Genomic DNA, 115343 nt, shown 5'->3' with positions numbered 1-115343 from the left:
CAAGACCCAATGATTTAAAGAAGATGAAAGCTCTTCATGGTCTTACCAGAACCCTGATTGCAAATATGGTTAAGGGTGTTACCGAAGGATTTGAAAAGGTATTGGAAATCAACGGTGTAGGATACAGAGCAGCTAAATCCGGTAAGGAATTAACATTGACATTGGGATATTCTCATCCGGTAGTTATGGTAGATCCGGACGGAATTGAATCGGTTGTAGACGGACAGAACAAGATAATTGTTAGAGGTATAGATAAAGAAAAGGTTGGCCAATATGCCGCTGAAATCAGAGCCAAGAGACCCCCTGAACCTTATAAGGGCAAGGGTATTAAGTATGCTGACGAAGTTATCAGACGCAAAGTTGGTAAGGCCGGTAAGAAGTAAAGGAGGAGTGAAATAAAATGGTTAGTAAAGTAAACAGATCTGAAATGAGAAGAAAGAAACATAGAAAAATCCGTAACCGTTTCACAGGTACTCCTGAGAGACCGCGTTTGGCAGTATTTAGAAGCAATAATCATATGTATGCGCAGATTATTGACGATACGGCCGGTCATACTTTAGTAGCAGCTTCTACCCTAGAAAAGGATGTGAAGGCTAAGCTTCAGAAGACCAACGATGTTGCGGCAGCAGCATACTTAGGCACCGTTATTGCCAAGAGAGCATTGGAAAAAGGAATCAAGGCTGTTGTTTATGACAGAGGCGGTTTTATATATCACGGTAAGATCAAAGCATTGGCAGATGCGGCAAGAGAAGCTGGTCTGGAATTCTAGGTAAGGAGGAAAATAGATGAAACGTTCACATATTGATACAAGTCAATTGGAATTAGATGATAAAGTAGTATCAATCAAGCGTGTTACCAAGGTTGTAAAAGGCGGACGTAATATGCGTTTTACCGCGCTTGTTGTAGTTGGAGACAGAAACGGACACGTAGGTGCCGGATTAGGAAAGGCCGCTGAAATTCCCGAAGCTATTCGCAAGGGTAAGGAAAGTGCCATTAAAAATATGATAACAGTACCGATTGACGAAAACGGTAGCATACCTCATGATTTTACCGGAAAGTTCGGTGCTTCTACAGTGCTTCTTAAGCGTTCTCCCGAAGGTACCGGTGTAATCGCAGGAGGACCGGCACGTAGCGTACTTGAGCTTGCTGGATATAAGAATATTCGTACCAAATCTCTCGGTTCCAACAACAAGCAAAACGTTGTTTTGGCTACGCTTGACGGATTAAGCCGCTTAAAGACCCCTGAGGAAGTTGCAAGGCTTCGTGGAATACCGGTAGAGAAGCTTTTAGGCTAAGCTCTACCTAAGTAATTGATATGGAGGTGTCAAAATGGCAGACAAATTAAAAATAACACTGGTAAAGTCAACAATCGGTGCCATTCCTAAGCACAGAGCAACAGTTAAGGCTCTCGGTTTGACAAAGTTAAATAAAACCGTAGAAAAGCCTGATAATGCTGCAGTCAGGGGAATGATTGAACAGATAAAACACATGGTAAAGGTTGAAGAAATATAATTGCCAAAAAGAAGGAGGTGCACGTAAATGAATCTATCAGAGTTAAGACCGGCAGAAGGTTCCAAGCAGAATCGCTTTAGAAAAGGTCGTGGACATGGTTCAGGCAACGGTAAAACTGCAGGCAGGGGCCATAAGGGACAAAAGGCACGTTCCGGGGCTCCGAGAATAGGATTTGAAGGCGGTCAGATGCCTTTATACAGAAGAATACCGAAGCGTGGTTTCACTAACCGTAATTCCAAAGAGATAGTTGCAATTAATATAGATGTATTAAACAGATTTGATGACGGTGCAACAGTAACGGTAGAGTCATTGATTGAAGCAGGAATCATTAAAAATCCTAAGGACGGGGTTAAGATTCTTGGTAACGGAGAACTCACTAAGAAACTGAATGTTAAGGTTAATGCATTTAGTGCCAGCGCAGCAGAGAAAATTCAGGCTCTTGGTGGAATTGCTGAGGTGATTTAATATGTTTAAAACATTCCGGAACGCATTAAAAATAAAAGAGATCAGAACCAAATTACTCTACACCTTAGTGGCTCTTGTAATTGTGAGACTGGGAACTTTGCTTCCCGCTCCCGCAATTAGCAGAGAAGCGGTTGAACAGGTATTTTCAAATATTAATCTTGGATTCCTTGGCCATCTTACCGGTGGTTCTTTTTCCAGGATGTCAATATTTGCCCTTAGTATTTCGCCGTATATCTCCGCATCCATTATATTGCAGCTGTTGACCATAGCAATTCCCAAGCTTGAAGAGATGCAAAAAGAGGGAGAAGACGGCAGACAGAAAATGGAGCAGATTACCCGTTATATGGCCATTGGTTTGGCTGTTATAGAATCGGCAGCTATGGCTATAGGCTTTGGTTCAAGTTCAGGTATACTTGAAGGCGGACTTACATTTACAAACGTGGTACTTGTGGTAGCTTCATTTACAGCCGGATCTGCTTTCCTTATGTGGCTGGGAGAAAGGATTACCGACAGAGGTATTGGTAACGGTATTTCTATAATCCTTTTGTTTAATATAGTATCAACGATGCCGGCAGATTTTATAAATCTGTATTATCAGTTTGTATATGGGCAGCCTGTATGGAAAGCTATTATTGCGGTAGTAGTAACCTTGGCAGTTATTATTTTCACCATAGTATTCGTAATAATACTGCAGGATGCCGAAAGGAAAATCCCCGTACAGTATGCAAAAAAAGTTCAGGGAAGAAAAATGGTAGGTGGACAAACCTCCCATATTCCTTTGAAGGTTAACACTGCAGGTGTAATACCGGTTATATTCACCAGTTCTTTAATGTCGTTCCCCGGAGTAATAGCATCATTCTTTGGCGTATATCCGGCCAGAGCATATGTTATACCTAAGATACTGAAAGTACTGGATCAAAGCAGCTGGCTGAATATTAATTTTAAAAATTTTGATTTCGGTGAATTTAAGTATTCCATCGGATTACTTATATATATAGGTTTCATTATCTTCTTTGCCTATTTCTATACATCAATAACGTTTAATCCGATAGAAATAGCCAATAATATGAAAAAGCAGGGTGGTTTTATACCCGGTATCCGTCCAGGGAAACCGACATCGGATTATTTGAACAAAGTACTTAACAGAGTAATATTTATTGGTGCTGTTGGACTCATAATTGTTTCTGTAATACCGATATTCTTCTCCGGAGCTTTCGGAGCACATGTAAGTTTCGGTGGTACATCGATAATAATTATTGTCGGTGTTATTATAGAAACAATTAAAGAAGTAGAGTCACAGATGCTGGTACGTCATTATAAAGGCTTTTTAAGTGACTAATAGAAAATATCCGTTGTGGGACAATCAGGCTATAAGGCAGATTGTCTCACTGCGGTATAACCAGTACTGCAACAGGGGGAATAGGCATGAAGATAATCATGTTGGGAGCGCCGGGGGCCGGCAAAGGTACACAGGCAAAAAAAATTGCCGCAAAATTTAATATTCCTCATATTTCAACAGGGGATATATTTCGTGAAAATATAAAAAACCAGACTACACTGGGGAAAAAAGCCCAGAAGTATATTGATAAAGGGCTGTTGGTACCGGATGACTTGGTTCTGGAATTGGTTATGGAGCGCATAAATGAGCCTGACTGCAAAGACGGATATGTGTTTGACGGTTTTCCGAGAACTATTCCGCAGGCAAAAGCATTGGACGAGGCTCTCAAGATGAAAAACGACAGAATGCAATATGCGATTGATGTGGACGTTCCGGATGAAGTAATAATTCGCAGAATGGCAGGTAGAAGGGTTTGCCCCAATTGCGGCAAAACTTATCATACAGAAACCCTGCGTCCGAAAACCGAAGGAATCTGTGATTCCTGCGGCAGTGAACTGATACTGAGAGATGACGATAATCCTGAAACGGTAAAAAAACGTTTGACGGTTTATCATGAGCAAACCCAGCCCCTTATTGATTACTATAAGCAAAAGGGCATATTATACAGCGTAGACGGAACAAAAGATATTGAAGAGATATATAATGAAATTGTTGAGATATTAACTGCTTAATCCGTCAGCTTAATCGCAAAGCGGATCTGAAAGGAAGAGTTTAATGCCTATAAGCATAAAAACAGAAAAAGAAATAGAATTAATGCAGGAATCCGGAAGGATTTTGGCATTAGTACTTAAAGAGCTGGAAAACTATATAAAACCGGGCATTTCTACTCTTGAGATTGATAAGAAATGTTATGAGTTGATAAAGGGGTATGGCTGCAGGCCGTCATTCCTGAATTATAACGGATTTCCTGCTTCGCTTTGTGTTTCTGTAAATAATGAGGTTGTACACGGGATTCCGGATAAGGAGCATATCCTTAAGGAAGGCGATATTGTCAGCCTGGACTGCGGGGTCATATATGAAGGATATCACTCTGATGCGGCCAGAACGGTTCCGGTCGGCGAAATATCCGAAGAAGCAAAAAAATTGATTGAAGTAACCGAGCAGAGCTTTTTTGAAGGTATTAAACATGCCAAAGCCGGGAAACATTTACATGAAATATCTGAGGCTATTCAGGCTTATGTAGAATCCTTCGGATTTTCCGTTGTAAGAGATTTGGTGGGACATGGAATTGGAAGAAATCTTCATGAAGAACCGCAGGTACCAAATTTCAAACAAAGAAGCAGGGGGCCGAAACTGGCACCCGGAATGACTTTGGCAATTGAACCTATGGTAAATGCCGGCCGATACCATGTTTATTGGGCGGATAATAATTGGACAGTTCTTACCCGGGACGGTTCTTTATCGGCTCATTATGAAAACACCGTACTGATTACAGATGGTGAACCCAAAATATTAACATTATTATAATATTCTTATTATAATAAAAGAGTACGGAGTATATAAATGCAGGATTTAATCGGACGTTTTGTTATATCAAAAGCCGGCAGGGATGCCGGAAAATGCTATGTAATAATTAATACTCATAATGAATATGTATATTTAGTGGATGGTAATATTAGAACTTTGGACTACCCAAAAAAGAAAAATATCAAGCATATTGTAAAGTTAAAATATTACGACCAAAATCTTGCCGAAGCAATTCGGAATAAATCGGTTAGAAATGAAGAAATTAAAAGAGCACTGAAACTGTTGCAGATTAAATTGTCCAAAAAGGAGGTTGAGTAATGTCGAAGTCCGATGTAGTTGAAATCGAAGGTACTGTTGTTGAGAAGCTTCCTAATGCTATGTTTCAGGTTGAATTGGAAAATGGGCACAGAGTTCTTGCTCATATAAGCGGAAAGCTTCGCATGAATTTTATCAAAATAGTACCCGGTGATAGGGTCACCCTGGAGTTATCACCGTACGATTTGACAAAAGGAAGAATTGTATGGCGTGACAAATAGGATTTAGATTTTATAGTGTTACAAGTAGAATAAATTGTGGATATATAGAAAAATATTGCTTGCTATTATATTTCTGCGGTGATATAATAATAAGCGGACTTTTTTGAAAGGGGTGAATTACTGTGAAGGTAAGATCATCAGTAAAACCAATTTGCGAAAAATGTAAAATTATCAAAAGAAAGGGAGCTATCAGAGTTATCTGCGAGAATCCCAAACACAAACAAAGACAAGGCTAATTACAGTAGTTTGGTTTGAACCACTATTGTTTAAATATATAGTTCTTGCTTTTTGTGTTACAATTACCTGCCTTTAAGGCAGTTATTGTGATATTGTGGGTGCAATTTGCGCCTTAAGACCCGTGTACCGTCATCATTTTTGCATGGAGTCTTAGCAGACATAGACTTTTTGTGTCTGTTACAGTTTAAAGCGGCTGACGTAATAGACAGTGGGTTTATTACGGTAAAAATAGAAAACATAGAATACATTTATCTGTTAAATTAATTTTGGAGGTGTACCAAACACATGGCTCGTATCAGTGGTGTAGATTTACCGAGAGATAAGAGAATTGAAGTAGGACTTACCTATATATATGGCATCGGCAGAGCCAGCGCTAAGAGAATTCTTGCCCAGGCAAACGTAGATCCGAATACCCGTGTCAGAGACCTTACCGACGATGAAGTAGCCAGAATTCGTGACGTTATAGATGAGACCCAGGTTGTTGAGGGTGATTTAAGAAGAGAAGTTGCTCTTAATATTAAGAGATTAATGGAAATCGGATGCTACAGAGGAATTCGTCATAGAAAAGGACTGCCTGTACGTGGTCAGAGAACTAAAACCAATGCCAGAACCAGGAAGGGTCCTAGAAGAACAGTTGCTAATAAGAAGAAATAATTATTGAAGTGCAACCCATTATAATAGGAAGAAATTTTTACTTCCGTATTTTGAAGATCCAATAGGAGGTTTTGTTTAATGGCTAAGAAAGTAGCACCAGCAAAAAAAGGGACTAAGAAGCGTGTCAAAAAGAACATAGAACGTGGACAGGCACACATTCAGTCATCTTTTAATAATACAATTGTTACGCTGACCGATATGGAAGGTAATACTATTTCTTGGGCAAGTGCCGGTGGATTAGGCTTCAGAGGCTCAAGAAAGTCGACTCCTTATGCCGCTCAGATGGCAGCAGAGGCAGCCGCAAAGGCAGCGTTAGTACATGGTTTAAAATCAGTAGAAGTTATGGTTAAAGGCCCCGGTTCAGGCAGAGAAGCTGCAATCCGTGCTATTCAGGCATGCGGAATAGAAGTAACAAGTATTAAAGACGTAACACCGGTTCCACATAACGGATGTCGTCCACCAAAACGCAGAAGAGTCTGATAGGAGGTAGAAGAAAATGGCTAGATATATGGGTCCAGTTTTAAAAAGATGCAGAGCCCTTGGTTTGGAGCCGGCTTATCTGGGTTTAGATAAAAAATCAAACAGATCTTTCTCCAGAGCAGGAAAAAAGACCAGTGAATATGGACTGCAATTAAGAGAGAAGCAAAAAGCTAAATTTATATATGGCGTACTTGAAAGACAGTTTAGAAATACATTTGAAAAAGCTCAGAAAATGAAGGGCGGCACTGCAGGCGAGAACCTTTTGATTTTACTGGAACTTAGATTAGATAATGTACTTTTCCGTTTAGGATTTGCCAGAACCAGAGATGAGGCAAGACAAATTGTAAGCCACAAGCATGTACTGGTTAACGGCAAATGCGTAAATATTCCGTCCTATACCGTTAAGGCCGGAGATGTTATTGAAATCAAAGAAAAGGCTAAACGTTCTCAGAGATATAAAGATATCTTAGAAGTGACCGCCGGAAGAACTGTTCCTGCTTGGCTGGAGGCAGACCAGGAGAATTTGACCGGAACGGTTAAGGAAATTCCTACAAGAGATCAAATCGATGTCCCGGTTAATGAAATGTTGATAGTAGAGTTGTATTCCAAATAATAAATTGGTTATATTTATTATTTGGAAAAATAATCAACTCAAATAACCCAGAAGGAGGGTCCTGTTGTGTTTGATTTTGAAAAACCCAGAATTGAGATTGTAGAAATTTCCGAAGATAAGAGATTTGGACGTTTTGTAGTAGAACCGTTAGAGAGAGGGTACGGCACAACTTTGGGCAATTCCCTTAGAAGAATTATGCTCTCTTCATTACCCGGAACTGCTGTAAGCCAAATTAAAATTGACGGAGTTGTTCATGAATTCAGTACAATTCCCGGAGTTAAGGAAGATGTTACTGAAATAATCATGAATTTAAAAGATCTGGCAATTAAAAATCACAGCGACAACAATGAGCCTAAAATAGCTTACATTGACGCTGAAGGCGAAGTAGTAGTTACAGCCGGGGATATTCAGGCTGACCCGGATATTGAAATTCTTAATCCGGACCATGTAATTGCTACTTTATGCGGCGGACCGGACAGCAGATTATACATGGAGCTTACGATAACAAACGGAAGAGGCTATGTCAGCGCTGAAAAGAACAAGAAGGATGATTTGCCTATCGGAGTTATACCGATTGATTCTATATACACACCCGTAGAACGTGTAAATATATCGGTAGAGAATACTCGTGTAGGACAGATTACCGACTATGACAAGCTGACCATAGATGTATATACAAACGGCACACTGGCTCCTGACGAAGCCCTTAGTTTGGCTGCCAAGGTATTAAGTGTTCATCTTGATTCCTTCATTGATTTGTCAGAGCACGCCAAGACTGCCGAGATAATGGTTGAAAAAGAAGATAACGAAAAAGAAAAAGTACTAGAGATGAGTATTGATGAACTTGAATTATCGGTTCGCTCATATAACTGCTTGAAGAGGGCTGGAATAAATACTGTAGAAGAACTTACGAACAGGACCGCCGAGGATATGATGAAAGTGAGAAACCTTGGGCGTAAGTCTTTGGAAGAGGTATTGTCGAAACTGCATGAACTCGGTTTATCCTTAAAACAGAGTGATGACTAGTTCGGCTTAAATGAATAGTTGCATAAGTAATTCAAAGGAGGGAAACACATGGCCGGTTACAGAAAGCTTGGCAGAACAACAAGCCAAAGAAAAGCTTTACTTAGAAACCAGGTTACCAATTTAATATATCATGGTAAAATCGTTACAACCGAAGCCAAGGCCAAAGAAGTTCGCAAAATAGCCGAACATTTAATTGCCCTTGCCGTTAAGGAAAGAGACAATTATGAAACAGTTACGGTTAAGGCTAAGGTTGCACGTAAAGATAAAGACGGCAAAAGAGTTAAGGAAGTAGTAAACGGTAAAAAGGTTACAGTATTTGACGAGGTAGAAAAGACAATTAAAAAGGATAATCCTTCCCGTCTTCATGCAAGAAGACAGATGTTGAAGTATCTTTATCCTGTAACCGTAGTACCTGAAGAAAAAGCAGGAAGAAAGAGAAATACTAAGGTTATCGATTTGTCTGAAAAGCTTTTCGATGAGATAGCACCTAAGTATGCGAACAGAAACGGCGGATACACAAGAATAGTTAAAATAGGCCCTCGTAAAGGCGATGCCGCAATGGAAGTATTGATTGAGTTAGTATAATTATTTATAGTATTTAAAATAATTAAGCATAATGATCTAGGGGACGTACAGCTTGTTGGTGAACGTCCTCTTTTTCAGTATATGCTCTTGACGTAAGATATACGCATAGTATATACTTCTTAGAAGTTGATTGTAAGATATAAAGAAAAGAGAGCGGGATAATTAAATCGGCACCGAATTTAACAGAAATGGGGATACAGTATGGATATGATTAAAACTCGTGACCTGACTTTTGAATATATAAGAAGAGACGAAGGCGGAAATGTTGAATCTATTAACAGAGCCATAGACGGAGTAAATTTGGATGTTAAAAAAGGGGATTTTATTGCTATTTTAGGAGCAAACGGCTCCGGAAAATCCACTCTTGCAAAGCATATTAATGCCTTACTGTATCCTACGGAAGGGGCCGTATGGGTAAACGGCTTAAATACAGCGGAGGAGAAAAATTTATTGGAGATTCGCAGATCTGCCGGTATGGTATTTCAGAATCCCGATAATCAGATAATTGCTACAGTTGTAGAAGAAGATGTGGGTTTTGGGCCGGAAAATCTGGGTATTCCTACGGAAGAAATATTAAAAAGGGTAGAAGAAAGCCTTAAGGCTGTAGGAATGTTTGAATACAGAAAGCAATCTCCGAATAAATTATCGGGAGGTCAGAAGCAAAGAGTAGCTATTGCAGGTATTATGGCTATGAAACCCCAGTGCATAGTGCTTGACGAACCTACAGCCATGTTGGACCCGGAAGGCCGTAAGGAAGTTATATCTACAGTTTGTAGTCTGAATAAGTTGGAAAAAATCACCGTTCTATTGATTACTCACCACATGGATGAGGTAATATATGCGGATAAGGTTTTTGTAATGGATCGGGGTAAAATTGTAATGCAGGGAACTCCGAGAGAAATATTTTCACGGGTTGACGAACTGAAAAAATACCGCCTTGACGTTCCACAAGTAACAGAATTGGCTTATGAATTGAAAAAAGAAGGCCTTGATATTCCTGACGGAGTTTTATCAATACAGGAACTGGTAGATGCCCTGTTGAGGCTGTACCCGTAATAAAAGCACCAGAGTTTTCATGTGATTAATAAGATAGCAGGTGATTATTTTGCAGATAATATTTGATAATGTTCATTATGTATACAGCAGTGGAACGAGTTTTGAAAAGCATGCTTTAAAAGGCATAAATCTTAAGATAAATAAAGGTGAATTTATCGGCCTTATAGGTCATACCGGCTCCGGAAAGTCAACCCTTATACAACATATGAACGGTCTTATTAAGGCTACCAGCGGGAAAATTTATTTTAACGGTGAAGATATATACGACAAAAATTTTGATATGCGTACCTTAAGAAGTAAAGTGGGACTGGTTTTTCAGTATCCTGAACACCAGCTTTTTGAAACCACCGTATATAAAGACGTAAGTTTCGGTCCCAAGAACTTAGGCCTTGATAAACTGGAAGTGGATCTTCGCACCTATGAAGCCTTAAAAATGGTCGGAATAGGTGATGATCTTATAGATGCGTCACCCTTTGAGCTTTCCGGCGGTCAAAAAAGAAGGGTGGCTATAGCAGGTATATTGGCTATGCAGCCAGAAGTATTGATTCTGGATGAACCTACGGCAGGCCTTGATCCCAGAGGCAGAGATGAAATACTTGATCAGATTGCAAAGCTTCATAAGGAGAAAAATATAACCGTAATACTGGTTACCCATAGCATGGAGGATGTGGCTAAATACGTAGACCGCATATTGGTTATGAATAACGGCAATCTGGTTATGGATGAGGAAAAAGTGAAGATATTTTCCCGGTATAAGGAGCTGGAAAAGATGCATTTGGCTGCACCTCAGGTTACCTATGTCGTGAATGCCCTTAAAGAAAAGGGAATACCAGTAAGTACGGATGTCACGACGGTGGATGAAGCAAAGAATGAGATATTAAAAGTATTTAAAGATAAAATACAGAAAATATAAAAATAATGTTGGGCTAAGAGATAATATTGTAATATATATAAGAGATATCTTGATATAAATAGTGCATATATGCATTTAATTAAGGATTTAAAAAAGATGCTTTAGTTGATGAGCGAAAGTTTTGTTAGAATGATTTGCTTAGTTTTTTCTCTTCATCTAAATTATACATTGGGTACAGGCCAGGGATTATTGCCTGATTGGTATAGTTATTTTTATAATAACAGATAGTAAATCGGCTTATTATACATTATAATATTACATTTTTACATCAGGTCAGTACCCTAAGAAAGTGAGAAGGATATGATACGAGATATTACAATTGGACAATACTACCCGGCAGATTCTGTTTTGCATCGGCTTGATCCGAGATTGAAACTAAGTGGTACCTTATTATTTATTATTTCTATATTTTTATTTGACACTTTTTACGGGTATATTGCTGTTACAGTTTTTCTGGTATCTGTTATAAAAATGTCCAAGGTACCCTTAAAATATATAATGCGAGGCTTAAAAGCAATAATTGTTATATTATTGTTTACAATGTTTTTTAATTTGTTTTTAACCCAGGGGGATGTACTTGTCAGGTTAGGTTTTTTGAAAATAACCAGGCAGGGCCTTTATTCGGCCATATTTATGGGAATCAGGCTTACTTATCTGATACTGGGATCGTCACTGATGACCTTTACCACAACGCCGAATCAGCTTACCGACGGCCTTGAGAAATTGCTGTCTCCCCTTCGCCGCATAAAAGTACCCGTACATGAGATTGCGATGATGATGTCTATAGCCCTTCGATTTATACCTATATTAATGGAAGAAACGGATAAAATCATGAAAGCCCAGATGGCAAGAGGAGCCGATTTTGAAACCGGCGGAGTTATTAAAAGGGCAAAAAGCCTTGTTCCGTTATTGGTTCCCCTGTTTGTTTCGGCCTTCAGAAGAGCTAATGACCTTGCCATGGCTATGGAGGCCAGATGTTATCATGGCGGTGACGGAAGAACCAAGATGAAGCCCTTGCGTTATCACCGTATAGATTATTTTGCATATTTAATTTTACTTATCTATATGACAATTGTTATTGCAATCAGCGTAATAGAAAACCGCCTGCCCTCATTTTTATAAGATTGTGACAGGCGGCAAATCTTTATTTTACGTAAATTGAATAGTGGTGTTTTATATGAAAAGAATTAAACTTGTAATTGCATACGACGGAACTAACTACAGCGGATGGCAGGTCCAGCCGGGAAAGACAACCATAGAAGGAGTAGTAAATAAAGCTTTATCGGAACTGCTTAATGAAGAGATTACGGTTATAGGAGCCAGCAGAACGGATGCAGGAGTGCATGCCAAAGGAAATGTGGCTGTATTCGATACCAATTCACCTATTCCACCGGAAAAAATATGCTATGCCGTAAACCGCTATCTTCCGTGGGATATAAGGGTTTTAAGCTCTATGGAAGTACCTGCCGATTTTCATCCCAGAAAAGTTAACAGCAAAAAAACCTATGAATATAAGATAATGAACAGGGAAATTGCAATTCCAACCGAAAGACTTTATTCGTATTTTATTTATTATAATATGGATATTAAGGCTATGCAGGAAGCAGCAAAATACTTAATAGGTGAACATGATTTTAAAAGTTTTTGCTCCGTAAAAACCCAGGTATCCGAGACGGTAAGAACCATATACAGTCTTAATGTTGACAAATACGGTGAAATGATTAAAATTACTGTTACCGGAAATGGGTTTTTGTATAATATGGTACGCATTATTGCGGGAACATTAATTGAAGTCGGAAGAGGCCTTAAAACTCCCGAAGATATGGACAAAATATTAAAAGGCCGAAACAGAAGGCTGGCAGGTCCTACCGCTCCTGCTCATGGACTGACATTAGTGGGCATAGAGTATGATATGGACGCTTTTTTGTTGGAGTGATTATATGAAAATTTTTGGTGTAGATCTCTATACAATTAATGACGTTACCATAATATTAAGACTGGTACTGGCCGTTTTGCTGGGCGGTATAATAGGATTTGAGAGAGGACGGTCCGGCCGTCCTGCAGGGCTGAGAACACACATACTGGTATGCTTGGGGTCTGCTCTTGCCATAATGACAAATCAATATATATATGAAAATTACGGAGTAAGTGATCCTGCCAGAATTGCAGCCCAAGTAGTATCCGGTATCGGTTTTTTGGGAGCAGGAACTATTCTTGTAACAGGAAGACATCAGGTGAAAGGTCTTACAACGGCTGCCGGTTTGTGGGCAACTGCATGTATGGGCCTTGCCGTAGGAATCGGGTTTTACAAAGCCGCTATAGTGACGTGCATTTTGATTTCTTTTGCAACCGTGATTTTACATAGGTTTGATAATTTCATGCTCTATAAATCAAAGATTATGGATATATACATGGAGTTTTCTGCAACGACCTCATTTTCTTCCATACTGGAAGCCTTAAAGAAAATGAATATAAGTATTGAGGCCGTCGAACTGGTAAAACCTACGTATAATACCAATACAACCGTAGCAGCTATCATGACAATTAAGCTGAAGCAAAAAAAGATGAAAATGGATGTATTATCAAATGTTTGTGCTATTGAGGGTGTGGAATTTGCAGAAGAAATATAATTTACGTAAGGAATTTACTTTTTTAGGAGCAATTGCTTTAATAATGAGATAAGTATTTTTGATTGCAAACTAATATATTCAAATTGGAATTTAAAGCTTCAATTTTCTAAGGGATGCTAAATTATCCTTGACACACCCGGTAACATGTAATATAATACAAAAATGTGACAAAGATAAATTCTTTTCCATAGCCCCGGGAAAAGTATTTATAGACGGATAAATATAAGAACGACAGTATATTTTTTGCTTTTCGCGACAGAGGGTTTCTGTTGCAATTTAAAGTGAAAATATGTTAGAGCATGTGAAAGCATGTAATAAGGAGGAAAAACCATGAAGACATTTATGGGTAGTCCGGCATCTATAGAGAAGAAGTGGTATGTAATCGATGCTTCAGGACACACATTGGGACGTCTCGCATCTGAGATAGCAAAAATATTAAGAGGCAAAAATAAACCTAATTATACACCTTATATTGACTCAGGTGATTATGTTATAGTTGTAAATGCAGATAAGATTAAAGTCACCGGTAAGAAAATGCAGCAAAAGATCTATTTCAGCCATTCCGGTCATATCGGCGGCGTAAAAGAAACAAGATTAGCCGATATGATGGCTAAGAAGCCGACAGAAGTGATCACCCTTGCAGTAAAGGGAATGCTTCCGAAGGGACCTTTGGGAAGAGCAATGATTAAAAAATTACATGTATATGCTGGACCTGAGCATCCTCACGCAGCTCAGAAACCGGAAGCATTAGAGATCAAGTATTAATAGGGAAGGTTGAAAGGAGGAAATTAGATTGACTAAGGTAAGATATTACGGAACCGGAAGAAGAAAAAGCAGTGTTGCTAGAGTATATTTATTTCCCGGTACCGGTAAAATTACTATAAATAAAAGAGATATGGATGAATATTTTGGACTGGAAACACTTAAGCTGATCGTTCGTCAACCTCTTCTGCTTACAGAAACCCAGGATAAGTTTGATGTTATGGTTAATGTTAGAGGCGGTGGCTTTACCGGTCAGGCTGGTGCAATCCGTCACGGTATTTCCAGAGCTTTATTACAGGCAGATGAAGATTATCGTCCTATCCTCAAGAAAGCAGGTTTCTTGACAAGAGATCCTCGTATGAAGGAGAGAAAGAAGTACGGCTTAAAGGCTGCAAGACGTGCACCTCAGTTCTCCAAGAGATAATTTGTTTGGAATTACAAGCAGTACTCAATTTTGCTTTATTATATACGGAAATTGCAAACGTCAGGCGAAGAAACGCCTGGCGTTTTTTGATGGCTTTTGCATCAGTTGTGGTTGAATTCTTTACTTGCTTTTACAAGACCGTTAATAATTTATATTTTTTATTATATATTGATTGAAGCCCTTAATATAAATTTTCTTCCTTGTGACATTGAAATGTTGTTGATGTAGGTGGGCTAATGGAAGGCATTTGCAGGCAAATGTATGGTTGAAAACAGTCTGGAAAGTAGATAAGATAGAGATAGGGAAGTCTGTAATATTTGAAAAAAAGTATAAGCGTAAATGAAAAAAATCTATAATATAAAGTTTTGTTAGGTTATAGGCTAATAATATTATTAAGCTATATTTCATAACAAGTAATATCTAGAATATGTCAATTATGTCGTAGATTAAATCTAGCAGGACTTAAGCATGATAAAATATGTAACTAACAAATATATACTTATATTTTTATTACAGGCGTATGCCGACTTACGCCGGTATCTATATATAAAGATTTAAAATCAAAAAAAGAGGTGTATTATGCCCAAACAAAATATCTATAAAATGAGCTTTTCAAAAGTTTATCCGCTATATATTGCTAAGGCGGAAAAAAAGGGGCGTACTAAATCGGAAGTAGATGAAATTATTCGCTGGTTGACAGGTTATAGCCAGAGTGAGTTGGAATCTCAGTTAGAAAAACAGGTAGATGTTGAGACTTTCTTTAAAGAAGCCCCAGAATTGAATCCTTTACGTGTTTTAATTAAAGGGGTAATTTGCGGCGTTCGGGTGGAGGATATTGAAGATCCAACTATGCAGAACATTCGATATTTGGACAAATTAATCGATGAGTTGGCGAAAGGAAAAACGATGGAAAAAATTTTACGAAAATAATATGCAGGAAACTTTTAACGTGCCATAAGTATAATGAAATATAAATAATTTGTGTGACAAATGCTTTAGTAAAAATTGTTGCAACCTAAAAATTATAATTTTAAAGGGGGATACTTATGGCTGTTAAAGTAAATATTGACGCAGGCCACGGCAGCAATACGGCAGGCAAACGAACCCCGCCTTTTCCGTATGACGTGGTTATAAACGATAAAATTACTGTGAAAAAAGGAGAGCAATTTAGGGAACACATAGCCAGTGTGGGTGTTTCTTACTATCTGGAACAGGAACTTAAAAGACACGGATTTGAAACTACAAAGACCGGCTGGAATGATAGCAATGCCTTTGACGATCCCGATACATCAATAAGTGACAGACAGGCCGCCATAAAGAAGGCTAAGTGCGATTACAGTATCTCTGTCCATTTTAATGCCTACGGTGACGGCAAAGACTTTAACAGTGCCTCGGGAGTGGTTATATATTTCCATGATAAGTATCCGGGCCAGTCGAAAAAGATGGCAGAGACGGTGCTTAAGAACCTGATGGAAAATTCCGGCCAAAATAACAGGGGAGTATCTGCCAAGGCTTTGGGTATGTGCAACTGTAACAGCCTGGGCACTAAGGCTGCTATACTTATTGAGCTTGCTTTTATGACAAATTTAAGGGAAGCCGTTAGCATGATGGCCAACGAGGCATTTTGGAAAGAAAGTGCGAAAAAGATTTGCAAGGGAATTTGTGAATACACCGGTGTAAAATATAAACCTGACAATTATATGCCTGCAGAATCAGTTACGCCCGAATCCTCAAAAGCAGATATCCGCTGGGTACAGGAAAGACTGAATGTAGTACTGCCTCAAATCTATGATTATCCTGTTAAGGATATAATTCCTTTAAAAGTAGACGGAGTTTTCGGACCCAAAACCAGGATAGCGACTTTGCTATATTGGGATGCTTTGGGTTGGGGTAAACACATGAATGACGACGGTACCCGGGTTGGTAAGAGTACGAGGGAAGCGTTGGTGTCAGGCACTGTAAACAAATTGTGAACTTTCGTTCACAATTTGTTTACAGTGCCTGACACCATTAAATCCATCCGCCGTCAAGGCCTATGACCTGGCCGGTAAGATATTCGTTTTTTTCTGCGAGATAATATACCAAATCGGCAACTTCTTCCGGACGGCCGAGCCTGCCGGCAGGGATTTCATCACAAAGCACATTTAGTTCTTCGGCGTTTAAGAAATTATTCATATCGGTATCTATGGCTCCGCAGGCGATGGCATTTACCCTGATATTGCTGGGGGCCAGTTCTTTTGCCAGAGCTTTTGTAAAGGCGTTGATGCCGCCTTTTGATGCGGAATAGGCAACTTCACAGGAAGCACCTGCCAGTCCCCATACCGAGGATATATTTATGATACTCCCTTTCTTATTTCTTACCATATCGGGGATAGCCAGACGGCAGCAATTAAATACCGAAGTCAGGTTGGTTTTTATAATCTTGTCCCAGTCTTCGGGGCTCATATCCGTAAGAAGGCCGATGTAAGATATTCCGGCGTTGTTGACCAGCACGTCCAGAGGACCGAAATTTTCTTTAATAAGCAGAAATAATTCTCTTACTTTTTCATAGCAACCCATATCTCCCAAATAAGCCAAACATGAAACGGAGAAATTTTCTATATCGGATTTTGTACGGATCAGATCTTCTTCATTTTTAGACCCGTTTATTACAACATTATAACCTTCTTTGGCAAACTTAAGGGCAATGGCTTTTCCTATCCCACGGGAGGAGCCGGTTACTAAGACGGTTTTTCTTTTATCTGAAACAGGCATAAGATCACCTTTCATAATAGTAGATGTATTATATGATATTTTCGCTTGTTTTTAGTATATCATATCTTTTAACGCTTATAAAGCACAGTTGATTTAAGAAAGAGCTGTATGATAAAATAATCAGGGATGTGAGGTGTAAATATGAAAAAGAGTGCCGGGCGGATATTTTTTAAAGGATTTTTGTTATCCCTTATTTTTTTTGCTTTGTTTTTAGGAATCGGTATCCTAAGCTATCAAATTGTCATGGATTTTTTTAATATTGAAAATGAGGCAGTTGAGGTAGCAGAAATCATTACTTCCGATAAGAAACAGTCAATTATAACCGAAGCAAGACTGGATGATGTATCAAAACATCTGATTTTTTGTGTAGATGAGGATGACGGCAGCATAAAAAAATTGCTGTTGGAAATATTTAATTGTCATTCTAATAAAATGTATTATTTTACTATACCGATCAAAACCCGGTTTACTCTGTCTTCTTCATTACATAAGGAATTGGTTTTGGTTAAACCGTCAATTCCTCAATTTTTGAAACTTTCTGCCATAACGACTTATATTCAGGATGATACGGCATATGAATACAGCGTTTTGATGATTGAGGATTTGCTCGATATAAGCATCAGCTACTATTCCGTAGTGCCTCAGAGCATATATGATTCTGTTTTTACTACGGAAAAAATCGGACTAATAAAGGATAGTAACGATATATCGGATAAATATCCGAGAGAAATATTTTCTCAGGATTTTATTGAATTTTTAGGTACTATAAAAACGGAAAGCGAGTTACGAAAATATATCGAAGAAATTTACGGAAAGATAAAGTCAAACCTTAAATTTGAAGACAAGCTTAATTATATGGAAAGTTATCTTAATACTGCCGGAGAAAATATTTATTTTGAAGTAATAGCCGGAAAGGACAGTAACAGTGAGTATACTGTTGATAAAGAAGCAGCAAAAAAGCAAGTAGAAGCTTGCTTAGGTGAATAAAGCTGTAAGGAGCAGTATACCATAAAGAACAAGAAAGACCGCAATTTGGCATTTTATAGTGGTATATTGCTTATCTATTCCTGAAATTGAAGGATATTTTTTATGGCCTATAGTAGCTTTTTTTCTAAATTTTAATTTAATAAAATTAGAGGTAAAATATGGACAAGAGAAGAAATCATAGCAAAAAAGTCATATTATTAAGAAAAAACTTGACAATAACCGTAGGGGCAATATTAATGGCTTTGGCCGTAAACTTAATATTTGAACCGATGGGCCTTGTAACCGGAGGACTTGCCGGACTTGCTATCGTTGTAAAGGAAGTTACGAATTTTTTGTGGGAGGGCGGTATACCGATATGGTTATTTACCGTCTTATCCAATGTACCGCTTTTTCTTATAGCCATCCGCCTGCTGGGTATTAAAACCATGTTCAATGTTTTACTGGGTACTGCGGTATATGTTTTAACTATGATGGTCGTTCCGATATATAATTTTAAATTTGAAGATTTGCTGCTTGCCTCTTTGGTGGGCGGAGCCATATCCGGAGTAGGGCTGGGCATGGTTTTTTCTGCTTCGGCTTCTACCGGAGGGACCGATTTGCTTGCAACTATTATTCATGCATATAATAGGCATATTTCCACACCAATTATTTTAACTTTTATTGACGGAGCAATAATATTGCTCGGTGCTTTTGTGTTCGGCCTTGAAAATGCCCTGTATGCTATTATAGCGGTGTTTGTTTCAGCAAAAGTATCCGACGGTATAGTTGAAGGATTGAAATTCGCTAAAATGGCCTATATTATTTCAGACGAATATGAAAAAATAGCGGAAGCAATAATGACCGGTCTTGACCGTGGAGTAACAGGTTTAAGTTCTACAGGCATGTATTCAAATAAAGACAGAAAAATGCTGTTTTGTGTGGTTTCAAAAAAGGAAATTGTAAAAATAACTGAAATTGCAAAGAGTATAGATCCTAAATCGTTTATTATAGTAAATGATGTCAGGGAAGTAATGGGCGAAGGTTTTATAGAATATAGACAGTAATTAAATAAAAAAACCTTAGTATTCTCGGTAAATCTACTTATTTTATCTAATAATATACAAATTATACAAAAGGCAAAAATTGATTTTGTTAAATTGGGATATGGTTTAAGAATATTAAATAGTGTATCATACTTATATAACCTTGTACAAGAACATACGATTATATAGGAGGATAGGAAATGGCAAGTTTATCTTTAAGGAATGTAACCAAGCAATATCCTAACGGTGTAGTTGCTGTTAAAGATTTTAATTTGGAGATTGCTGATAGGGAGTTTGTTATTTTCGTAGGACCGTCAGGTTGTGGTAAGTCAACGACTTTACGTATGATTGCCGGCCTTGAAGAAATTACACAGGGTGAAATTTATATTGGTGATAAACTGGTTAACGATGTAGAACCGAAGGATAGAGATATTGCGATGGTTTTCCAGAACTATGCGTTGTATCCGCATATGTCAGTATATGACAATATGGCCTTTGGTCTTAAATTAAGAAAAGTACCTAAGGATCAGATTGATAAGCTTGTGCATGAAGCTGCTAAGATTCTTGATATTGAACACCTGCTTGATCGTAAACCTAAGGCTCTGTCCGGTGGTCAGAGACAGCGTGTAGCTATGGGTCGTGCTATCGTTCGTAATCCTAAGGTATTCCTGATGGATGAGCCGCTGTCCAACCTGGATGCTAAGCTGAGAGTTCAAATGCGTATTGAGATTTCCAAGCTGCATCAGAGACTGCAGACAACATTCATTTACGTTACCCATGACCAGACCGAAGCTATGACACTTGGTACCAAGATCGTTGTTATGAAAGATGGTATCATTCAACAGGTAGATTCACCTCAAAATCTGTACGACAAGCCTCAGAACCTGTTCGTTGCAGGCTTCATGGGTTCACCTCAGATGAACTTTATCGAGTCAACAATCGTTAAGCAGGAAAACGGTATTTATGCAGAATTCTGCGGTAATTATGTGAAAGTTCCTGAAGCTAAAGCCAAGAAACTGGTTGATAGCGGTTATGTGGATAAGAAAGTTATTATGGGTATTCGTCCTGAGGATATTCATGATGAAGAAATGTTCATAAGCAATTATCCTGATGCTGTAATTGAAGCTACCGTAAGAGTATACGAGCTTCTCGGTGCCGAAGTATTCTTATACTTCACTCTTGACGAGAATATTGAGATTACAGCTCGTGTAAATCCTCGTACATCCGCTAGACCTAACGATACATTGAAGATTGCATTTGATATGAACAAGGCACACTTCTTTGATAAAGATACAGAAATGGTAATTACAAACTAATAAAATCAGTAATTAAAGGGAACACTTCGGTGTTCCCTTATTTATGTAATAGCATATCATCTTTAAAGCTATAGATTAATAAATACAGGTAAGCTATTTTATTTATGATTGTCGGCATAGTTGTAAGAAATGTTTTGATAGATATTACGCAAGTATATTGGTGCTTTCTATAAATTATAAAATGAATGGAAATCAATTATGCTTGGATGAAGAGTTTCTGCATAGGAACTCTTTTTGTGAATTTTGATGTATTATAAAAAAATAATATGAATATTAATTTATGAAAATTAAGAAAAAAAAATACTTATGTGCTTTGGCTAAAACACGGTAAGCCCGTATATGAAAACAGTCTGTATTAGATTTTGTATAAGATAATAAGATATTAGTTTAATAAATAAACAAATTGTATTTTATAATGATTTGACAGTATTGTACGAAATAATTTATGTAATTTTAATAAAAATAGTTTACTTTCTACGAACAAAATGATAAAATGGGACTAGTATCTATGAATTTTAAGTGAAAATAGAAATATAATACTTAAAGGAGTGTAAATATGATATCGAATCAAATACTGCAAAATACAATCGAAGGGTTAAAAAATATTACAAGAATTGATATTTCGGTAATGGATACGGAAGGTAAAGTTCTTGCATCGACTGTAGAAAATCCGGAGCAATATGAAAATATTGTATTATCTTTTGTGGCATCTCCCGCAGACAGTCAGGCGATTCAGGGATATCAATTTTTCAAGGTATTTGACGAGCATCAGTTGGAATATGTTATAGTAGCAAAAGGTGACAGTGAAGATGTATTTATGGTAGGAAAGATTGCTGCTTTCCAGATACAGAATCTTTTGGTCGCCTACAAAGAACGTTATGATAAAGATAATTTTATAAAGAACCTGCTTTTGGACAATTTGTTGCTGGTTGACATTTACAACCGTGCGAAAAAACTTCATATAGACACCGAAGCCCGCAGGGTTGTATATATCATTGAAACAAAGAACGAGAAAGATACAAATGCACTCGAAACTGTACGTAGCCTGTTTTCAGGAAAAACAAAAGATTTTATAACTGCAGTAGACGAGAAAAATATTATTTTGGTGAAAGAACTAAAGCCAAATGAAACTTATGATGATGTAAATAAAACAGCTAAGGTTATTCTTGATATGCTGAACATGGAAGCTATGTCCAAGGTTCATGTGGCTTACGGTACCATAGTCAATGAGATAAAGGATGTTTCCAGATCATATAAAGAAGCAAAGATGGCTTTGGACGTAGGCAAGATTTTCTATAGCGACAGAAATATTGTAGCATACAACAACTTAGGAATCGGACGTCTTATATACCAGCTTCCTATGCCTTTATGCAAAATGTTTATTAAAGAAATATTCGACGGCAAGTCACCCGATGAATTCGATGAAGAAACCTTAACAACCATAAACAAGTTCTTTGAGAACAACCTTAACGTATCCGAAACTTCAAGACAATTATATATCCACAGAAATACCTTAGTTTACCGTCTGGATAAGCTTCAAAAGACTACAAATCTGGATTTGCGGGTTTTTGAAGATGCCATTACATTCAAGATAGCTTTAATGGTAGTTAAGTACATGAAATATATGGAACAGTTGGATTATTAAAATTTTTAACGCCGAAAAGATAAAGTTTAAAGATTTATTTTTCGGCTTTTACCAGGCTAATGTTAGGAGGACAATTAATAATGAGGAAAAATTTTCTGATGGGTTTTCTTTCGGGGCTGTTCGGAGCAGTATTACTGTTCCTGGTAGTCGGCGGAACTTACTTCTTTGTATTAGACACACCCGAGAAAAACAGCGCTGCAAAGAGTGACATAACGTCTTCCGAGAACGAAGAAAATAACCCTTATGATTTTATTATTCAAAAACTGTCTGTTTTGCAGAAACTGGTAGATACTTATTATCTTGACGAAGTAGATGAAGAAGCGCTGGAAAACGGCATCTATAGAGGTTTTATAAACAGTTTGGGAGATCCTTATTCAACATATTTTACCAAGGATGAATATAAAAGCTTAATTGAAAGTTCTACAGGTGTCTACCATGGTATTGGGGCAGTCGTTAGCCAGGATATGAAAACAGGTATAATAACCATTGTAAAACCATATAAGGATTCTCCGGCATACAAAGCGGGGCTGCTTCCGGATGATATCCTTTATAAGGTTGAAGGGGAAGAAGTTACCGGTAAAGACTTATCCGAGGTTGTCAGCAAAATGAAGGGAAAAGAAGGCACCAAGGTTAACATTACCATAATCAGGGAAGGTGTCGACGAACCTATAGATTTTACTATAGTAAGGCAAAAAATCAACATACCAACCATAGAACATAAAATGCTTGACGATGATATAGGGTATATTCAAATCCTCGAGTTTGATGAGATTACCATTTCCCAGTTTTACTCTGCGGTTGATGAATTGGAAAAGATGGGCATGAAAGCCTTGGTTGTTGACGTAAGAGATAATCCCGGTGGATTAATGGAAGCTGTGGTCAATATATTGGACCGTTTTCTTCCCAAAGGTAAACTTGTGGTTTATACTGAAGATAAATATAAGAAGCGGGAAAATGAAAAAACCACTAATCCTGACAGATTTGAAAAACCTCTTGCTGTACTTATCAACGGAAAAAGTGCCAGCGCATCAGAGATTTTTGCGGGAGCCATACAGGATTACGGTATAGGAACCATTGTTGGCACAACAAGCTATGGGAAAGGAATAGTGCAAAAAGTTATTCCTTTAACCGACGGAACAGCGGTAAAACTGACCATATCAAAGTACTTTACTCCAAAGGGACGCAATATTCACGGAATTGGAATTGTGCCGGATGTAGAGGTGGAATTGGCTGATGAGCTAAAGCAAATGGTTACTATTCCTTTCGATGAGGATAACCAGTTGCAAAAGGCTATTGAAATCCTTAAGGAACAAATAAATAACAATCAATAGACATAAAATGGACTAATATGTATCAAGCATAAATTCTCTTAATCGGAGGATTTATGCTTGTGTTATTTTATTTAAGAAAACAATGTCGAAGAATGCGCATATTAATTATATATAGTATTTAAAAAATGAAATTTTGCTATAATATAAATTTGAAAAAAGCCGATAAATAATATAGGATTGAGCAGAATTTTATAGGTTAGGTGGTGAGAAACGATGCGGATAGACGGATTTAATAAGATCGGACAGATCTTAAATTCCGGAAAAGTAAGCAAAGTTAAAAAGACAGATGCAATAAGCTACGGTGATAAATTGGAATTGTCCCGTACCGGAAATGACTATACTTTGGCAAAACAGGTAATTTCACAAATACCGGATGTAAGAACAGATAAAATTAACGAAATAAAGAAACGCATGGAAGCCGGGACTTACAATGTCAGTATGGAAGAAGTAGCCGAAAAAATTGTAAACCGCTATTTTGATGAACTGATATAGATCACAAGGTGATTTTAATATCAGAAGGAAATGAGGTATACCGTGGCAAGCCTAATTGAAGAATTAATCAATATATTAAACGAAGAACAAGAAATCTACAGCAGCCTGATTCCTATAGCTAATGAAAAGACACAGATTATCGTAAATAATGACACGGCGGCATTGCAAAATATTACGGCAAAGGAACAGGAGGCAATAGACAGAATAACCTCCCTGGAGAACAAAAGAGGTAAAGTAATGGAAGATATAAAAACAGTTCTGGGGAAAAAAGACGGCAATATGAATTTAAAAACCCTGATTGAGTTGCTTAACGATGAGCAGAAGGAAAAAAGGGTACTTTCCGAGTTGCATGACAAACTTAAAAAAACAGTCAGTTTTTTGGCTGAAATAAACAACAGAAATAAAGATTTGATTGAGCAATCCCTGGAAATGATTGATTTTAATATGAATTTTATACAAAGCATCAGGATGTCGCCGGGCAATAATACTTACAATAAAAATGCATCGCAGAGCTATGATGAAATTCCGGGAACAGGAATGTTTGATGCAAAACAGTAAGTAAATCTATACTTAAGGTGGTATGCATATGGCGTTTAACGGATTATATATCGGCGTATCGGGTTTAAATGTCAGTCAGGCTGCTCTGAACGTGACTTCACATAATCTGGCAAATGTAGATACTAAAGGTTACGTAAGACAGCAGCCGATTTTTAGAGACTTTAAATACGTTAAATTGGGGGAATCCTATCTTTCGTCTCTGCAAGTGGGTTTAGGAGTCGACTTTGCAGAAGTAAAACAGGTCAGAGACGTCTTTTTGGACAGGGCTTATCGAGAAGAGATCGGAAGAAAGAGCTTTTATGACTCACAATATCAGACCATTTATGAAATAGAAGGATTATTCGGAGAACTCGAAGGGGTACAGTTCCAGAACACGATGAAAGAGTTCTGGGAAGCCCTGCAGGAATTGGTTAAGGAGCCTGACAATATTGTGGCCCGGGCTTCTTTTGTTCAAACAGCGGTTTCGTTTGTTGAAAGGGCAAATAATATATATAGTCAGTTAAGCGATTATCAGGTTAATTTAAATACTCAAATAATTGAACAGGTTAAACGGATAAATGAAATCGGAGACCAAATTAAGGAATTGAATATAAAGATTAGGCAGTACGAAAGTTCAGGGCTGGAAAATGCGAATGATTTACGGGATCAAAGAAACCTGCTTTTGGATGAACTGAGTCAGATTGCCTATATTACATATAGAGAAGACAAATCAGGGGTAGTCACCGTTAATTTGGAAGGGATGCCTTTTGTAACTGAAGATTTGGTATACCATATGGAAACGGTGCAAATCAGTGAAGATTCCCCTATGCTGAAACCTATTTGGGTGGCACACGGCAAGGTTGATGTCTTTAACTTTGACAGGCCCCCTTCATCGGTATACGATACAGATATCGGTTACCTGAAAGGATTGCTTTTAGCAAGGGGTAACAGACAGGCTAATTATACTGATATTCCGGTTCGTGAACGATATGAAACAGATCACGAGTACGAGGAAGCAGTAAGGGAATATAACAACAAGATTAGCCCGTCTGTCATAATGACTGTTCAGGCCCAGTTTGATCAATTGATACATGGCATAGTAACCATGGTAAATGACATTTTGTGTCCTAATAAGGAAGTAACCTTAGCCGACGGAAGCAAAATAAAAATACTGGACGAAGAAAACGCTCCCGTAAGTATGGATTCTCAAAAGATAATGGGTGAAGCGCTTTTTACAAGAAAGTCTATGCCCCGTTATGAGGAAAGAGAAATTCAGATAATGGACGAAGACGGGGGAATTCAGACCATACTGGCTAAAGTTTATATTGAAGAAGACCCCAATGATAATTACTCCTTATATACTATAAGCGAGATAGAAGTTAATCCTAATATTTTGCTTAACAAGTCCCTTCTTCCTTTATCAAAGAATGACGGATCAGGAGCGTTTGATATAGAAACTGCCCAAAAACTTTTGGAAGGCTGGCAGAAACCTTTTGCTACCTTATCACCTAATTCATTAACAAAGAATAATTTTAACGACTATTATGTTTCTTTCATATCTGAGATTGCCAATTGGGGAGAACAGGTTTATACGATAAGTTCAAATCAGTCATCCATGGTTGACAGCATTGACAATAAGAGAGCGGAAATAATGGGTGTTTCGTCCGACGAGGAGTTGACCAATCTGATCAAGTTCCAACATGCCTATAATGCCGCTGCAAGGTATATAACAGTAGTAAGCGAAATGCTCGAACACATAATAATGAATATGTAAGGAGAGTATTATGGCATCAACATTTTTCGGATTAAATATAGGAAAAACCGGATTATATGCATATAAAGCTGCACTGAATGTAACTGCCCATAATATAGCCAACGCGGAGACAGAAGGCTATTCTAGGCAGGTTATGGGCATACAGGCAGGAAAACCTCTTAGAATGAACAGTACATACGGGATGGCAGGAACCGGTGTTACCGTTACCGGTGTAAATCAGTTAAGAGATGAGTATTATGATTTAAAGTTCAGAAAAAATAATACGATTTTTGGTGAGTACGCTGCCAAGTCCCATTACATGACAGAGATAGAGAATTATTTTAATGAAGTTACTCTGGAAGGGTTTACAACTTCTTTTGATTCGCTTTACAAAAGCCTGCAGGAGCTTTCCAATAACCCGTCCAGTCTGACTGCACGGACTCAGGTAATAAATTACGGTAAGAGTCTGACCGAATATTTCAATTCATTGTCTACTAATCTTAAAAAGATACAGGAAGAATGTAATTTTGAAATACGAAATATGGTCGAAAAAATAAATTCCATAGCTCAACAAATAGCCTCTCTGACAAAGCAGATTAATACCCTGGAAGTCAGCGGAGGAAAGGCCAATGACCTTAGAGACCAAAGAAATCTCCTGGTTGACGAACTGTCGCAAATAGCCAATATTACTGTAACAGAAAAAGTGGTAGGAGACGGGATCGGAGTAACCAGCTATGTTATAAAAATCGACGGACAAACGCTGGTTGATACTGCAGAATATAACAAGCTTAAGGTTGTTCCGAGAGAATATAAGCAAAATCAGAATGATATTGACGGACTCTATGATGTTTATTGGGAAAACGGTCAGGAATTTAATTTGGGAAGCCCAAATATCGGCGGAGCTTTAAAAGGCCTGTATGAACTAAGAGACGGCAACAACCTGCATAATCTGCAGGGTAAAGTTACCGCAGCAGCAGGAGAAATATTTATTGTAGTTACAGGAACTACCATTAATGCGGTAGAGAAACTAAATATCCCCGAAACCGGTATAATAAAATTAGGTAATCAAGAGTATGCCTACGCTGGTTTTGAAGTAAAGATTGACGAGACAACCGGGGAATTTATATACACGTTCGAGCTGAAAGAGCCTTTGAAATCACAGTTTGTGGATGCGACCGCGTCAATCGGTGAAAGCATAAATTATAAAGGAATTTCGTATTATCTTGATCAAATGAATGAATTTATACGGACTTTTTCCAAGGCTTTCAATGATATTCACAGGGCAGGAAGAGACCTTGACAATGATGCCGGAATGGATTTCTTTACCGCAACCAATAAAGTAAGCGGCAGAGAGTATGTATTTGGCCCTTACGCGGATTCAGACGATTATTATTACGACTACAGTACATTTAATTCACAGACCGGCAGCTTTTATGAAGATGTGCCGAGTAACCAGCCCTTATACGGTTCTTACTATTTTATGACAGCAGAGAATTTCACAATCAATAGTATGCTGATAAACAATCCGAGAAACTTTGCCGCCTCAACCGACGTACTGAACGGAATAGATAACAATGATATCGTAGAAAAACTGATCAGATTAAAAGACGATAAGTCCATGTTCGGAACGGGTACCCCTGCAGGTTTTATGCAGACTTTGGTGGCGGATATAGGAATAGATACAAGAAAAGCGAATAATTTTACCCAAAGTCAGGAAAATATACTGAAAGCCATATCAAACCATAAATTGTCCATATCGGGAGTTGATATAGACGAGGAGGCGATGAATCTTGTCCGCTTCCAAAATGCTTATAACCTTTCGGCAAAAGTAGTATCCGTTATGAATGAAATTTATGACAAATTGATAAACTATATGGGTGTATAGGCTTTTATATAGCATAGGAGGTGTTCCATGAGAATTACAACCCGCATGATGACAAACAATATGCTCAGTAATATAAATAAAAATAAAATTAATTTGTCAAAACTGGAAGAGCAGTATTCAACAGGCAAAAAGATTCAAAGGCCGTCAGATGATCCGATTATTACTGTCCGTGCCCTTAAGCTTAGGACAAGCATTAGCGAAATAAATCAGTATTACGAAAAAAATATACCGGATGCTTTTTCATGGATGGATGTGACGGAAAGCGCCTTAACGACTATTAATGAACTGTTAAGGAAGATGAATAAATATTGTGTTCAAGGCAGTTCGGATACATTGACCGCAGAAGATAGGGCTGCGATTGTAGAGAATCTGCGTCAGATAAAAGAGCAGATATATCAGGAAGGCAATACCAACTATGCCGGCAGGTATGTATTTACCGGATATAAAACCGACAGTTCATTAACATTCATGGAAAGAACAGATAATCTGCGGTATGACATTACGGAAAAATTCACAGGCAAAGATATTGAAACCGTATTCAGGGTTTCGGGGGCTTATGAACTGAAGGATTTTGATGATACTACCGTGAATTTTGATACACCTCCGCAGTTGGAAAACACATACCGCATAAAACTGTCATACGACAGGCTGGAAGATATAGTAATAGACAGTATCCGTTTTTCATTGCCTGTCAGTGATACGGAATCGGTAGAACAGACACCGATATCGAACATAAAGACAGTATCAGTAAACGACCCCAATGCTTATAAGCCTGAACCTGGTTTTGTTAATTTTATATATGAAACCGGAGAGCTTATATTACATGAAGATGTATATAACGACTTAAGAATTGCGGACAATATAGAACTTACATATGTAAAAACAAGTTTTGAAAAAGGGGAATTAAAACCTGAGCATTATTTCAACTGTGTTATGACCGATTTAAGCAAGCCTGAACAAGATCCAATTACATTTACTAAATCAAAGCAGGAAATTCAGTATGAAGTAAACTTTAATCAATTATTAACCATAAATACGGAAGCCTCCGATGCTATATCTCATAAAATCGGAAGAGATATTGACGATATAATAAAATGCGTTAACGATGTAATTCATACTGAATACAAAATTCAGGAAGTAGAAAAGAGGCTTAAGGACACTAATCTTACGCCCGATGATGTAGAACGCTACAACAAGATGCTTGAGCAGTTAAATACGGAATTAACACTGAGAAAAGAAATTATGCAAAAAGCATTTGCAAGGGGTATTACAAGCAGCAATGAAGAACAGGACAGAGTAAACGTCGCAGTTGCAGATCTGGGCAGCAGACAATTCAGATTAAGGCTTACGGAAAACAGATTATCCAGTCAGAAAGTTGATTTTACCGAGCTGCTTTCCAAGAACGAGGACGCTGATATAGTCGATACAATCATTAACTTTAATTCGGCTTATATGATTTATAATGCATCCTTGTCTGCATCTTCTCGGGTTGTCCAGAATTCATTATTGGATTTTCTTAGATAAAACTCTGGTTACATAAAAAATTAAGAGTTTTATAGAAAGGAGAAACTGATGTTAATAAAAACAAGACATTTCGGGGAAGTAGATCTGGACGAGGAGAAGATTATACATTTTGAACAGGGTATCTTGGGTTTTGAAGACTGTAAAAACTATGCTATTTTATATGACAATGAAGACGGGGACAGACCGGAGATATCATGGCTTCAGAGTCTTGAGGAACCGGCTCTTGCAATTCCAGTTATAAGCCCTTTTATTATAAAACCTGATTATAACCCTACTGTTGAGGATGAGCTATTGCAATCCTTGGGGGAACTTACTCCCGATAATATTATAGTTTTGGTCTCTGTCACAGTACCCAATGATATAACAAGGATATCTGCCAATCTAAAAGCACCTTTTGTAATCAATGCCGATTTAAGAAAAGGATGCCAGGTAATAGTGGAAAATACCGATTACGAAATTAAATACTATTTTTATCAGCAATTAAAGGCTGCAAAAGCCGGTAAGGAGGGCAAATAATGCTGGCCCTGACGAGAAAAATAAACGAATCTATTATGATAGGAAATAATATTGAAATAACAATACTGGAAATAAGAGGAGATCAGGTTAAAATAGGCATTAATGCTCCAAAATCAATTCCCGTATACCGAAAAGAAATTTACCTGCAGATCTTAGAGTCAAATAAGGAAGCGGCATCTGCAGAAATAAACGGTGATGTCCTGAAAGAGCTGTTTAAATAATTGGGGCAGATTTTGGGGTATATAAAGATTTTTAATTATTATGCCGATATATTAGTATAAGAAAGTGCCCGAATATTGCAGTCATGGAGGACGTAAGAAGGGTATCGTAAACATATAAAAATGAGAACACAAGGAGGTGCAAATATGGCCTTAGAGAGAATAAACGTTACCACATATCAGAAGGATGTCGTACAAACCACAAAAACAAGGGATTTTTCAGGCAAAAAGACAGATTACGGAATGAATGATGAAGGCAAAGTTCAGACTGTAAACGAATTGAACGGAGATCAAAAAGAAATTAATGAACAATATGTAAAAGAAGAGATTGCAAAAGCAAACAACATTTTAAAGCGCCATAATATTAAATGCGAATTCGATTATCGTGAGGAAACCAACAGGATTATAATCAGGGTTACGGACAAAGATACCAAGGAAGTTATACGGGAAATACCCCCGGAAAAAACACTTAATGCGATACAAAAAATGTGGGAACTGGCAGGTCTTTTAATTGACGAAAGAAGATAGGAGGGGCGACCATGGGTGAACTGCGTTTGACGGGTTTGGCATCCGGAATGGATACTGATTTTATTATAGAACAATTAATGAAAGCACACAGGCTAAAGGCTACCAAAATAGAAAACAAAATTACAACAACTGAGTGGAAGCAGGAAAAATGGAAAGAGCTTAACTCAAAGATTTACTCTTTTTATACTAACCAACTTTCAAAGCTTCGTTTTCAGAGTTCGTTTTTAACCAAAAAAGCTGTTTCTTCCAATCAGAACAAAGTAGAAGTAACCGCAGGGACAAATGCGGCTGACGGAACCCATATTATTAAAGTCAAACAGCTTGCCAGTGCACAATTTATGACCGGAGATAAGATTAATAAAGCAAATATTAGTTTAAGCACCAAGCTGACTGATCTTGATATTGATGCGTCTTCAAATCCTACGATAACTATTAAAATAGGTGAACAGTCAACAGAATTTACAATTGATGAGAACAAAACCGTAGGAGATTTTGTAAACGCCTTAAAAAAAGCAGGATTAAATGCTAACTTTGACACGGTACATAATCGCTTTTTCATCAGTTCTAAAGAAAGCGGAAAAGAAAATGAATTTACTATCACATCCTCTAATCCTGAAATTCTTGAGAAGCTTGGACTTGGATCAAAAGCCGGTGTAGTAGATGCCCAGGACGCTGAAATAGTATACAATGGTGTAACGCTTACGAGTTCCTCCAATAATTTCACTGTAAACGGCCTGACTTTAATTTTAAAAGAAACAACAGCAGTTGACGAGCAAATAAGCATAACGGTTTCAAACAATACCGAAGCTGTCTATAATATGGTTAAGGATTTTGTAAAAGCATATAACGAACTGATTACTGAACTCAATAAAGCATATTATGCCGATTCGGCCCGTGGTTTGGATCCGCTTACGCATGAAGAAAAAGAGAAAATGACAGATGAGCAGATTGCTAAGTGGGAGTCAAAAATCAAGGATGCCTTATTAAGAAGAGACAATACACTGGGAAGTCTTATCACTACATTCCGTGATATCTTAAGTGATCCTGTTAGCATAAACGAGAAAAAATATTCCCTTTCCAGCTTTGGAATTGTAACCGGAGATTATAGTGAAAAAGGTCTTCTTCATATCAGCGGAGACAGTGATTTTGCCTCTGTTGCGTTATCCGAAAACAAGCTTATGGATGCGCTCAACAATAATCCTGACGAAGTAATGCAGGTGCTTAGTAAATTAGCATCCGATTTATATAATACATTGACGGAAAAGATGAAGAGTACTTCTTTAAGCAGTGCTTTGACGGTTTATAATGACAAGGAACTGGCAAAGCAAATTACGGACTATAAATCGGAATTAAAGAGAATGGAAGACCGTCTTTCCGAATTGGAAGAAAAATATTATAGACAATTTTCGGCTATGGAATCGGCCTTGGCAAAAATGAATTCACAAAGTTCATTTTTAATGTCAATGCTTGGAATGAACAACAATTAGTGAAATTATAGGAGGTTATTATAATGGCTGTTAATGCTGCATCGGTATACAAAGACAATAAAATACTGACGGCATCCCCAGCAGAATTAACATTAATGCTGTATGAAGGTGCAATCAAATTCTGCAATATGGCTTTGATAGCTATTGAAAAAAATGATGTTGAAAAAGCCAATCAAAACATTATAAAAGCAGAAAATATAATAACAGAACTCAGAGCTACACTGGACTTTACATATCCGGTTGCAAATCAGTTTGAAATGGTTTACGATTACATATTCCGCAGACTGGTTGAAGCTAATATAAAGAAAGATAAGGAAATATTGGAAGAAGCCTTGAAATATATCAGGGATATGCGTGATACCTGGAAAGAAGTTATGAAGGCAGCCAAAACAGGTGCTTAGATTAGTCAGGTATACAGACAGAGCAACATAAAGGAGTAAGGGATGGAATTAAATAACGGTTATAAAAAAACATATATACAAATACTAATTGATTCATTAAATAAAAAATATACGGTTTTAAATGAACTGATGCAGATAACAATCAGGCAGCAAAATATAATAAACGCCGAACAATTTAACGATGACGAATTTATGAATACCATAGCTTTAAAAGAAGAGCTGATTAACAGCCTTTCGGAGCTTGATAAAGGATTTGAGATGGTATATGACCGTGTAAGAGAAGAATTAAAAGAAAACGGCAATTCATATCAATCCGAAATTACATCCCTTAAAGAATTAGTGACAAAAGTTACTGATTTAAGTGTCAGATTACAGGTATTAGAAAAAACCAATAAAACCGGTCTCGAAGCTGTCTTGTCAAGAAAACGCAAGGAAATCGGGAAAGCCAGAATAAGTAATGAGACGGTGGCAAATTATTATAAAAACATGTCAAAAAGAGCGGATTCGCAATCGTACTTCTATGACAAAAAAAATTAATAAATTAAAAAAAGGTATAAAGTTTTTTAAAATTTTGCCGATATATAGTATGACAAATATTAACTTAGTATAGCAGGATTCTTGCTATGATTAAACCTTCCGGAGTGTATGCCGGTAAGGAAGATAAAGTTAAATGCGGCATGGAAGCCGTAAAATATAAATTCAAGGAGGAATGTACATATGAGAATTCAACACAATATGGCAGCAGCCAACACTAACAGACAGCTGGGTATTACAACCGGCAGACTTTCAAAGTCCACTGAGAAACTGTCATCCGGTTACAGAATCAACCGTGCCGGTGACGATGCAGCAGGACTCAGCATTTCCGAAAAGATGCGTGCTCAGATCAGAGGTCTTCAGAAGGCTTCTACCAATGCACAGGACGGTATTTCATTAATTCAGACCGCTGAAGGTGCATTGAATGAGACTCAGGCTATTCTTCAAAGAATGAGAGAGCTTGCAGTTCAGGCTGCCAACGATACCAACGTTACTGTAGACCGTGACGCACTCCAGAAAGAAGTTAGTCAGCTTATTGCAGAAATTAATCGTATTTCTGGAAATACAGAGTTTAACTCAATGAAACTTTTGGATGGTACCTTCAATGGCAAGAAACTGCATGTTGGCGCTAACGCTGGACAAGCAATTGATATAGCAATTAATGGAATGAGCTCTACTAATTTAAATGTTGCGAGTATCGATATTTCAACACAGGCAGGCGCTAATAATGCTATTACTACAATCGAAGATGCTATTAAGACAGTATCAGATGAAAGATCAAATTTAGGTGCTATTCAGAACAGATTAGAGCACACAATCGCTAACCTTGATAATACTGCAGAGAACCTGCAGGCTGCTGAGTCCCGTATCCGTGACGTTGATATGGCTGCAGAGATGGTTAACTACTCAAGAGACGTTATCCTGCAACAGGCTGCTCAGGCTATGCTTGCTCAGGCTAATCAACAGACACAGGGAGTTCTTGCTTTATTACAATAGTAAGTTTATAATTCTAAAAAGGGTTGACAATTATGTCAGCCCTTTTTTATACACATATCCAATATGGGCGCAATTTAAGAGATGCAAGCCTGCACACCCTAAAGTGGGTGTGTATAGCAAAGAGCGTTATTATGCCTTATTTCATATGATAAACTGATTTGACAATCGTAGCAGTAAAAACAGATAATTAATAAATATTAGTTAATTTAGATGAGATTTTTGTCGATATATGATATGAAAATGTTAGGCTAATAAAACAAATTATATATAGCAAAGGTAAAGAATTACATAATAAGTCTGCTGTTATAAGCAATGTTGATTGTGAGTTTATATACAGTAATTTTATTTTGAGCTCAGATATACGGAGGTTAATTTAATGGATATAACTGCTGTTATTCCGGTTCGTGCAGGTAGTACAAGGGTTAAAAACAAAAATATAAAACCGTTTGCAGGTACAAATCTGCTGGTTAATAAAATTCGCCAATTAAAACAGGTTTCAGATATAAGTAAAATTATTGTTTCATCAGACAGCGATGAGATGCTAAGAATCGCTGAAGAAGAAGGAGCTATTCCTAAAAAAAGGCCTATTGAATACTGTGATGAAAAAAGCAGGACTTTTAATGAGGTAGTGCGTTATATAGCTCAAAATGAGGTTGATACGGAAGATATGATGTGGGCTCCGTGTGTATGCCCCCTTGTGGGTCCCCAAAAAATAGCCGAAGGAATTCAGCTATACAGGCAAATTCTAAGCGGAGAATTAGATGCTGACTCAATAGCTACAGCCAGATTAATTAAGGAATACATTTTTGATGAAAATGGGCCTGTAAATTTTGACATAGAAAATCATGTTAAAAGTCAGGATTTGCCCAACTGGCATTGTATCACAAATGGATTTTTTATAGCCAAAACAGCGGATATGGCCCGTTGGGGATTTGTTTACGGGAAGAAAGTGCATCTATGTGAGGTTAATAAGTTTGAGGCTATAGATATAGATGATGAATTTGATTTTGCAATGGCTGAATTCGCAATGAAATATCTCGAATCAAACTAAAAGGAAGGAAGACTTTATGAAACTACAACTACTGGACTGTACATTAAGAGACGGGGCTTATGTAGTTGACGGAAATTTCGGCAGTAATGTAATCAGCGGAATTATCCGAAAACTACAGGATGCCAATATAGATATTATAGAATGTGGCTGGCTAAAGAACGGGGAGCATAAGGAAGGATCAAGCTATTATCATGTGCCGGGTGATCTGGAACGTTATTTAACCACTCCCAAGAAACCCGGGACTATATATACAGCAATGATTGACTACAACAGATATGACTGTAGTATTTTACCGGAATATGACGGAAAATCGATAGATGCAATTCGTGTTGTCTTTCCGGTTGATCATTTTAAAGAAGGAATAGCATTAGTTAATCCTATCAGAGAAAAGGGGTATAAAGTCTTTTTGCAGGCTGCCAATACTCCGGGATATGATGATAAAACTTTGCTAAAATTGATAGAAGCTGTAAACGAAGTACGGCCCGACGGCTTTTCCATTGTTGATACATTCGGTACTATGTATCCTGATGATTTGGAACGTTTTATGATTCTTATTGATAATAACCTGGACAAAAATATATTATTAGGATTTCACTCACACAATAACCTGCAGCTTTCCTTTGCGCTGTGTATGAGATTTATTGAGCATTTTAAGAATAAATCAGACAGAAATATTATTGTTGACAGTTCATTATGCGGTATGGGCAGAGGGGCGGGAAACGCCTGCACGGAATTATTGGTACAGTACATTAATAAATGGGATAATTCCTATGATATGGACAGTGTACTGGATGCTATTGATGTGTACATGTCACAATTTCTTGAAGAGAAAGACTGGGAATATTCAGTCCCTTATTTTTTGGCCGGCATGTACGGCTGTCATGTAAATAATGTTATGTATCTTATAAGGGAACATAGAGTTAAAAACAAGGATATGCGGGCAATATTTAATTCTTTATCAAAAGAAAAACGGGTTCAGTATGACTATGATAACTTAGAGAAAGTCTACATTAATTATCAGAGCAGAAATATTGATGATTCCAGTGCCAAGGAATATCTGACTGAACAATTGGGAGAAAAAACCATAGTAACTATTTGCCCCGGTGAATCTTCTGAAACCTGCCGAGAACATATATTGCAGACAGTAAAAAATAAAGATGCTCTTTCGGTTGGTATCAATGCAATCTTACCCGGTTTTTCTTATGATTTTCTGTTTTTTTCAAATGCAGTAAAATATGAATATGCAAAAGAAAACTATCCGGAAGTTTTTTCAAAAGCGAAAGTAATAGTTACTTCGAATATCATGCAGGGAACAGACAATGATCATTTGATAGTCAATTACAATGATTTGGCTAAAACAGGATGGAAGTATTTTGAAAATTCAATGATAATGTTTCTAAGACTGATGCTTAAAATTGCACCGAAGGAAATTATGATAACCGGATTTGACGGTTTTAACAGAAATGAAGACAAATACGCCAAACAGGTTTTAAGACCACCGATGAAAGGAGTATATTTAGAGGAAGCGCAAAGGGAAATCGGTGAAATGTTCAGTGATTTTCTAAGTTTTAATAACGGAAAAATTAAAATTTCATTTTTAACAAAATCACCATACGAAACATTATTACAGTAAGTATTTAAAATATGGAATATACGCTGTGTTATAGAAAATTAATATGCCCCTGATATGGAATGAGAGAGGAATAAAGAAGAATGAATATAAAGATTAGTATTATTATGCCATCGCTAAATGTTGGGAGATTTATTGAGGAATGTATTCAAAGTGTTATATCGTCAACACTGGAAGATATAGAAATTATATGTGTAGATGCAGGATCCACAGACGGAACAACTGATATAATAAAACAGTATGAAAAAAAAGACCCCCGCATTCGTCTGATAGAAGTAGATAACAAAAGTTATGGATATCAGGTAAACGTTGGGATAAATAATGCTTTAGGTGAGTATATCGGTATTGTAGAAACAGACGATTTAATTCTTCCATATACCTATGAATGTCTGTACAATCTGGCTCAAAAGAACGGCTATCCTGATATTGTTAAAGGTGACTACGAAATTTTTATGTACGATCCTGCTATAAATGAAATAATTATTAGAAAAATGGCAACTTTTGATACAAGAAGAAAAGCTTATTACAGAAAAATTATCAATTCCAAAAAACATCCGGAACTGTTGCTTTGGGATACTTATATTTGGAAAGGTATTTACAAAAAAGAATTCTTGGACAGTAAAGGTATAAGATTAAACGAATCCAAGGGCGCCGCATTTCAGGACAACGGTTTTCTGTTTCAGACAATAGGATTGGCTGATTCTATTTATTATACAGATGATGTTGTGTACAGATACAGAAGAGACAATGAAAACGCTTCAGTGTTTAGTAACCGGGGATATTTTTATGTAAATGAGGAATATGGTTTTATAAGGAGGTTTATTGAAAGGGGATGTGAGTCTTTGGCTCATTTAAAACCATTTTATGTTTTGCGTCTCTTTTCAATGATCCGTTTTAGAAACGATGTTTCATTATACGCCCATTTGCCGGCTGAACATATAAAGGAAGGACTTAAAATAAACATAGATTTACTAAAATTGTGTGAGCAAAACGGTTGGATAAACTATGGATTATTTTCGGCAGAAGAAAGATTTGAACTTGGACTATATTTAAAGGATATTGATCTTTATGCCGATTATATAACGGAAAAACATAAATTGAAAGCCGGGCAGTTTGATAAGTTGCTGGAAAAATTACGTCAAAGGAAAAACATTTATTTGTACGGTACAGGCAATATTGGCAGTATGGCGTATTATAATCTTTTGAGAAACAATTTTCAGAACATCAGTGGTTGGTGTGATTCCAATAAAGAATTATGGAACAAACAGTATATGGGAATCAGGATAGTTCCGTTAGATGAAGTATTTAAAAATTATAAAGCCGGTGAAATGACCTTTGTAATTACTTCTCCTTATAATGCAATAGATATGAATGGTACTTTACTTGAGAATAACATTAGTGCTGACGATATATTCTTTTACATTAACAACGGATATTTTGGATTATAGGAGCTTTAAATGAGAAGTTTAAAAAATTTTAAAAGATTAATAAATCAGCATTCCAAAATAATAATATATGGGGCAGGACAGGTTGCCAGAGAACTGTTTGAGTGGATGAAAAATGAGAAAATTAATTCCAAAGTCAGTTATTTTGCGGTGACTTATTTAGGAGACAACCCGACTCAAATAGATGATGTTCCGGTTCGGACTATAGATTCATTGGCAGAAAATAATACAGACGCCTTGGTTATAGTGGCAACTTTATTAAATGCCCAAAAAGAGATAGGTGATACCCTGCAGAGACTGGGGTTTCGGTCGTGCACTTATATTACTAGTAACTTAAGAAGAGAAATGTCATACTGCCGGATGGAATATTTTAACAGAAAAATATACTTGTGTGATACTTATTATCATGTTCTCATAGCGCTGACTATGATAGAAGTAAATAAGGAAGAAGCGGATTTGTTTTTTTCCAATGGATTAGAACGAGATTATGAACTGCAGGACAGAATTATAAAGTCCGCAATAGTAGATAATATTTTCAGACATGACAGAGGTAAGGTAAGGGAAGTATTATACAATTCCAAACTTAAGAGACTGCTGTTTGGTCGGAGACGTTTAATATATAATTTCGAAAAAATCACTACCGTTGACTTCTCCCGTTATAAGGGTGGAGTTTATATGTTTTTTGATGAAGGACAAATTGCCAGGTATATTCAGGCAAAACATATAAAATATACACTGTTGGAAGATTGCTATGATTTTATGAAAGTAGTCGTACCTATGAAATTTATGGACCGATTGGAACATACGCAAAGTTTTTGGGGAAAGATTGAAGCAAAATTAGGATTGGATTATGTTCCGCTGGGCCAATCAAAGTATTGTAAGAAGATTGAAGTAAATGATCTAAACGGAATAGCAATACCTCAAAGAAAAGTTACTGAGTATCCCAGAGAAAAATTGTTTGCAAAACTGACTGCCAGGCAAAAAGAAAAGATATTTAAGATATTTGTGGGTGAACAATTGGTGGAATCCTCATCTAACGAAAACACTCTTCTCATTTTGACCCAACCCCTATTTAAGGATAACTTTGTTCCGTCTTTGGAGACTCAGAAACAGATATATACGGATATAATTAAAGAGAATAAGAATAAATTTGATGTTATATATGTTAAGCCCCATCCCAGGGATGATTTTCCGTATGAGCAAATTGACTGCAATATACATGTAATAAATAAAAAAATACCGACTGAAGTATTTAATTTTATGAACAGAATCATGTTCAAAAAAGCGATTACAATCAGCTCAACAGCTATCTATAATATGAATTTTGTTGAAGAAAAAGAACTTCTGGGGTTGAATTATATTAGTCCTTATGTACCTGAATCTGAGCGTAAAAATCTGTCGATTGTACTGCCTTAATTGTTATATAAATTAATTTTGATATCATTGATATATTTTTAAATTATACGAGTTGTCATATCGGTTATTGGCTTCTGGTGGTAAATGGTATACTATTTTAATATTAAAACTGATATATTATCCCTCGATGTGTGTCAGTAACATATCGGGGGAACTTTTTATAATCATATTCCATTAATATGAGCTAGCAAATGGGATGTATATGATTGTAATAATTTTTGATATTATGTCGATAAATAAGATAGAAGAAAAATTCAGCAATATGCTTATAAAATATAATTAATAGCGAAATTATGCTATACTATATTATAACAAGTCAAAACTAATGAAGTTTCGTGATTTTATGTCATGAAAATTTTACAAGGCGGTAAATATATGATATCTGTATGTATTATAGTAAAAAATGAAGAAAAATTAATAGAAAAGTGCTTAAAACACCTTCTTCCTCTTGAATATGAAATAGTTGTCGTAGATACCGGTTCTACCGACAATACTAAAGCTGTGGCTGCCAAATATACCGATATGGTGTTTGATTATGAGTGGCAGCAGGATTTTGCAGCCGCAAGGAACTTTGCAATAAGTAAAGCAACCAATGATTATATACTTATGATTGACAGTGACGAGATTTTGCTATCTTATGACAGAAAAGAACTGGAGGAATTAATTAAGCTGTATCCTGACAGAATAGGCAGAATTGGTATTATCAGTGAGTATGTAAGGGGAAATGAAAAATATAAAGTGAAAAGTCAGGTAAGCAGACTTTTTTCTAAAAAATTATTTTGTTACCGGGGCAGTATCCATGAGCAGATAGTGCCTATAAATAACAATAACGGAGTGCCGGTTACATATAATGCCCCGCTTCTTGTTAATCACAGCGGTTATGACGGCGAACTGGAAGTAAGGCGGAAAAAAACAGAGAGAAATATTAATCTATTATTAAAAGAACTGAAAGATAAAGGCGACGACCCATATATACTTTATCAGTTGGGTAAATCATATTATATGCAAGAAGATTATCCGGCTGCTTGTGAAGCATTCTGGAAAGCATTATATTTTGATTTAGATCCGAAACTGGAATATGTTCAGGACATGGTCGAAAGTTACGGATATGCTCTCCTTAACTCCAATCAGTATGAAACTGCTCTGCAGCTTTTGGGAGTATATGATGAATTTGCAGTGAACGCCGATTTTGTATTTTTAATTGGGTTAATATATATGAATAATGCCATGTTTACCGAAGCAATAAGTGAATTTTTAAAAGCAGCAAAAATGACTGAATATAAAATGGAAGGGGTAAACAGCTACCTGGCATTTTTTAATATAGGTGTTATCCATGAATGTCTGGGAAATACAGAAAAAGCAATAAAATATTATAAGAAATGTGGAAATTATGAGAAGGCACAGGAGAGATTAAGAAACATAAGATAAAAGGCAGGTGACAGGATATGGTATTTACACTGATTTTTGCCGGCGGAACCGGATATGGCATAGGTCCAAGTCTAAAACCCAAGCAATTTTTGGAGGTTTATGGAAAACCGGTTATTATTTATACCTTGGAGCATTTTGAGAACCACAAAGACGTAGATGAAATTGTGGTGGTTTGTTTAGAGAGCCATATTAATGAGCTGAAAAGATTAACAGACAGATTCGGGATTACAAAGGTTTCAATGATAGTACCCGGGGGAAAAACAGGACATGATTCAATTTATAATGGCCTTAAGGCAATGAAAGAGAAAGCACAGGATGACGATATTGTACTTATCCATGATGGGGTAAGGCCTTTAATAACCGAAAAGCTTGTTACTGATAACATTGAAGCGGCAAAAAAATACGGTGCTGCAATTACTGTAGAACCGGCCAAGGAAAGCGTTGTTCAAAGTAAGGATCAGATAAACATATGTTATGTGCCTAACAGAAATAATATGTATATAGCTAAGGCACCACAGTCGTTTAGCTATAAGCTTATATATGAAGCATATGAAAAGGCGGCTAAGGAACAAAAAAGAACCGTAGACTCCGCACAGTTATGCAGCATATATAATATTCCTATGTATATGGTGGAAAGCACCAAGAATAATATAAAAATTTCCGTTCCCGAAGATTATTATATGTTCAGGGCATTGTATGAGGCGATGGAAAACCAGCAAATATTCGGTATTTAATACTACCGGTTACACCAAAATTTTAGATAAAGAGGGTAGATTACATTGACTACAGCACTTATATTAGCCGGAGGGACCGGAACAAGAATGAACAGCAGGGTCAAGCCAAAGCAGTTTATTGAAATCCACGGCAAACCCATACTTATATATACCCTGGAACATTTTGAGTATCACGAGGAAATCGATGATATCGTAATCGTCTGTCTTGAAGACTGGATTGAAAAATTGAAAATATACTTACATAGATTCGGAATAACCAAAGTATATGAAATAGTTCCCGGCGGTCCCACAGGCCATGATTCCATTTATAACGGTCTTGTTACTTTAAAGAAAAAAGCAAATCCTGATGATATCATTCTTATACATGATGGGGTAAGACCTTTAATAACGGGGGAACTTATTACTGAAAACATCAGGACCGTAAGGAAATCCGGAAATGCAGTTACAGTGGAAGTAATAAGGGAAAGCGTAATAAAAAGTACAGACGGTAAATTTGTATCGGATGTTCCTGCACTAAATCAGATGTTTGTGGCAAAAGCTCCGCAATCATTCTATTTTAAGGATATATCAGAGGTTTTTGAACAGGCAGAAAAAGACGGGTTTAAAGCAATAGACAGTGCACATCTTATGAACCACTATGGAAAAACTCTGCACATGGTAAAAAGCACAAAAAACAACATAAAGATTACGGAGCCTGCAGATTATTATATGTTCAGGGCTTTATGCCAGGCGGCTGAGAATCAGCAAATATTCGGTATTTAAAATTTACAGAGGGATAAAGATGCGAGTTCATATAAAAAATGAGTTAATTGAAATAATTAAAATGTTGTCAGAGGCAAATGACTTTATTCAGGACAATATTGAAACTAACATAACAGATCAAATTAAAGAACTATTGGTAAACTGCCAGCAGAGTGCTATTGAAGTCGGTGAGAAGATCGAATATTTTGAAGGAGAAGGCACCGTAGCCGTATCTATGCTGGAGGAATACTGTGAGCTGGTTTACAGGTTAAGCCTTACCCTTGATGACGTAAAAAAGGCCAGAAAATTAATAAAACTTTTAAGAAACCTCCTTCAAAGGATTATAAACAGTATCACATATGATATACCAGTTTCTAGAAAAGAAGTTGTTTTTTTCCCATATAAGGCGTCCATGTGGGACAGTATGGAAAGCGTATGGGAAGCAGCCTGCAAAGATCCGGACTGTGACGTATATGTTGTACCCCTTCCTTATTATGATAAAAAGACAGACGGGTCATTGAACAAGATGCATTATGAAGGAAATGAGTTTCCTGATTATGTACCGGTAACATCATGGGAAAAGTATGCTGTTTCTGAAAGGTGTCCTGACATAGCATATATTCACAATCCATATGACAATGCCAACAGGGTTACCAGTATCCATCCTGATTTTTATGCAAAAGAGTTAAAAAAATATGTCGGCCTGCTTGTTTATATTCCATATTTTATCACCCAAGGGGATGTCCCCACACATTTTTGCGTTTTACCGGGGACTTTATTTTCAGATAAAGTAATTGTTACAACCGAGAAAGAAAAGAATACTTATATCAATGAATTAAAGAAATTTGAAACGGAAAATAATTGCTCCGGTAAATTTGGAAATTTGGAAGAGAAGTTTTTGATATTAGGGTCTCCCAAAGTTGATAAGGTATTAAGTACCACAAGGGATAATGTAACAGTACCAAAAGAGTGGCACGATTTAATTATAAAACCGGACGGCAGCAGAAAAAAAGTAATTCTGTATAACACCACAATTCAGCCATTATTAAATCATAAAGAAGAATATTTGGACAAGATACAGGAGGTCCTTAACTTTTTTTATGAAAAACGGGACGAATATACACTTTTATGGAGACCTCATCCACTGATGGAGACTACTTTATCATCGATGTTGCCCGGTTTGTATGAAAGATATAAAAAAATTCTTGTGGAGTATAACAATAAAGCTTTTGGCATATATGACGAAACGGCAGATATACATAGGGCCATTGCTTTGTCCGATGCCTATTACGGTGACAAAGGCAGTGTGGCTGTACTATACAAAGAGACAGGAAAACCATGTATGATCCAGAATGTGAAGGTGAAATAGCCATGAATTATACCACTGAAAGAGAACAATTATGGAAACGGATTGAAGGGGCGGATAAATTTTATATTTATGGTGCCCAGATAGTAGCTTATGGTGTATATAAGGCAATAAGTGAGGTTTTAGGAAAGTATCCTAAAGCCTTTTTGGTAAGCTCTAAGGTCAATAATCCAACAGAGATTGATTCTATACCTGTTTCTTTAGTTAGCGGAGAAATAAATACCGATGCCTTAATCATAGTTGCAACACCGGAAATATATCATGATGAAATCAAAGAAATTCTTGAAAATTATAAACTGAATAATCTTCTCTTTGTTGATTCCCATGTGGAATATCTCATTATGAGCAAGTATTTTCAAAAGCTTGGGACTTTTAAATTATTGGAGGATTTGCCTTTTTATAAGTCTTCGGACGAACTACCAGGCGTTAAAATGTTTATGGCAAAACATCACAGGGATAAAAGATTAAAAGGGCAATATGATATTCCGTCATGGGTTATTCCGATACAGGTTGGGGCGTCATTGACGGATTTGCGTATAACTGAGCTTTTGGATAATACAGGAGACAATATTTCAAACAAGAACTATAAATATTCTGAATTAACAGCTATGTACTGGGCATGGAAAAATATCAGAGAAGAATATCTGGGCATATGCCATTACCGCAGGATCTTGCTTTTAGATACGGAAGATTTAATAAAAATAAAACAGAACAATATCAATGTGGTTTTGCCTTTGCCGTTTGTATGTTATCCTGATGCTTCAGGACAATATGGCCGTTATATATCGGCTGAAGATCAGGAAAAATTGATGGAGGTTTTAAAGGAAACTGATCCGGAATACTACAGGGCTGCCCTTAAGATATTAAAAGGACCATACCTTTATAATTATAATATGTTTCTTGCTGATTCAGAGACATTTAACGAATACTGCAACTGGATTTTTCCTGTTCTTAAAAGGGCAGAAGAATTGTGTGAGCCTTCAGGCCAGGAACGCACAGACAGATATTTAGGGTATTTTGCTGAAGTATTAACCGCACTGTATTTTCTTTATAATAAAAACAATTTAAAGATTGTTCACGGTGAAAAGAAATGGATGGTATGATATTGAAAATTGCATGCCATATCGGGAATTATAATGGAAATTATAGAAAATAATAAAGGAGTAGAGCAATATACAATGGAATTTGGTTGCTATGATGCTTATAAAGAAAACAATACTATATGGTTTTCTGCCGTAGATCATAACGGTTTATATAAAATGAGACTGGATAATAATGAAACGGTTAAAATTGCAGAGTTTCCTAATGAGGATAATATTTTTGAACTGCACAGGAAAGTTATTGTCTACAACAGAATATTGTTTTTTATACCATGCAGGGGCAGAGGAATAAGTACATATCATTTGGATAACGGAAAAATGGAATATTTTATTCCTGATGACAGAAACGAAATTCATGCATGTGATGCTTTTTTGGATGATGAAGTTTTATGGATACTTCCAAGAAATCTAAGCCAGCCCTTATATGAATTTAACATAGAGCAGGGGGTTTTTTATAAACATGATGAATGGAATAAAACCATACTTAAGCTGCCCGGTATAAGTGAGAAGCAAATATTAAGCTTAAAGTCTACCTGTTTTATCGATAAAACAATGATGACAGTAATTTCCGATACGCCATATGTAATAAAAACACATATAAAAGATGGGATCACGGATATTTACTATCTTTCGGATGAGATCAGATTAAGAGGCATAACTTATGATGAGGGGAATTATTGGTTAACACTTTCAAAAGGCGGATCGGTTTTATATGCAGATTTTATTAATAAAGAAGTAAAAATAATTGATTTGGATTTTACAGAGAAGGCTTCTTTTATGAATATAATAGTTGATGAGCAGAATCAGTCAATAATCGTACTGCCATGTAAAGATACGGATATCTACAGGTTTTATAAAAATAAAAATGAAGCATTTGTATATAAATCTGATTTTAAGCCCAATAAAAATAAGCTAAAATTATCATTATATATGGGATGGCTTAAGGATGAAAATGAGATATTGCTTTTGCCCAGTGCAAAGGATTATATTGAAAAATACAATTCAGCAAATGAATATAAAACAAGCTGTAACATAAGGGAATTAAAATGTAAAAGCAATTTTTACAATGAATTAGATTACCGTTCATTAAATAATTTTATTGACACAGTCAAATATTTTAATTCAATGGTAAAATGTAACGACAAAATGAATACTTACGGAAATCTGATCTGGGAAAAAACAAAAGATATAGCGGATATGTAACTAACCGGACCAAATACTATAAAAAAACAGAGGAAAAGCAATATGAAAAATATGAGTATTTTCACAGATTCCACAATCCTTATTACAGGTGCCACCGGTTTTATAGGCGGTTTGATAGCCGAAGAATTATTAGAGTTTAATTCCTTGTATAATGCCGGAATAAAGTTAATACTCCCGGTTAGAAATATTGAAAAAGCAAGTAAGAAATATCCTGCCGAAAACGATAAATATAGAGAAATAACTCTTTTAGAAACATCCTTAGAGGATATAAGGGCTGAAGAGGTGGACATGCCAATAGATTATATAATCCATTGTGCGTCGATCACCACATCTTCCGTTATGGTTTCAAATCCGGTAGAAGTGGCGGACGGCATAGTAGTGGGGACCAAAAATATTTTGGAGCTGGCACGGATAAAAAAAATAAAGTCTATGGTATACCTTTCATCCATGGAAGCATACGGGGTAATCGGCAGCGATTGTGGATTAGTCACCGAGAATATGCTGGGTGATGTGGATATCTTTTCTGCAAGAAGCTGTTATCCTTTAGGAAAAAGAATGGCAGAGCACTATTGTTATATTTATTACAAGCAATACGGGGTTCCGGTTAAAATAGCCCGGCTGGCCCAGGTTTTCGGATACGGGGTAGATAAAAACGATACCCGGGTTTTTGCACAGTTTGCGAGAGCTGTCATTAACAATGAGGATATCGTGCTTCATACCAAAGGTCAGTCCATAGGAAATTACTGCGAATCAAAAGATGCTATAAACGGTATTTTTACCATACTTGAAAGAGGGCAAAACGGAGAGGCTTATAATGTGGTAAATGAAGAAAATACTATGCGAATTTGCGATATGGCTAAGCTGGTGGCGGAAAAAATTGCCGGTGGAAAGATCCGTGTTATTTACGACATTAAGGATAATAGCAAACTTGGATATGCTAAGGATACTTTTTTAAGAATGTCTTCCGAGAAATTGCGTAAGCTAGGCTGGAAACCGACGAAAAATTTGGAGGACATGTATAACGATCTTATTGATTATTTGAAAAATCAGTAAAAATTATTTGAAAAATTAGTAAAAAAAGGTTTACTGGTTTTTTATTTTTGCCGATATTTATTATAGCAGACAATAAGATTAAGAACGGAGGATAAAAATGAGCAAAAGAATTATACGCATTGCGCAGGCAATGTTATGTTTGGGGTTTTTATTTATACTGGTTTCTTTTTCTAAACATAATATAGCTTTTGGTGCTTCTTCAATAACCATAAACACTGTTGACTATGAAGAAGAAAACATTATATTAAACAATAACGGTAACCAAAAAATATATTTTGCAACAGAAAACGATGCTGCAAGAAATGTATGGGATGTTATTCCTGTTGATAATGAATATACAACAACTATTGACTTTTCCTGGACTTCGCAGACAACAGAACAGGTAATTGTTATTAAGGGCGAAACAGGTACTCCAAAAAGAGTAACTTTAAGGCCGAGAGCAAAAAAACTTGCGGTTTCTATAAGTTATGACAAAATGGACAGCCTATCTAAGGGTGAGTCGATAGCCAGTTTGTTAAATATACAGTCTTCAGAAGGAACCGCGGCCAATCCTATAACATATTTGGATCTGGAATGGAAAAAGGGTGTTAACGGTTCGTGGAAAGAACTGAAAGATCTGACTGTTGAGCAACTGGAAAAGCTCCAGATAAAAGGTGCCGATTTGTATTTCAGAATCAGTGCCGTCAATGATGTAAGTACCGGTTCGAGAGAAGCGGACGGAACTATGGGAAGACGGGTAAGTAGCGAAGTCAGATTAAAAATTGCAAAGCAGACTACTCCTGCTTCAGTTACCGTTGACGGAGAAAAGTTTATTGCTCAGATAAAATACGGTAAGGAATATCGTGTAAATTACACAGGACAAACTACTACTCCAACTTGGGTTAAGGTTACGGACAAATCCGTCAAGGGATTGGCATTGAAAGATATAATCAAAAACGGCAGCAACGGTATCACACCTGATAAAAAATTCCCGGCTATGATTATTGAAGTTAGGGATTATGCTACAACCACTAAAGCTGCCTCAAAAATTACGGAAATTAAAATTAATGAGCAAAGAGTAATGGACGGTATTATCGTAGAAGGTAATCCTCCGGCAAATACTACTGAATCTGATCCGAATGTTTATATATCTTACAGTGGTTCTGCTGCGATAACTATCACTATACCTTCCGCATCGTCCAGCAACCCTTATCAATATTGCATCGTGAAACCCGGCGAAGAACTTGACCCTAGCAAGGTCACATGGTATTCAATAACAAAAGGTATCGAATATAAAGTTCTTTCAAGCAAAGCCACGGAAGGCAGCAATATATATATCAGAAAGAGAGAAATTAAACCGTCTGCCAAATCAACCGAGGTAAACCTGGCTTCTACCTGTCTGGTATATAATGTTAAATATCCTGCAGTGCCTATAATTGAAGCCAAGAGCTTTACATTTGTCAAAAATATCACGGAAGAAATTTCATTTGATATAATAATGAATACAAAAGGCAAGCTGCCGTTTGAAACTAAAATTAAATCAATTAAGTACGGCACAAAAGAAATTGACTTTACCTGCACACCCGCAGAAATAAATGCAACCGATCCGAACGTGATATATACAATGAAAGTTACCTTAAACACAAATGAATTAAATACAATGCCCACAAGCTACAGCAGGGCACTGACAATAACTTTCGGTAACGGTACAGTAGACAAGACATCAATAAAACTGGCAATTCAAAACCCGACTCCGGCATCTGCCTTATCGACCACTGTTAGCAAAGGCAAAACAACAGGAACCACCTCAATCAAAGTTATCAATACAGTAAAAACCGGACATGAACTTGTATATAAAATAACTGATACTTCCGTTACCGGAGTTCATACCGAAACCGTTATTAACGACGGTTTGAAATTTGAATCGGGTGCCGATATCACGGTTACTGCCGGTAAATACATTACTATATATGAAATTAATTCCTCTACCAAAAAGGTTACCAGATATAGTTGCATTCAGATTACTGCCAATCACATAAATCAGTAGGAATACTTTTGAGGTGACCATCTGTGACGGGTAAGATTAAAAATATTTTTGAAAGAAATATCTATCTTCTGGAGCAAGCAGACAAAGCAGTTTTTTATTTCCGCAAGCAAATGCATGACAGGGCTCTTGCAATAATTGCGGATTCGATAGGTATTCTTAAAAATACAATTGAAGATATTATTGCTGACAGAGATTATTTTAATACCGTATCGACTGATTCGGTATTGGAGATGTTAAGTGCCATATTGGATGCATATAAAAAAGGGAATTTTATCCTTCTTGCCGATTTGTTTGAAATGCAGATGGTCACCTTTTTATGCCGGATACAGGAATTGGTTATCGGCAAGGAGGAGATAGGTTTTAATGAAGAGTTATACTATGAAAATCTCAAAGCACTTAAGGATAATTGCATGGGTCTTGACGAAACACTTATAAATACGATAGACCCACAACCTCTTCTTAAAGAAGGTTATCGGGTTGAACTTACTTCATGTGGTTTAATGACACTGGTAGCAGAAAATAACGGGGCACAGTTTTACTTTCATACCAACGGCAGGGTACAGGCGGAAGCTTTTATTTTGGCAAGTCACTGGTATAAAGAAAAAATAAAAGAATATATTTTATACGGGCTTGGTTTTGGGTATCATATTAAAGAGTTGATATCTCTTTCCGAAAATGCAGACATAACCGTATATGAAGGAGATTTGAATGTAATTATGCTTGCCTGTGCCTTTGCAAAAATAAAAGACATACTTGAGTGCAAGAGAGTAAAACTGATTTATGATCCTAAATTTTCAAAATTAAAAAGGAGGATCAGGAATTTATCAGACAGGGAGGCACTCTGTGTTCATTATCCGTCTTATCAGAACATCAGAAACGCTGAAGGCAGGATGATTTTAGAAAGCTATGTTTCCTGGTCCCAATCCATATGAAATCAGCGGATACCTATTTTGGGTATCGGAAGGAGGGGTTGATATGATTTATATCCTTATTGCTTTGGTAATATTTTTGCTTGACTGGAATATTAAAAATTATATTGAAAAAAATTTTAATGCCGGTGAAAAGAAAGAATTATTAAAGGGCAAAATAACTGTTCTAAAGCAATATAACCAGGGCTTCAGTTTCAGTATTCTCAAAGACAAAGCAAAGTACGTAAAAAATATATCGGCCTTTGTTTTTGGTATTTTGTTGCTTGTTTATCTTATAGTTTTACCTCAAAAAAATAAGACATTAAAAAAGATCGGGATGTCACTTTGTTTAGGAGGAGCGGCAAGCAATGTGACAGATCGCATTAAAAGAGGTTATGTGATTGATTATTTCAGCATTAATGTAAAACCAATTAAAAATTTAGTATTCAATCTGGCGGATATATTTATTTTTATCGGTTGTTTTATTACCATGCTGTCGTCCAAACCCGGTAATAGTGAAAAATGTTCAGTTACGGAAAATGATGGTTTACCCGAATTATAAGACTAAAGATATGCAGTTACCTTAAAGGTACTGCATTTTTTATATAGGGAGATTATTTATAGATTAAAAGCTTAATCATACGGCAAAACACAGTTTGGTCACAGAATTTTAAGAACAATTTTATTGATTTATAATGTTACAATAAGTATAATGAGATATATTACTTATGTAATTTGTCAGTAATATAATATAAAATAATACGGTAAATATTTCCTGTTAAGTGTTATTGCTTGGCAAGGATTTTATAATAATTGATGATTTTGTAGATGGAGGATTTGATGGATAACAGGAACGACAAGCAGAATAAAAATAATTTTCCAAATAAATCTGCTCTTATTATTACATTGATAGCTGCTTTATTTATTTGGTATATGTTTTCTTTTATACAAAACCAAATAAAAGAAAGCACAAACAAGGAAGTATCCTATCCGGAATTTATAGAAATGCTCGAAAACGGTGAGCTTGATGCGGTAGTTTTCGACGGAGATAAGATTGTATTTACTCCGAAAGTTCAGCCCTATCCGGGAATTAATATGACTTATTTTACGGGCAGGATGGATGATGACAGCCTGGCTGACAAGTTGTATAAAGCCCGGCAGGATTACGGTACGGATTATTGGAAAAAAGTACCTGACAATAGAAATACCATATTTGAAACTATAATATCCATGGTACTGCCATTTGTTTTGATTTATGTTGTTATGTGGTTTTTGTTTAAAACCATATCGAAAAACAGCGGAGGCGTCATGGGATTCGGAAAGGCCAACGCCAAAGTGTATGTTGAAAAATCTACCGGTGTTACTTTTAAAGACGTGGCCGGTCAGGAAGAGGCAAAGGAATCCCTTAAGGAAATCGTGGATTTCCTGCACAATCCCGCAAAATATACCCGTATAGGTGCAAAACTTCCCAAAGGTGCGCTGCTTGTGGGACCTCCGGGAACCGGTAAGACCCTGCTTGCAAAGGCCGTAGCCGGTGAAGCTAAGGTACCTTTTTTCTCACTGTCAGGCTCTGACTTTGTGGAAATGTTTGTCGGTGTGGGTGCATCGAGAGTAAGAGACTTGTTCAGACAGGCGCAGCAGCATGCTCCTTGTATTATATTTATTGACGAGATAGATGCTATCGGTAAAAGCAGGGACAGCCACTATGGCGGCGGAAACGATGAAAGAGAGCAAACCTTAAACCAGCTGCTTGCCAACATGGATGGATTTGACTCTTCCAAAGGCCTGGTGGTACTTGGTGCCACTAACAGGCCGGAAGTGCTTGATAAAGCCCTTCTTCGTCCGGGCAGATTCGACCGCCGGATTATAGTTGATAAGCCGGATTTAAAAGGAAGAGTGGATATCCTGAAAGTTCATGCAAAGAACGTACTTATGCACGATTCCGTTGACCTGGAAGCCATAGCAAGAGCAACCAGCGGTGCCGTCGGTTCGGATTTGGCCAATATTATTAACGAGGCAGCCATACTGGCGGTAAAAAACGGACGCACTGTTGTTACCCAGGACGATTTGCTTGAATCGGTAGAAATAGTTATAGCGGGTAAGGAGAAGAAGGACAGAATACTCAGTAAGGAAGAAAAGAGAATTGTTGCTTACCATGAGGTTGGCCATGCGCTTATAACAGCTCTTGAAAAACATGCTGAACCTGTGCAAAAAATTACGATTGTTCCGAGGACCATGGGATCATTGGGCTATGTAATGCAGGTTCCTGAGGAAGAAAAATACCTTATGAGCAAAGATGAACTGCTGACCAGAATTACCACCTTATTTGGAGGCAGAGCTGCCGAAGAACTGGTATTTAACTCAATTACAACCGGAGCATCCAATGATATAGAAAAAGCTACGGCACTTGCAAGAGCAATGGTCACCCAGTACGGAATGAGCGAAAAGTTCGGCCTTATGGGCCTGGAATCGATAGAAAACAGATATCTTGACGGAAGGCCGGTCTTAAACTGCAGTGATGAAACAGCCGGTGATATAGACAAAGAAGTAATGAAAATTTTAAACGGTTGTTATGAAAGAGCCAAAAAGTTACTGGCCGAAAACAGGGATGTTCTTGATAAAATTGCGGAATATTTAATCAGCAAGGAAACCATTACCGGCGAAGAGTTTATGAAAATATTTAATGAAGTAAAAGGAATAGAAACAAACAATAAAGAAACCGAGCCGGAAAAAGATTTTAATATTGCTGAAAGTAAGGCTGATTTAGCAGAAACAACCCAAACTTATGACCTAAAGGATGGAAATACCCAAATAGATGAATCCGATAAGAAGGGCGATTTCTAACGAAATAAAGAGCTTAAAACTTATCAATAAAAAACGTGATAAGCCGTTATAAAATTTAATATCGAATAAATTATAACAGGTCTGTCTTTTATAAAGGCGGACCTTGTTTGTTGTGGTAAGATATATAATAATCGTTAATTGTATCGGTTGCATTTATCTTATATCTTATATAAAATAAAGACAACAGGAGAGTGTATAATCAATGTTTAATATAGAAGAAGAGTTAAAACTTCTTCCCGACAAACCGGGAGTATATATTATGAAAGATAAATATGATAATATTATTTATGTGGGGAAAGCGGTTGTTTTAAAAAACAGGGTACGGCAATATTTTCAAAACAGCAGGAATCATACGCCTAAGATCAGGCATATGGTAGAAAATATTGACCATTTTGAATATATAGTTACGGATTCCGAAGTGGAAGCCTTGGTATTGGAATGTAACCTGATTAAAGAACATAGGCCTAAATACAATACTATGCTTAAGGATGACAAGACCTATCCTTATATCTGCGTAACGGTTTCGGAAAGCTACCCAAGGGTATTTCTTTCGAGGCAGATAAAGAGGGATAAGTCTAAATATTTCGGGCCCTATACCAGTGTTGCGGCAGTAAAGGATATTCTGGATCTTTTGAGAAAAATATATAAAATAAGAACCTGCAACAGAGTTTTGCCAAGAGATATAGGAAAAGAGAGGCCTTGTCTGTATTATTATTTGGGCCAGTGTGATGCCCCCTGCCAGGGCTTTATATCGGTGGAGGAATACAAAAAGAATATAGAGCAGGTTATCCAGTTTCTTTCGGGAAACTATGAACCTGTGCTAAAAATGCTGAAAGAGAAAATGAACGAGGCAGCTTCTAATATGGAATATGAGAAGGCTGCCATGATGAGGGATCTTTTGGGAAGCGTAAGGCAGATTATGGACAAGCAGAAAATTACCTATACAGATCTCGGTGACAGGGATATCATTGCATTTGCCAGAAATAAAGATGAGGCTGTCGTACAGACTTTCTTTATACGGGGCGGCAAACTTATAGGCAGGGACCATTTTTACCTTACGGGAGTGGAAGATGAAACCGACAGCGGTGTGATTACCAGCTTTATAAAACAGTTCTATGCCGGAACTCCTTATATACCTAGAGAAATTTTTCTGGAGACGGAACCTGAAGACGAGGAAGTCCTTTGCGAGTGGCTCAGCAAAAAAAGAGGGCAAAAAGTACATTTGCGGGTACCGAAAAAGGGAGAAAAAGAAAAACTTGTTGAGCTTGCAAAGAAAAATGCCATGCTCATTTTAAATAAAGATGCCGAAAAATTAAAAAGGGAAGAGGCAAGAACAACCGGTGCATTAAAAGAACTGGCTGAGTACCTTGATTTGCCTGAAATAGTCAGGATAGAATCCTATGATATTTCCAATACGGCGGGATTTGAACCTGTAGGTTCCATGGTAGTATTTGAAAACGGCAAAGCCAAAAAGTCCGATTACAGAAAATTTAAAATTAAATCGGTCCGGGGGCCCGACGATTATGCTTCCATGTATGAAATGCTGATAAGAAGATTTACCCATGGCATGAGGGAAATGGAAGAAATCAAAGAAAAAAATTTGGATGAAAATCTTGGAAGCTTCACCAAATATCCGGACCTGATTTTGATGGACGGTGGCAAAGGCCAGGTTAATGTGGCTTTGCGGGTATTGGATGAACTTAACCTTGACATACCCGTATGCGGTATGGTAAAGGACGATAATCACAGAACCAGAGGCTTATATTATAATAACCGGGAGCTTCCCATAGACAAAAACAGCGAATTATTTAGGCTTATTACGAGAATTCAGGATGAAACCCACAGGTTTGCCATAGAATATCACAGAAGCCTAAGGAAAAAAAGACAGGTCCATTCGGTATTGGACGATATTAAAGGTATCGGGCCCGCCAGAAGAAAAGCTCTTATGAGGCATTTCGGATCACTGGAAGCTATTCAGAATGCGGATATTGAGGAACTTATGAAAGTACCTTCAATGAATAAGGCGGCAGCAACCGAAGTATATAATTTCTTTCATAAAATAGATACTCCATAATGATTTACACGGTAACGAATATTATGTTAGAATGTTTGAAGGATTGAAATAAAGTATTTTATAAAAGTATAATATTTTACAGCATTAAATAAAAACGAAAGCGAGGATGATGCGGTGTATACGGTTGATTTGGTTCAGCTTATAGAAAAGATGAACTTGGAGAATTTAACTCCGGATATTGATATTAAAAGGATTAAGATAACCCAACCGGATGTGAACAGGCCTGCTTTACAGCTGGCGGGCTTTTTTGACCATTTTGATTCGGAGCGGGTTCAGGTGATCGGTTATGTGGAACATGCCTATATGCAGACACTTGCAGAAGAGAAAAGGCTTGAGATTGTCAGCAGGCTTTTGGACTATAAGGTGCCCTGTATTGTGTTTTGCAGGAATCTTGAGGTAAGCGATAAATTTATAAAGCTTGCTACCGAGAAAGAAGTTCCCATATTAAGATCATCTAAGACCACATCCTCGTTTATGGCGGAAGTTATAAGATGGCTCAATGTAGAGCTGGCACCCAGAATAACTATTCACGGTGTTTTGGTGGATGTTTACGGAGAAGGTATTCTTATTATGGGTGAAAGCGGCATAGGCAAAAGTGAAGCAGCTCTTGAGCTGATTAAGCGCGGGCACAGGCTTGTGGCTGATGACGTAGTTGAAATTAAGAAAGTCAGCGACGAAACTTTAATCGGAACCGCTACCGAGATAACCAGACATTTTATTGAACTTCGTGGCATAGGAATAGTTGATGTAAAGACTTTGTTCGGTGTGGAAAGTGTTAAAAACACCCAGGCTATAGATCTGGTTATTAAACTGGAAGAATGGAACAAGGACAAGGAATATGACAGAATGGGTCTGGAAGAGCAGTATATTGAATTTTTGGGCAATAAGGTGGTATGTCATTCCATACCAATCAGGCCCGGAAGAAACCTGGCAATAATTTGTGAAACTGCAGCGGTAAACCACAGGCAGAAAAAAATGGGTTATAACGCTGCCCAGGAAATATATAAGCGGGTTACGCACAAGATACAGAAGAATTCGCAAAAACGGGTTATGTAATATTTATTTTTTCAAATATTATTAACTTTCGGAGGAAAATATGGAACAGTATTGTTTTGGTGTGGACGTAGGGGGAACAGGCATAAAGGTAGGCCTGTTTGATGCATCAGGCAATTTAGTGGACAAGTGGGCTTTCGATACAAGAAAAACCGATGATGCTAAAGACATTTTTAAAGATATCGCGGACTTTATTAACTTTAAAATAAAGGAAATGAAATTAAATAAAGACCAAATTCTCGGAATCGGAGTGGGAGTTCCGGGGCCCGTAAGAGAAAACGGGTACATTCCCAATTTTGCAAATCTGGGTAAGGCTGATTTTAATATTATAGAGGAATTGCATAGGCTTACCGGAATTACGGTAAGAACAGCCAATGACGCTAACGTAGCCGCCCTGGGTGAACAGTGGAAAGGAAGCGGCAAAGGCTTTCAGAGCATGGTTATGGTAACTTTGGGAACCGGAGTCGGAGGCGGAGTTATAATTAACGGAAAGATTTTAGCCGGAAGCTTCGGAGCAGCAGGAGAAATCGGCCATATACTTGTAAATCCGGATGAAAGCCGGCTTTGTGGCTGCGGCAAATGCGGCTGTGTAGAGCAATACGCGTCGGCTACAGGAATTGTCAGATTGGCAAAAGACTTTCTTAAAAACTGGGATAAAAGTACGAACCTTTCCGAAACTGAGGAAATATCAGCTAAGTTGGTATTTGACCTGGCAAAAGAGGGAGATGAGCTGGCTTTGAAAGTTGTGGATGAAGCCTGCAGGTATTTAGGTATAGCTTTAGCCCAGGTGGCTCAGGTTGTGGACCCAGAAGCCTTTGTTATAGGAGGCGGTGTTTCTAAGGCGGGAGATATTCTAATTGAACATACAAAAAAGCACTATGTACCTAACGTTATGAAAGCATTAAAGGACAGGGAGTTTTTACTGGCTTCCCTGGGAAATGATGCGGGAATTTACGGTTGTGCCAGATTAATTTTGTCATAAAATTATTACGGTTGAATAAAGATTAGAAGTATTGTATGATGACAGTGGAGGTAGTCTTGGATAAATTATTCGCAGACGAATTAAATAATATATTAAAAAATGATCAAATTAAATATAAGGAACCTATGTCACGGCATACTTCTCTGCATATCGGAGGAGAAGCCGACTATATGGTCCTGCCGTCTTCTGTTGAGCAAATCAGGCAGGTAATCCTGTTATGTAAAAAACATAGTATGCCATATTATGTTATGGGAAACGGAAGTAATCTCCTGGTATCCGACTTGGGTTATCGCGGTTTAATACTTAAACTGGGCGAAAATTTTTCGGAGATTACAATTGAAGAAGACGGAATTGTAAAAGCCCAGGCAGGGGTACTTTTGTCAAAGCTTTCCCATGCTATAGCTGAAAATTCATTAACCGGATTTGAATTTGCGGCAGGTATTCCGGGAACGCTTGGCGGAGCGGTGACAATGAATGCTGGAGCTTACGGAGGAGAAATGAAGCAATGTCTTATTTCTGCTACCGTTATCGACTCACAGGGTGAAATCCGGGTACTTGACAATGAAGATTTAAAATTAGGATACAGAAGCAGTATTTTACAAAACAGCGATCTGTGTGTATTAGACGCCACCATGAAATTTTCCAAAGGCGATAAGCAGGAGATTAAGGACAAAATCAGAGAGCTTAACTATTTACGTCAGTTAAAACAGCCTTTGGATCAATACAGTGCCGGAAGTACCTTTAAACGGCCGGAAGGATATTTTGCCGGAAAACTTATTTGCGATGCCGGACTGAAAGGTTTTCAGATAGGCGGAGCCGCGGTTTCCGAAAAACATTGCGGATTTTTGATTAACAAAGACAATGCAACCGCCAGGGATTTCATGGCTTTAATTAAAGAGGTTATCAGGGTTGTTGAAGAAAAATTCGGAGTGCGCCTTGAACCAGAAGTGAAATTCCTGGGTGAATTTATAGACTAAAGGAAGGCAGTTGTAACATGAGATTTGTTATTGTGACCGGTATGTCCGGGGCTGGAAAAAGCTCGGTTTTAAAAATGCTTGAGGATGCCGGTTTCTTTTGCGTAGATAACCTGCCTATAAAGCTTGTCAAAAAATTTGTGAAGCTTATAATGCAGGGAAATAACGAAAAGGTTGCCTTAGGTATAGACGTACGAAGCGGACAATCATTAGAAGAACTTGACATAGTTCTTCGGGATATGAAAAATGCCGGATTTCCTTATGAAATACTGTTTTTGGACTGTTCCCATGATGTTTTGATAAAACGTTATAAGGAAACCAGAAGACTTCATCCTCTTTCCCAAACCGGCAGAGTAGACAAAGCCATAGAGCTGGAACGGGAGAGGCTGGAGTTTTTGCGCAAGAAAGCGGATGTAATCATAGATACCAGCCATCTGCTTATACGGGAACTTAAGGAGCAAATATATAATATTTATGTTGAAGACAAAAAATTTATGAACTTCGTGGTTACGTTCCTGTCGTTTGGATTTAAATATGGAATTCCGGCCGATGCCGATTTGGTTTTCGACGTAAGATTCTTACCAAATCCTTTCTATATACCGGAATTGAAATATAAAACCGGTATGGACGAGCAGGTGAAAAATTATGTATTGGAAGCCGAAACGGCTAAGATATTCTTAAATAAACTGGAGGATATGCTTGCATTTTTAATACCGCATTATATATCCGAAGGTAAAAACCAACTGGTTATATGCATCGGTTGTACCGGCGGCAAACACCGTTCGGTTACGCTAACCAATGAAATTTCGGAAAGAATGGCAGGCTTAGGATACGCTGTTAAAACGGAACACAGGGATATCGGAAAAGATTAAATATTTTTTAAGGTGTGGATTGGAAATGTCATTCTCAAAGAAGGTAAAAGACGAATTGGTTATGCAGGAAGGCAGTGCCAGGCATTGCAGGCTTGCAGAACTTTCAGCCATTTTGACTTTCGGGGGGCAACTGATTAAAAGTGGGGACCGTCAGATTTTAAAACTACAGACCGAAAATCAGACAGTTGCAAGAAAGTACTTTACATTAATAAAAAAAACCTTTAATATTAATATTGAAATTTCAGTTAAGCAAAATAAAAGTGCAAAGAATAACCTGACATATACCTTGATAATTTATAATAATGATACAGTATCTAAAATTCTGCAGGCCACAAAGCATGATATACACGCTGCAGAAGAAGGAAGAATCGGCTTTCCCAGCCAGCTCATTGTTGAAAGAACCTGTTGCAAGAGAGCATTTATTCGTGGGGCATTCCTTTTGTCAGGGTCTATGAGCAATCCAAAAAAATCATATCACCTGGAATTTGTTACGGATGATTTAGAAAAAGCGGAAAAATTGGCTGAAATAATCAATACATTTGAAATAGATGCCAAGATTATAAAGAGAAAGAAAAATTTTGTGGCATATATAAAAGAGGGATCACAGATTGTGGATTTGCTCAATGTTATGGAAGCCCATGAAGCATTGATGGATTTGGAGAATGTGCGGATACTGAAAGAAATGAGAAATCAGGTAAACCGCCATGTTAATTGCGAAGCCGCCAATATCAGCAAAACCGTTGAAGCGGCATCCAAACAGATAGAGGATATAATATATATAAGAGATCATGTCGGATTCGGTACTTTACCCGAAGGACTTAAAGAAGTAGCTATACTTAGGATACAACATCCGGAAGCCTCGCTTAGAGAGCTGGGAACTATGTTGTCACCGTCAATCGGTAAATCCGGTGTTAATCATAGATTACGGAAATTAAGTATGATTGCTGATTATTATCGGGAGCATAAGGAGGAAAGCTTAAATGGTAAAAAGAGAAATTGTAATTAATATCCCCAATGGTTTGGAAGCCAGACCTGTTGCTATGCTGGTTCAGGTAGCCAGCCAATATGAAAGCAGTATCTATGTGGAAAGCGATGATAAAAAAGTAAATGCAAAAAGCATAATGGGTATGATGAGCTTAGGACTTGCATCCGGCGAAACTATAACAGTAACTGCAGACGGACCGGATGAAGAAAAGGCAATTGATAATATTGAGAAATATTTGAGCAGCAAATAAGCCAGAAGATTTAAGAAGCTATCACAAAGATTTATCATCGTTCCGGATATCTTTGGGATGCTTCTTTTTCTTCATTAAATCTCAAAAATTTCCAAGTCATATTGCCCGGGCAATATGAGATAATATATACAGATGAATTAGAGAGGTGTACTATGTCAGATAAAGGGCAGAAAAGAAGAAAAAAAAGAAATTTAAAAAGGATGCGGGCTATTCTTATAATTGAAATTTTGGTTTTGGTTCTATTGGCAGGGTCATATTTTTTATTTACGAAAATGAATATAAAGAATAATAATCCCGATAAAGTAAATGAAAATGTTCAGGGAAATGAAAACAAGGAAGATAAAGACGGTAATGATACGGAAAATAAACTGTCACCGGAAGAAGAGGAAGCTTTAAGAGAGCAGGAAAGATTAAGGCAGGAAGTAGCTGAGAGAGAAGCTTTGATAGAGCAGGCAAAAAGGCTTACATTAAGCTATGATTATGACGGTGCCATTGAATTGATAAAGAGTTATCAGGGAAAAGAAGGCGGATATGAAGTTTATCCTGCTTTGGTTGCGGCTATTAATGAATTGGAGGAAGAAAAAAGTAAACTGGTCTTATACGGCGGTTCATATACCTCTGTGACTCAGATTAACCATATATTCTTTCACTCTTTAGTAGCAGACAACAGCAAGGCTTTTGACGGCGATTACGATTCCGTAGGATATAATATGTATATGACCACTATTTATGAATTTAATAAGATGATAGAGAAGCTGTATGCGGACGGCTATGTACTGGTAAGTATTCATGATATAGCAAAACAGGTGACCGATGAGAACGGAAACACCAAATTTGTGGAAGGTGAGATTTATCTTCCGCCCGGAAAGAAACCTCTTGTAATATCCCAGGATGATGTCAGCTATTATGAATATATGGACGGGGACGGATTTGCATCAAGAATGGTAATAGATGATGACGGCAAAGTTACCTGTGAAATGATACTGGATGACGGAAGTGTTGTTCGGGGACCGTTTGATATGGTACCTATTCTTGATGCATTTGTGGAAGAACACCCCGACTTCTCATATAAGGGAGCGAAAGGAATAATAGCCCTTACCGGTTACGAAGGTATTTTAGGTTACAGAACCAACGACCCTACTTCTCCAACGTATGAAGAGGATGTAAAGGCAGCAAAAGAAGTGGTTAGGGTTATGAAAGAAAACGGATGGGAATTTGCTTCCCACAGTTGGGGCCATAAAAATATGCAGGAAAAATCCTTCGAATTTGTTAAAAACGATACTTTACGCTGGCTTGATGAAGTCGGCTCCCTGGTCGGTCCCACAGATATATTAATTTTCCCTTTTGGTGTTGATATAGAAACGACGATGGGACATTACAGCAGCGATAAATTTAAATTCCTTAAGGAAGTCGGATTCAATTACTATTGCGGGGTATATTCAAAACCCTGGATGCATATAAAAGACGATTATGTCAGAATGACCAGACGGCCGTTGGATGGACAGGCTATGCTCCAGTTTCCGGAACGTTTAGCGGATTTGTTTAATGTAGAAGAAATAATTGATCCCGAGAGGCCACCCAGGAACTGGTGAACCCGTGGGAATCCCGGCATGAATGGGATTCCCTTATTTTATTCAATATAAATTGGCTTATGCAAATTCATATTAAAAAATACTTGGCATACTGTTTATTGTTTTACAATAGGGATATTTACATGGATGCCAATGAGTATAAGACAATACAGGCTTATGAATTAATAACAATGTATTTTAAGAAATTTTGAATTAAATTGGAAAGGAGGATAGGCCGTGAAATTCACTCACTTGCATCTGCATACACAGTACAGCCTTCTTGACGGGTCCGGGAAAATTCACGAAATGGTCCTGCGAGCTAAAGAGCTTGGTATGGACAGCCTTGCGATTACCGATCATGGAGTGATGTATGGAGTCATAGAATTTTATAAAGCCTGTCTTTCTGAGGATATTAAACCCATTATAGGCTGTGAGGTATATGTTGCACCCAATTCCAGATTTGACCGGGAACCGGGGGCGACAGAGGATCGCTACCATCACCTGGTTCTTCTGGCAGAAAATAATATAGGCTATCAAAATTTAATGAAGATAGTTTCTGCAGGATTTCTGGAAGGTTTTTATTATAAGCCCAGAATTGATAAAGAGGTCTTAAAGCGCTACAACGAAGGGATAATTGCCCTAAGCGCTTGTCTGGGTGGTGAGGTGGCCGGAAACTTAAGAAGAGGTTTTTATGAGGAAGCAAAGAAAGCGGCTTTGACTTACCGTGATATCTTTGGAGAAAACAATTTCTTCCTTGAGTTGCAGGACCACGGAATTCCTGAGCAAAAGACTGTTAATCAGGGACTTATCAGGTTATCCAAAGAAACCGGAATAAAACTTGTTGCCACCAACGACGTCCATTACATATATGCGGAGGATGCGGAATCCCACGATATCCTCCTTTGTATTCAAACTCAAAAGAAGGTTACGGACGAAAACCGGATGAAGTATGAGGGAGGACAGTATTATCTTAAATCTCCCGAAGAAATGTATCAGATCTTTCCTTACGCCAAAGAAGCCCTTGAAAATACTTACGAAATTGCCAAGCGCTGCAATGTAACTATCACATTCGGAGAATATAAGCTGCCGGTCTATCCGGTACCTGCTCCGTATACATCTTTTGAATATCTGAAACAGCTTTGTACTGAAGGCTTGAAAGAAAGATACAAAGAGGTTACCAAGGAACTCTGGAACCGGCTTGAATATGAGCTTGAAACCATTAATAATATGGGTTTTGTGGATTATTTCCTGATAGTATGGGATTTTATAAAATATGCCAAAGATAACGGTATAATGGTAGGACCCGGCCGTGGCAGTGCGGCAGGCTCCATTGTATCTTATGCTTTAAAAATCACAGATATCGATCCCATAAAATACAATTTGCTCTTTGAGCGTTTTTTAAATCCCGAAAGGCTTACTATGCCTGATATTGATATAGATTTTTGCTTTGAACGAAGGCAGGAAGTAATTGATTATGTTACGAATAAATACGGCAAGGATAAGGTGGTACAGATAGTTACCTTCGGTACCATGGCGGCAAGGGCTGTAATCCGTGATGTGGGCAGGGCTTTGGATATGCCATATGCCCAGGTGGATACTGTTGCCAAAATGATTCCGAACGAACTAGGAATTACGATTGAAAGAGCTCTTAAGATTAATCCGGATTTAAGTAAGCTATATGAAACCGATGAGGAAATTAAAAGGCTTATTGATATGTCCAAGAGGTTAGAAGGGCTTCCGAGACATACTTCCATGCATGCTGCCGGCGTTGTTATAGGTAAAGATAGTATTGTGGAATATGTACCCCTGTCCAGGGCAGCCGACGATACCATAACCACACAGTTTCCTATGGTGACTTTAGAGGAACTGGGATTGTTAAAAATGGACTTTTTGGGGCTCAGAACTCTTACCGTTATACAAAATGCCGTAAATCTTATAAATAAGAACAGAAGTGAGAATGATAAATTAAAATTAGAGGAAATAGATTATAACGACAGCAAGGTTTATGAAATGATCGGTTCCGGTAAAACCGAAGGTGTATTTCAGTTGGAAAGTACAGGGATGAAAAACTTTATGAAAGAATTAAAACCTTGCAACCTGGAAGACATTATAGCGGGTATAGCCCTGTACAGGCCGGGGCCAATGGATTTTATACCAAAGTATATTCAGGGAAAAAATAATGCCGGAACAATCACTTACGACTGTCCGCAGCTTGAGCATATTTTAGCTCCGACTTACGGCTGTATAGTGTATCAGGAACAGGTTATGCAGATTGTGCGGGAACTGGCCGGATACAGTTATGGCAGAAGCGACCTGGTCCGCAGGGCCATGGCAAAAAAGAAAGAAGAAATAATGATTAAAGAGAGGCAGACATTTATATACGGAAATGAAATAGAAGGTATTCCGGGTTGTGTAAAAAACGGAATACCTGAGGCCGTTGCAAATAAAATATTTGATGAGATGCTGGATTTTGCCAAGTATGCCTTTAATAAATCCCATGCGGCCGCTTATGCAGTAGTTGCTTATCAGACAGCTTACTTAAAATGTCATTATCCCGTAGAGTTTATGGCGGCGCTGATGACATCGGTAATTGATAATCCCGGTAAAGTATCCCAGTACATTTACAGTTGCAGGCAGATGAATATTCCGATACTTCCTCCGGATATCAATACGGGAGATGTGGTATTTACCGTTCATGACGGTGCAATAAGATACGCCCTGTCTGCCATAAAAGGAATAGGACGGCCTGTAATCGAAGCTCTAGTGGCTGAAAGGGAAGCTCATGGGCCGTATACCAGCCTGAAAAACTTCGCAAGCCGTCTTTCGGGAAAAGAGGTCAACAAAAGAACCATCGAAAGTTTTATAAAAGCCGGAGCTTTCAGTAATATACACAGTAACCGGCGCCAGCTGATGCTTTGTTATGTCCAGATACTTGATCAGATAGCCGAGGAAAAAAAGTCAAATCTGGCAGGCCAGATGAGCCTGTTTGATTTTGCCGACAAGGATGAAAAACAGGAATATGATTTTCACTATCCCTATGTGGAGGAATACTCAAAAGAAGAATTGCTGGCCTTTGAAAAAGAAGTGCTGGGTATATATGTAAGCGGCCATCCTCTTGATGACTATAAAGAAAAAATCAGTAAAAATGTTACCGGTTACTCATATGATTTTATTGTGGACGAGGAGACAGGTAAAACCAAAGTAGAAGACGGCAGCCTTTATGTCATAGGGGGAATGATTACATCAAAAACCGTTAAAACTACAAGAAATAACGGTATCATGGCATTTATAACCCTGGAGGATTTGTTCGGGTCTGTTGAGGTGATAATTTTCCCGAAGGATTTTGAGAAGTATAAATCCATACTTGAAATAGACAATAAAGTATTTATACGGGGAAGGGCAACAACAGAAGAGGACAAGGATGCCAAGCTGATATGCCAGGAAATTATACCTTTTGATGCTGTTCCCAGAGAAATTTGGATTCGTTTTGCTGATTTGTACGAGTATTTGAAAGCAGAAAAGGAATTATTTAAAATACTGGAGGAGTATGACGGAAACGATACGGTAGTTATATACTGTGAGAAGGAAAAGGCTATGAAGCGACTTCCTAAAAGCATGAACGTCAAAGCGGACTCGGATCTTATTAGCAGGCTTAATCAAATATATTCGGAAAAAAACATAAGATTAGTCGAAAAATGTCTTGATTCAGGCAAATAAATAAATTAGAATACAATATCATTTGAGTGTAGAGTGGAGGTCATTTATGGAAAGAAAAGTTAAAACTATTGGAGTTCTTACCAGCGGAGGAGATGCCCCCGGAATGAATGCCGCTATACGTGCTGTAGTAAGAACAGCATTGGCTGAAGGTGTCAATGTAAAAGGAATTAGAAGGGGATATATGGGGCTGCTCGAAGAAGATATCTATGATATGGATTCAAAAAGCGTGTCCGATATTATACAAAGAGGAGGAACAATCCTTTATACAGCCCGCTGTCCTGAATTTATGAAGCCGGAATATCAGGAGAAGGGAGCAGAAATTTGCAAAAAACATGGAATTGACGGCCTTGTTGTAATAGGCGGTGACGGATCGTTCAGAGGGGCAAGAGACCTGGCAAAAAGAGGTGTAAATACGGTTTGCCTGCCGGGTACTATTGACCTGGATATTGCCTGCACCGACTACACTATCGGATTTGATACCGCAGTAAATACTGCTATGCAGACAATTGACAAGGTAAGGGATACATCCACATCCCATGAAAGATGCAGCATTATTGAAGTAATGGGAAGAAAAGCAGGATATATAGCTCTTTGGTGTGGCATAGCAAACGGTGCGGAGGATATTCTTATTGCCGAACGTTATGATTACAATGAAGAGGTTATTATAGATAAAATTAAAAAGGGAAGAAAAGCAGGCAGAAAGCATTACATTATTATTAATGCCGAAGGAATAGGCGATTCCTACGGTATGGCAGAAAGAATAGAAAAAGCAACGGGAATGGAAACCAGAGCTACCATTATAGGCCATGCTCAAAGAGGAGGCAGCCCTACCGTAAGAGACAGGGTATATGCTTCAGCTATGGGCGGTATGGCAGTAGATTTGCTGATTAAGGGTGCCACAAACCGTGTTATTGCTTACAAAAACGATAAATTTGTAGACTATGACATTGATGAGGCTTTATCTATGACAAAGGATATAGATCAACACTTGTTTGATCTTGCAAAAAAACTGGCCGGAAACTTCTAGAACTGAGATTTTGGGAGCATACAGATGGACAAGAAAACTAAAAAGTTTTTGTCTTATTACAAGCCTTACCTCGGGTTATTTATAGCGGATATGTTTTTTTCATTGCTGGCATCGGTTGTATCCCTGATTTACCCGATGATCGTAAGGCATATTACCAATAATATTTTACTACGCTACGACATATCGGAAGCGGTACCGATTATTGTTAAACTGTTGTTTGCAATGCTTGGGCTGGCAGCTGTCGAATTTATCAGTACATTTTTCACTTCATATAAGGGACATATTATGGGTGCAAAGATTGAATACGATATGCGTAATGAGATCTTTGAGCATTTTCAGAAGCTGTCTTTTAAATTCTATGATGAACAAAAGACAGGCCAGCTTATGAGCAGGATAACAAACGATTTATTTGATGTAACGGAACTGTGCCACCATGGGCCGGAAGATATAATTATATCTACAATCAAATTTGTCGGGGCTTTTATAATTCTTATCCGCATTAATTTGCCCCTGACTCTGATTGTCTTTGCTTTTCTTCCTCTTATGTTTATTTTTGCAGTGTTTATGAGAGGAAAAATGCGCCGGGCATTCAGAAGAAACAGGGAAAGAATAGCAGATATTAATGCCCAGATCGAAGATAATCTGTCCGGTATCAGGGTTGTAAAATCCTTTGCCAATGAATCGGTTGAAATGCAAAAGTTTAAGGAAGGTAATTTAAAATTTGTAGACAGCAAGAAAAACAGCTACTGGAACATGGCGTCTTTTCATTCCGGTCTGACCTTATTTACCGCACTGATAAATATAGCGGTAATAGCCGGAGGTGGCCTGTTTATAGCCAACAATATTATAAATGTCGGTGATTTGCTGACCTTCCTGCTTTATATAAATTTACTTGTAGATCCCGTAAAGAAACTTATAAACTTTACGGAACAGTTTCAAAACGGCATGTCAGGTTTTAGCCGTTTTTATGAAATCCTTGAGATTGAACCGGATATTGTTGATAAACCTGATGCTATTGAGCTTAAAGATATAAAAGGCGAAATAGAGTTTAAAAACGTATCGTTCAAATATAACGAGGAGTCCGGGGATGTATTCAAAAACATAAATCTTAAGGTGGAAGCCGGGGAATATATTGCATTGGTAGGATCCTCCGGCGTAGGAAAAACTACCATGTGCAGCCTGATACCCAGATTTTATGAGGTTTCGGATGGTGTTATTACCATAGACGGGATAGATATAAGGGATGTCAAACTGAAATCCCTTCGCAAAAATATCGGAATTGTGCAGCAGGATGTATATCTCTTTGCCGGTACGGTAATGGACAATATAAGATACGGAAAGGCAGATGCCACGGATGAGGAAGTAATTCAGGCAGCCAAAAACGCCAATGCCCACGATTTTATCATGGAGCTTCCCAACGGTTATTATACCGATATCGGCCAAAGAGGAGTTAAGCTTTCGGGAGGACAAAAGCAAAGAATCAGTATAGCCCGGGTTTTCCTTAAAAATCCGCCTATACTTATATTTGATGAAGCAACATCGGCCCTTGACAATGAGAGCGAAAAAGTAGTACAAGATTCTCTGGAAAAATTAGCGAAAAACCGTACTACCATAGTTATTGCCCACAGGCTTTCTACTATTAAGAATGCTAAAAGAATTATTGTACTTACGGAAGATGGGATTAAGGAAACCGGTACTCATGATGAATTACTGGCTTTAAACGGGATTTATGCCGGCTTGTATAAACTGGCATATGGCGATGAAGAGTAATTAAAGACATATAAAATAGCTCCTTTATCCGATTTATCGGACAAGGGAGCCTATTTTTGCGGTTATTTTTCATAACTTTCGCATTTCTCAAAGCAATAAATGGTTAGAGCTAAAAAATATTAAAATTTTTGCAATTACAGCGCCAATACTTTATAAAACCTGTACCGGAAATTTATGGACAGATCAAAAATTATGGAACTTTGTCGTCTTCTTTGGCGTCTAATATTCGGAAAGGGAAAGATGACTATGTTTGCATCCAAATAAACGTTTACATTAGTTAATTGTACATGTATACTATAGATAGCTTGATAATTGCTGACCTGATTTATTAGATATAGTATAGGGGGATTTTTGGATGCAAAAAGATAAGCAAAATGACGCCTCATGGCAGTCATCTGTTAATGAGATAGAAACCCTTATCAGAGAGTATGGAAATGATGTGCTTCGAACAGCATATATGTATGTCAAAGATGCTCATGTTGCAGAAGACATTTTCCAGGAAGTCTTTATAAAGGTATATAAGAATCTCTCTACATTTGTAGGAAATTCCAGTATAAAAACCTGGATTATCAGGATAACTATAAATACCTGTAAAGACTATCTGAAAAGTGCTTATAACAGAAGGGTAGTTCCGATGACGGATTACCGTGAAGATGCGATTTCTACAGAATCGGACTATGATGAAGTTGAGAAGCGGGATACTAATCATCTGATAAAAGAAGCAGTCCTTTCCCTGCCTGCAAAATACAGAGATGTAGTGATGTGTGTTTATTTTAATGACATGTCCATAGCTGAAACCGCAAAGGTACTCAATATTGCGGAAGGAACGGCAAAAAGCAGGCTTGCAAGAGCAAGGCAAAAGTTAAAAGATGTTTTGGAAGGGAGGGTATCAGATGAGTTTTGATAAGAAGAGCAATAAATTTGATTTAGATAAGTTGAATTTAAAAGATCGTCTGAACGCTTCCCTTGAAAATGAAGGGATAAGTGTTTCGGATGATTTAATTAATAGAACTTTGGATGCAATAAAAAATCAAAAAGTAGATGATTTGGACCATTTAAAAGATAATGATAAGAATTTCAAGCCCGCTTTCATATTAAGAAAGACAAGAATTTTGGTTTCTGCCGCTGCAGCGGTTATAATACTTTTGGTCGGGATGAGTGCGATTAACCTTTTATCATCCGATAAAAAGCAGAGCGATGAGTATGCAAAATACAATTATTCAGGTTCGAGCGAAAAGGCTGATTTGGCACCGCAAATAACCATGGAATCGGATGTATCAGAAAGCATATTGGCAGATGATGAAATGAAAATAGCTTCCGATGAGTATGATTTGAAAGGTAAAAATGCAGAAAACGGAGAAGATTTGAGTAAGCAGAAAGGTGTAGGGGAAGATAATATAAATTTGGCATCCGCCCTTACAGTGAATGAAATAGGATTTGCGGAGATTGCATCTATAGAGGCCGGCGATGCCAAATCGGTATCAATAACTTCAGTAATAAGCGGCAAGACCGTTATGTTTAGTGATAAAGACCGAATAAATCAATTTTATGCCAAAATGGCAAGCCATTCATTTATCCGGGAAACCGACGGAAAGGCCGAAGGCCAGTATATAGTTGAAATTACCGGACAGGACAAGGTAAGTAAAATTGTAATCGGTAAAGATATCATCGAAGCGGATTTGACAGATAATGAGATTGCTTCTCACAGTATATACAGTGCCGTGGATTATAACAGGCTGGCAGAAGAACTGGATTATTTATTACAGCAGTAAGTAAATTTATAAAATTTAAGAGGCTGTTCAAAATGAGTTTTTAATAATATCATTTTGCACAGCCTCAATGCTAGGTTATTTATTCTGATTTTTTCGTATTTTCATCGGCTGTTTCAGTTTCAGCATCAGCTCCTGCCGATTCAGAATCTATCTGTATAGATACATACTCTCTGCCATTATTTCCGGAAGTATTGTCTTCTGTTTCAGCTTCGTCAAAATCGTCGAAATCATCGTCGAATTCATCAAAATCATCTGTATCGATCTTAAAGAAATTCTTATAAGCAAAATAAGCACCTGCTGCAAGTGCAGCTGCAGAGAGCGTTCCCAGTATAAACTTACCTGCCTTTTTCATATGCCAACTCATCCTTTCAATTATATTTTATAATTATATACTATTCTATCATTATAATTCTGATATGAAAAAAAGGAAAGTAAAAAATATTTTTATTAAAATTTTGAAAAAATGCAACTATATTATCATTATTTGTACCTTTACTTTTACATTCAAATATCATATTATATGGATATAACATAACAAAAATCGCCCAAATAATACAAGCAATTAAGGAAAAAGGAGACATATTTATGGAAATACTGCATGAAGGACTGGAGATTTTATGCGAAAGCGCAATTCTTATGTTTGAGTACATTGGAGTTTTTATTCTTATTATATCAGGCATTAAAGGAGTTTATAACCAAATAAGAAGAAACCCGTATACAAGACTTGAATTGGCAAAGGGAATGGCTCTGGGCTTAGAATTTAAAATGGGCGGAGAAATTCTAAGAACAGTAGGCGTTACCCGTGTGTCAGAAATAGGTATGGTTGCCGGAATAATTCTTTTGAGAGCAGCATTAGCATTTCTTATCCATTGGGAAATAAAAACCGAGGAAAAAGAATGTGAAGCTCTGGATAAGAATTGTAAGTCGGAAAGAGAATAAGCACTGTTTTAAACCAGCTATATTTTGACAAAAAGTTACTGTTATGATACCATATATAGTATAAAGCATAAGATAAACTGCGTTTTATAACATAGGAGGAATCGGGTATGAAGAAAAAACCAGGAAAGAAAGCAGCCCTGATTATGATGCTGGCATTACTGCTCGCACCTATATTTTGGCTTCAAAGTACATCCGAAGCATTGGCAGCGGCACCGGCTTTTAAAGAAAAAAGCATTGAAATTATCGGTGTCGGAGAAACTTATCAGCTGGACATAGTAAATAAAGTGGACGGCAGTAAGTATAAATGGTCATCTTCCAATACAAAGGTTGCCAGAGTTTCCAGCAAAGGGGTTGTAACTTCTGTAGGAAAAGGTTCGGCTACCATAAGATGTGTAGTTACGTATTCAAATAATAAGACAAAGACTCTTACTTGTAAAGTTAAAGTTATTATTCCCGCAACAAAAATCAGGATCAATAATGCCAATGAAGTTAACGGAGCCCACGTTCTTAGGTTGGGTGAAGTCTATGATTTTAACAGGGATATTGAGCCTTCCAATTCTTCCGATAAGACCTATTGGTCCATAGGTGGCGGAGACCCTGAATGCCTTAAAATTTTAGACAGTTCAAAAGGTAAAGTACAGGCCATAAAGACCGGCTATGTTGTTTTAAAGGCTACGGCAGCCAGGACCGCAACCGAAGAAGATGCTATGAAAAGCATAGTAGACGATGCCATAATAATCAGAGTTGTAGCTCCCTCCGCATCGGTTACTTCGGCAGAGATCGTAGACAGTGCACAGATAAAAGTTGTGTTTGACAGCCCTATTGATGAAAGTACCGTTATCGGTACGGACGGTTCTTTGCTTGACACTATAACTATAACGCTTAAAAGCAATATAAAAGGTGTCATGGCATCAGATCCGGGAAAACTTAAAGCACAGCTTTCTGATGACAAGAAAACTCTTATTATTACTGCATCTAACCGCTTTGACGGCGAATATGTCATAAACTTTTCAAGCAATATTAAGACGACTGAAGGTATTGCTCTTACGGAAGATTATAAACTGATGAAATATGCCGACACAGTTCCTCCTACAATTACGGATAGTGTCATGGATGATACGGGCATGATTGTTACTATTAAGTTTAGTGAGCCTATTGATTTTTCAGGACTTAAAATATCCAATTTATCGGTACTGCCCGGACAATCAACATCCACTACAATAGATCCGATTACGGCAAGTATTATTACAAACAAGAACAATTATATTGTAAGTGATGACAAGAGGTCACTGACCATCAACCTGTCGAATATAGCTTATACGGACTTTAATAAGATATTTACGGTAGCTATCTCGGGTATTAAGGATATGGCAGGTAATCCTCCCGCAAATTCATATCTGATAGCTTATTTGAGAACCGATAATACACCGAAGCTTCAGGCAAAATTAATAAATATTATAAGAACCGGTTACTATACATTGACGGCTACCTTTGACCGTTCAATTAATTACGGTGGTTATGCTACAATCCAGGGCGGTTCGGTAATGTATGGTATTGTAGATGAGAAAGATCCTAAGAAGGTTCATTACACTATGAACGAAGCTGATGCCGCAAGGACAGGCGTACAGACCGTAATGGTTACCGGCTGGCAGGCATACAATGTAAAACCTGATGATACGACTTCTTATCAGCAACATAAACGAAGCGTCAACTTTGATGTAGACAAAACAAATCCTGTACTTCTTAAGGAAGAGTTCGACGCACAAACCGGTATCTTGACACTTACATACAATAAAGAGGTTACCTTAAGCTCCAACACCGGTGCATTCAATGCAACACTGGTAACCATAAATGATGAAATCAGACCGAATAATATTATTAATTACACCAGATTATCAAGCGACGATCCTAAGGTAATTAAGTTACAGCTTACCAATATGACTTACTACGGTAATTATACATTTACTTTGGATAAGTTCTTTGTTATGGACAATTTCAGAAATTACGGACTGGAAAGAACCATAACCATAAGCAACACCGAAGGAGCTAACATAGAGCTTCCCGGACCGTATTTAATAACTCAGTCCACAACCAACTTAAGTGAAATCTATCTTGAATTTGCTCATATGCTGGATGTGGCATCAGCCCAGAATGTGGCAAATTACAGCATACCTGGTGTAACCATCCTGAATGCTAAGTTGGTGAAGAACACCAAAGACGACGGTGCTACCGTAGTGCTTACGGTTGCTGACGGTTCTATCGAGATTTCACTTGAAAGACCGATAAAGATTAGCGGTGTTAAGAGCTATAGCGGAACATACGCACCGATATCAGACTTCACTGCAACCGTATACTTAAAGGACAACAAGAAACCGTATTATGTAACTGCAATCTATGATAAGAACAAGATGAATGAAGTAAGGCTGAGATTCAGTGAAGAAATTACGGGAAGTATGGTTGTTAAGGTAACCAACCAGGTGGGTGGCTACAGCTATGAGATCGGTAATACGGTAACCGTTTCGGGAACAGATGTTATCATTACATTGCTCAGTACACCCGGAAATAATTCGCGGTTAAGAATTGACATAATTGACAACAAGATTAAAGATACAAGCGGTAATGAAACAACTCCGATGAATACACAGATCCACGTAGTGGCATCATATTAAGATTAACGGTTAAAGTTGATTTATAAAAAGAGGGTATACAGATATATATGAATATATCTGTATACCCTTCTTTTAAGATATAATATAGAATATTTTTTAGTTGTCACCGGACTTTGTGAAATTTCGGGAAAATATTTCGCTTTCATCAAGCAGGCTTTCCACGGTTTCATAACCAAGGCGTTTTAGCAGCTCTATTACATAGGGGTTGTCTATAGGAGTAGGATAAGTAGCTTGTTTGCCGTATTCCTCGACGTTTTTTCTTCCCTCTTCATGAGGGATCAGTACCCTGGGACCTCCCACACAGCCTCCTTCACAGCCCATTCCTTCATAAAAATTGGCGGTTATATTTCCGGCAAGTATATCATTGATTAATTCCCTGCAGGCTTTAACTCCGTCGGCTTTAAGAGTCCGGATTTTGATATGCCGGTTGGGGTTAATTCTTTCCAAAGTTAATTTTACCGCTTCGCTGACACCGCCGGTATGGGCATATATTCTGCCGGCTCTGGAAGAGTGATCTTTTTCACTTTCTTCCATCCGGGCCGGATCAATATTCATAATATTGAAAATATCCTGGACTTCCTGGAATGTAAGCACATAATCAATGGCATCGGCAATGTCCTTATCCCTGGCTTCTGCTTTTTTTGCAAGGCATGGCCCTATAAATACTGTAAGGGCATCGGGATGCAGGGCTTTTACCGTACGGCCGCTTGCTATCATAGGTGAAACTGCAGGCGGTACATGGGGAACCAGTTCACTGTATACGTTTTTTATCAAAGAAATCCAGACGGGACAACAGCAGCTTGTAAGTTGAAAATCTTTTTCAGTTTTTATGTTTTTATCAAATTCCAGGGCTTCTTTTAGTGTCAATATATCGGCAAATAAGGCCACTTCCAGCATCCCGTCAAACCCTATTTTTTTAAAAGCAGTTCTTAGCTTACCTGGTGTAACCTCTTTTGAAAACTGCCCTAAAAATGCAGGAGCTATAAGGGCATATACCAGCCCGTTATGGGAACGTATAGCCCGCAAAACCGCAATTACATCCTTACTTGAGGTTAATTTATGGGAACGGCATTCCTGTATGCAATAAGAGCATCCTGAACAGGCCTCTTCATCTATTTGCAATTTACCTTCTTCGTCCGGATGTATGGCATGAAATGAACAAACTTTTACGCAATGTCTTTCATCATCATCACAGTCGCATTCGTCCGTATGCCAGACGACGGGATGTTTTTTCGGATTAAGAAGACAATCCAGTTGATGAACGTCAAATGGGTCAAGGGATTTTAAATATTCTTCGTCGCGGTTTTCGATGGTTGCTATAAGCAATTCTTTATACAGGTCATCAAACCTTTTCATTTAAATGCACCTCTGGTTGCTTATTGTATGATGTATTATTTGCAAAAGCTGCTTTAATATTCCGATCTGTTCTTTACTGGAAGATGTATTTGGCTTATAATTGATTAAAATGAATTATAGTACTGATTTAATGAATATAAAAGTAAAATCAGGAAAATCTAATAAAAAAATGTATGGAGAAGAAAATTGAATACAGAAAGTAAACGAAAAATAATCATAATTTCTTGGATTATGTTTTATATATACATTTTGCTTTTATCATATTTTTTATTTTTTAGTGAAAGGTACGGAAGAGACCTGGTAACAGAGGAATATAATCTACATTTATTCAGGGAAATTAAGCGTTTTATTAAATATAGAGAATATATCGGACTGGAAGGTTTTTTGGTGAATATTTTTGGCAATATATTTGCTTTCTCACCCTTTGGTTTTTTCCTTCCCATGCTGAATAAATCATACCGAAAATTTTATATAATTACTGTATTAAGCATTTTATTTAGTTTAATTATAGAAACGGTTCAGCTGTTACTAAAAGTAGGTGTTTTTGACGTTGACGACATTTTGATGAATTCAATCGGAGGAATACTGGGATATTTGGCATTTAGGATTTTGCACTCTCTATACCTGAAGTTTTATATAAAAAAAGAAGCCTGATATCTTTAAGTAATGTATGTTATCAGTTAAATATCATTGAAACGCAAATATTGCAGATTTTGAAGTTACCGCTATATTTAACCGGATACAATGGCTTTTATTGCTTTAGAAAGACTACTAATAAGCCGTGTATACTTTATGAAAATATTTATACATACCGAAGTGAAAGGAGGTATATGTATATTTAAATTATTCAGAAAAAAGGAAGCGATACAATTTTCAGGTCGAAAACATCCCGGACTTGGTATCCTTTCGGCAGTTTTTGGTATAATTACAGTTTTGGGATTTATAGCTGCCTGTATAGCATCCGGTTTAAAAGGAGGAGAGGGCGGCCAAATATTCGGTATTATAGGACTTTTTTTGTTTGTTATATCTTTGTTTGGATTTATTATGTCATACAAAGCTTTTAAGCAAAGGGATATCTTTTATCGGTTTCCTATGACGGGATTGATAACCAACGGTATTATGCTGATTGTATATATGATAATATACATACTGGGCATTATAAGATAAAAATTTATAATAGAAGGAGAGTCGGTATATGAAAATGATTTTAGATGATATAGAAATTGATGAAATAAAAGAGAGATATGATTTGGCCATGGAACGTATCCGCCAGATAGAAAGGGAAGATGAGGTAAATCCTGCCCTGAAAGATTATTTTCATAAGGTAGCCGCTTTTTTGGTTATGGTAGATAAAGTGGCCCAAATGATAAGGGAAGGATCATATGATAAACGTTCTTTGGACGAGCTTAAATCAATAAATTGCTCCCTTTATGATGACATTAGAGGAGATAATTATCTGTTAAGCTATGCCAATCCCGTATATGCCTGCAAAAAATTGGGCAAAAAATACGGTAAACTGCTGTCTTTCCTTTATACAGAATTACGTGGAACTATCGTTTTTGCTTTTGAAAAGGAACTTTTTTTACATACCATATACTTGGAATTATTCATACAGATCTACGGTTTGTCAAGATGGGAAGCTGATTTTGCCCATAAGGATATAAAACGGGCGATTTATGAATTTATGTATGATTATTGCGATATTTTAGTCTATCGCCAGACAGCAGAAACGGTAAATCCTAATTTTTCTTTTGCCAAGGACATAATATTAAATTCCGATTTAAATGATCTTAGGTATTTATATAAATATGGGGACTATATATCTGAAAATGAGATCAAAACAGCGGAATTTTTAAACAGCCTGCCTTATGAACAGATTAAGGCTATGGCAGATACTTACACTTCCGGTTATAAAAGAGGGTTTGAGGTAAACAGACTGGATCTTTCTAAGAAATCCTATGTAAATATCAGATATCAAATCGGATTTGAACGTTTGGTGCGTGAGGCAATACATAATTTCAGGCAAATGGGGCTGGAACCTGTAATTTATCGTGCCGCTTACCTGGCAATAAACAAAAAACAGCATTTAAAAATCGGATATCATGCAACATCTCCGAATAAACAGTATGATTACGACCACCGTTTTGATATAGGCATTTTCCTTAATGCAGCCTTTAATAAAAGAAAACTTCAGGCAAAAAAAGACGCTTTGGAGAAACACAAAGATTATGCGGAATTTTATGCCGGCCCTGCTGTAATTGAAGTATTTGGTGAGGAGTTGTTTTCGCCGGAAGACAAGGCGGAAGCGGTTAAACTTAGTAAAGTTCAGCAAAAGTTACTTACTCAGTATAATAATGACGAAAGGTTGCTTTTAAAAGAATATTTAAAGCTGGATGAAACTTCATTTACAATAATTGCTTATCCTATACCTGAGATAGGAAAAGATTTTGATGCTATATTTGCCGAGACAGTAAAGGTTAATACTCTGGACAATGAGCTTTATTTAAAAATTCAGCAGAGGATAATAGATGTACTTGATAAGGGAGAATATGTTCGGATACTGGGGAAAGGCAAAAACCGAACCGATATGAAAGTGAAGCTTCATCCCCTTAACGATCCGGAAAAAGAAACAAATTTTGAAAACTGTGTGGCTGACGTAAATATACCGGTTGGTGAGGTGTTTACATCGCCTATGCTTAAAGGTACCAACGGTATTTTACATGTTCCTTTGGTATACCTTAACGACCTGGCTTATCACGAACTGGAACTGAAGTTTGAAGACGGCAAAATTGTGGACTACTCCTGCAAAAACTATGAAGATGAAGAAAAAAATAAAAGTTTTGTAAAAGAAAATCTGTTATATAATCATGATACTTTGCCTTTGGGTGAATTTGCCATAGGTACTAATACAACGGCCTATATGATGGGAAGAAAATATGACATAGCATCCAAGCTTCCAATTCTGATAGCGGAAAAAACCGGACCCCATTTTGCGGTCGGTGATACATGTTACTCATTTAGAGAGGATCTGAAGGTTTATAATCCGGACGGCAAGGAAATTATAGCAAGAGACAATGAAATATCGCTCCTTAGAAAAACCGATATAAGCAAGGCATATTTTAATTGCCATACCGATATAACCCTGCCTTATGATGAAATTGCAGAAATATCTGCTGTATTAAATGACGGTACTGTTATACCCATAATCAAGGATTCCAGGTTTGTCCTTCATGGAACTGAGATTTTAAATGAAGCATTTGATGCAAATTAGAGAATATAAAATCATTATTAATAAGATTACGGAGGGGCCATGTTACAGATAGTTAACTTTTCAAAAACATATAAGGGAGGAAAAAGGGCTGTTGACGGACTAAGTCTTGAGGTAAACAGCGGAGATATTTTCGGCTTTATAGGCCATAACGGTGCAGGTAAAACCACAACCATTCGTGCTATTGCTGGAGTTCTTAATTTTGAAGAAGGAGATATTCTGATAGACGGAGTTTCTATTAAAAGAGACCCCGTATATTGCAAAAAAGTAACCGCATATATTCCCGATAATCCTGATTTATACGAGCATCTTTCCGGCATAGCATATCTGAACTTTATCGGGGATATTTATGAAGTTGAAAAATCTGATCGGAGACATTTAATAGAGAAATATGCGGATGCATTTGAACTTACTTCAAATTTGGGAGACAGCATATCTTCATATTCCCACGGAATGAAGCAAAAGCTGGCAATCATTTCTGCCCTGATACACAGCCCCAAACTTTTGGTCCTTGATGAACCTTTTGTCGGTCTTGATCCAAAGGCAGCCCATACATTAAAAGGCATTATGGCGCAGATGTGCAAAAACGGCAGTGCCATATTTTTCTCGACACATGTCCTGGAAGTGGCCGAAAAACTTTGTAATAGAATCGGCATTATAAAAAACGGTAAACTTGTTGCTTACGGACCTACACAGGAGGTTACAGGAGATTCTAGTTTGGAAGATGTATTTATGGAGCTTGTAGAAACAAAGCAGCCATAGGAAAGGTGCGGTATTGATATGAAGAAGGTTATCAGACTTGTAAATGTGCAGATATGGGCAATGCTGGCAAATATGCTTTCCGTAGGAGATTTAAAAAAGAAAAAAGTCAATGTTATTTATGCGGGTATAGTGCTTTTTACCGTAGTATTAGGGGGAACTTTATGCTATTACGCATACTTTGTAGGAAGTATCCTTAAAGCATATAACAGTATTGAAGTTTTACCCTCTTTGTTCATGGCTTTTGCCTGTATAATGGTTTTATTCACCACATTATATAAAGTCAAAGGAACTTTATTCGGGTTTAAGGACTTTGATTTGCTAATGTCGATGCCTGTAAGCAACGGCAAAATAGTTGCCAGCAGGATCATGCTTTTATATGTATTAAATTTTGTATTTGTATTTATAACAATGGGGGCGGTGACTGTAGTATATGGAATACTGGCTAGGCCGGGGCTTATATTTTATTTATTTAATTTCCTTGCAGTATTTTTATTGCCTCTGATACCTATTATAATAGCGTCGGTACTGGGAACTATACTGTCCTTTATATCCATTCGTTTAAAGTACAGCAATATAATATATATAGTGCTGGTATTTCTGCTTGTTCTTGTCTGGATGTTTTTGCCGTTTTCAATTGATACCAATGAGGCTCTTGCCGAGGCCAGCAAGGCGATGGCAGATCGGATAAATACAATTTATCCTCTGGCCGGACTTTATTCCAAGGCAGTAACTCAAGGTAACATCATGTCCATGATTATTTTTGCGGCTGTATCCATACTGGCATTTATGCTTTTTACCTGGGGGATAGGAAAGATATTCGTTAAATTAAACACCGAAGTAATGACAGGAAGTTATAAAGCCGCTTACAAATTGGGTGAATTAAATATTTCCTCCCCACTTATGGCTTTGTATAAAAAGGAGTTTAAACGTTATTTTGCATCTCCGGTTTACGTTTTAAACACCGGCTTTGGGATGGCTTTACTATTGATATTAACCGTTTGCTTACCTTTTATAGATATGCGCGATTTAATGGGAGATGTGCAGCTTGCCGTATCATTGAAGGAATTTGTCCCTTTAATTATTTTGTTCTGCATGGCAACTACTTGTACTACAATGGCATCAGTATCCATGGAAGGAAAAAATTTATGGATTTTAAAAAGCATTCCGGTATCTGCAAAAACAATTTTTGCTTCGAAAATATTGGTGAATTTAACCCTACTTTCTCCGTCTGTTTTAGCATCCGTAATTATCGGAATAATCCTTAAGTTTTCCTTTATTGACGAGCTATTAGTATTGCTCTTAGTTGTATCTTTTGCCTTGTTTGTTCCGGCTTTCGGTTTGGTAATAAATTTAAGCTTTCCCAATCTGACATGGACTAACGAAACGGTTGTCGTAAAACAAAGCACGGCGTCCGTGATTTCGATATTTTCCTGCATAGGGCTTGTTGCCGTTTTTTATGGCCTGATTAAGTTTACGGATAATTTTTATACAGGGGCTTTATTGTTCATATGCCTTATATGGATTCTTAATATTATAATTTATAAAGTTTTGACCGAAAAGGGTGTAAATAAGTTTATAAAACTATGAATACCATTATAACAAAAACTTATATATAAAGATGTTTTATTAGTGCCGCTTATAGAAACCATAAGAATAATTCTGCTGAAAGATTATTTTAGGTATGCTAGAATGTTGGCAGGAAGAAAAATGTGGGAGGCAATCATGGATTATAAACAGGCAGGAGTAGATATAGAAGCCGGTTATAAAGCAGTAGAATTAATGAAAGAGCATATAAATAAAACCTTGCGAAGGGAAGTCCTTACCGATATAGGAGGCTTTTCGGGAGCTTTTTCCTTAAAACCGTTTATAACTATGGAACATCCGATTTTGGTTTCCGGAACCGACGGTGTCGGAACAAAGTTAAAGTTAGCTTTTATTATGGATAAGCATGACACCGTAGGTATAGATTGTGTTGCCATGTGTGTCAATGATATAGCCTGCTGTGGAGCGGAGCCTTTGTTTTTCCTGGATTATATAGCCTGCGGAAAAAATGAGCCGGCCAAAATAGCCAGTATAGTTAAAGGTGTTGCGGAAGGCTGCAGACAGGCAAATGCCGCATTGATAGGCGGAGAAACGGCTGAAATGCCGGGATTTTATCCCGAAGATGAATATGATTTGGCAGGATTTGCGGTAGGGATCGTAGATCAAAAGGATATGATTACAGGACAAGAGGTCAAAGAAAAAGACGTGCTTATCGGCATTGCTTCGTCAGGTATTCACAGCAACGGTTATTCATTGGTTCGTAAGGTATTTAAAATGAATAGGAAAACTCTTGATACATATTATGAGGCTATTGGCATGACTCTAGGGGAAGCATTGCTTACTCCAACGAAAATATATGTCGGCGTTTTGAGGGCTTTAAAAAATGAAGGTATAAGGGTAAAGGCCTGCAGCCATATAACAGGCGGCGGCTTTTACGAAAATATACCAAGAATGCTTCCCGAAAATATGCGGGCTTATATTTTTAAAAACAGTTATGAAATACCTCCTATTTTTTATATGTTAAAGAAAGACGGCAATATTACGGATGATGTGATGTATAATACTTTCAATATGGGCATTGGTATGGTTATTGCCGTGGAGCCCGATCAGGCCGACAAGACAATTTCCATAATTAATAAAAACGGAGAAAAGGCCTACATAATAGGAGAGATCCGCAAAGAAAACAGAGGTGTAAGCATATGCTGAAACTGGCCGTTTTGGTATCAGGCGGAGGAACGAATCTGCAGGCTTTGATTGACCAAATAAATAAGGGCAGGCTGCCGGATGTATCGATAGAAGTTGTAATAAGCAGCAACAGAAATGCCTATGCTTTAAAAAGAGCACTTGCTCATAATATACCTTGCGCTGTGATTGAAAAAAAAGATTATGAAAATTCTCAGCAATTTGAGGATGCTTTTTATAATCTGCTTACAAGCTATCAGGTTGATCTTATAGTGCTTGCCGGCTTTTTGTTGATACTGCCTGAGAAGATAGTGAAAACTTATCAAAACAGGATCATTAACGTACATCCTTCTTTAATCCCGTCCTTTTGCGGAAAAGGTTTTTACGGGCTTAAGGTTCATGAAGCGGCTTTGGCCCGTGGTGTAAAGATTACCGGGGCGACTGTCCATTTTGTGGACGAGGGGACTGACACAGGGCCAATAATTCTTCAAAAGGCGGTTCCGGTTTATGAGAATGATACACCGGAAATTCTGCAAAAAAGAGTTATGGAACAAGCAGAATGGGAGATTCTTCCCGAAGCGGTCAGGTTATATTCACAGGGCAGGCTGAAAGTAGCAGGTAATAAAGTAATAATAGAAAGTCCTGAAGAATAGGATTACATAATACCTATCGGACAATCATATAAAACCCGAAAACATAAGCTGGCGGAGGTAAATAGCAATGAAAGTATTGGTTGTAGGCTCTGGCGGCAGAGAACATGCCATAGTATGGAAAGTTAAAAAGAGCCCAAAAGTAGATAAGATATACTGTGCTCCCGGTAATGCTGGTATAAGCGAATATGCACAGTGTATTGATATTCCCGTAAACGCCCATGAAGCCCTGGCTGATTTTGCCTTAAAAAACGGGATTGATTTGACTATAGTCGGACCTGATGATCCCCTGGCTGAAGGAGTGGTAGATGTTTTTGAAAATAAGGGCTTGCGTATATTTGGCCCCAGAAAAAATGCAGCCATTATCGAAAGTTCCAAGGTTTTTGCAAAGAAGTTGATGAAAAAATATAATATCCCCACGGCAGCTTTTGAAACCTTTGATTCGGCTGATGAGGCTGTGGCATATTTAAAGAAATGTAATTATCCGATAGTTCTTAAGGCTGACGGGCTTGCTTTAGGTAAAGGAGTTTTAATCTGCAATGATTATGATGAGGCAGTTCAGGGCGTAAAGACAATTATGGAAGACAAAAAGTTCGGCAGTGCAGGAAACAGGATTGTAATTGAAGAGTACATAACCGGACCGGAAGTTTCTGTCCTTGCTTTTTGCGACGGAACACATATTTTGCCCATGACCAGTGCCCAGGATCATAAGAGGATATACGATGACGACAAAGGGCCCAATACAGGAGGCATGGGGACCTTATCCCCCAGTCCGTTTTATACGAAAGAAATAGATAATTATTGCAGAAAACATATTTATCAGCCTGTTATAGATGCCATGAAGGCAGAAGGCAGGGATTTTGTTGGAATACTTTTTGTTGGTCTTATGCTGACTAAGGACGGTCCCAAGGTCCTTGAATTTAATGCCCGTTTCGGAGACCCGGAAGCCCAGGTGGTTCTTCCGAGACTAAAAAATGATCTGGTGGAAGTATGCGAAGCCTGCATTGAAGGTCGGCTTGATGAGATAGAGCTTTCGTTTGAAGATAATGCAGCCGTATGCGTTATATTGGCTTCGGAAGGGTATCCGGACAAATATGAGAAGGGATATGAAATCCAAGGGCTTAAGAATTTTGCGGGAGAAAGTGATTTTTTAGTATTTCATGCAGCCACAAAATCTGAGAACGGAAAAGTTTTAACAAATGGCGGCAGAGTTTTAGGTGTTACAGCCATAGGAAGAGACTTAAAAGAAGCAAGAAAGAAAGCATATGAAGCCGCCGATAAGATATATTTCAAAAATAAATATATGAGAAGAGATATCGGTAAAGTTGTAGAGAATTTATAAAAATGAGTAACCTAAAAATCGAGTGTCATAGGACGTATTCAAACACCATTAAATCTGCATAAGACAGTATAATGAATGCTTCGGTTTCAATGCATAAGAGGCTCTAATAATCTGATTATTTTGTGCAAAACAGCTCATCGAACAAATAACTCGCTTTGCTCAGACAAATCTGTTCGATGAGCCTGCACAATAATCAGATGATAAAGAGCCTCTAATGCATTTATAGGCGCATTTGTTATATACGTCTTATGCAGATTTCTTATTTTATATTCTTTATTACCTATGACACTCGATATTTACATTTCGACATTAATAACCTTTACATAATATGTAATATATAATAAAACATACCTTATATTACAGTAAATTACATGAATCTCAATAAATGCCACATAAGTGCCATAACTCTTTTTTATTATAAACCAGTAAAATCGACAGAACTATCGGACATGATTTTTGAAAGGAGTAATCGATGAATAAGCAGTTTTATCATAAATTGATAGTTTTTGTACTTTGTCTTGCTGTATTGATACCAAGCACTTTAACCGGTCTGACAGCCGCGGCGGCAAAAGAAGGTACGGTTACGGCAAGTACTTTGAATGTCAGAAGTCAACCTTCCTTAACGGCTTCAAAGGTACAGTTGTCAGACGGTACATATGTTTATTTGCGCAAAGATGAAACCGTATCAATTCTTAAGGAAGAAGGGGAATGGTACTATGTATCCCTTAAATTTAACGGTAAAACCGTTGAAGGATACGTACATAGCGATTATGTTAAGGTAAAAAACAGTACGACACCTACACCGACACCAAGCCCGACTCCGACACCTACTCCCACTCCCAAGCCGACTCCGACTCCGGCTCCGGTATCAGGAAACGATAAAGTTTCACTTGGCGGATATAAGTATGAAGGAGCTGTAACCGCAAGTTCGCTTAATATAAGAAGCGGGCCGGGAACCAAATTTACTGCCTTAGGGGCTTTAGGCAAGAACAGTACTGTTTCTATTGTCGGTGAGGCTTTGGAAGACAGTACGACTACAAAATGGTATATAATAGAGCTGCCTGATAACTTTTCTGCAAAATTAGGTTACGTATCAAGCCAGTATATAAATTTAAAAATTAATAAAAGTATAAAAGCTATCGTAACGGCATCAAAAATTAATGTTCGGCAAACAGCCAGTGATAAATCTGCTTATGTTAAAGATAAAAAAGGAAATATTGTATCCATAAAGAAAGATAAGAAAGTAAGCATTATAGATCAGGCAGTTGTTTCGGGAGCAAAATGGTATAAGATATCATTTACGGTAAGCGACGTAAAATACGAAGGATATGCACCGGCTAACCAAATCGGTTTCAGAGTAGAGTCTGCTCAAGCAACACCTACACCTACACCTACTCCTACACCCAAACCTACTCCAACTCCGAAACCGGCACCAAGTACTACGCCTGCTCCGACTCCTACTGTCACACCAAAACCGACTCCGAGTCCTACACCTGTTCCGAGTGCTACCCCGACACCGACTCCTCAACCGCAAAAGATACTAGAAATCAGGAATAATACGGTATATTCGTATTTAACGGGGCCGAATGACGGCTATGTCTGCAATACAATATATTTAAACGTATATGAAAACAAGCTGGCATATGATAATTTCCTGTATGACAAAAACGGTAAACCTGTTTTACTGGTAAGCGGGGACAAAGTTACGATAAACAATGCGGTAAGTGTAAACGGAGAAGTATGGTACCATATCACATATAACGGAATTATTAGCGGGCATGTAAAAGCAGAGTACATATATGTAGGGTCACAGCTTCCGCTGGATGCCAGTTGGAAACTTACAGACACTCCGGCTACCCCGCCTGAAGAAACCGGGACAAAGCCTAGCCCGACACCTATTCCGACTCCTATTCCTCCGTCCGATGTATATGATAATATGACTTTTGAGGAAATGCTTATTGCAGAAGGCTTTCCTGAAAGTTACAAAAACGGTTTAAGACAGCTTCATGCCCTTCACCCTAATTGGATATTTAAGGCTTATCATACAGGTCTTGATTGGAATACGGTTATTGCCAATGAAAGTATTCCTGGAAAAAATACCATACCAAATACAAAAAGCGTGGAATGGCTGTCTTTTGCAAATGGTGCCTATGACTGGAAGACTGACAAATTTATAGTATATGACGGTACGTACTGGGTAACGGCTTCCCAAGAAGCAATTGAATATTATATGGACCCCAGGAATTTCCTTACGGAAGAGGGGATCTTCCAGTTTGAATTGTTAACTTATCAGAGTAAATATCAAAATGCGCAAGGAGTAGAAAATATCCTTGCCGGAACCGCATTATATAAGAAATCCTATGAGTATGTAGACGACAACGGTAAAACAAAAAAAATAACTTATGCGGAAACATTTATAAAAGCTGCCGAATACTCTGGTGTAAGTCCGTATCATTTGGCTTCAAGGGTCAAGCAGGAGGTTGTTACAGGACCTACAACCTTAAGCGGCAGTGTTACAGGTAACTATAAAGGCTATGAGGGATATTATAACTTTTATAATATCGGTGCAAATGACAGTCCCGGAGGCGGGGCAATTGCCAACGGACTTAATTTTGCCAAAAACGGAACTAAAAGCCAGGCTAATAATGAAAAATATCTAATTCCATGGACAAGCCCTTACAGATCCATAGTAGGAGGGGCATATTACATCGGAAGTACATATATCAACAGGGGACAGGATACTATATATCTTCAAAAGTTCAATGTAACGCCGGTTTCGACATATTCGCATCAGTATATGACCAATGTCGAAGCTCCCTTTGCAGAATCTAAAAAAATGGCGACTGCATATAAAAATCTACTGGATACACCCATTGTCTTTTCGATACCGGTTTATTTAAATATGCCAGAAAATCCTTGTCCGAAACCTACTACCAAATTTAATCCGAATAACAGATTAAAGAGCCTGAAAGTTCTTGATATTAACGGCAAAGAGCTTGCGATTACACCTACATTTGAACAGACCGTATACAATTATTATCTGGTGGTAGGAAATGAGGTTGAAGCGGTAGAGATTAAAGCAACAACGGTAAGCAATAAGGCTAAAGTATTCGGAACCGGATATTATAATCTCAATGTCGGAGACAATGAGATTACAATACAGGTTATTGCTGAAAACGGTGATATAGCCAACTATATCGTATATGTTATAAGAGAATAATATGAGCCTCAAAAAGCTAGAAGATTTCTTGCCGGAGGCATTAACCGCAATAATCTGAGATAATCTTAGCCTCTTCATTCTAATGACAGAATAAAGATGTCTTGTAAACTCCGGTCGGGAAGGAAAGCTTTCCGGCCGGAGTTTGGCTATTTTAAATATTAAGGATAGATTAAAAAAATAATAAAATTATTGCTTCTTGCATTCGATGTGTTATTATTATCTAAAAGGGGGAAAAGTAATGAATAGAGTAAAATTAAAAGTAATAATTTTCTGTCTGCTTTTTATATTTGCCGGTTTTTTAAATATGAATACGGCAAAAGCAGCCAGTGCCAATATAGAGATATCTGCCGACAAAAACCCTGTAACGGTCGGTGATACCGTATATGTGTATATAAATATCAGTTCCGACACCATGTTTGGTGATGTTGAAGCATATTTAATTTATGATGCAGATATACTGGAATATAAAAGCGGTGTTTCATTTATAACCGGGGGCAGCGGATTCTTAAGGATATCGGATATTAATATTTCTGAAGAAGACGATAACAGGAAGTATGTCCTTGAATTTAAGGCCCTTAAAGTGGGCAGATGTGAAATAGATTTTACCGGTTCGGTTATGGTATATGAATTTGAATCCGGCATGCCCATGTCCATATCGAGCAATTCATACGAGCTTGAAGTTAAACCGGCACAAACCGCTTCGGATAATGCATACCTGGCTTCAATAAAAATAAGTCCGGGTGAACTGAATCCGCCTTTTGATAAAAATATATACAAGTATAGTACCAATGTAGGACATGATACAAATAAACTGATTGTATCGGCACTTCCGGAAGATGAAAATGCCACAATCCGTATATCCGGTAATGAATCCTTAAACGAAGGAGATAATAAAGTTACCGTTACCGTTACAGCCGAAGCCGGAAATAAAAAAGAATATGAAATACAAGTCACCAAAGAGAGCGCTCCGGAAGACGAAATCAATATAGAGCCGATTACACCTGATGAAAAACACGGAAAATTTGAGCTGGTCCGTATAGACAACGAGATTTTTGCCGTATATGGGGGAAAATATAAACTGGTAGAGCCCGGTGAAAATGTCAAGATACCGGAAGGATATACAAAGACCAGGACTATCATATCCGGTATTTCCATAGAAGTGTATGCACCGAAACAGCTAGACAGTGATTTTCTATTAATTTACGCGGAAAATGAACTGGGTGAAGCGAAGTTTTACCGCTATGATAAAGTGGAAAGGACATTACAGCGCTATGTGGACGAACAGGTAACAGTTCAAATGCCTGAAAATGATTTTGTTGAGGATAACTCAACTTTAGAAAAATATCGTTCCAATTTGAATAAAGCTGCTATAATTATAGCTATTCTTAGTACACTTTGCGTGCTGCTTATGATTTTGTCTGTTCGCCTGTACACAAAAGCTAGAAGGTCAAAAGATAAAAAACGGAAATAATGTTGACAAAACAAGCAATCTGTTATATTATATATATAACAGATATAACTATAATGATTGTGTTTCTTGGAAACGTAACTACATAAAATATTTATATAAGAGGTGTATACAATGCACATGAAGATTGATTTCAATAGTGATGAAGCTCTTTATATTCAGTTAATAAATCAGATCATATATGGCATTGCAACCTCTCAATTCCAGGAAGGAGATAATCTTCCTTCAGTCAGAGAACTGGCTGAGTATATAGGAATTAATATGCATACGGTCAATAAAGCATACTCTATACTTAGGCAAGAGGGATATATAAAGCTTGATCGTAGAAAAGGGGCGGTAATTGCTATTGATATCAACAAGATGAAAGCAAGAGAAAACCTGAAAGAGGAACTTAGAGTAAGTATTGCCAAAGCCATATGCAAAAATTTAAGCTGTCAGGAAGTATATGAAGTAGTCGATGAAATTTTTAAAGAATTTGAAAGGAGGTAACTCCTATGTTGTGTGACAGGTGTCATAAAAGGACCGCAAAAGTTCTGTATACGGAAATAATAAACGGCATAAAAAATGAACAGCATTTATGTGAGGAATGTGCTGCAGACTATACATCCTTTCAAATGGATAAACCTTTTTTTAATACCGATATTACACTAAACAACCTGCTGTCGACCTTGCTTGGAGCATATACTCCCAATACCACCAAGAAATCCGGTGAAGGAAGACAGGATATTGTATGCAGTAATTGTCATACTACTTATGAGGAGTTTCTGCAAAGAGGACGATTCGGATGTGCGGAATGTTACCGAAGCTTCCATAAGGAACTTGGTAAAACCTTAAGAGGCATACAGGGAGCGGAAGTCCACACCGGAAAACGGCCTAAGGGATTTTTAACCTCTACAGACAGGATGGTGCAGGGATTATCGGAAGCCGAAAGACTTGCTTTGGAACTTCAGGAAGCTATAGAAAAGGAAGAATTTGAAGAAGCGGCAAGACTCAGGGATTTAATCAGGCAGTTAAAAAGGGAGGAAGCCAATAATGCTTAAATGGTATGAAGAAACCGTACCGGACGGCGATGTGGTTATATCCAGCCGGGTAAGGCTGGCAAGAAATTTGGAAAATTATAAATTTTCCCCCTTGCTTGAAGAACAGGATGCTAAAAAACTGGTCGAGGAAGTAAAAAGCATCACACCTATTCTTTCCGAGCAGGATAACAGAAAATACTATGCCTGCAATATACAGTCCCTTAGTGATATTGATAAAACGGCTATGGTTGAAAGACATATATTAAGCCCTTTGCTTGCGGAAAAAGAGCAGACAACAGGCTTAATATTATCTGAAGATGAAACTGTCAGCATAATGATCAACGAAGAAGACCATATCAGAATTCAGGCCATCGTAGGCGGAATGAATCTTGAAAAGGCATATGAAATTGCAAACCGTATAGATGATATTGCATATGAAAAATTGAAATTTGCTTACGATGAAAAATACGGCTATATGACTTCGTGTCCTACCAATACCGGTACGGGGATGAGAGCATCATGTATGGTTTTTCTTCCTGCTTTGAGTGCTGCCAGAATGATTCAGAAGCTGTTTGAAGAGGTCGGCAGATACGATGTAACAATCAGAGGGATATACGGTGAAGGAACAAGAAGTTTGGGGAATATTTATCAGATATCCAACCAAAAAACATTAGGCAATTCGGAACAGGAAATAATAGAGAATCTGAAGCGTATAGTTTATCAGGTTATGCAGCAGGAAAGAAAAAGACGAGAATATATGCTGTCATTAAATTCCGATGAAATAGAAGACCAGGTTTACCGTGCTTACGGTATTTTAAAATATGCAAAACAAATTACTTCCGAAGATGCCATGATGTATTTGTCACAACTGAAGTTTGGAGCTGATTGCGGCTTAATAAAATTTAACAGGGAATTTAATATCCATAAGATGATGATGGGTGTTCAACCCGGAAGTCTTCAGTGGACTTTGGGCAAAAGTGTAGGAAGTGCCATAAGGGATAAAGCCAGAGCTGAATATATCAGCAAGGAGTTACCCGATTTAATATAAAGAGTAAAATCCGGTACTCGTAAAAAGAATGGAGGACAGAAAGATGAACAACAGATTTACAGACAATGCAATCCAAGCAATAAACTTTGCAAGAGAAATTGCTTTCCGTCTTAACCATAATTATATCGGTACGGAACATCTCCTGATGGGTCTGATGCAGGTAGACGGAGTTGCCTCCAGAGTACTTAGAGAAAACGGCGTAACTGTTGACAAAGTTATGGAATTGGTAAATCAGCTTATAGCACCCGGCAGCAGCGTCGACACCATGGAAGGCGGCAGTTTTACCCCAAGGGCTAAGAGAATTTTGGATCAAAGCCAAATCGAAGCTGCCAGATTAAAAGCGGCGCAGGCCGGAACCGAGCATATATTGATTGCATTAATGAAAGAAACGGATTGTATCGCAGTACGCCTGTTAAATACTCTCGGAGTTAATATACAAAAGGTTTATATAGACTTGCTTGCAGCTGCGGGAGCAGATGTAAGCTCCGTAAAGAATGATTTTGCACCCGGAAAAAATAAAAAGGGCAAGTCATCTACACCTACTCTGGATCAATACAGCAGGGACCTTACCCAGTATGCGCTGGAAGGCAAACTTGATCCCGTCATCGGAAGAGAAACCGAAATCCAAAGAGTTATACAGATACTAAGTAGAAGAACCAAGAATAATCCGTGTCTGGTAGGTGAGCCCGGAGTCGGAAAAACCGCTATTGCGGAAGGACTCGCCCTAAAGATAATAGAAGGAAATGTGCCTGACACAATTAAAGATAAGAGAGTAGTTACTCTGGATTTGTCCGGTTTGGTGGCAGGCTCAAAATATCGCGGAGAATTTGAAGAAAGAATCAAAAAGGTTGTCAGTGAAGTAATCAATGACGGAAATGTACTTCTGTTTATAGATGAGCTTCATACGATAATAGGTGCCGGCGGAGCCGAAGGGGCAATCGATGCTTCTAATATATTAAAGCCGTCGCTTGCAAGAGGAGAACTTCAAATCATTGGTGCTACAACCCGTGAAGAGTATCGTAAATATATCGAAAAAGATGCTGCTTTGGAAAGAAGATTCCAGCCTGTGGTTGTAGAAGAACCTTCAGAAGAAGAGGCCATACAGATTTTGTTTGGACTCAGGGACAAATATGAGGCCCATCATAAAGTAAGGATAACGGATTCGGCTATTGTTGCGGCTGTAAAGCTGTCAGCCCGTTATATCAATGACCGTTATCTTCCCGACAAAGCCATCGATTTAATGGACGAAGCGGCATCTAAAGTGAGATTAAGCTGCTATACTTCGTCTCCTGAAATAAAGAACATGGAAAAAGAAATAGCAAGACTTGAACAGGAGAAAGAGAAGGCCATTAAAGAGGAGGCTTATGAAAGAGCCGGCGAAATCAAGAAGCAGCAGGAAGCTCTTCAGGAGCAGTTGGAAAAGCAAAGGCTTATTGAAGAAAAGAAGAGGACGGAAGCTCAACTGGTTGTAAGTGAAGCCGAAATTGCCGATATAGTATCCAGTTGGACAAAGATTCCCGTATCCAAACTGGCTGAAGAAGAAGCTCAGAGACTGCAGAATCTGGAAAAAATACTGCATGAAAGGGTAATCGGCCAGAATGAAGCGGTCACAGCCGTGGCAAGAGCAATCAGAAGAGGCAGGGTCGGCTTAAAAGACCCCAACAGGCCTATCGGTTCATTCCTCTTCTTGGGTCCGACCGGTGTCGGAAAAACCGAATTGTCAAAAGCTTTGGCAGAGGCAATGTTCGGTACAGAAAATGCAATTATTCGGGTAGATATGTCCGAATATATGGAGAAACACAGTGTCAGCAAACTTATCGGTTCCCCTCCGGGATATGTGGGATATGACGAAGGAGGACAACTTAGCGAAAAAGTAAGACAAAATCCTTATTCTGTTATTCTTTTCGATGAGGTTGAAAAGGCCCATCCCGACGTGTTTAACATACTGCTGCAGGTATTGGATGACGGCCATATAACCGATGCCCAGGGAAGAAGAGTAAGTTTCAAAAATACCATTATCATAATGACCTCCAATGCGGGAGCGCAAAATATTATCTCACCCAAGAGGTTAGGCTTTACTTCCAAAGTGGATGAAGAAGAAGACTATAAGAAGATGAAGGAAGCCGTAATGGATGAGGTAAAGAGAATTTTCAGACCGGAGTTCATTAACCGTATCGATGAAATTATCGTATTCCATTCCCTGACCAAAGACAATATAAAGGAAATTGTCGGCATAATGGTTAAAAACATTGCAAAAAGAAGCAAAGCCCAGATGAATATAACACTGGAAGCTACTCCGGAGGCTTTGGAGTATTTGGCAGAAAAGGGCTATGACGAAAAATACGGTGCAAGACCTTTGCGCAGGGCTATACAGACAAATGTAGAAGACAAACTGGCTGAAGCCGTACTGGCAGGCACAATCAAAGAAGGGGATACGGTTAAAATTGAATTAATCGATAATGAAGTGGTATTAAGGGCAATATAAGCAAATCCTGAGATACCGGGATGCATCGGGACCAAGACACTGTAGAAATCGAACTCCATTTACTTTATAATTATAATATAGTCGGAAAGTTCCTTATTAATAATTTAGGAGGTCATATAATGGCTGTTGTTCAAGAATTAATACGCAGTGAAAATGATGGGACCCTCAGTTTCGGCAACTATAAATTAAGTCAAAAGTCAAAAATGGCTGACTTTGAACACAACGGCGACTTATATAAGGTTAAGACTTATAATAAAATAACAAAATTGGAGAGAAACGGCAGTTTCCTCTACGAATCCGTACCCGGAACGGCGGTATTTCATCTGGAGCATAAGGAGAATGAACTTTGTTTTCAGGTAACCGGAGAAGAAACAGCTCAGATTACATTGGAACTGGAAGCCGAAAAAGAATATGAGATTTATAAAAATGATGAACTTTTAGGCAAGATGAAAACCAATTTGGGCGGGAAACTGATATTCAGCGTGGAATTAAGCGAAGACAAATGTGATTTAATAAAGGTGGTTAAACTTTAAAATGGCTAAAGCAAAAACCCTGTTTTTCTGTAAAGAGTGCGGATATGAATCGTCAAAGTGGCTGGGACAATGCCCGGGTTGCAGACAATGGGATACTTTTGTAGAAGAACCGGTGGTAAGTAAAACTTTGTCGGTTTCTGCAAGAAAAGAAATAAAAGAGCCGGTGCTATTGTCTGATGTGAAAGCGGAAACGGAAACAAGAGTGGTATCAGGAATAGGAGAGCTGGACAGAGTCCTTGGCGGTGGTATCGTACCCGGCAGCCTTGTTTTGGTGGGTGGTGATCCCGGCATCGGAAAATCCACGCTTCTGTTACAGATGTGCAGGGAAGTTGTAAAGCAAGGCAGAAAAGTAATATATATATCAGGAGAAGAATCCAGAGAACAGATAAAGATGAGAGCAGACAGGCTCGGCGCTTTCGGCGGCGAGCTTCTGCTTCTTTGTGAAACAAACCTGGATTTAATAGAAGCTGTTGTACATAAATATAAGCCCGAGATAATTGTTATAGACTCCATACAGACAATGTATAAGGAGGATATAGCTTCGGCTCCGGGAAGTGTCAGTCAGGTCAGAGAGGCCACCGGAGCCTTGATGAGGCTGGCAAAAGACATAGGTATAACCATATTTATAATAGGTCATGTGACAAAAGAAGGAATGGTGGCAGGGCCAAGAGTCTTGGAACATATGGTAGATACGGTTCTGTACTTTGAAGGGGAAAACCATGTATCTTATAGGGTACTCAGAGCCGTAAAAAACCGTTTCGGTTCAACAAACGAAATCGGAGTATTTGAGATGTTAAATTCCGGCCTGAAAGAAGTAAAAAATCCTTCCGAGTATATGCTTAGCGGCCGGCCTGTGGGGGAGCCCGGATCAGTGGTAACCGCATCAATTGAAGGTACAAGACCGATATTGGTGGAAGTTCAGGCTTTAATTAGCAGAACAAGCTTCAATATGCCAAGAAGAACTGCGGCAGGTACGGACTATAACCGGGTAAACCTGCTGATGGCGGTATTGGAAAAACGGCTTGGCTTACAGTTGGGGGACTGTGATGCATATGTAAATGTAGCCGGAGGTATGCGGATTACGGAGCCGGCACTGGACCTGGCTATTGTAGCGGCAATCCTGTCAAGTTACCGCAATATTTCCGTCAACGGTAATACCATAGTTTTTGGGGAAATCGGTCTTACCGGTGAAATTCGCGCGGTTAATTTAGCGGATCAAAGGGTTTCTGAAGCCGCAAAAATGGGCTTTGAAACCTGCATCCTGCCCAAAGCTAATGAAGCCAATTTAAAAGTAAATACCGGTATAAAACTGATTGGAATAAGCAATATACAGGAAATATTGCAGTACATAAAAGAAAACAGATAACGGTTAAATATCCGATGTAAATTGGTTTTTGATCCTAATATACATAATCTGATTAAAGTTAATGCTTAATTATGTCAAATAAATTATCAAAGATATCTTGACAATTGGGACAATTCATAGTAGTATATATAAGCAACATAATTGTATAGGGGCATAGTTCAGCTGGTAGAATAACGGTCTCCAAAACCGCAGGTCGTGGGTTCGAATCCTACTGCCCCTGTATATAGCAACCTTACGGTTGCATAAAAAAGCCTTGTAACTTAACGGTTACAAGGCTTTTTGCTTAATACAAAATAATAACTTCTGATTTATGCCAATATTTGTTATACTACCGAAAATATAGATAGTATTTAAAGACTAACTTAAGCACCCTATTTAGGGTGCTTATATCTACGTCAGCCTCCAATGGCATTAAATTAGTTAATTTTAATTATGAAAAATATGTATTACAGGGAATATATGATGTAATTGTTTTGGATGGACTTATAATAAATAAGAAATACTTTGAAGATGAAATAATCGAAAATGCTAAAATAATTTAAATCTTATTTAGTTGCATAAATATATTTATAAAACCCAGGCTTTTTTAAGCCTGGGTTTTATGTTTTCTTATTTATTTAGTGCGCAGCTCATCCGGTTTATTTTATGTCATGAGTAATGTTTACTTAATCTTTATTTTTGCATTAGCCGGTATAGATATAATATGCTGTAGAGGGAGCCATACGGTAACGGCAATCGAAAAGTCTATCATGCTGTGAATTAGTGTTCCGATTCCTACAAGAATAAATACCGAGAAAAAATATCCTTTTTCGTAATAGGCGGATGACATTCCGCTTACCCGGTAAAAGTAAGTTACAACGGCTACTTCGGCTGCTGCGTGGATTAATGAAACAGCAAAGTTAAATAAAGCGTTGTTTTTAAAAGAAGTAAGTAGTTGATTCTTCTTTTTGAGAATAAATGCTCCTGTTAAAGAGAAAATCAGGTGCGACAATGCCCTAAGCACAATTACAATTGGAAAACCGGCTACAAAAAAACCAAAAGTAGTAACTGCTGCCACAAAGGCTGCTGTTAAAGGAGATATAAACATAGCCAGGAATATCGGAACGTGGCTGGCTAAGGTATAAGAAGCAGGTTCCAATCTTATGCTGGGGAATGTCATCGGTATTAAAATACCGAGGGCAGAAAGCAATGCCGATACCGTCATTATTTTCACTTTATTTAAATTATTTAATTTTGAGTTTGCCATGTTATCACCCTTCAAACTGTCTTGATAGTTGTCTTGTCACCTAATTATAAGTGATAACATTTCGACTGTCAATAATTATTATTTTTAAAAAGCTGTTATCCTGCTTTTTTATTAAAAGTATAGCTCTATATAATAATTATTAGCCATGTCAAAAAATAGAAATACTTGTAGAACTGTATAATCGAAATTATAATATTTATATAAAAAACGAAAATAATAATAGAAGAAGAGGAACTTATGATAATAGAAAACAAAAATTTTGACCTTAAGCAAATAGCAGAATCCGGTCAGTGTTTCCGGATGAATCCTATATCACAAAATAAATATTATCTAATTGCTTTTGACAGATACCTGGAGCTTGAGCAATTAGAAGAAGATGTCGTGGAAATCTCATGCAGCGAAGAAGACTACAATAAAATTTGGAAAAATTATTTTCACCTTGACTTTGACTATGGCAGCATTGTTGATAAGCTGGTTAGCGGAACAGACAATTTTCTTAAAGAAGCTGCCAAGTATGGAAAAGGTATTAGAATATTAAGGCAGGACCCTTTTGAAATGCTTATAAGCTTTATAATATCCCAGAATAAAAATATTCCTGCGATTAAATCCTGTATTGAAAAAATTTGCGAAGTTTACGGAAACAAAACAGAAGATAAAACTACCGGAAAAGTATATTATACCTTTCCGACTCCAAATAAGCTGGCTGAAGCAAAAAAGGAAGATTTGCGAGCCTTAAAATTAGGTTACCGGGATGAATATATTATAGAAGCCTCCCGTGCAGTGTATCTTGGAAAAATTGACTTGGAAGCTTTAAAGGCATGCAGTCATGAGGAAGCGGTAAAAACCTTAAAAAGTATTAAGGGTATAGGAGATAAGGTGGCAAATTGTATTTCCCTTTTTGGCCTGCATCATATCGAAGCCTTTCCTATAGATGTCTGGATGAAAAGGGTGCTTTCGGAATATTACGATAATAAGTTTGATACCGCATTGTATCAGGGTTATGCCGGAATCGTGCAGCAATATATGTTTTATTACATAAGGCATGTGCATGGAGTTAATAATTAAATTATTTTCATTAAATAACATTAGATAAAGCTATTCCCATAAGAGAATAAGCATATCTTAAACGCCGGACGGAAAAAATAAAGATGAGATATCATTCTCAAAAAAAATCGGAAAGGCGGAAGTAGCATGGGCAATGGCGATATCAGGGATATTAAATCTTTTGAAAACAAGCGAAGGCTCGATCATCTTGTAAATCTGGTTGAGAAAACCACAAGAACCGAACGGCATCTTGAAGAGCATTCAGATATTTCATCACCGGAAAGTATTGAACATGCCAAAAAGCTGCAGGAAGAACGAAAAAACCAAATTGAAAACTTAAAGAATATTATCGCGCACGGGGACAATAACACCAGAGAAAAACACTTAAGAAACACTGAAAAAAGATTCATATATGCAGACGGGTACTTGAAAAACAATGCCGACCGGATGGACAGGGAAACCCTGATGAATGCAATCGAGAAACAGGAACACAGGTTGGAGCAATTGGACAATTATAAATAATCATGAAGGCTGTCGGTAATTGTCCGACAGCCTTTAATGGTGTCAGGTACTGTTAACAAATTGTAAACATAAACCATAATTATTCATAATTTGTTAATGTTATGTTTACAAAAAATTTACTGTACCTGACACCTAATATCCTTCTTTTCTTCTTTCTTTCCGTAACTGGTATCGCCTTAAACCTGCTTCCCATTCGGCCCGTTCGGCTTCCGTTTCAAGTATTAAACGGGGAACTTCGGTAGGTTTTTCATTTTCATCCAGGGCTACCATAACCAAATATGCTCGGTTTACAACTTTTCTCATACCGGTCAAATGATCTTCCACATAAGTATCAACACGCACTTCCATAGAAGTTGTGCCGACATAAGTTATGCGGGCGATTAATACTAAAATATTATTTATATATACGGGAGATTTGAATTGAAGGTTATCTATAGAGGCCGTAATAACGTTTCGTTCGCTGTGACGTCTTGCCGTTACTGCGGAAACTTCATCAATCCATGCCAAAAGCTGGCCGCCGAATAGCCTGTTGGTACCGCTGATATGAGAAGGCATAACAATATGGACCTGTTCCGTTATTGAATCTGCGACTCTTTTTGCTTTCATGTTTCCTCCTGTTATCATTAGAAATCTTTAATTATCCGATATATAAAAAGGCTCCGCCGGATGCGGATTAAGCTGTAAAATTGCCTCAGCCTTGTCAAAATATAATGAATATTTACCGAAAATATAATTAAAAATACTTTCTTGGTATATTTTATATCTTTAATAATAATTAATCAATTAATAATTAAAAGGGTTATTTGGTCAATAATTATTATACCAGATTTTCAAAATTTTCTTTCCAATAGAAATTTTTATGGTATAATTAATAAAGCATTTATTGTGTTTTAATTTACAATATGAAAGGAATGATAAATATGGCTTTAGTAACAACTAAAGAAATGTTCCGTAAAGCCTATGAAGGCGGATATGCAATCGGAGCATTCAATGTTAATAACATGGAAATAATACAGGCTATTACAGAGGCTGCAAAGGAAGAAAATGCTCCGGTAATTCTGCAGGTATCTGCAGGTGCAAGAAAATATGCAAAGCATGATTATCTTGTAAAACTTGTTGAAGCTGCATTACTGGATACCGATATACCTATAGCGTTGCATTTGGATCACGGTGAGGATTTCGAAATTTGCAAAGCTTGTATCGACGGTGGATTTACTTCCGTTATGATTGACGGCTCCAAGCACAGCTTTGAAGACAATATCGCACTGACCAAAAAGGTTGTAGAATATGCTCATGAGCGTGGAGTTGTTGTAGAAGGCGAATTAGGCCGTCTGGCAGGTATTGAAGATGATGTAAACGTAAGTGCTGAAGACGCATTATTTACAAGACCTGATGAAGTTGAAGAATTTGTTTCCCGTACCGGTGTAGACTCTCTTGCTATAGCTATCGGAACAAGCCACGGCGCATTCAAATTCAAACCCGGTCAAAAGCCTCAGCTGCGTTTTGATATATTAGAGGAAATCCAAAGAAGACTTCCGAACTTCCCTATCGTTTTACACGGAGCTTCATCCGTATCACAGGAATATGTTGATATTATTAATAAAAACGGCGGAAAATTAGACGATGCAATCGGTATTCCTGAGGATATGTTAAGACAGGCTGCCAGCATGGCTGTATGTAAGATCAATATTGACTCCGACTTAAGACTTGCGTTCACAGCAGGTGTAAGAGAATATATAATGAATAATCCTGCAGATTTCGATCCCAGAAAATATCTTGCTAAGGGAAGAGAATATGTAAAAGCTCTGGTTAAGCATAAGATTATAAACGTTCTTGGTTGCTCAGGTGCCGCAAAATAAGGTCGGCTAAGTGCCTGTCAACTAATAAACTGAAAATAATTAAAATAAGGCTCAGGTAAAACCTTCTACGGATTTTCCTGAGCCATTATTTTGTCTGTAATTTAATTTATGTATTTATTCTTTTTTTATCAAATCTTCCAATTCTTCCGGATGCAAAGGAGGAGCAAAGACATAACCCTGAACATAATCGCATTTTTTCTCACGAAGCAGGGCCAATTGGTCTTCGTTTTCGACTCCCTCCGCCACTACTTTAATTTGGAGATTATGGGCAAGGCTTATGATTAATTCCGCTATATGAGCATCTTTCTTGCTGGTACATATATGGTCAATAAATGACTTGTCAATTTTTAATGTATTAATTGGCATTCTGGTAAGATAATTTAAGGATGAATAACCGGTACCGAAATCATCAAGAGATATTTTTAAGCCTATCTTCTGTAGATTATTTAATAATTTTGTAGCATCCGTTATTGATGATACCAAAGTGCTTTCGGTGATTTCAAGAACCAGATATTCAGGCGGTAGTCCCGTTTCCTCCAATATTTCTGACAAGGACTCAACAAATCCCGGATGGTTTATTTGAACAGAAGATATATTAACAGATACAAATTTCGGAGGTATGCCGTAATCAATTAATTTTTTATTAAATTTGCAGGCCTCTTTTATCAGCCAATGACTCAGTTCAATTATAAGGCCGCTTTCTTCTGCAACAGGAATAAATTCATCGGGAGATAAAGGCCCCAGACGATTGCTTTTTATTCGCATAAGTGCTTCAAATCCTATGATAGTATTTGATTTAAGCTCATATTGAGGCTGATACTTAACATAAATTTCATTATTGTCAATGGCATTCCGCAGAACTTCAATAATACTGATATTGCGGTTTAATTCGTCTTCCATGCTGGAATCAAACATGGTATATCTGTTTTTGCCGGCCTCTTTTGATTTATACATGGCAATATCGGCATTCTTTATTAAGGTGTTGGGTAAAAGGCCGTTATCGGGATAGATAGCAATGCCTATACTCAATGAAATATACACCGTTTCCCCGTCCAAATCGATCGGTTCTCTGAAACGCTCTATGATATTTGAAGCATAGTTTATGGCTTCATCCTTTGAGGACAAATTTTCTTTAAAAACAAGAAACTCATCCCCGCCGGTTCTGGCCAACATGCCGTTATCACCGATAGAAGTCAATATTTTTGCCGTATGGATAAGAAGAGAATCGCCGTATTCATGACCGAGAGTATCGTTTATTGTTTTAAAATTGTCAATATCAATAAAAAATATGGCATGCATTTTCTTGGCTCCGGGGGATGAAACCAATACAGAATTGACGTAATCCAAAAAAGCCAGTTTGTTCGGAAGATTCGTCAGTGTATCATGGTAGGCCAGATACTCTATATGATCATAATTGCGCCTTAATTGTTCCTCATTGGAGAGCAGTTCATCGTGCATAGAAGCAAGGTCCTCATAGTTTGTTTTTATAATGTGCAGCATTTTATTGAAACTTTTTGACAATTCTCCAAGTTCATTTTTGCTCCTGATATTGGTTTGAACAGTAAGATCTCCGTCTGAGGCTGTGCGCATAGCATCCCTTAAGGCTATTATAGGTTCGGTGAATCTTTTTGCCATTGAATGAGCAAATAATATTATAAAAATCAGCAATACCGAACATATAAAGACAAGTAACATAAGAATAATTTTTGTCATTGACTGAATTTCCGAAATATTCTGTTTGACCAAAAGAACCCAATCGAATTCGGGAATAATGCAGTATCCGAAAACCTGATTGGTATTTTCATATTTATATTCAAAAGTACCGCTAAGTTGAAGTAAACCATTATTATATTCGTTAACAATTTCGGCAAGCCGGGTTGAGTTTATTTTACTACCGATAAGTTTTTTGTTCGGATGATAAAGAATATCCCCGTTTTTATTTAGCAATATTGCATATCCTGTGTTTCCGAAAGTAACCCCATCAAGAAAATGGTCAAAATATGTTAGCTGCAACATACTTACAATATAACCGACGGGGGATTTATTAGAAAGAGAAGTGTTAAAAATCGGAAACCCTATTTCTATTGCATTATGTGGATCTGAATTTGATTTATGTGATACAATACCGCTTACGCCTACGGCTGTTTTATTGGTTGCATAAAGATATGACAATGTCAAATCTTTTTTACCATCTTTGCCGATTTGATCTGTATCAGAGCTGGCTACGGCTATTATATCTTTATTATATAGTGTTATATTGCAGCAGTACGGATTATAATCTTTTCGGTCCTTTAATATCTTATTTACCGTATCTGTTAATAAGTCATCAGCAGGATATATTTCATTAACAAGATTTATTAAATCCTGCTCAACGGAAAGCAGGTTTATTTCCGTTTTATGTGTTTCAATCATGGATTCCAGGCCGGAACGGTTTAATTCGGCTGCTTTTTTCAGATTTTCTTTTTGAACCTGTAGAAGTCTGTATGATATTAGACCATGGGAAATTGAAGCAATTATTACAACGGGAATGATAGAAAAAATAATAAGTATAATGCGCAGAGACTTTTTAATTGACATTATACAGACCTCCGACTGTATACCTTAAATTCGTTACACTTATTCTACCAATTCAGACAAAATTATGCAATATGATTCTATAAGGAACAACAGTAAGGGTAAATAAATATCGAAGGAATTTATAGTTGAAAATAATAATTTTTCAAGGTATACTTGTACTGTTATCTACTAATAACTAACATTATAAATTTAAAAAGAAAATGTTGATTTAGAAAGTGAGTACTATGTATAAAGTTGTAGCACAGGATGGTCGGGCAAAAAGCGCTGAATTTCATACTGTACATGGAACCATTCAAACTCCTGTTTTTATGAATGTAGGTACGGCAGCAGCCATAAAGGGAGCCGTATCAACAGTTGATTTAAATGAAATAGGGACACAGGTACAGCTATCCAATACTTATCATCTTCATTTACGGCCCGGTGATGAATTGATTAAAAAGATGGGCGGCCTCCATAAATTTATGGTATGGGATAAGCCGATACTTACAGATTCGGGTGGCTTTCAGGTATTTTCTCTGGCAAAGCTTCGAAAGATTGAAGAAGAAGGAGTATACTTCAATTCTCATATAGACGGAAGAAAAATATTTATGGGGCCGGAGGAAAGCATAAGAATACAGTCAAATTTGGGGTCCACTATAGCTATGGCCTTTGACGAATGTCCTCCGTATCCGTCGGAGCGTTCTTACATGATAAATTCGGTAGATAGGACCACCAGATGGCTTGTAAGATGCAAGAAGGAACTGGACAGGCTTAACGGCCTTGAGGATACCGTCAATAAAAATCAGATGTTGTTTGGCATAAATCAAGGAGGTACTTACGTAGACATCCGAATAGACCATGCGAAAAGAATTACCGAAATGGATCTGGATGGTTATGCTGTCGGAGGTTTGGCTGTTGGAGAAAGCCATGAGGAAATGTATTATATTCTGGAAGAGACCGTACCATACCTACCGGTTAATAAGCCTGTTTATCTGATGGGAGTAGGAACTCCTGCAAATATTCTTGAAGCGGTAGACAGGGGAGTAGATTTCTTTGATTGCGTATATCCGTCCCGTAACGGCAGGCATGGACATGCTTATACCGGGTTTGGTAAAATAAATTTACTTAACGCAAAGTTTGAAACCGACGACAGGCCCATAGAAGAAGGATGCGGTTGTCCTGCATGCCGGACATACAGCCGCGCATATATCAGGCATCTGCTAAAAGCCAAAGAAATGCTTGGAATGCGCCTTATAGTACTTCATAATCTGTATTTTTACAATCATTTGATGGAGGAAATCAGGGAAGCTATCCGCAATAATTGCTATAAGCAATATAAAAAATCAAAACTTGAGAATCTTAAAAGAGGAGTAGAATAGCAAACAGGTCTGTTGACCAAAACCCGATTTATAATAAAAATCCGGGTATAAAGATAGAAACTTAACCTAGGAGGTAATTTTATGTATAATTTAATTTTGTTAGAGGGAACTACAGAGTCTACTACGGGAGGAGCAGGATCGATTGCATTTTTGATTTTACAATTTGCTGTTCTGGGTCTGGTATTTTATTTCTTGCTGATTCGTCCCCAGAAGAAACAGCAAAAGGCTATGCAGGCGATGCTTTCTACTTTGGAAAAGGGAGACAGTGTTTTAACAAGCAGCGGATTTTACGGAGTCGTAATAGACGTTATGGATGAGGTAGTAATTGTGGAATTCGGCAACAATAAAAACTGCAGAATACCTATGAAAAAGTCTGCCATTGTTGAAGTAGAAAAACCGAATACAGAAAATAAAGCATAATATAAAAAGTATAAAGCATCATTAACGGGTAACGGGCTAGGGTCAACCGTATAATGATGCTTTTATATATTATTTATAAGGTTATTCAGTAAATGGTTACGAAATATTATATGCATTTTCAATTCCTAATACCCCAACATATATTGATGTATAAACAGTAAAATAAAATTTCTCTTTATCTTATAATATTTTAACACCGACAAATAAATTGCAGTTATTATATTATCAGTATTTATATACAATAATTTATGCCCCGGTTGTAATACGTATAAGAATATGACCAGGGCATATTTTAATTACATAAACAAGGTCATAGTTTTGCAAAAATAATTTTGATTAATTTATAATTATTATGCCGGTGCCAGCACCATAGGCTGAAGCTGCCTGCCTTCCAATGCGTATTCAATTGTAGGAAGGATTAAATCAAAATCGGCTACCATGGAATGTGGTTTATTTTTATAATTATCCTGTCTGAAAGGTACAAAGTAAATATTACTGTGATTTATAAGAAGTCCTATATTTTTAAGGTTGTTACCCAGAGCGTCATTGGTCGATATTGCCAATACTACGGGCTTGTCATTTCGAAGTAAAGCCTTAACTGCCATTAAAACCGGAGAATCAGTAATGGCATGGGCCAGCTTGGCTATAGTATTGCCTGTACAAGGGGCAACGACGATAAGGTCAAGGATGTTTTTCGGACCGAGAGGCTCTGCGTCAACTATTGTTGTTATTGGCTCCTTGCCAGTTATTCCTTTGGCAAGTTTTAAAAAATCTTCTGCTTTACCAAATCTTGAATCGGTTTTTTGTGCCTGATAAGAAAAAATGGTATATACATTTGCTCCTTCCTTTACAAGACGTTCCAGTTGAGTAAAAGCTTTATCAAAAGTACAATAAGAACCGGTAAATGCAAAACCTATATTTTTATCTTTTATACTCATTAAATCACCTCTTTTATCAGAGCTTCAATTTCATTTACCAAAATATCTGCCGAGGTTTTCGGAGCTATTTTACCTGGTATACCAAGACACAGTTTAGCATTAATGCCATGATTTATGGCATATTCAAAATCAACTCCGCCAGGTGCGGAAGCTATATCTATAATAACAACATCCTCGGATACATTTTTTAAGCAATCCTCATCTAAAATCAGGGCAGGTATGGTGTTGAATATAAAATGGAAGTATGGCAGAAACGATTTTATATCCTTAAGATGCACAGCAGAAAATCCCATTGCATGTGCATAGGCTAAAGCATCTTTGTTTCGGGCTGCTACGGTAACGTTGGCATCCAGCCCCTTAAGTTTAGATGCAAGGACTTTGCCGCAGCGTCCATAGCCCAAAACAAGACAATTGCTGTTATGAAGATTTATGTTGCTGCTTCTTATTGCTTCCATAATTGTACCTTCAGCCGTGGCGATGGCGTTCATAATGGCAATTTTGTCGCTGTCCATAAGGTCGAAATAGAAAATTCCTTTTTCTTCACATGATGAGCGAATATCTTTGGGAATTACCCCTCCTATAAGAATGTGTTCTTTATTTAAAAAATGTACTATAGTATTGCCGTTTGAATTGGCCTGAGTGTCGGATGATATTTTTATTATATTGTCTTTTGTAAAGGGTATGGGACCTATAAGTACCCTGCATTTTTTTATTAATTCTTCAAGACTGTTAAGAGCTGTATGATTGTTGTGATCTATTTGTTCATAAAGTTTATAAGTGAATACGGAGTAACCTTTTACAAGCAAGGTTAAGGCCATATAAACCTGGCGTTTATCCCCGCCAAAAATTCCGATATTTAATGCCATTTTCTTTCCTCCTTATGTGACATTATATGTTTTTAGAAGAAAAAAGGTGTTATTATACGGCTTATGGGAGGAACTGGTTATATAGAAAATAATAGAAGTCTAAAGCTTATGCTTGACAAGGAAAAAATACTATGATATCTTAATAAAAGATACAAGTGATACGAAAATTTTAAGCTTACAACTTGATTAAAATATGGTTATCAATTGTATATGTAAATTGATCTGTTCGGATATACATGAGACAATGAGGTCGTCGGTATAGACGACTTTTTTAGTACCGGACATGTAAGTCCCGGAAGGACAAATGTAAAAAGAGTAAATACAAAGTAAAAACAGTAAATGTTGTGTAAGAACAGGGAAAAAATGAAGAAGTATCACAAAGATTACAGACTGGTAAAAAAAGAACAGCCTGACGGTACATTAAAACAAGAGACAGAATATATAGGGAAATATTATATATGCCAATTGGATGAAAGTAAGCTAAAAAAAATTAAATTATACTTTTTTGCTTTAGTGCTTTGCAGTGATGCCACTGCAATAGGAATCGGATTTATAAATAATCCAGGCAGCAGAGTTTTATATGTGGCTTTACCATATGTGGGTTTATTCTTGCCGATAGTTTTCTGTTTCATGGGAACTGTAAGATTTATAAGGGAAGGAAATATATTGGAACAAGCCGCATATGATAAAACCAAAAAAAGAATCTTTAGTTCTACCGTATGGCAGATAATACTTAGCAGCATGACTTTTGTCGGAGATGTAATATTAATTATAAATGAGAATGACAATGGTATATTGAAATACGAATGGATGTTTGCGGTGAGCATGCTGCTGGTTTTAATAATAAATATTGTTTTTTTACAATTACAAAAGAAAGTAACCTATCAGGTGAAAGATCCCGATTATAACAGTTGATTATAATGAAGGAAGTCTTTCCCTATTTACATTTCAGGGAGGACACCTGTAAATTATTTAATATGTTATATATTTTAAGTTTAAATATATATAAAAATAAAAAGAGGAGGACAAGTTTATGAAAAAAATGAGAAAAATCATTTCTCTTTTACTGGTGCTTGCTATGGCATTAATGGCATTATCGGCATGCGGCAAAAAAGAGAAGGGTTCTTCCGTTGATAACAAGACGGAAACTCAGGACAGCTCAAAAGATGAGAGCAAAGACAGTACAGATAAAACCGACACAAGCGGAAATGAGACACCGCTGGTAGTTGGATATCTGCCGTTTAGCGAAAAGTTCAGTCCGTTCTTTGCCGATTCAGGCTATGATCAGGACGTTGTTGAGCTTACCGGTGTTCAGTTAATGACCACTGACAGAACCGGCGGTATAGTTTACAATGCTATTGAAGGGGAGACAATACCTTATAACGGAAAAGACTATACATATTATGGTATAGCTAACTTCAAGGTTAATTATGACAAAGAAAAAGATATAACAACTTACGATATCAAGATCAGAGACGATGTTAAGTTCAGTGACGGCCATGTCATGGACGCCGATGATATTATTTTCACTTATTACGTATTATCAGATCCTAGCTATGACGGATCATCAACATTATATTCCATACCTATTATCGGTATGCAAAACTATCGTGCAAACAGCACAGTTGCTGATATGGTTACAGATGAATATGTAGCAGAAGTAATGAAAAATCCCAGCGAGGAACTTAAGCAGGCTATAGTTGATAATATTATAAGACCTACACTGGAAGAAGAATATGAGTGGGTTGGTAGCCTTTATGGTAACGATCAATACAAATCTTATACCGATAAATATCCGGTACAGAAAGATTTGTTTGCATATTTCTATAACTTAGATGATAATTATGATGCATCTAAAGTAAGCGATGAGAAGCAAGTTATAGAAGATATTATTGCCCAATATGGCACAGACTATAAGACCTTGGCAGATACTTATGCAGGTGATGCAACATACTTTGACTCTAAAGTTAAGGACCTTATCATCGAAGAGTTGAAAGCAACAGGTCAAGGCGAAGATGTTTATAAGATTGACGGTATTGAAAAAATCAGCAATACTGAAATCCGTGTAACAACAAAAGGTTATGATGCAACCGCTATTTATAAGATCGGTGGCATTATAGTAGCTCCTTTACATTACTACGGTGATGAATCTCAATATGACTATGAAAACAATAAGTTCGGTTTCCCGAGAGGAGATCTGTCAATCGTAAAATCTAAGACAACCAAGCCTCTGGGTGCCGGTCCTTACAAGTTTGTAAAGTATGAAAATAAAGTTGTATTCTTAGAGGCAAACGAACACTACTACAAAGGTGCTCCTAAGATCAAATATGTACAATTAAAAGAAACATCAGAAGCTGATAAGGTTACAGGTATTGAACAAGGTACACTGGATATTACCGATCCTACCGGTAAGAAAGAAGTATTTGAACAGATTGCAAAGATTAACAGCAACGGTGAATTATCCGGCGATAAAATTATAACAAGCTCAGTTGATAACCTTGGTTACGGTTATATCGGAATTAACGCAGATGCAGTAAGAGTAGGTGACGATTCCGCGTCCGAAGCATCCAAGAATTTAAGAAAAGCAATTGCTACTGTTTTATCTGTATATCGTGATGTTGCCATTGATACATACTATGGCGATGCCGCAACTGTAATTAACTATCCTATATCCAATACATCCTGGGCAGCACCTCAGAAATCCGATCCGGATTATGAGATTGCATTCTCAAGAGATGTTAACGGTAATCCTATTTATACACCGGATATGAGCTCTGAAGATAAGTATGCTGCTGCATTACAGGCTGCACTGGGTTACTTTGAAGCTGCAGGTTACACCGTACAGGACGGTAAGTTGGTAGCCGCTCCCGCAGGTGCTAAGCTTGAATATGAAGTACTGATCCCCGGTGACGGTGAAGGTAACCATCCTTCCTTTGCAATATTAACCGATGCTTCTGCAGCATTAAAGACAATTGGTTTCACTCTTACCGTTAACGATCTGACTGATTCTAATATCCTTTGGGACAGACTTGATGCAGGTACTCAGGAAATGTGGTGTGCTGCATGGGGTGCAACCATCGATCCTGATATGTATCAGGTATATCACAGTACCAATATCGTAGGATTAGGCGGTACAGACAGCAACCATTATCATATCGCAGATCCTGATCTGGATACTCTGATCATGGAAGCAAGAAAGAGCGATGACCAGTCCTACAGAAAGTCCGCATATAAACAATGTCTGGATATTATTTTGGATTGGGCAGTTGAAATTCCTGTATATCAGAGACAGAACTGTGTTATATTCAGTGCTGAGCGTGTAAATCCTGATACAATCACTCCGGATATTACAACCTTCTATGAATGGTACTATGAAATTGAAAAATTTGAGTTAAGATAATTTTTAACTTATAATTGGTTTTTAAATGAAAGATAAGAGTGCCATGATTTTTCATGGCATTCTTATCCTTATGTTTAAAGCCGTGCTAATTTATGCCTCGGTTAACATATTTTACCAGCTTTGATAATTAATTTATATGTGGGCATAAATATGCAGGCATATAGAATATGCAAGCATATATGGAATAAAGTAATTTTTGGTTATACTTTTATATTCCATATACCCACATATTTATACCCACATATAAAGTGGCATAGATAGAAAAAAATTTGGTAATCAGGAGAAACAGACATGCGAAAATTTATAATAAAAAGATTAGCAATCAGTGTTGTGATCCTTTTCTTTGTTGCATTAATTGTATACACAATAATGCGTTGTATGCCGGCTTCCTTCGTAGAGAAAATGGCAAGAGAGAAGGCTTCGCTTCCCGGAGGTAAATCTTACAGAGAGTGGCTTGAACAATTGGAAGCGGCTTATGGTTTGAATAAAAGCATACCTGCAGGTTTTATTCATTGGCTGGGACAAGCCATAAGGGGTAATTTCGGAGATTCATGGGCATTTAATGTGCCTGTTACTGAGAAGTTCTCTGAAGTTATATGGGATTCTTTTACTTTGGGAGCAATATCATTTATTTTTGAGATATTAATAGCAGTTCCTCTGGGAATTTTGGCAGCAAGAAAGCAATACAGCAGGACAGACTATGCTGTTACGGTTTTTGGTTTGATAGGTATTTCGCTGCCGTCATTTTTCTTTGCAACTTTATTAAAATATGTATTTTCAATTAAGTTGGGATGGTTTGACTTATTCGGAATGATAGGCCGTATGTATGAGCATTTGAGCCCATTCGGTAAATTCCTTGATAGAGCCAACCATTTGGTATTACCGATTGTAACGTTAACTATTGTCAATATCGGTGCACTTATGCGTTATACCAGAACCAATATGCTTGAAGTATTAAACTCTGATTATATCAGGACCGCCAGAGCAAAAGGACTTTCCGAAAGGCGTGTTATCAATTATCATGCATTCCGTAACACTTTAATACCTATAGTTACAATTATAGGCGGAACCCTTCCGGGACTGTTTTCCGGTGCTATGATAACCGAAACATTGTTCCAGATCGAGGGTATAGGTTATACTGCTTATCAGGCGATGACTACCGGAGATATTCCGTTTTCAATGTTTTACTTGGTATTTTTGGCAATGCTGACACTGCTTGGAAACTTGATTGCAGACATACTCTATGCGGTTGTAGACCCTAGGGTAAGGATTAATTAAGGAGGTGTATGTAAAGATGGCTAATAAGGACAAAAACAGACATATCAGCACCTCCACAGCTTTAGATGACGAGCAAAGGGTTAAGGTGCTGTCACCGGGAATGCTGGTAGCCAAGAGATTTTTTAGAAATCGTCTGGCTGTTGCCGGAATAATAATTTTGATATCTATGTTTCTTTTTTCTTTTGTAGGTGGTTTATTGACACCTTACGATGAAACACAGGTATTTAAATTTTATGATATAATTGAAAAAGATTATGCCGGAGCTGCAGTTAATACCGAATTTCAGTATTATGAGGCGGAAGGAGAAACGTTCCCGGCTGTAGCAAAAGCACAGTTAATTCTTGCTATAAATAACGGGGAAGACAGCTTTGTTTCAAAAGACGTTAATTATTCTTTAATTAATGAAGGTAAAGACTTTTACAGAATAGTACAGTATCAGGAAGTAGCCAGAATAGTTACCAAAAAAGGTATCAGTAAACTTACTCCTGCCGAAGGAGAAACATTTACAAGTGAAATGGAAAGCTTGTATCTGAAAGCGGTAGAAGAAGGGCAAGATACTTTCGAATATGACGGAACTGTATATCATATACTGCAGAACGGTTCGACAACAGTAATTGCTAAAGCAAAAGAAATCAGTATTGTATCGAAAATGATGTTCAGTGCATATTCCCAGGATACCGTTATTGATTATAACTTCCGTTATGCGGCTGAAAAAGCCATGAATACCGGGGAATCCCGCTTTGAGGTAAACGGTTCGGAATATGAAATGGATTTGGATGTAGAAGATAATTCTGCGGTATTTTATTTATTAAAGGACGGACAAAAGATTGAGTATGCCCTGGCTTCCAATATGAGTATAAATGCTGTAGATAAGGATTTCTTATCAATTGAATTTAAAGCGGCCGTACTTAATGCCATAGATAACGGGGATACAAGTTTTGTATTTCCGGATAAAGACGGTACGGAAGTAGAATACAGGCTTGTAAGGAAAAATAACCAATATACTATAAGAAAATATACCGAAACCGAATTAATAAACGTATACGAAAGCCCATCTAAAAAGCACCTGCTCGGTACTGACGGAAACGGTATGGATATCCTAACCCGTCTAATGTACGGCGGAAGAATATCATTGATGATCGGCTTCCTTGTTGTGATAATTGAGCTGATAATAGGTGTTATCCTGGGCGGAGTAGCCGGTTATTTCGGTGGATGGGTTGATAATCTGATCATGAGATTTGTAGATATAATATATTGTATTCCGTCCTTGCCGTTATACATTATAATCGGTTCGGTTATGGATTTCTTAAGGATAGATCCTAAGATAAGAATATTCATACTTATGATTATATTAGGTTTACTGGGTTGGCCCAGTATTGCAAGAATGGTTCGCGGCCAAATCTTATCACTTCGTGAACAGGAATTTATGACTGCAACCGAAGCTTTAGGTATAAGTGTAAGGAGAAGAATATTTAAACATTTGGTTCCTAATGTAATTCCGCAGTTAACGGTTATTGCGACAATGGACTTAGGAAGTATTATATTAACAGAAGCAACCTTAAGCTTTTTTGGATTGGGAGTTAAATTCCCTTATGCGTCATGGGGTAATATTATTAATGCGGTAAATAATATTTACGTTATGACAAACTACTGGTTTGTTTGGATACCCGCCGGTTTATTGATATTGATAACCGTATTAGGATTTAATTTCGTTGGTGACGGACTACGGGACGCATTTGACCCGAAGATGAAGAGGTAGGTGAAAAAATTGGCTTTATTTAATAAAAAGGGAAATGTAAATTATATTTCCGCAAAAGAATCCAGAAGGATTTCAAAAGAAAACAGAAGAATAACCAATGAACTGGAAAAGCAGAGAAACAGAAAGAATGTACCCAGAGAAGAATATATTACACAGATGAGGGATCCCAATAATGTAGTGGAATTCGACGATCTTCACACTTATTTCTTTACCGATATAGGTGTAGTAAAATCGGTGGACGGGGTAAGCTTTGATATACCTCTGGGTAAAACTGTCGGAGTCGTGGGTGAATCCGGTTGCGGCAAGTCCGTTACCAGTTTATCATTGATGCAATTGCTTCAAAGACCTCAGGGACAGATTGTCAAAGGTTCCATACGTTTCAATACCGGTACGGAAGTTTATGATATCGCCAAAACTCCTACGTACGAAATGCAAAAGTTAAGAGGCAATATGGTATCTATGATATTCCAGGAGCCGATGACAAGCTTAAATCCTGTATTTAAGATAGGTACCCAATTGGATGAAGTAATAGAACTTCATAATAAGGGTATGTCAAAAGAAGAAGTTAAAGCCCGCTCTATAGAAATGCTGGAGATGGTAGGTATAGCCAACAGTAAAGGAGTATACAATATGTATCCTCATGAGCTGTCCGGCGGTATGAGACAGCGTGTAATGATTGCTATGGGGCTGGCATGCAATCCAAGGCTAATAATTGCCGATGAGCCTACAACAGCACTTGATGTTACTATTCAGGCTCAAATTCTGGATTTGCTTAGGAACTTGAAAGATAAAATCAACAGCAGTATTATGCTTATTACCCATGACTTGGGAGTTATAGCAGAGATGGCTGACTATATTGTGGTCATGTATGCCGGAAGAATTGTTGAAAAAGGAACTGTACATGATATATTCAAAAATCCTTGCCATCCCTATACAATAGGTTTGATGAACAGTAAACCTGTAGTAGGAAAGAAAGTGGACCGTCTGTACAGTATTCCCGGTAAAGTGCCTAATCCAATCAATATGCCTAATTACTGTTATTTCAGAGACCGTTGTGATAAGTGTATTAAGGCATGCGAAGGCCCATATCCTAAAGAAGTAAATGTTTCACCCACCCATGCTGTGTCCTGTTACTTGTTTCATGATAAGAAAGGAGCAATAGATGATGGAAGATAAAAACAAAGTAAATCAGGTTTCTGAAGACTCACAGTCCGATTATATTCTTGAAGTAAGAGACCTGAAGAAATACTTCCCGATAAAAACCAATGTTTTTGCCAAGCAGAAGGGTGAAGTGAAAGCTGTAGACGGTGTAAGTTTTAAGATTAAACGCGGTACTACTATGGGCCTGGTTGGAGAATCCGGCTGCGGAAAATCCACCGTTGGAAGAACCATATTAAGATTGATTGAAAAAACTGACGGAGAAGTTTTATTTAACGGAAAAGATATATTTGATATAAATAAAAAAGACCTGAGAAAATTGCGCACCGATATGCAGATAATTTTCCAGGATCCATATTCAAGTCTTTCTCCGAGACTTCCTATCGGTGAAATTATCGGAGAAGCAGTAAGGGAGCACAATATAGTACCTCCTGAAGAATATGAAGATTATATTGATGACATAATGGCTGCCTGCGGATTGCAGCCTTACCATAAGGATCGTTATCCTCATGAATTCTCCGGAGGACAAAGACAAAGAATTTGTATAGCCAGAGCTTTGGCTGTAAATCCTCAGTTTATAGTATGTGACGAGCCGGTATCGGCACTTGATGTATCCATTCAGGCGCAAATTATAAACCTGCTCAGTGACCTGCAAAAGTCAAGAAATCTGACATATTTGTTTATTTCCCATGACTTGTCTGTCGTTGAACATATTTCCGATACGGTAGGCGTTATGTATCTGGGAAATCTGGTCGAATACGGCAAGAAGGAAGATATATTCAGAAATCCGGCCCATCCTTATACGCAGGCACTGCTTAGTGCAGTACCGGTTCCGGACCCGGATGTAAAGATGAACCGTATAATTCTTGAAGGAAGCATTCCTTCACCGGCAAATCCTCCTTCCGGCTGCAAGTTCCACACCAGGTGCAGCAAGTGCATGGAATGCTGTAGGACCCAGGTACCTGAGGTAAAGGAAATTGAGGAAGGCCATTTTGTACAATGTCATTTGTATAATGATTAGGAACTTGGCTTAGAAAGGATTATTTATGATATTTAGAAAGAGAAACACTGATATACCTGACAATGAAGACGACAACCTGGTTGTGGCCAATATGAATGTAGAGGGAATGCCTTGGTATCGTGGGGGAAAACCCCTAAATATAAACGAGGAAAACGGTGACAGACCACCTCTGCCTGAACTTAGCAAAAAAGATTTAAGACGGATAACACTTAGTGCCACATTGGGCGGACTATTGGTAGGATTGGTGTTTATCTTCATACTCTTTCTGTTCATTATGTTTTGTGTTCATGTGTGGTTTAAGTAAAAAGTCAAATAAAAATTAGTATAATCAACTCTTCTTAGGGAAAATTAATAATACCTAAGAAGAGTTT

Annotated in this window: 109 protein-coding genes and 1 tRNA gene (1 of these 110 running past the window's edge); 102 read left to right on the top strand and 8 right to left on the bottom strand. The window is 37.6% G+C overall.

What is annotated here, in order from left to right:
* The 25 genes from rplF to HHT355_RS10010 form a co-directional block, all read left to right on the top strand.
* Positions 1–383, top strand: partial view of a 50S ribosomal protein L6 gene (gene rplF / locus HHT355_RS10130; protein WP_103203332.1) — the 3' portion only. Its footprint begins 160 nt before the window's first position; 383 of the gene's 543 nt are visible here — the last part of the coding sequence; its start codon lies beyond the left edge, outside the window; the stop codon is at positions 381–383.
* Positions 384–400: 17 nt separating this feature from the next.
* Positions 401–769 (top strand): 50S ribosomal protein L18, encoded by a 369-nt coding sequence (gene rplR, locus HHT355_RS10125; RefSeq protein WP_103203331.1) that lies wholly within the window; start codon positions 401–403, stop codon positions 767–769.
* A 16-nt stretch (positions 770–785) separates the two neighbouring features.
* On the top strand, positions 786–1295 hold the full coding sequence (gene rpsE / locus HHT355_RS10120; protein ID WP_103203330.1) for a 30S ribosomal protein S5: 510 nt from the start codon (positions 786–788) through the stop codon (positions 1293–1295).
* 34 nt (positions 1296–1329) lie between these two features.
* Positions 1330–1512 (top strand): 50S ribosomal protein L30, encoded by a 183-nt coding sequence (gene rpmD / locus HHT355_RS10115; protein WP_103203329.1) that lies wholly within the window; start codon positions 1330–1332, stop codon positions 1510–1512.
* Positions 1513–1539: 27 nt separating this feature from the next.
* Positions 1540–1977 carry a 50S ribosomal protein L15 gene (gene rplO, locus HHT355_RS10110; RefSeq protein WP_103203328.1) on the top strand — a complete coding sequence of 146 codons (438 nt, stop codon included), beginning with the start codon at positions 1540–1542 and terminating at the stop codon, positions 1975–1977.
* Position 1978: 1 nt separating this feature from the next.
* Complete coding sequence (secY, locus tag HHT355_RS10105) at positions 1979–3316, top strand: preprotein translocase subunit SecY (protein WP_103203327.1); 1338 nt, start codon at positions 1979–1981, stop codon at positions 3314–3316.
* 86 nt (positions 3317–3402) lie between these two features.
* Positions 3403–4047 carry an adenylate kinase gene (locus tag HHT355_RS10100; protein WP_103203326.1) on the top strand — a complete coding sequence of 215 codons (645 nt, stop codon included), beginning with the start codon at positions 3403–3405 and terminating at the stop codon, positions 4045–4047.
* 43 nt (positions 4048–4090) lie between these two features.
* Complete coding sequence (gene map, locus HHT355_RS10095) at positions 4091–4843, top strand: type I methionyl aminopeptidase (protein WP_103203325.1); 753 nt, start codon at positions 4091–4093, stop codon at positions 4841–4843.
* Between the two features lie 36 nt (positions 4844–4879).
* On the top strand, positions 4880–5161 hold the full coding sequence (locus tag HHT355_RS10090) for a KOW domain-containing RNA-binding protein (protein WP_103203324.1): 282 nt from the start codon (positions 4880–4882) through the stop codon (positions 5159–5161).
* Positions 5161–5379 (top strand): translation initiation factor IF-1, encoded by a 219-nt coding sequence (infA, locus tag HHT355_RS10085; protein ID WP_103203323.1) that lies wholly within the window; start codon positions 5161–5163, stop codon positions 5377–5379. The genes HHT355_RS10090 and infA overlap by 1 nt, the downstream gene beginning before the upstream one ends.
* Before the next feature lie 122 nt (positions 5380–5501).
* Positions 5502–5615: a 50S ribosomal protein L36 gene (gene rpmJ, locus HHT355_RS10080; RefSeq protein WP_012201638.1), complete on the top strand. Its 114-nt coding sequence runs from the start codon at positions 5502–5504 to the stop codon at positions 5613–5615.
* Between the two features lie 286 nt (positions 5616–5901).
* On the top strand, positions 5902–6270 hold the full coding sequence (gene rpsM / locus HHT355_RS10075) for a 30S ribosomal protein S13 (RefSeq protein ID WP_103203322.1): 369 nt from the start codon (positions 5902–5904) through the stop codon (positions 6268–6270).
* A 78-nt stretch (positions 6271–6348) separates the two neighbouring features.
* Positions 6349–6750 (top strand): 30S ribosomal protein S11, encoded by a 402-nt coding sequence (gene rpsK / locus HHT355_RS10070; RefSeq protein WP_103203321.1) that lies wholly within the window; start codon positions 6349–6351, stop codon positions 6748–6750.
* Positions 6751–6766: 16 nt separating this feature from the next.
* Positions 6767–7363 carry a 30S ribosomal protein S4 gene (gene rpsD, locus HHT355_RS10065; RefSeq protein WP_103203320.1) on the top strand — a complete coding sequence of 199 codons (597 nt, stop codon included), beginning with the start codon at positions 6767–6769 and terminating at the stop codon, positions 7361–7363.
* Between the two features lie 66 nt (positions 7364–7429).
* A complete protein-coding gene (locus HHT355_RS10060) occupies positions 7430–8389 on the top strand; it encodes a DNA-directed RNA polymerase subunit alpha (RefSeq protein ID WP_103203319.1) in 960 nt (319 codons plus the stop codon).
* 48 nt (positions 8390–8437) lie between these two features.
* Positions 8438–8974 carry a bL17 family ribosomal protein gene (locus tag HHT355_RS10055; RefSeq protein ID WP_103203318.1) on the top strand — a complete coding sequence of 179 codons (537 nt, stop codon included), beginning with the start codon at positions 8438–8440 and terminating at the stop codon, positions 8972–8974.
* A gap of 201 nt (positions 8975–9175) precedes the next feature.
* The gene (locus tag HHT355_RS10050; protein ID WP_103203317.1) at positions 9176–10030 is read left to right on the top strand and encodes an energy-coupling factor transporter ATPase; all 855 of its coding nucleotides are present in this window, start codon (positions 9176–9178) and stop codon (positions 10028–10030) included.
* Positions 10031–10079: 49 nt separating this feature from the next.
* Positions 10080–10943 (top strand): energy-coupling factor transporter ATPase, encoded by an 864-nt coding sequence (locus HHT355_RS10045; RefSeq protein WP_103203316.1) that lies wholly within the window; start codon positions 10080–10082, stop codon positions 10941–10943.
* Between the two features lie 300 nt (positions 10944–11243).
* A complete protein-coding gene (locus tag HHT355_RS10040; RefSeq protein WP_103203315.1) occupies positions 11244–12065 on the top strand; it encodes an energy-coupling factor transporter transmembrane component T family protein in 822 nt (273 codons plus the stop codon).
* Positions 12066–12120: 55 nt separating this feature from the next.
* Complete coding sequence (gene truA / locus HHT355_RS10035) at positions 12121–12879, top strand: tRNA pseudouridine(38-40) synthase TruA (protein ID WP_103203314.1); 759 nt, start codon at positions 12121–12123, stop codon at positions 12877–12879.
* A 4-nt stretch (positions 12880–12883) separates the two neighbouring features.
* Positions 12884–13573 carry an MgtC/SapB family protein gene (locus tag HHT355_RS10030; protein ID WP_158245955.1) on the top strand — a complete coding sequence of 230 codons (690 nt, stop codon included), beginning with the start codon at positions 12884–12886 and terminating at the stop codon, positions 13571–13573.
* Positions 13574–13903: 330 nt separating this feature from the next.
* Complete coding sequence (gene rplM, locus HHT355_RS10025) at positions 13904–14338, top strand: 50S ribosomal protein L13 (protein WP_103203312.1); 435 nt, start codon at positions 13904–13906, stop codon at positions 14336–14338.
* Between the two features lie 28 nt (positions 14339–14366).
* Complete coding sequence (gene rpsI, locus HHT355_RS10020; protein ID WP_103203311.1) at positions 14367–14759, top strand: 30S ribosomal protein S9; 393 nt, start codon at positions 14367–14369, stop codon at positions 14757–14759.
* Between the two features lie 579 nt (positions 14760–15338).
* Positions 15339–15689 carry a DUF2200 domain-containing protein gene (locus tag HHT355_RS10015; RefSeq protein WP_103203310.1) on the top strand — a complete coding sequence of 117 codons (351 nt, stop codon included), beginning with the start codon at positions 15339–15341 and terminating at the stop codon, positions 15687–15689.
* A 116-nt stretch (positions 15690–15805) separates the two neighbouring features.
* Positions 15806–16732, top strand: a complete 927-nt coding sequence (locus HHT355_RS10010) for an N-acetylmuramoyl-L-alanine amidase (protein WP_103203309.1) — start codon at positions 15806–15808, stop codon at positions 16730–16732.
* 37 nt (positions 16733–16769) lie between these two features.
* On the opposite strand, the gene ymfI is transcribed toward HHT355_RS10010, so the two are convergent.
* Positions 16770–17513, bottom strand: coding sequence for an elongation factor P 5-aminopentanone reductase (gene ymfI, locus HHT355_RS10005; protein WP_103203308.1), 744 nt, complete (start codon positions 17511–17513; stop codon positions 16770–16772).
* A 141-nt stretch (positions 17514–17654) separates the two neighbouring features.
* Here ymfI and HHT355_RS10000 point away from each other — a divergent pair, with 141 nt between their 5' ends.
* The 46 genes from HHT355_RS10000 to HHT355_RS09775 all read left to right on the top strand — a co-directional run bounded on the left by HHT355_RS10000 (position 17655) and on the right by HHT355_RS09775 (position 70677).
* A complete protein-coding gene (locus HHT355_RS10000; protein ID WP_103203307.1) occupies positions 17655–18500 on the top strand; it encodes a hypothetical protein in 846 nt (281 codons plus the stop codon).
* 158 nt (positions 18501–18658) lie between these two features.
* On the top strand, positions 18659–19543 hold the full coding sequence (locus HHT355_RS09995; RefSeq protein ID WP_103203306.1) for a YitT family protein: 885 nt from the start codon (positions 18659–18661) through the stop codon (positions 19541–19543).
* A 179-nt stretch (positions 19544–19722) separates the two neighbouring features.
* The gene (locus HHT355_RS09990) at positions 19723–20838 is read left to right on the top strand and encodes an ABC transporter ATP-binding protein (protein WP_103203305.1); all 1116 of its coding nucleotides are present in this window, start codon (positions 19723–19725) and stop codon (positions 20836–20838) included.
* Between the two features lie 556 nt (positions 20839–21394).
* Positions 21395–22483 carry a PucR family transcriptional regulator gene (locus HHT355_RS09985; protein ID WP_103203304.1) on the top strand — a complete coding sequence of 363 codons (1089 nt, stop codon included), beginning with the start codon at positions 21395–21397 and terminating at the stop codon, positions 22481–22483.
* A gap of 80 nt (positions 22484–22563) precedes the next feature.
* Positions 22564–23814 carry a S41 family peptidase gene (locus HHT355_RS09980; protein ID WP_199179188.1) on the top strand — a complete coding sequence of 417 codons (1251 nt, stop codon included), beginning with the start codon at positions 22564–22566 and terminating at the stop codon, positions 23812–23814.
* 213 nt (positions 23815–24027) lie between these two features.
* Complete coding sequence (gene flgM / locus HHT355_RS09975; RefSeq protein ID WP_103203303.1) at positions 24028–24306, top strand: flagellar biosynthesis anti-sigma factor FlgM; 279 nt, start codon at positions 24028–24030, stop codon at positions 24304–24306.
* 42 nt (positions 24307–24348) lie between these two features.
* A complete protein-coding gene (locus tag HHT355_RS09970; protein WP_158245954.1) occupies positions 24349–24864 on the top strand; it encodes a flagellar protein FlgN in 516 nt (171 codons plus the stop codon).
* Between the two features lie 28 nt (positions 24865–24892).
* Positions 24893–26617 (top strand): flagellar hook-associated protein FlgK, encoded by a 1725-nt coding sequence (gene flgK / locus HHT355_RS09965; RefSeq protein ID WP_158245953.1) that lies wholly within the window; start codon positions 24893–24895, stop codon positions 26615–26617.
* A gap of 10 nt (positions 26618–26627) precedes the next feature.
* Positions 26628–28481: a flagellar hook-associated protein FlgK gene (gene flgK, locus HHT355_RS09960; protein WP_103203300.1), complete on the top strand. Its 1854-nt coding sequence runs from the start codon at positions 26628–26630 to the stop codon at positions 28479–28481.
* A 27-nt stretch (positions 28482–28508) separates the two neighbouring features.
* Entirely contained in the window at positions 28509–30005 is a 1497-nt protein-coding gene (flgL, locus tag HHT355_RS09955) for a flagellar hook-associated protein FlgL (protein WP_103203299.1), read from the top strand.
* Between the two features lie 48 nt (positions 30006–30053).
* The gene (gene fliW, locus HHT355_RS09950; RefSeq protein ID WP_103203298.1) at positions 30054–30521 is read left to right on the top strand and encodes a flagellar assembly protein FliW; all 468 of its coding nucleotides are present in this window, start codon (positions 30054–30056) and stop codon (positions 30519–30521) included.
* A complete protein-coding gene (gene csrA, locus HHT355_RS09945) occupies positions 30521–30742 on the top strand; it encodes a carbon storage regulator CsrA (RefSeq protein WP_103203297.1) in 222 nt (73 codons plus the stop codon). Before fliW ends, csrA begins: the two co-directional genes overlap by 1 nt.
* A 144-nt stretch (positions 30743–30886) precedes the next feature.
* Positions 30887–31267: a flagellar protein FlaG gene (locus HHT355_RS09940; protein WP_242967656.1), complete on the top strand. Its 381-nt coding sequence runs from the start codon at positions 30887–30889 to the stop codon at positions 31265–31267.
* Between the two features lie 11 nt (positions 31268–31278).
* The gene (gene fliD / locus HHT355_RS09935; RefSeq protein ID WP_103203295.1) at positions 31279–32754 is read left to right on the top strand and encodes a flagellar filament capping protein FliD; all 1476 of its coding nucleotides are present in this window, start codon (positions 31279–31281) and stop codon (positions 32752–32754) included.
* Positions 32755–32777: 23 nt separating this feature from the next.
* Positions 32778–33155 carry a flagellar export chaperone FliS gene (gene fliS / locus HHT355_RS09930; RefSeq protein ID WP_103203294.1) on the top strand — a complete coding sequence of 126 codons (378 nt, stop codon included), beginning with the start codon at positions 32778–32780 and terminating at the stop codon, positions 33153–33155.
* Between the two features lie 42 nt (positions 33156–33197).
* Complete coding sequence (flgN, locus tag HHT355_RS09925) at positions 33198–33692, top strand: flagellar export chaperone FlgN (RefSeq protein WP_103203293.1); 495 nt, start codon at positions 33198–33200, stop codon at positions 33690–33692.
* A gap of 86 nt (positions 33693–33778) precedes the next feature.
* Positions 33779–33910, top strand: a complete 132-nt coding sequence (locus HHT355_RS13880; protein WP_278320055.1) for a hypothetical protein — start codon at positions 33779–33781, stop codon at positions 33908–33910.
* Positions 33873–34685 carry a flagellin N-terminal helical domain-containing protein gene (locus HHT355_RS09920; RefSeq protein WP_103203292.1) on the top strand — a complete coding sequence of 271 codons (813 nt, stop codon included), beginning with the start codon at positions 33873–33875 and terminating at the stop codon, positions 34683–34685. The genes HHT355_RS13880 and HHT355_RS09920 overlap by 38 nt, the downstream gene beginning before the upstream one ends.
* Before the next feature lie 376 nt (positions 34686–35061).
* On the top strand, positions 35062–35736 hold the full coding sequence (locus tag HHT355_RS09915) for an acylneuraminate cytidylyltransferase family protein (RefSeq protein WP_103203291.1): 675 nt from the start codon (positions 35062–35064) through the stop codon (positions 35734–35736).
* A gap of 16 nt (positions 35737–35752) precedes the next feature.
* On the top strand, positions 35753–37369 hold the full coding sequence (locus HHT355_RS09910) for an aldolase catalytic domain-containing protein (protein ID WP_103203290.1): 1617 nt from the start codon (positions 35753–35755) through the stop codon (positions 37367–37369).
* A gap of 80 nt (positions 37370–37449) precedes the next feature.
* Positions 37450–38814 (top strand): glycosyltransferase family 2 protein, encoded by a 1365-nt coding sequence (locus tag HHT355_RS09905; RefSeq protein ID WP_103203289.1) that lies wholly within the window; start codon positions 37450–37452, stop codon positions 38812–38814.
* Positions 38815–38823: 9 nt separating this feature from the next.
* A complete protein-coding gene (locus tag HHT355_RS09900) occupies positions 38824–40227 on the top strand; it encodes a glycosyltransferase family 52 (protein ID WP_103203288.1) in 1404 nt (467 codons plus the stop codon).
* 375 nt (positions 40228–40602) lie between these two features.
* Positions 40603–41655: a tetratricopeptide repeat-containing glycosyltransferase family 2 protein gene (locus tag HHT355_RS09895; RefSeq protein ID WP_103203287.1), complete on the top strand. Its 1053-nt coding sequence runs from the start codon at positions 40603–40605 to the stop codon at positions 41653–41655.
* A 17-nt stretch (positions 41656–41672) separates the two neighbouring features.
* The gene (locus HHT355_RS09890; RefSeq protein ID WP_103203286.1) at positions 41673–42389 is read left to right on the top strand and encodes an IspD/TarI family cytidylyltransferase; all 717 of its coding nucleotides are present in this window, start codon (positions 41673–41675) and stop codon (positions 42387–42389) included.
* 45 nt (positions 42390–42434) lie between these two features.
* Positions 42435–43151, top strand: coding sequence for an IspD/TarI family cytidylyltransferase (locus HHT355_RS09885; RefSeq protein WP_103203285.1), 717 nt, complete (start codon positions 42435–42437; stop codon positions 43149–43151).
* Between the two features lie 19 nt (positions 43152–43170).
* A complete protein-coding gene (locus HHT355_RS09880) occupies positions 43171–44499 on the top strand; it encodes a hypothetical protein (protein ID WP_103203284.1) in 1329 nt (442 codons plus the stop codon).
* Positions 44469–45599: a DUF4422 domain-containing protein gene (locus HHT355_RS09875; RefSeq protein ID WP_103203283.1), complete on the top strand. Its 1131-nt coding sequence runs from the start codon at positions 44469–44471 to the stop codon at positions 45597–45599. The genes HHT355_RS09880 and HHT355_RS09875 overlap by 31 nt, the downstream gene beginning before the upstream one ends.
* 33 nt (positions 45600–45632) lie before the next feature.
* Positions 45633–46799, top strand: coding sequence for a hypothetical protein (locus tag HHT355_RS09870; RefSeq protein WP_103203282.1), 1167 nt, complete (start codon positions 45633–45635; stop codon positions 46797–46799).
* Between the two features lie 42 nt (positions 46800–46841).
* Positions 46842–47852 (top strand): NAD-dependent epimerase/dehydratase family protein, encoded by a 1011-nt coding sequence (locus HHT355_RS09865; RefSeq protein ID WP_103203281.1) that lies wholly within the window; start codon positions 46842–46844, stop codon positions 47850–47852.
* Between the two features lie 97 nt (positions 47853–47949).
* A complete protein-coding gene (locus tag HHT355_RS09860) occupies positions 47950–49878 on the top strand; it encodes a hypothetical protein (protein ID WP_103203280.1) in 1929 nt (642 codons plus the stop codon).
* Positions 49879–49901: 23 nt separating this feature from the next.
* Positions 49902–50810: a hypothetical protein gene (locus tag HHT355_RS09855; RefSeq protein ID WP_103203279.1), complete on the top strand. Its 909-nt coding sequence runs from the start codon at positions 49902–49904 to the stop codon at positions 50808–50810.
* 43 nt (positions 50811–50853) lie between these two features.
* The gene (gene lspA, locus HHT355_RS09850; protein ID WP_158245952.1) at positions 50854–51348 is read left to right on the top strand and encodes a signal peptidase II; all 495 of its coding nucleotides are present in this window, start codon (positions 50854–50856) and stop codon (positions 51346–51348) included.
* Positions 51349–51626: 278 nt separating this feature from the next.
* Positions 51627–53630 carry an ATP-dependent zinc metalloprotease FtsH gene (gene ftsH / locus HHT355_RS09845; RefSeq protein ID WP_103203277.1) on the top strand — a complete coding sequence of 668 codons (2004 nt, stop codon included), beginning with the start codon at positions 51627–51629 and terminating at the stop codon, positions 53628–53630.
* A gap of 202 nt (positions 53631–53832) precedes the next feature.
* A complete protein-coding gene (gene uvrC, locus HHT355_RS09840) occupies positions 53833–55704 on the top strand; it encodes an excinuclease ABC subunit UvrC (RefSeq protein ID WP_103203276.1) in 1872 nt (623 codons plus the stop codon).
* 150 nt (positions 55705–55854) lie between these two features.
* Positions 55855–56760 (top strand): HPr(Ser) kinase/phosphatase, encoded by a 906-nt coding sequence (gene hprK / locus HHT355_RS09835; protein WP_408609719.1) that lies wholly within the window; start codon positions 55855–55857, stop codon positions 56758–56760.
* A 40-nt stretch (positions 56761–56800) separates the two neighbouring features.
* Entirely contained in the window at positions 56801–57739 is a 939-nt protein-coding gene (locus HHT355_RS09830) for an ROK family glucokinase (RefSeq protein WP_103203274.1), read from the top strand.
* 56 nt (positions 57740–57795) lie between these two features.
* Positions 57796–58716, top strand: a complete 921-nt coding sequence (gene murB / locus HHT355_RS09825; RefSeq protein ID WP_242967655.1) for a UDP-N-acetylmuramate dehydrogenase — start codon at positions 57796–57798, stop codon at positions 58714–58716.
* Positions 58717–58733: 17 nt separating this feature from the next.
* The gene (gene rapZ, locus HHT355_RS09820) at positions 58734–59585 is read left to right on the top strand and encodes an RNase adapter RapZ (RefSeq protein ID WP_103203272.1); all 852 of its coding nucleotides are present in this window, start codon (positions 58734–58736) and stop codon (positions 59583–59585) included.
* A 25-nt stretch (positions 59586–59610) separates the two neighbouring features.
* On the top strand, positions 59611–60591 hold the full coding sequence (gene whiA / locus HHT355_RS09815) for a DNA-binding protein WhiA (protein WP_103203271.1): 981 nt from the start codon (positions 59611–59613) through the stop codon (positions 60589–60591).
* Positions 60566–60820, top strand: coding sequence for an HPr family phosphocarrier protein (locus HHT355_RS09810; RefSeq protein WP_103203270.1), 255 nt, complete (start codon positions 60566–60568; stop codon positions 60818–60820). The genes whiA and HHT355_RS09810 overlap by 26 nt, the downstream gene beginning before the upstream one ends.
* A gap of 152 nt (positions 60821–60972) precedes the next feature.
* On the top strand, positions 60973–62412 hold the full coding sequence (locus HHT355_RS09805) for a polysaccharide deacetylase family protein (RefSeq protein WP_103203269.1): 1440 nt from the start codon (positions 60973–60975) through the stop codon (positions 62410–62412).
* Positions 62413–62628: 216 nt separating this feature from the next.
* Positions 62629–66108 carry a DNA polymerase III subunit alpha gene (locus HHT355_RS09795; protein ID WP_103203267.1) on the top strand — a complete coding sequence of 1160 codons (3480 nt, stop codon included), beginning with the start codon at positions 62629–62631 and terminating at the stop codon, positions 66106–66108.
* A gap of 46 nt (positions 66109–66154) precedes the next feature.
* Positions 66155–67135: a 6-phosphofructokinase gene (gene pfkA, locus HHT355_RS09790; RefSeq protein WP_103203266.1), complete on the top strand. Its 981-nt coding sequence runs from the start codon at positions 66155–66157 to the stop codon at positions 67133–67135.
* Positions 67136–67159: 24 nt separating this feature from the next.
* The gene (locus HHT355_RS09785) at positions 67160–68905 is read left to right on the top strand and encodes an ABC transporter ATP-binding protein (protein ID WP_103203265.1); all 1746 of its coding nucleotides are present in this window, start codon (positions 67160–67162) and stop codon (positions 68903–68905) included.
* Between the two features lie 355 nt (positions 68906–69260).
* Positions 69261–69809, top strand: a complete 549-nt coding sequence (locus HHT355_RS09780) for a sigma-70 family RNA polymerase sigma factor (protein ID WP_103203264.1) — start codon at positions 69261–69263, stop codon at positions 69807–69809.
* Complete coding sequence (locus HHT355_RS09775; RefSeq protein ID WP_103203263.1) at positions 69799–70677, top strand: hypothetical protein; 879 nt, start codon at positions 69799–69801, stop codon at positions 70675–70677. Before HHT355_RS09780 ends, HHT355_RS09775 begins: the two co-directional genes overlap by 11 nt.
* A gap of 79 nt (positions 70678–70756) precedes the next feature.
* Here the strand turns inward: HHT355_RS09775 and HHT355_RS09770 are convergent, their stop codons facing one another.
* On the bottom strand, positions 70757–71029 hold the full coding sequence (locus HHT355_RS09770) for a hypothetical protein (protein WP_103203262.1): 273 nt from the start codon (positions 71027–71029) through the stop codon (positions 70757–70759).
* Positions 71030–71262: 233 nt separating this feature from the next.
* Here HHT355_RS09770 and HHT355_RS09765 point away from each other — a divergent pair, with 233 nt between their 5' ends.
* Positions 71263–71616, top strand: a complete 354-nt coding sequence (locus HHT355_RS09765) for a DUF1622 domain-containing protein (RefSeq protein WP_103203261.1) — start codon at positions 71263–71265, stop codon at positions 71614–71616.
* A 107-nt stretch (positions 71617–71723) separates the two neighbouring features.
* The gene (locus HHT355_RS09760; RefSeq protein WP_103203260.1) at positions 71724–74285 is read left to right on the top strand and encodes an Ig-like domain-containing protein; all 2562 of its coding nucleotides are present in this window, start codon (positions 71724–71726) and stop codon (positions 74283–74285) included.
* A 96-nt stretch (positions 74286–74381) separates the two neighbouring features.
* On the opposite strand, the gene HHT355_RS09755 is transcribed toward HHT355_RS09760, so the two are convergent.
* On the bottom strand, positions 74382–75641 hold the full coding sequence (locus HHT355_RS09755; protein ID WP_103203259.1) for a [Fe-Fe] hydrogenase large subunit C-terminal domain-containing protein: 1260 nt from the start codon (positions 75639–75641) through the stop codon (positions 74382–74384).
* Positions 75642–75827: 186 nt separating this feature from the next.
* Between HHT355_RS09755 and HHT355_RS09750 the strand changes: the two genes are divergently transcribed.
* The 17 genes from HHT355_RS09750 to HHT355_RS09670 all read left to right on the top strand — a co-directional run bounded on the left by HHT355_RS09750 (position 75828) and on the right by HHT355_RS09670 (position 95746).
* Positions 75828–76295, top strand: a complete 468-nt coding sequence (locus HHT355_RS09750) for a VanZ family protein (RefSeq protein WP_242967654.1) — start codon at positions 75828–75830, stop codon at positions 76293–76295.
* Between the two features lie 138 nt (positions 76296–76433).
* Positions 76434–76808, top strand: a complete 375-nt coding sequence (locus HHT355_RS09745; protein ID WP_146039189.1) for a DUF6142 family protein — start codon at positions 76434–76436, stop codon at positions 76806–76808.
* Positions 76809–76836: 28 nt separating this feature from the next.
* A complete protein-coding gene (locus HHT355_RS09740; RefSeq protein WP_242967653.1) occupies positions 76837–78912 on the top strand; it encodes an aminopeptidase in 2076 nt (691 codons plus the stop codon).
* A 39-nt stretch (positions 78913–78951) separates the two neighbouring features.
* Complete coding sequence (locus HHT355_RS09735) at positions 78952–79671, top strand: ABC transporter ATP-binding protein (protein ID WP_103203257.1); 720 nt, start codon at positions 78952–78954, stop codon at positions 79669–79671.
* Between the two features lie 18 nt (positions 79672–79689).
* Positions 79690–81258 carry an ABC transporter permease gene (locus tag HHT355_RS09730; RefSeq protein WP_103203256.1) on the top strand — a complete coding sequence of 523 codons (1569 nt, stop codon included), beginning with the start codon at positions 79690–79692 and terminating at the stop codon, positions 81256–81258.
* Between the two features lie 135 nt (positions 81259–81393).
* Positions 81394–82419, top strand: a complete 1026-nt coding sequence (gene purM, locus HHT355_RS09725; protein WP_103203370.1) for a phosphoribosylformylglycinamidine cyclo-ligase — start codon at positions 81394–81396, stop codon at positions 82417–82419.
* Entirely contained in the window at positions 82413–83048 is a 636-nt protein-coding gene (purN, locus tag HHT355_RS09720; RefSeq protein WP_103203255.1) for a phosphoribosylglycinamide formyltransferase, read from the top strand. The genes purM and purN overlap by 7 nt, the downstream gene beginning before the upstream one ends.
* 67 nt (positions 83049–83115) lie before the next feature.
* Positions 83116–84387, top strand: a complete 1272-nt coding sequence (purD, locus tag HHT355_RS09715; protein WP_103203254.1) for a phosphoribosylamine--glycine ligase — start codon at positions 83116–83118, stop codon at positions 84385–84387.
* 472 nt (positions 84388–84859) lie between these two features.
* Positions 84860–87607 (top strand): SH3 domain-containing protein, encoded by a 2748-nt coding sequence (locus tag HHT355_RS09710; protein WP_103203253.1) that lies wholly within the window; start codon positions 84860–84862, stop codon positions 87605–87607.
* Between the two features lie 238 nt (positions 87608–87845).
* On the top strand, positions 87846–89078 hold the full coding sequence (locus tag HHT355_RS09705) for a cadherin-like beta sandwich domain-containing protein (RefSeq protein ID WP_158245951.1): 1233 nt from the start codon (positions 87846–87848) through the stop codon (positions 89076–89078).
* 111 nt (positions 89079–89189) lie between these two features.
* Complete coding sequence (locus HHT355_RS09700; RefSeq protein WP_103203251.1) at positions 89190–89564, top strand: GntR family transcriptional regulator; 375 nt, start codon at positions 89190–89192, stop codon at positions 89562–89564.
* A gap of 5 nt (positions 89565–89569) precedes the next feature.
* Positions 89570–90115, top strand: a complete 546-nt coding sequence (locus HHT355_RS09695; protein WP_103203250.1) for a UvrB/UvrC motif-containing protein — start codon at positions 89570–89572, stop codon at positions 90113–90115.
* Positions 90108–91142: a protein arginine kinase gene (locus HHT355_RS09690; protein WP_103203249.1), complete on the top strand. Its 1035-nt coding sequence runs from the start codon at positions 90108–90110 to the stop codon at positions 91140–91142. The genes HHT355_RS09695 and HHT355_RS09690 overlap by 8 nt, the downstream gene beginning before the upstream one ends.
* A 43-nt stretch (positions 91143–91185) precedes the next feature.
* The gene (locus tag HHT355_RS09685) at positions 91186–93627 is read left to right on the top strand and encodes an ATP-dependent Clp protease ATP-binding subunit (protein ID WP_103203248.1); all 2442 of its coding nucleotides are present in this window, start codon (positions 91186–91188) and stop codon (positions 93625–93627) included.
* A gap of 119 nt (positions 93628–93746) precedes the next feature.
* Positions 93747–94160, top strand: a complete 414-nt coding sequence (locus HHT355_RS09680; protein WP_103203247.1) for an endosialidase — start codon at positions 93747–93749, stop codon at positions 94158–94160.
* 1 nt (position 94161) lies between these two features.
* Positions 94162–95526, top strand: coding sequence for a DNA repair protein RadA (gene radA, locus HHT355_RS09675; RefSeq protein ID WP_103203246.1), 1365 nt, complete (start codon positions 94162–94164; stop codon positions 95524–95526).
* Between the two features lie 147 nt (positions 95527–95673).
* Positions 95674–95746, top strand: a tRNA-Trp gene (locus HHT355_RS09670).
* A gap of 441 nt (positions 95747–96187) precedes the next feature.
* On the opposite strand, the gene HHT355_RS09665 is transcribed toward HHT355_RS09670, so the two are convergent.
* Positions 96188–96772, bottom strand: a complete 585-nt coding sequence (locus HHT355_RS09665; protein WP_103203245.1) for a hypothetical protein — start codon at positions 96770–96772, stop codon at positions 96188–96190.
* Between the two features lie 237 nt (positions 96773–97009).
* Between HHT355_RS09665 and HHT355_RS09660 the strand changes: the two genes are divergently transcribed.
* Complete coding sequence (locus HHT355_RS09660; RefSeq protein WP_103203244.1) at positions 97010–97837, top strand: DNA-3-methyladenine glycosylase family protein; 828 nt, start codon at positions 97010–97012, stop codon at positions 97835–97837.
* A gap of 126 nt (positions 97838–97963) precedes the next feature.
* Entirely contained in the window at positions 97964–98338 is a 375-nt protein-coding gene (locus HHT355_RS09655) for a Rossmann-fold NAD(P)-binding domain-containing protein (RefSeq protein WP_103203243.1), read from the top strand.
* Positions 98339–98470: 132 nt separating this feature from the next.
* On the opposite strand, the gene HHT355_RS09650 is transcribed toward HHT355_RS09655, so the two are convergent.
* Positions 98471–98944 (bottom strand): acyl-CoA thioesterase, encoded by a 474-nt coding sequence (locus tag HHT355_RS09650; RefSeq protein ID WP_103203242.1) that lies wholly within the window; start codon positions 98942–98944, stop codon positions 98471–98473.
* A 314-nt stretch (positions 98945–99258) separates the two neighbouring features.
* Between HHT355_RS09650 and fba the strand changes: the two genes are divergently transcribed.
* Positions 99259–100197, top strand: coding sequence for a class II fructose-1,6-bisphosphate aldolase (gene fba, locus HHT355_RS09645; RefSeq protein WP_103203241.1), 939 nt, complete (start codon positions 99259–99261; stop codon positions 100195–100197).
* Between the two features lie 114 nt (positions 100198–100311).
* Here the strand turns inward: fba and HHT355_RS09640 are convergent, their stop codons facing one another.
* Positions 100312–102774, bottom strand: a complete 2463-nt coding sequence (locus tag HHT355_RS09640; protein WP_103203240.1) for an EAL domain-containing protein — start codon at positions 102772–102774, stop codon at positions 100312–100314.
* Between the two features lie 224 nt (positions 102775–102998).
* Between HHT355_RS09640 and tgt the strand changes: the two genes are divergently transcribed.
* Positions 102999–104132, top strand: coding sequence for a tRNA guanosine(34) transglycosylase Tgt (gene tgt, locus HHT355_RS09635; protein ID WP_103203239.1), 1134 nt, complete (start codon positions 102999–103001; stop codon positions 104130–104132).
* Between the two features lie 81 nt (positions 104133–104213).
* A complete protein-coding gene (yajC, locus tag HHT355_RS09630; protein ID WP_103203238.1) occupies positions 104214–104552 on the top strand; it encodes a preprotein translocase subunit YajC in 339 nt (112 codons plus the stop codon).
* Between the two features lie 350 nt (positions 104553–104902).
* Here yajC and HHT355_RS09625 read toward each other — a convergent pair whose 3' ends face one another.
* Both HHT355_RS09625 and dpsA read right to left on the bottom strand, forming a co-directional pair.
* Entirely contained in the window at positions 104903–105490 is a 588-nt protein-coding gene (locus HHT355_RS09625; protein ID WP_103203237.1) for a dipicolinate synthase subunit B, read from the bottom strand.
* Positions 105490–106356, bottom strand: a complete 867-nt coding sequence (dpsA, locus tag HHT355_RS09620) for a dipicolinate synthase subunit DpsA (protein ID WP_103203236.1) — start codon at positions 106354–106356, stop codon at positions 105490–105492. Before dpsA ends, HHT355_RS09625 begins: the two co-directional genes overlap by 1 nt.
* Positions 106357–106719: 363 nt before the next feature.
* Here dpsA and HHT355_RS09615 point away from each other — a divergent pair, with 363 nt between their 5' ends.
* The 7 genes from HHT355_RS09615 (at position 106720) to HHT355_RS09580 (ending at position 115276) form a co-directional block, all read left to right on the top strand.
* Complete coding sequence (locus HHT355_RS09615) at positions 106720–107271, top strand: hypothetical protein (protein WP_103203235.1); 552 nt, start codon at positions 106720–106722, stop codon at positions 107269–107271.
* 118 nt (positions 107272–107389) lie between these two features.
* The gene (locus HHT355_RS09610; protein WP_103203234.1) at positions 107390–109756 is read left to right on the top strand and encodes an ABC transporter substrate-binding protein; all 2367 of its coding nucleotides are present in this window, start codon (positions 107390–107392) and stop codon (positions 109754–109756) included.
* A 291-nt stretch (positions 109757–110047) separates the two neighbouring features.
* Positions 110048–111034 (top strand): ABC transporter permease, encoded by a 987-nt coding sequence (locus tag HHT355_RS09605; protein WP_103203233.1) that lies wholly within the window; start codon positions 110048–110050, stop codon positions 111032–111034.
* 16 nt (positions 111035–111050) lie between these two features.
* Entirely contained in the window at positions 111051–112793 is a 1743-nt protein-coding gene (locus HHT355_RS09595; protein ID WP_242967652.1) for an ABC transporter permease, read from the top strand.
* A 9-nt stretch (positions 112794–112802) separates the two neighbouring features.
* A complete protein-coding gene (locus HHT355_RS09590) occupies positions 112803–113969 on the top strand; it encodes an ABC transporter ATP-binding protein (RefSeq protein WP_103203368.1) in 1167 nt (388 codons plus the stop codon).
* Complete coding sequence (locus tag HHT355_RS09585; protein WP_103203232.1) at positions 113956–114972, top strand: ABC transporter ATP-binding protein; 1017 nt, start codon at positions 113956–113958, stop codon at positions 114970–114972. The genes HHT355_RS09590 and HHT355_RS09585 overlap by 14 nt, the downstream gene beginning before the upstream one ends.
* Before the next feature lie 25 nt (positions 114973–114997).
* The gene (locus HHT355_RS09580) at positions 114998–115276 is read left to right on the top strand and encodes a hypothetical protein (protein ID WP_103203231.1); all 279 of its coding nucleotides are present in this window, start codon (positions 114998–115000) and stop codon (positions 115274–115276) included.
* Positions 115277–115343: the final 67 nt, after the last annotated feature.

Source organism: Herbinix hemicellulosilytica, from assembly GCF_002904165.1.
In the GTDB taxonomy this organism is placed as follows: Bacteria; Bacillota; Clostridia; order Lachnospirales; family Lachnospiraceae; genus Mobilitalea; species Mobilitalea hemicellulosilytica.
The sequence above is the reverse complement of the archived record's forward strand: the minus strand, read 5'-3'. Positions and strand labels throughout refer to the sequence as shown.

Excerpts from the sequence above, each read along its gene's own strand:
- HHT355_RS10030 (WP_158245955.1), top strand. The coding sequence starts at position 12,884 with ATGAAAATTTTTGGTGTAGATCTCTATACAATTAATGACGTTACCATA.
- HHT355_RS09745 (WP_146039189.1), top strand. The coding sequence starts at position 76,434 with ATGAAAATATTTATACATACCGAAGTGAAAGGAGGTATATGTATATTT.
- HHT355_RS09700 (WP_103203251.1), top strand. The coding sequence starts at position 89,190 with ATGCACATGAAGATTGATTTCAATAGTGATGAAGCTCTTTATATTCAG.
- HHT355_RS09770 (WP_103203262.1), bottom strand. The coding sequence starts at position 71,029 with ATGAAAAAGGCAGGTAAGTTTATACTGGGAACGCTCTCTGCAGCTGCA.
- HHT355_RS09990 (WP_103203305.1), top strand. The coding sequence starts at position 19,723 with ATGGCAAGTTTATCTTTAAGGAATGTAACCAAGCAATATCCTAACGGT.
- ymfI (WP_103203308.1), bottom strand. The coding sequence starts at position 17,513 with ATGCCTGTTTCAGATAAAAGAAAAACCGTCTTAGTAACCGGCTCCTCC.
- purD (WP_103203254.1), top strand. The coding sequence starts at position 83,116 with ATGAAAGTATTGGTTGTAGGCTCTGGCGGCAGAGAACATGCCATAGTA.
- flgM (WP_103203303.1), top strand. The coding sequence starts at position 24,028 with ATGCGGATAGACGGATTTAATAAGATCGGACAGATCTTAAATTCCGGA.
- HHT355_RS10015 (WP_103203310.1), top strand. The coding sequence starts at position 15,339 with ATGCCCAAACAAAATATCTATAAAATGAGCTTTTCAAAAGTTTATCCG.
- HHT355_RS09695 (WP_103203250.1), top strand. The coding sequence starts at position 89,570 with ATGTTGTGTGACAGGTGTCATAAAAGGACCGCAAAAGTTCTGTATACG.
- HHT355_RS10100 (WP_103203326.1), top strand. The coding sequence starts at position 3,403 with ATGAAGATAATCATGTTGGGAGCGCCGGGGGCCGGCAAAGGTACACAG.
- rpsM (WP_103203322.1), top strand. The coding sequence starts at position 5,902 with ATGGCTCGTATCAGTGGTGTAGATTTACCGAGAGATAAGAGAATTGAA.
- HHT355_RS09595 (WP_242967652.1), top strand. The coding sequence starts at position 111,051 with ATGGCTAATAAGGACAAAAACAGACATATCAGCACCTCCACAGCTTTA.
- purN (WP_103203255.1), top strand. The coding sequence starts at position 82,413 with ATGCTGAAACTGGCCGTTTTGGTATCAGGCGGAGGAACGAATCTGCAG.
- yajC (WP_103203238.1), top strand. The coding sequence starts at position 104,214 with ATGTATAATTTAATTTTGTTAGAGGGAACTACAGAGTCTACTACGGGA.
- rpmD (WP_103203329.1), top strand. The coding sequence starts at position 1,330 with ATGGCAGACAAATTAAAAATAACACTGGTAAAGTCAACAATCGGTGCC.
- rapZ (WP_103203272.1), top strand. The coding sequence starts at position 58,734 with ATGAGATTTGTTATTGTGACCGGTATGTCCGGGGCTGGAAAAAGCTCG.
- HHT355_RS10040 (WP_103203315.1), top strand. The coding sequence starts at position 11,244 with ATGATACGAGATATTACAATTGGACAATACTACCCGGCAGATTCTGTT.
- HHT355_RS09810 (WP_103203270.1), top strand. The coding sequence starts at position 60,566 with ATGGTAAAAAGAGAAATTGTAATTAATATCCCCAATGGTTTGGAAGCC.
- HHT355_RS09830 (WP_103203274.1), top strand. The coding sequence starts at position 56,801 with ATGGAACAGTATTGTTTTGGTGTGGACGTAGGGGGAACAGGCATAAAG.
- flgL (WP_103203299.1), top strand. The coding sequence starts at position 28,509 with ATGAGAATTACAACCCGCATGATGACAAACAATATGCTCAGTAATATA.
- fliD (WP_103203295.1), top strand. The coding sequence starts at position 31,279 with ATGGGTGAACTGCGTTTGACGGGTTTGGCATCCGGAATGGATACTGAT.
- rpsK (WP_103203321.1), top strand. The coding sequence starts at position 6,349 with ATGGCTAAGAAAGTAGCACCAGCAAAAAAAGGGACTAAGAAGCGTGTC.
- HHT355_RS09890 (WP_103203286.1), top strand. The coding sequence starts at position 41,673 with ATGGTATTTACACTGATTTTTGCCGGCGGAACCGGATATGGCATAGGT.
- csrA (WP_103203297.1), top strand. The coding sequence starts at position 30,521 with ATGCTGGCCCTGACGAGAAAAATAAACGAATCTATTATGATAGGAAAT.
- radA (WP_103203246.1), top strand. The coding sequence starts at position 94,162 with ATGGCTAAAGCAAAAACCCTGTTTTTCTGTAAAGAGTGCGGATATGAA.
- HHT355_RS09705 (WP_158245951.1), top strand. The coding sequence starts at position 87,846 with ATGAATAGAGTAAAATTAAAAGTAATAATTTTCTGTCTGCTTTTTATA.
- whiA (WP_103203271.1), top strand. The coding sequence starts at position 59,611 with ATGTCATTCTCAAAGAAGGTAAAAGACGAATTGGTTATGCAGGAAGGC.
- ftsH (WP_103203277.1), top strand. The coding sequence starts at position 51,627 with ATGGATAACAGGAACGACAAGCAGAATAAAAATAATTTTCCAAATAAA.
- HHT355_RS09625 (WP_103203237.1), bottom strand. The coding sequence starts at position 105,490 with ATGAGTATAAAAGATAAAAATATAGGTTTTGCATTTACCGGTTCTTAT.
- HHT355_RS09765 (WP_103203261.1), top strand. The coding sequence starts at position 71,263 with ATGGAAATACTGCATGAAGGACTGGAGATTTTATGCGAAAGCGCAATT.
- HHT355_RS10000 (WP_103203307.1), top strand. The coding sequence starts at position 17,655 with ATGAAAAAGAGTGCCGGGCGGATATTTTTTAAAGGATTTTTGTTATCC.
- HHT355_RS09985 (WP_103203304.1), top strand. The coding sequence starts at position 21,395 with ATGATATCGAATCAAATACTGCAAAATACAATCGAAGGGTTAAAAAAT.
- HHT355_RS10010 (WP_103203309.1), top strand. The coding sequence starts at position 15,806 with ATGGCTGTTAAAGTAAATATTGACGCAGGCCACGGCAGCAATACGGCA.
- HHT355_RS09585 (WP_103203232.1), top strand. The coding sequence starts at position 113,956 with ATGATGGAAGATAAAAACAAAGTAAATCAGGTTTCTGAAGACTCACAG.
- HHT355_RS09690 (WP_103203249.1), top strand. The coding sequence starts at position 90,108 with ATGCTTAAATGGTATGAAGAAACCGTACCGGACGGCGATGTGGTTATA.
- map (WP_103203325.1), top strand. The coding sequence starts at position 4,091 with ATGCCTATAAGCATAAAAACAGAAAAAGAAATAGAATTAATGCAGGAA.
- HHT355_RS09860 (WP_103203280.1), top strand. The coding sequence starts at position 47,950 with ATGAGCAAAAGAATTATACGCATTGCGCAGGCAATGTTATGTTTGGGG.
- HHT355_RS09875 (WP_103203283.1), top strand. The coding sequence starts at position 44,469 with ATGTATGATCCAGAATGTGAAGGTGAAATAGCCATGAATTATACCACT.
- HHT355_RS09870 (WP_103203282.1), top strand. The coding sequence starts at position 45,633 with ATGGAAATTATAGAAAATAATAAAGGAGTAGAGCAATATACAATGGAA.
- HHT355_RS10055 (WP_103203318.1), top strand. The coding sequence starts at position 8,438 with ATGGCCGGTTACAGAAAGCTTGGCAGAACAACAAGCCAAAGAAAAGCT.
- lspA (WP_158245952.1), top strand. The coding sequence starts at position 50,854 with ATGATTTATATCCTTATTGCTTTGGTAATATTTTTGCTTGACTGGAAT.
- HHT355_RS09755 (WP_103203259.1), bottom strand. The coding sequence starts at position 75,641 with ATGAAAAGGTTTGATGACCTGTATAAAGAATTGCTTATAGCAACCATC.
- HHT355_RS09710 (WP_103203253.1), top strand. The coding sequence starts at position 84,860 with ATGAATAAGCAGTTTTATCATAAATTGATAGTTTTTGTACTTTGTCTT.
- HHT355_RS10090 (WP_103203324.1), top strand. The coding sequence starts at position 4,880 with ATGCAGGATTTAATCGGACGTTTTGTTATATCAAAAGCCGGCAGGGAT.
- HHT355_RS09655 (WP_103203243.1), top strand. The coding sequence starts at position 97,964 with ATGGGCAATGGCGATATCAGGGATATTAAATCTTTTGAAAACAAGCGA.
- HHT355_RS09760 (WP_103203260.1), top strand. The coding sequence starts at position 71,724 with ATGAAGAAAAAACCAGGAAAGAAAGCAGCCCTGATTATGATGCTGGCA.
- HHT355_RS09665 (WP_103203245.1), bottom strand. The coding sequence starts at position 96,772 with ATGGCAAACTCAAAATTAAATAATTTAAATAAAGTGAAAATAATGACG.
- fliW (WP_103203298.1), top strand. The coding sequence starts at position 30,054 with ATGTTAATAAAAACAAGACATTTCGGGGAAGTAGATCTGGACGAGGAG.
- HHT355_RS09735 (WP_103203257.1), top strand. The coding sequence starts at position 78,952 with ATGTTACAGATAGTTAACTTTTCAAAAACATATAAGGGAGGAAAAAGG.
- dpsA (WP_103203236.1), bottom strand. The coding sequence starts at position 106,356 with ATGGCATTAAATATCGGAATTTTTGGCGGGGATAAACGCCAGGTTTAT.
- flgN (WP_103203293.1), top strand. The coding sequence starts at position 33,198 with ATGGAATTAAATAACGGTTATAAAAAAACATATATACAAATACTAATT.
- HHT355_RS10050 (WP_103203317.1), top strand. The coding sequence starts at position 9,176 with ATGGATATGATTAAAACTCGTGACCTGACTTTTGAATATATAAGAAGA.
- HHT355_RS09980 (WP_199179188.1), top strand. The coding sequence starts at position 22,564 with ATGAGGAAAAATTTTCTGATGGGTTTTCTTTCGGGGCTGTTCGGAGCA.
- HHT355_RS09780 (WP_103203264.1), top strand. The coding sequence starts at position 69,261 with ATGCAAAAAGATAAGCAAAATGACGCCTCATGGCAGTCATCTGTTAAT.
- truA (WP_103203314.1), top strand. The coding sequence starts at position 12,121 with ATGAAAAGAATTAAACTTGTAATTGCATACGACGGAACTAACTACAGC.
- HHT355_RS09650 (WP_103203242.1), bottom strand. The coding sequence starts at position 98,944 with ATGAAAGCAAAAAGAGTCGCAGATTCAATAACGGAACAGGTCCATATT.
- HHT355_RS09680 (WP_103203247.1), top strand. The coding sequence starts at position 93,747 with ATGGCTGTTGTTCAAGAATTAATACGCAGTGAAAATGATGGGACCCTC.
- HHT355_RS09895 (WP_103203287.1), top strand. The coding sequence starts at position 40,603 with ATGATATCTGTATGTATTATAGTAAAAAATGAAGAAAAATTAATAGAA.
- HHT355_RS09685 (WP_103203248.1), top strand. The coding sequence starts at position 91,186 with ATGAACAACAGATTTACAGACAATGCAATCCAAGCAATAAACTTTGCA.
- HHT355_RS09775 (WP_103203263.1), top strand. The coding sequence starts at position 69,799 with ATGAGTTTTGATAAGAAGAGCAATAAATTTGATTTAGATAAGTTGAAT.
- rplR (WP_103203331.1), top strand. The coding sequence starts at position 401 with ATGGTTAGTAAAGTAAACAGATCTGAAATGAGAAGAAAGAAACATAGA.
- secY (WP_103203327.1), top strand. The coding sequence starts at position 1,979 with ATGTTTAAAACATTCCGGAACGCATTAAAAATAAAAGAGATCAGAACC.
- HHT355_RS09920 (WP_103203292.1), top strand. The coding sequence starts at position 33,873 with ATGAGAATTCAACACAATATGGCAGCAGCCAACACTAACAGACAGCTG.
- purM (WP_103203370.1), top strand. The coding sequence starts at position 81,394 with ATGGATTATAAACAGGCAGGAGTAGATATAGAAGCCGGTTATAAAGCA.
- HHT355_RS09915 (WP_103203291.1), top strand. The coding sequence starts at position 35,062 with ATGGATATAACTGCTGTTATTCCGGTTCGTGCAGGTAGTACAAGGGTT.
- rpsE (WP_103203330.1), top strand. The coding sequence starts at position 786 with ATGAAACGTTCACATATTGATACAAGTCAATTGGAATTAGATGATAAA.
- uvrC (WP_103203276.1), top strand. The coding sequence starts at position 53,833 with ATGTTTAATATAGAAGAAGAGTTAAAACTTCTTCCCGACAAACCGGGA.
- rpsD (WP_103203320.1), top strand. The coding sequence starts at position 6,767 with ATGGCTAGATATATGGGTCCAGTTTTAAAAAGATGCAGAGCCCTTGGT.
- flgK (WP_158245953.1), top strand. The coding sequence starts at position 24,893 with ATGGCGTTTAACGGATTATATATCGGCGTATCGGGTTTAAATGTCAGT.
- rplM (WP_103203312.1), top strand. The coding sequence starts at position 13,904 with ATGAAGACATTTATGGGTAGTCCGGCATCTATAGAGAAGAAGTGGTAT.
- flgK (WP_103203300.1), top strand. The coding sequence starts at position 26,628 with ATGGCATCAACATTTTTCGGATTAAATATAGGAAAAACCGGATTATAT.
- HHT355_RS09605 (WP_103203233.1), top strand. The coding sequence starts at position 110,048 with ATGCGAAAATTTATAATAAAAAGATTAGCAATCAGTGTTGTGATCCTT.
- HHT355_RS09995 (WP_103203306.1), top strand. The coding sequence starts at position 18,659 with ATGGACAAGAGAAGAAATCATAGCAAAAAAGTCATATTATTAAGAAAA.
- fliS (WP_103203294.1), top strand. The coding sequence starts at position 32,778 with ATGGCTGTTAATGCTGCATCGGTATACAAAGACAATAAAATACTGACG.
- HHT355_RS13880 (WP_278320055.1), top strand. The coding sequence starts at position 33,779 with ATGATTAAACCTTCCGGAGTGTATGCCGGTAAGGAAGATAAAGTTAAA.
- HHT355_RS09660 (WP_103203244.1), top strand. The coding sequence starts at position 97,010 with ATGATAATAGAAAACAAAAATTTTGACCTTAAGCAAATAGCAGAATCC.
- HHT355_RS09785 (WP_103203265.1), top strand. The coding sequence starts at position 67,160 with ATGGACAAGAAAACTAAAAAGTTTTTGTCTTATTACAAGCCTTACCTC.
- HHT355_RS09805 (WP_103203269.1), top strand. The coding sequence starts at position 60,973 with ATGTCAGATAAAGGGCAGAAAAGAAGAAAAAAAAGAAATTTAAAAAGG.
- HHT355_RS09610 (WP_103203234.1), top strand. The coding sequence starts at position 107,390 with ATGAAAAAAATGAGAAAAATCATTTCTCTTTTACTGGTGCTTGCTATG.
- HHT355_RS09640 (WP_103203240.1), bottom strand. The coding sequence starts at position 102,774 with ATGTCAATTAAAAAGTCTCTGCGCATTATACTTATTATTTTTTCTATC.
- HHT355_RS09900 (WP_103203288.1), top strand. The coding sequence starts at position 38,824 with ATGAGAAGTTTAAAAAATTTTAAAAGATTAATAAATCAGCATTCCAAA.
- infA (WP_103203323.1), top strand. The coding sequence starts at position 5,161 with ATGTCGAAGTCCGATGTAGTTGAAATCGAAGGTACTGTTGTTGAGAAG.
- HHT355_RS09910 (WP_103203290.1), top strand. The coding sequence starts at position 35,753 with ATGAAACTACAACTACTGGACTGTACATTAAGAGACGGGGCTTATGTA.
- HHT355_RS09940 (WP_242967656.1), top strand. The coding sequence starts at position 30,887 with ATGGCCTTAGAGAGAATAAACGTTACCACATATCAGAAGGATGTCGTA.
- HHT355_RS09580 (WP_103203231.1), top strand. The coding sequence starts at position 114,998 with ATGATATTTAGAAAGAGAAACACTGATATACCTGACAATGAAGACGAC.
- HHT355_RS09615 (WP_103203235.1), top strand. The coding sequence starts at position 106,720 with ATGAAGAAGTATCACAAAGATTACAGACTGGTAAAAAAAGAACAGCCT.
- HHT355_RS09730 (WP_103203256.1), top strand. The coding sequence starts at position 79,690 with ATGAAGAAGGTTATCAGACTTGTAAATGTGCAGATATGGGCAATGCTG.
- HHT355_RS09880 (WP_103203284.1), top strand. The coding sequence starts at position 43,171 with ATGCGAGTTCATATAAAAAATGAGTTAATTGAAATAATTAAAATGTTG.
- rplO (WP_103203328.1), top strand. The coding sequence starts at position 1,540 with ATGAATCTATCAGAGTTAAGACCGGCAGAAGGTTCCAAGCAGAATCGC.
- hprK (WP_408609719.1), top strand. The coding sequence starts at position 55,855 with ATGAACTTGGAGAATTTAACTCCGGATATTGATATTAAAAGGATTAAG.
- HHT355_RS09905 (WP_103203289.1), top strand. The coding sequence starts at position 37,450 with ATGAATATAAAGATTAGTATTATTATGCCATCGCTAAATGTTGGGAGA.
- HHT355_RS09740 (WP_242967653.1), top strand. The coding sequence starts at position 76,837 with ATGAAAATGATTTTAGATGATATAGAAATTGATGAAATAAAAGAGAGA.
- pfkA (WP_103203266.1), top strand. The coding sequence starts at position 66,155 with ATGGAAAGAAAAGTTAAAACTATTGGAGTTCTTACCAGCGGAGGAGAT.
- tgt (WP_103203239.1), top strand. The coding sequence starts at position 102,999 with ATGTATAAAGTTGTAGCACAGGATGGTCGGGCAAAAAGCGCTGAATTT.
- HHT355_RS09865 (WP_103203281.1), top strand. The coding sequence starts at position 46,842 with ATGAAAAATATGAGTATTTTCACAGATTCCACAATCCTTATTACAGGT.
- fba (WP_103203241.1), top strand. The coding sequence starts at position 99,259 with ATGGCTTTAGTAACAACTAAAGAAATGTTCCGTAAAGCCTATGAAGGC.